Raw genomic sequence first — 113,606 nt, forward strand, 5'->3', positions numbered from 1 at the left:
TCGGCCGCCTTACGACCTTCGGCAATGGCGGTTACCACCAGATCAGAACCGCGAACGATATCGCCACCAGCGAAAATTTGCGGGTTGCTGGTCTGGAACGCGTTGTCGCTGCCTTCCGGGGCGATGATACGGCCCTGAGAGTCCAGCTCGACGCTGTGCTTCGCCAGCCACTCCATGCTGTGAGGACGGAAACCAAACGCCATCACTACGGCATCAGCCGGGATCACATACTCGGAACCGGCAACAATCTCCGCACGACGACGACCTTTCGCATCCGGCGCACCCATTTCAGTGCGCGCCATCTTCACGCCGCTGACTTTGCCGTTGGCATTCACTTCAATACCCAGAGGCTGGATGTTGAACTGGAATTCCACACCCTCTTCACGCGCGTTTTTCACTTCGCGTTTTGAGCCCGGCATGTTCTCTTCGTCACGACGATAAGCACAGATCACGTGCGCCGCATTCTGACGAATAGAGGTACGCACGCAGTCCATCGCGGTATCACCGCCGCCCAGCACCACCACGCGTTTGCCTTCCATGCTGACGTATGGCTCAGCGGCGGTTTCGCCGTAACCCATCATCTGCTTGGTATTGGCAATCAGGAACGGCAGGGCATCGTATACGCCCGGTGCCTCTTCGTTTTCCAGCCCACCGCGCATCGACTGATAGGTACCCACGCCCAGGAACACGGCGTCGTAATCTTTCAGCAGATCGTCGAGCTGTACGTCACGGCCCACTTCGGTATTGAGTTTGAACTCAATGCCCATGCCGGTGAAGATTTCACGGCGGCGGGTCATCACCTCTTTTTCCAGCTTAAAGGCCGGGATGCCGAAGGTCAGCAGACCGCCAATCTCCGGATGACGGTCAAACACGACGGCCTTTACGCCGTTGCGGGTCAGCACGTCGGCACAGGCCAGGCCCGCCGGACCCGCACCGATGATCGCCACGCGTTTGTCGGTCTGACGCACGCCGGTCATGTCCGGGCGCCAGCCCATCTCGAACGCTTTATCGTTGATATAGCGTTCGATATTGCCGATGGTCACCGCACCAAACTCGTCGTTCAGGGTGCATGAGCCTTCACACAGACGGTCCTGAGGACACACGCGGCCGCACACTTCCGGCAGGGTGTTGGTCTGGTGAGACAGCTCAGCGGCCTCGAAAATACGCCCTTCGTTGGCCAGCTTCAGCCAGTTTGGGATGTAGTTATGGACCGGGCACTTCCACTCGCAGTACGGGTTGCCGCAGGACAGGCAGCGGTCTGCCTGTGCTTTGGCCTGGCCTTCGGAAAACGGCTCGTAGATCTCAACAAATTCAATTTTACGGATCTTCAGCGGCTTCTTCGGCGGATCCACACGCTGCAGGTCGATAAACTGGTAAACATTCTGGCTCATCTGAATTCCTTACTGCGCCTGCACACGCAGCTCTGCTGCGCTACGACTACGGTGACCCAACAGGGCTTTAACATCGCTGGACTTCGGTTTAACCAGCGCGAATTTCGCAGAGAACGCCGGCCAGTTGGCCAGGATCTCTTCGCCGCGCACGGAACCGGTGTGGTGCACGTGCTCGGTGATTAAACCACGCAGGTGTTCTTCGTGGATGGCCAGCGAATCAACATCCAGCACTTCCACCAGCTCCGGGTTCACGCGTTTACGGAAGTCACCGCTTTCGTCCAGGACATAGGCGAAACCACCGGTCATACCTGCCCCGAAGTTCACGCCGGTTTTACCCAGCACGCAGACAATCCCACCGGTCATGTATTCACAGCCGTTATCGCCGATACCTTCTACCACGGTGATGGCACCGGAGTTACGCACTGCGAAACGCTCACCTGCACGACCCGCGGCAAACAGGCGACCCCCGGTGGCACCGTACAGACAGGTGTTACCGATGATGCTGGCATCGCAGCTGCGGAACGCAGAGCCGACCGGAGGACGCACCGCCAGCAGACCGCCCGCCATACCTTTACCGACGTAGTCGTTGGCATCGCCGGTCAGGTACAGCTCAACGCCGCCGGCGTTCCACACGCCGAAGCTCTGACCCGCGGTGCCGCTGAAGTGCGCGGTAATCGGATCCGCCGCCAGACCCTGGTCACCGTGGGTCTGCGCAATGTAGCCCGAGAGCGTTGCGCCGACGGAACGGTCGGTGTTGCGGATATCAAACCAGAAGGTTTTGCTCTGTTTGTCATCCACAAACGGCTTAGCCTGCTGCAACAGCTGGGCGTTCAGCACGCCATTGTCGAACGGCGGGTTGTTCTCGGTGCAGTACACCGCTTTGCCCGGATGCGGTTCAGCCGTTTCCAGCAGGCGGGACAGCTTCAGGTTCTGCTGCTTAGCCGTGAACCCTTCCAGCTCTTTCAGCAGGTCGGTACGGCCAATCAGATCCACCAGACGCGTCACGCCCAGCTGCGCCATCAGCTCGCGGGTTTCGCGGGCGATAAAGTCAAAGTAGTTAGTCACTTTGAACGGCAGGCCGTGGTAGTGGTTCTTACGCAGCTTCTCATCCTGGGTAGCAACACCCGTCGCGCAGTTGTTCAGGTGACAAATACGCAGGTATTTACAGCCCAGCGCCACCATCGGGCCGGTACCAAAGCCAAAGCTCTCTGCACCCAGAATCGCCGCTTTGATGATGTCGAGGCCGGTTTTCAGACCGCCATCCACCTGCAGACGGATCTTGTGACGCAGGCCGTTAGCCACCAGCGCCTGCTGGGTTTCCACCAGGCCCAGTTCCCACGGACAGCCCGCATATTTCACCGAGGAGAGCGGGCTTGCGCCGGTGCCGCCGTCGTAGCCGGCGATGGTGATCAGATCCGCATAGGCTTTTGCCACGCCGGTGGCGATAGTGCCCACGCCCGGTTCGGAAACCAGCTTCACGGAGATCATCGCTTTTGGGTTGACCTGTTTCAGGTCGAAAATCAGCTGCGCCAAGTCCTCGATAGAGTAGATATCGTGGTGCGGCGGCGGGGAGATCAGCGTCACGCCCGGCACCGAGTAGCGCAGTTTGGCGATGTACGGGGTGACTTTATCTCCCGGTAACTGACCGCCTTCACCCGGTTTCGCACCCTGGGCGACTTTAATCTGAATCACGTCGGCGTTGACCAGGTACGCCGGGGTCACACCGAAGCGGCCGGAAGCGACCTGCTTGATGCGCGACACTTTATTCGTGCCGTAGCGCGCCGGATCTTCACCGCCTTCGCCGGAGTTAGAGTTTCCGCCGATGCTGTTCATCGCTTCAGCCAGCGCCTCGTGGGCCTCCGGGCTCAGCGCGCCGATAGACATCGCGGCGGTATCAAAGCGTTTGAACAGTTCTGACGCCGGTTCAACATCTTTGATGCTGACCGCAGTATCGCCCGGGTTCACCGCCAGCAGATCGCGCAGCGTGGCCGCCGGACGGTTGTTCACCAGCTCGGCGTACTGCTGATAATCGCTGTACTCACCGCTCTGAACGGCCTGTTGCAGGGTGCGCACCACGTCCGGGTTATAGGCGTGATATTCACCGCCGTGGACATACTTCAGCTGTCCGCCCTGATCCAGCGGCTTACGTGCCAGCCAGGCGCGTTTAGAGAGGTTCAGCAGATCCTGCTGGAAGTCGCTAAAGCCCGCCCCGCCGATACGGCTGATTACGCCCTGGAAGCAGAGGTCGGCAACATCGTCATGCAGACCGACGGCTTCGAACAGCTTCGAGCAGCGGTAGGAAGCGATAGTCGAGATGCCCATCTTGGACATGATCTTGTACAGACCTTTGTTGATGCCGTTACGGTAGTTCAGCATCACGGTACGGTAATCTTTGTCGATGGCCTGACCGTCAACCAGTTTGGCCAGCGTTTCGTAGGCCAGATACGGGTAGATCGCCGTCGCACCGAAGCCCAGCAGCACCGCGAAGTGGTGCGGGTCACGCGCGCTTGCGGTTTCCACAATGATGTTGGCGTCGCAGCGCAGGCTCTTGTCGACCAGACGGGTCTGGATAGCCCCGACGGCCATTGGCGCGGGCACCGGCAGGCGGTTCTTCGCAATGTTGCGGTCGGACAGCACCAGCAGCACGGTACCGTTACGTACCATCTGTTCCGCTTTGTCACACAGCGCATGCACCGTCTCTTCGAGGGTCGCTTCGGTCACGTCGAAGGTAATATCGAGCGTGTCGGCGCGGTAGTGCTCCTCTTGCATGGTGGTGAGCTGTTTAAAATCGGAGTACAGCAGGATCGGCGACTTAAAGGTCAGACGGTGGGCCTGGCCTTCGGCTTCGCAGAAGACGTTCATCTCACGACCGATGCTGGTGGCCAGCGACATCACGTGGGCTTCACGCAGCGGATCGATTGGCGGGTTGGTCACCTGCGCGAACTGCTGACGGAAGTAATCGTAAATAATACGCGGCTGGCTGGAGAGCACGGCAAACGGGGTATCATCCCCCATGGAGCCGACCGCTTCCTGGCCGTTTTCACCCAACACGCGGATAACGGAGTCCAGCTCTTCCGCGCTGTAGTTAAACTGTTTCTGGTAGCTGGCGAGAGTATCATCATCCAGCTCGCGGCTGCCCACGTCCTGATCCGGCAGATCTTCAAACGGCACCAGACGGCGAACGTTTTTCTCCATCCACTCTTTATACGGATGACGGCTTTTCAGATCGTTGTCGGTTTCTGCGGAGTGCAGGATACGACCGACGCGGGTGTCGATCACCATCAGCTCGCCTGGTCCTACGCGGCCTTTTTCGACCACTTCGTCAGGCTGGTAATCCCAGATCCCCACTTCCGAGGCGCAGGTGATCAGCTTGTCTTTGGTGATAACGTAGCGCGCCGGGCGCAGGCCGTTACGGTCGAGGTTACAGGCCGCAAAGCGCCCGTCGGACATCACGATACCGGCCGGACCATCCCACGGCTCCATGTGCATGGAGTTAAAGTCGAAGAAGGAACGCAGCTCAGGATCCATATCCGGGTTGTTCTGCCAGGCTGGCGGAACCAGCAGGCGCATGGCACGCACGATATCCATCCCGCCGGCCAGCAGCAGTTCCAGCATGTTATCCATTGAGCTGGAGTCAGAGCCGGTTTCGTTGACGAACGGCGCGGCATCGTGCAGGTCAGGGATCAGCGGGGTCTGGAATTTATAGGTACGGGCGCGTGCCCACTGGCGGTTACCGGTGATGGTGTTGATCTCGCCGTTGTGCGCCAGATAGCGGAACGGCTGAGCCAGCGGCCAGCGTGGTACGGTGTTGGTGGAGAAGCGCTGGTGGAACAGGCAGATGGCCGATTCCAGACGCAGGTCCGCCAGGTCCAGGTAGAAGCGCGGCAGGTCAGCCGGCATACACAGACCTTTATAGATGTTCACCAGGTTCGAGAGGCTACAGACGTAGAACTCTTTATCGTCCTGGAGACGTTTTTCAATGCGGCGGCGAGCAATAAACAGGCGGCGTTCCATATCACGTGGACGCCAGCCCGCAGGCGCATTAACGAAAATCTGTTCAATACGAGGCAGCGAGGAGAGGGCGATTTCACCGAGTACCCCTTCGTTGGTGGGCACATCGCGCCAGCCGACGATAGACAGGGTTTCGCGTTGAAGTTCTTCTTCGACGATGCGGCGTGAGACGGCGGCTTTTTCCGCGTCCTGGTTCAGGAACAGCATGCCGACAGCGTAGTTTTTGGCTAAACGCCAGCCGCGCTCTTCCGCCACGATGCGAAAGAAACGATCCGGTTTTTGCAGCAGCAGACCGCAACCGTCGCCGGTTTTACCATCCGCAAGGATAGCGCCACGGTGCTGCATACGGGCCAGTGCGTGTATAGCGGTACGCACTACCTTGTGGCTAGGTTCGCCTTCTATGTGGGCGATCAGGCCGAAACCACAGTTATCCTTCTCAAGGGATTTATCGTACAACATATCAGTGAACCTCCCCAGGCTCTTCGGGACTTCTCTCTGGACCGTGGCGCACAGGCACAGCAAGAGCGCGGCGACGGGGTTTGCGTGTCATACGCGTACCTCGCATTCGCCCTCTTAATATCCTTTTCGCACAGGTCAAACAAGTTTGAGGACTTGCTTCAGAGGGAATCTCAACTACTGCATAAATATGATGAGCAGGCTGCTCATCCAGAAAGCTTCCAGCGGATTTCCAACTTATCGGGAATCCGTACACAGGTCAAATGGCAATCTTATTTATACAAAAATGTGCTAAAGGAAGGTTATCATTCTGATTTAATTAATTATTTACCGCGTTTCACATCCCTGTAACCTTGCTGTGGGCTTTAGACTAGTGTGATCTGACTCACTATATGAAAGCGGTATTATCGCTGTAGGATGCTAAATAGTGCGATTTAAGCAGGATTTAATGCCGTCATGGGGATAAAGCCCGCATGATGTCACTGTTTTTCAGCGCAGACGATATAAATGAAAAAATCCTGTGGAACATAAGGAAAAGTAATTAGAAAGGGGATGAATGAAATTGCAGTTATCTTGGGTAATTATGCAAAGGGTAAAAGCACGCCGGGACGATTGATCCAGGTCATCGCCGTCGGAGGTTAAAAATGGCAGGCTTGTCCCCTTTGAACGGGGCGGTCTATCAGATTATGCAGTTACAGAAATTAGTCAATATGTTTGGTGGGGATCTTTCGCGCCGCTACGGGCAAAAGGTCCATAAGCTGTCGCTGCATGGGGGATTCAGCTGCCCAAATCGCGACGGCACTATCGGGCGCGGCGGCTGTACCTTCTGTAATGTGGCCTCCTTTGCCGACGAAGCGCAGCAGCATCAGTCCATCGCGGCGCAGCTTGCCCACCAGTCGACGCGGGTGGATCGGGCAAAACAGTATCTGGCCTATTTTCAGGCCTATACCAGCACATGGGCGGAAGTCCAGGTGTTGCGCTCGATGTATCAACAGGCGGTGAGCCAGGCAAACATCGTCGGGCTCTGCGTCGGCACCCGGCCAGACTGCGTGCCGGAGGCGGTGCTCGATCTGCTCAGCGAGTATAAAGATCGGGGATATGAGATCTGGCTGGAGCTGGGATTGCAGACCGCGCACGATAAAACCCTGCACCGTATTAATCGCGGCCACGATTTTGCCTGCTACCAGCGTACCACCCGACTGGCGCGCGAACGCGGGCTGAAGGTCTGTAGCCATCTGATTGTCGGCCTGCCGGGTGAAGGGCAAGCGCACGCGCTGGAAACTCTGCATAAGGTGGTTGAGACCGGCGTCGACGGCATTAAGCTGCACCCGCTGCATATCGTCACGGGTAGCATTATGGCTAAAGCCTGGGAGGCCGGACGACTGAACGGCATTGAGCTGGACGAATATGTGGTGACGGCCGGAGAGATGATCCGCCACACGCCGCCGGAGGTGGTGTATCACCGCATCTCTGCCAGCGCCCGCCGCCCAACGCTGCTGGCACCGCTGTGGTGTGAGAACCGCTGGACGGGGATGGTAGAGCTGGACCGCTACCTGAACGAGCAGGGGGTTCAGGGCTCGGCACTGGGCACGCCCTGGGTGCCCGCGTTACCTTCTGCGTCCGCCCAATAAGCTGCCCAGCACCCCGCGGACAATCTGATTCGTTACCTGGCGCGCTGCGCTTTTCGCCATGGTTTGCACCACCCCGTCGCGTTTACCTCCGCGCGGACCGGTGCTACCAAACAGGATGTCCTTCAACCCACCCAGGATCCCATCATCGACCGCAACGGACTGGCCTTTTGCGGCGGGGGCCTCCTGCTGCGCCGTACTGGTTTGCACCCCTTTTTGCAGCATCTCAAAGGCAGACTCTCTGTCCACCTGATCTTCATATTTGCCGTAGACCGGGGAGTGGTTGATCAGCCCGTTACGCTCGTCGTCGCTGATCGGTCCCATCCGGGAGTAAGGGGCGATGACCATCGCGCGCTCGACCATTGACGGGCTACCTTTAGCATCGAGAAAGGAGATCAGCGCCTCGCCGGTGCCCAGCGCCTGGATAGCCGCCTCGGTATCAAAGGCCGGGTTAGCGCGCATGGTCTGCGCGGCGGCTTTCACCGCCTTCTGATCTCTGGGTGTAAAGGCGCGCAGGGCGTGCTGGACGCGATTGCCCAGCTGGCCCAGCACGTTGTCGGGAACATCGGACGGGTTCTGTGAAACAAACCAGACGCCTACCCCTTTGGAGCGGATCAGGCGGATCACCTGCTCGATCTTATCCAGCAGCACCTGCGGCGCATCGCTGAAAAGCAGATGGGCTTCGTCAAAGAAGAACACCAGCTTCGGTTTTTCCAGATCGCCTGCTTCCGGTAGTTGCTCAAAGAGGTCGGAGAGCATCCACAGCAGGCTGGCGGCGTAGAGCTTCGGCATCTGGTAGAGCTTTTCCGCACTCAGAATGTTGATGATGCCTTTGCCGTCGCTGTCGGTACGCATCCAGTCTTTGATATCCAGCATAGGTTCGCCAAAGAAGTGTTCGGCACCCTGTTGTTCCAGCGTCAGCAATCCGCGCTGGATAGCGCCGACGGAGGCGCTGCTGATATTGCCATACTGATTCTGGAATGATTTGGCGTTATCCCCGATGTACTGGGTAATGGCCCGCAGATCTTTAAAGTCGAGCAGCAGCAGGCCCTGATCGTCGGCAATGCGGAAGATGATGTTCAACACGCCAGACTGCACCTCGTTCAGATCGAGCAGACGCGCCAGCAGCAGTGGACCGAGATCGGACACGGTGGCCCGCACCGGATGGCCTTTCTCACCGAAGATGTCCCAGACCACCACCGGATTGCCCGCGGGGTGCCAGTCGGTAACGCCGATATTGTTCAACCGTTCAAGAAGCTTCTCTGAGCCAACACCTTCCCGGGCAACGCCGCTGAGATCCCCTTTCACGTCGGCCATAAATACCGGCACGCCGATACTCGAAAATGACTCGGCCAGCTTTTGCAGGGTTACCGTTTTACCCGTGCCGGTGGCGCCGGTAATCAGGCCATGACGGTTTGCCATAGCGGGCAGGAGATGAAGTTCGTTATCCAGCGTCCGGGCAATCAGCAGGGGTGTACTCATGATCGGCTTCCTCGTTCAGTCCTGCGTGGAGTATAGGCAACCTGACGGTAAAAAGAGCGGGTCAATTTCTGACTTTGCGGCGCATTACGCATCGCGGACTATGCTTTTACACAGGGTAAACAACATATTGGAAAGCTATGTCCAGATTCTTCTTTAACGACCGCAAACAGCTGGTTAATGACGCCATTGAAGGTATGCTCATCTCCGCCCCGCACGGCAATCTTGTCAAACTGGATACCGATCCGGCTATCCGCGTGGTGGTACGCGCCGACTGGGATAAAAGCCGCGTGGCGGTGATTTCCGGCGGCGGATCCGGCCATGAGCCGGCACATGCGGGATTTGTAGGTAAAGGGATGCTGACCGCTGCCGTCTGTGGTGATCTGTTTGCATCCCCGAGCGTAGAGGCGGTGCTGAACGCTATTGTGGCGGTAACGGGCGATCGCGGCTGCCTGCTGATCGTCAAAAACTACACCGGGGATCGTCTCAACTTTGGCCTCGCGGCGGAGAAAGCCAAACGCCTGGGGCTCAAAGTGGAAATGGTGATTGTGGCCGATGATATCGCCCTCCCGGATAACAAACAGCCGCGCGGCATCGCCGGAACCGCGCTGGTGCATAAAATCGCCGGGCATGCCGCCGAACAAGGGAAATCATTAAGCGACGTGCGGGATATAGCCCGTCAGGCCTGCGATAACCTCTGGAGTCTGGGGGTGGCGATGCAGACCTGTAACCTGCCGGGCAGCGACGATGAAGAGGGGCGTATCAAAAAAGGCCATGTTGAGCTGGGGCTGGGGATCCACGGTGAGCCCGGGGCATCGCTGGTCGAGACGCAAAACAGCAGGGCGATTATTGATACGCTGGTGAAACCCTTGCTGGCGCAGGCAGGTGTTGGGCGGCTGGCCGTGCTGATCAACAACCTCGGCGGCGTCTCGGCGCTGGAGATGGCGTTGCTGACCAAAGAGCTGGCCCATTCGGCGCTGAAAGATCGGATCGCCTGTTTGATCGGCCCGGCACCTCTGGTCAGCTCGCTGGATATGAAGGGATTTTCGTTATCCCTGCTGAAGCTGACGCCGGCCTTTGAGGAGGCGCTTAACGCACCGGTGGAGACGCTGGGCTGGCAAAAACCGGTGGCCTTTGCGCCGCTGCGCACGTTGCCGCACACCCCGCTGCATGACAGTGTGGAATTCACCCCGTCGGCGAATGCGAAGGTCGCAGAGTACCTCGCCGCGGCCACGGGCTGCTTAATCGCCCTGGAAAATCGCCTTAACGCCCTGGACGCGAAAGTGGGGGATGGCGATACGGGATCGACCTTTGCGCAAGGTGCGCGGGATATTGCGCAATGGCTGGATGAGGGGCGGCTGCCGCTGAACGATCTGCCGCAGCTCCTGCTGGTGGTGGGGGAGAGGCTGGCGACCGTGATGGGGGGATCAAGCGGGGTGTTGATGTCGATCTTCTTTACCGCCGCAGGCCAGGCGCTGCATAGCGGCAAGCCCCTGCCCGATGCCTTACTGACCGGGCTTAAGCAAATGAAACATTATGGCGGGGCCGATCGCGGGGATCGTACCTTGATCGACGCGCTCCAGCCCGCGCTGGAAGCGCTGCAGACGGGAGATATTCAGGTTGCCGCGAGGGCTGCACAGGAGGGGGCGGATGCCACGGCAAGCATGGGCAAAGCCGGAGCGGGACGATCGTCGTATGTGAATAAAGAGAATCTCGATGGGGTAGCCGATCCTGGCGCGGTGGCAGTGGCCGAGGTATTTGCGGCGTTAGTGCGGTAGGTGGAAAACGCCCGGTGGCGGCTACGCTTACCGGGCCTACAAAAGATGTAGGCCCGGTAAGCGTAGCGCCACCGGGCAACAACAGCTTAAAAGTCTGCTTTCAGCACCACGCGGTAACGGGCTTTGCCGTCACGAACATGCTGGAGCGCTTCGTTGATTTTCGACATCGGGTACATCTCGATGGTCGGAGCGACTTTGGTGCGGCCAGCAAACTTCATCAGCTTACGCAGCTCATAAGGTGTGCCCGTGGCAGAACCCGACACGCTGCGATCCCCGCCAATCAGCGTGAAAGCAGGAACCGGGAGGGGCTTCAGGACGGCACCCACGGTATGGAAGTTGCCGCCATAGGCCAGCGCTTCAAAGTACGGCTGCCAGTCGAGATCGACGTTCACGGTGTTGATGATCAGATCAAACTGACCGGCCAGGGCTTTCAACAGCTCTGGATCCCGGCTGTTCACCACCTTATCGGCTCCCATCGCCAGCACTTCTTGCTCTTTTGCCGGATTGGAGCTGAACGCCGTTACTTCGCAGCCCATGGCATGCAGCAGCTTAATGGCAATATGGCCCAGGCCACCGATACCGATTACTCCCACGCGGCTGGTGGCGGTGATATGGTGCATCAGCAGCGGTTTAAAGACGGTGATCCCACCGCATAGCAGCGGACCGGCGGATTCGATATCGATCTGTTCAGGAAGAGGAATGACCCACTGCCAGTCGGCGCGCAGTTTGTCGGCGAAACCGCCGTTATTGAGGATCGTAGGGGTAGCGCCTTCCAGACAGTTTATCTGGTTGCCGCTAATACAGGCGTCACAGTGACCGCAGCTGCGCGCAGTCCAGCCGATGCCCACACGCTGGCCAACCTTCAGCCCTTTATCCTGCGCGGCACTGCCCAGGGCCACTACGCGGCCAATAACTTCGTGCCCGGCAATCAGCGGGTATTGCGAGAAGCCCCATTCGTTATCGATCATCGACAGATCGGAATGGCAGATCCCGCAGTAATCAACCTGGACTTCAACGTCTTCTGCTTTCAGCTCGCCCGCATCGTATTCGTACAGCTCAAGCTCTGCACCCGCCTGCGGTGCGGCATAGCTTTTTATCTTTGACATGCTATTTACCCCCTGATGGTGTGGAACTGAGAGTGTAGAGCATTCAGTTTACAGCCGCTTAACAGAAGGGGGCAGGAAAGGAATTATAAGGTTTTCAACATTCGCACTTCGCAATCAACATGCCCGGTACATCCCAGCGGCTGGTCGATATGCTCAAAGCCGAGGTGCTCGTACAGCCTGATGGCGTCGGTCAGAAAGGCGGTAGTTTCCAGATAGCAGCGTTTGAACCCCTGCTCGCGGGCATAATCCAGCGCCTGTAACGCCAGTTTTTTCGCTAAGCCTTGTCCACGCACGACGGGCAGGAAATACATTTTTTGCAGTTCGCAGATGTCCGGCTCGCTGCAGGAGAGCGGCGCAACGCCGCCGCCACCCACAACCTGTCCGTTCTGCTCCACAACCCAATAGGCATGCCCCGGCTGGCTGTACACTGAGTACAGCTCGTCGAGATTGGGATCCGCAACGGTATAGCCTTTATCGGCCGTCAGGCCGTATTCGGCAGATACCCGGCGGATAACGCCGGCAATTGCCGGGTTATCCGTGGCGGTGATACGGCGCAGATGCGCCGTTACAGAGGCATTTACATGCATAGCTTCACTCATCACAGCGCGCTAATGACAGCCTGTTGCTCAATCAGTTTCGCTTTAGCATCGGCGAAACCAACCAGACGCTCACGCTCTTTAGCGATAACCGCTTCCGGTGCGCGGGCGACAAAGCCTTCGTTAGACAGTTTGCTTTCAATCTTACCGATTTCGATTTCGACTTTAGCCACTTCTTTCGCCAGACGCGCCAGCTCAGCATCTTTGTCAACCAGGCCAGCCATTGGGATCAGCAGCTCGGCGCCATCGATGATTTTGGTCACGGAAACCGGACCTTTATCATCCGCAGGCAGCACGGTGATGCTCTCCAGACGCGCCATGGTCTGCAGGAAGGTGTTGTTCTCGGTGACGCGACGAACCGCAGCCTCGCTGCAACCGCGCAGCAGCAGCGCCAGCGGTTTACCCGGGGAGATGTTCATCTCTGCACGGATGTTACGCACGGCAACGATCGCCTGCTTCAGCCACTCGGTATCGGCCGCCGCGGCTTCATCAACCTGCGCAGCATCGAAGGCCGGGAACGGCTGCAGCATGATGGTATCGGCACTGATACCGGCAATCACCTTCACGCGCTGCCAGATGGTTTCGGTGATGAACGGGATGATCGGGTGCGCCAGGCGCAGCAGACCTTCCAGAACGGTGATCAGGGTGTTGCGCGTGCCGCGCAGTTCCGCTTCAGAACCACCGTTCATAACCGGTTTGGTCAGCTCTAGGTACCAGTCACAGAACTGGTTCCAGGTGAATTCGTACAGGATGCCTGCCGCGATATCGAAGCGATAGCTATCCAGCGCCTCACGGAACGCTTTGGTGGTCTGGTTAAATTCCGCCAGGATCCAGCGGTCCGCCAGCGACAGGGTCATTTCACCGCCGTTGAAGCCGCAATCCTGATCTTCGGTGTTCATCAGCACAAAGCGGCTGGCGTTCCACAGCTTGTTACAGAAGTTGCGGTAACCTTCCAGACGTTTCATGTCCCAGTTGATGTCGCGGCCGGTAGAGGCCAGCGCCGCCAGGGTGAAACGCAGGGCGTCGGTGCCGTGTGGCTCGATGCCGTCCGGGAACTGCTTCTCGGTGCGCTTGCGGATCTTCTCAGCCAGCTGCGGCTGCATCATGTTACCGGTACGTTTCTCCAGCAGATCTGCCAGAGAGATACCGTCAACCATGTCCAGCGGGTCAATCACGTTGCCCTTGGACTTGGACATCTTCTGGCCTTCATCGTCACGGATCAGACCGGTCATATAGACGGTATGGAACGGAACCTGCGGCTTGCCGTCTTCGTCTTTGATGAAGTGCATGGTCATCATGATCATGCGGGCGATCCAGAAGAAGATGATGTCGAAGCCGGAGACCATCACGCTGGTTGGGTGGAACTGACGCAGCGCGTCGGTGTTCTCAGGCCAGCCGAGGGTGGAGAAGGTCCAGAGCGCGGAGGAGAACCAGGTATCCAGCACGTCTTCGTCCTGACGCAGCGCCACGTCCGCACTCAGGTTGTTTTCCTGACGGACTTCGTCTTCGGTGCGGCCCACGTAGACATTGCCGTCGTTGTCGTACCACGCCGGGATGCGGTGACCCCACCACAGCTGACGGGAGATACACCAGTCCTGAATGTCACGCATCCAGGAGAAGTACATGTTTTCGTACTGCTTCGGCACGAACTGGATGCTGCCGTTCTCAACCGCTTCAACAGCCGGTTTCGCCAGCACGTCGGCACGCACGTACCACTGGTCGGTCAGCATTGGCTCGATCACCACGCCGCCACGGTCGCCGTAAGGGACGGTCAGGTCGTGCGGTTTGATCTCTTCCAGCAGGCCAAGCGCGTCAACAGCGGCAACCACTGCTTTACGGGCGGCAAAGCGCTCCAGCTTCTGGAACTCAGCCGGGATGTCGCTGGAATAGACGTCAGATTCTTCGCCTTTGGTGTCATACACTTCTGCGCTTTCGCGGATGTCGCCATCAAAGGTCAGGATGTTGATCATCGGCAGGGCGTGACGACGGCCAACTTCATAGTCGTTAAAGTCGTGTGCCGGGGTGATCTTCACGCAGCCGGTGCCTTTTTCCATGTCGGCGTGTTCATCGCCCACAATCGGAATACGGCGGTTCACCAGCGGCAGCACCACGAATTTACCGATCAGATCTTTATAACGCGGATCTTCCGGGTTAACGGCCACGCCGGTATCGCCCAGCAGGGTTTCCGGACGGGTGGTCGCGACCACCAGATAATCTTTACCGTCGGCGGTTTTTGCGCCGTCAGCCAGTGGATAGCGGATATGCCACATGGAGCCTTTCGACTCGCGGTTTTCCACTTCCAGATCGGAGATCGCAGTGCGCAGTTTCGGATCCCAGTTTACCAGGCGCTTGCCACGGTAAATCAGATCTTCTTTATACAGACGTACGAAGACTTCTTTCACGGCGTTGGACAGGCCTTCATCCATGGTGAAGCGCTCGCGCTCCCAGTCCACGGAGTTGCCGAGACGGCGCATCTGACGGGTAATGGTGCCGCCAGACTCCGCTTTCCACTGCCAGATTTTGTCGATGAAGGCGTCGCGACCGTAGTCGTGGCGGGTTTTCCCTTCTTCAGCGGCAATTTTACGCTCAACCACCATCTGGGTCGCGATACCCGCGTGGTCAGTCCCCGCCTGCCACAGGGTGTTTTTGCCCTGCATGCGCTGGTAGCGGATCATGGTGTCCATGATGGTCTGCTGGAAAGCATGACCCATATGCAAACTGCCGGTAACGTTCGGCGGCGGGATCATGATGCAGAAGGACTCTTTGCTTTCATCGCCGTTAGGCTTGAAATAGCCCTGCTGTTCCCAGTGCTCGTAAAGCGGCTGTTCGATATCGCGTGGGTTGTATGTTTTTTCCATTATGTCCAGGTTGCCGTATTCAGGTTAAAACCAGCCAGGCGGTACGCTTTATAGCGTTCGCGCGCCAGTTGTTTCAAAGAGTCTTCGTGAGGGACAAAGTCTACCACTTCTGTGAAAGCGGTGGCAAAATCTGCAAAGCCGGTACGCAGGCTGATTAATATATCCCGCGGGCTGCTGTTGCGTTTTTGCGGCCAGGCGATCTCCACCGGCGCGCCTCCGCGCGGTCCTTCCCCCGCGAGATTGTGCGGAACAAAGCTCTCCGGCGGGCGTGCCCACAGGGCTTCATCCAGACGGATGGCCTGCTGCTCATCTTCGCAGGCAATCAGCACGCGTTTTCCACCGCGCCAACGTTCTGCGGCAATCTCACACACCAGCTGTTCGACGGCGCTTAAGCCATCCTGTTGCGTGTCGTTGTCCAGAAGATAGAACGTTGCATTCTTCATATATGGGGCTTCTTGTGGTGAGTTTAAACGTATTGCCCGGTGGCGCTGCGCTTACCGGGCCTACGGTTTGTTGCCGTTGCAGGCCGGGTAGGGCGAAGCCGCCACCCGGCGTTTTACATCACTCGTCGCCGTTAAAACCCGCACGATTGAGCAGGAACTGCGACAGGAGGGCAACCGGGCGGCCGGTTGCGCCTTTGGCTTTACCGGAACGCCATGCGGTACCGGCGATGTCCAGGTGGGCCCAGTTGTATTTGCGGGTAAAGCGCGCCAGGAAGCAGGCTGCGGTAATGGCACCGCCAGGACGGCCACCGATGTTGGCCATATCCGCAAAGTTAGACTCCAGCTGCTCCTGATACTCATCGGCCATTGGCAGACGCCATGCACGATCGCCCGCCTGCTCAGAGGCACCGATCAGCTCATGGGCCAGCGGATTGTGGTTCGACATCAGGCCGGTGATGTGATGACCCAGCGCAATCACGCAGGCACCGGTCAGCGTTGCCACGTCGATTACCGCTTCTGGCTCGAAGCGTTCAACGTAGGTCAGCACGTCGCACAGCACCAGACGGCCTTCGGCATCGGTGTTCAGCACTTCAACGGTCTGCCCGGACATGGTGGTAAGGACGTCGCCAGGACGATAGGCGCGACCGCCCGGCATGTTTTCACAGCCGGCCAGCACGCCAATCACGTTGATGGGCAACTGGAGTTCCGCGACCATGCGCATCACGCCGTAGACCGCCGCGGCACCGCACATGTCGTACTTCATCTCATCCATGCCTTCGGCCGGCTTGATGGAGATACCGCCGGAGTCGAAGGTCAGGCCTTTGCCGACCAGCACAATCGGACGCACGTCTTCAGACGGGTTGCCCTTGTACTCAATGACCGACATCAGGGATTCATTTTGTGAACCGTTGCCAACGGCCAGGTAGGAGTGCATCCCCAGCTCTTTCATCTGCTGCTCGCCAATCACGCGGGTAACGACGTTTTTGCTGTAGGAATCAGCCAGCTGGCGCGCCTGGGAGGCGAGGTAACCGGCATTACAGATGTTTGGCGGCATGTTGCCGAGGTCTTTTGCAGCCTTGATCCCGGCGGCAATCGCCAGGCCATGCTGAATGGCGCGCTCGCCGCTGGTCAGCTCGCGACGGGTCGGGACGTTAAAGACCATTTTACGCAGCGGGCGACGAGGTTCGCTTTTGGTGGTTTTCAGCTGATCGAAGCTGTACAGCGTCTCTTTTGCGGTCTCAACGGCCTGGCGCACTTTCCAGTAGGTGTTGCGGCCTTTGACATGCAGTTCGGTCAGGAAGCACACGGCCTCCATCGAGCCAGTATCATTCAGCGTATTAATCGTTTTCTGAATTACCTGTTTGTACTGGCGCTCATCCAGCTCGCGCTCCTTGCCACAGCCAATCAGCAGGATGCGCTCGGACAGCACGTTCGGCACATGATGCAGCAGCAGCGTCTGTCCCGGTTTGCCTTCCAGCTCGCCACGGCGCAGCAGGGCGCTGATGTAGCCGTCACTGATTTTATCGAGTTGTTCTGCGATTGGAGAGAGTCTGCGGGGTTCAAACACGCCGACGACGATGCAGGCACTCCGCTGTTTCTCCGGGCTACCGCTTTTTACACTGAACTCCATGAACTACGCTCCTGAATCTTAAAGACAACAGCAGCAGCTACGGATAGAATTGAAACCTTTCGTAACTCATGCCCGCTGTTGCGGTGACTTCGTGTTAATCTTACGTTATTACGGTTTCGACACGTCATAGCTACTGCTGAAGCGCGAATCCGCCGGGTGTTCTAATCTTAGCGATGATTTCGACGACTCAAGAGAATAAATGACGTTTAAGCCATGAAACAAGCGATTTTCCTGCAAAGAGACGGGTTTTTACGGGCGTATTTAATGTGATAATCATAAGATATCTGGTGCGGGAGACGCTAAAAAGCCAGCTGGCGATACTCTTCATCCTGCTTCTGATCTTTTTCTGTCAGAAACTGGTGAGGATCCTCGGCGCGGCTGTCGACGGCGAAATTCCCACAAATCTGGTGCTTTCCCTGCTCGGGTTAGGCGTGCCTGAAATGGCGCAGCTTATCCTGCCATTAAGCCTTTTCCTCGGACTGCTGATGACGCTCGGTAAACTCTATACCGAAAGTGAAATCACCGTCATGCACGCATGTGGTCTGAGCAAAGCGGTCCTGATCAAAGCCGCCATGGTCCTGGCGCTGTTTACCGGCATTGTAGCTGCGGTGAACGTGATGTGGGCCGGCCCTGTCTCCTCGCGTCATCAGGATGAAGTGCTGGCTGAAGCTAAAGCGAACCCCGGCATGGCCGCCCTGGCACAGGGGCAGTTCCAGCAGGCAACCGACGGTAACTCCGTGCTGTTTATAGAAAGCGTGGACGGCAGCCGCTTTAACGAAGTCTTCCTCGCGCAACTCCGCCCTAAAGGTAATGCCCGTCCCTCCGTGGTGGTGGCCGACTCCGGTCAGCTCGCACAGGGTAAAGACGGGTCGCAGATCGTGACCCTGAATAAAGGCACCCGCTTTGAAGGCACGGCGATGCTGCGTGATTTCCGCATTACCGACTTCCAGAACTATCAGGCAATTATTGGTCATCAGACGGTGGCGCTGGATCCTACCGATACTGAGCAAATGAACATGCGCACGCTGATCAATACCGATACCAATCGCGCCCGTGCGGAGCTGCACTGGCGAATCACGCTGGTATTCACCGTATTTATGATGGCGTTGATGGTCGTGCCGCTCAGCGTGGTTAACCCACGTCAGGGCCGCGTGCTCTCCATGCTGCCCGCGATGCTGCTTTATCTGGTGTTCTTCCTGCTGCAAACCTCGATCAAATCGAATGGCGGTAAAGGAAAAATCGACCCGGTTATCTGGACCTGGGTGATTAACGGACTCTATCTGCTGCTGGCCGTCATCCTCAACCTGTGGGATACCGTGCCGATGCGCCGTGTACGAGCCCGGTTTACGCGTAAAGGAGCGGTGTAATGCAGGCGTTTGGCGTTCTTGATCGCTATATCGGTAAAACCATTTTTACCACCATCATGATGACCTTATTCATGCTGGTGTCGCTCTCCGGCATCATCAAGTTTGTTGACCAGCTGAAAAAGGCCGGGCAGGGGAGCTACGATGCGATGGCCGCGGGGATGTACACCCTGCTCAGTATTCCGAAAGATGTGCAAATCTTCTTCCCGATGGCGGCGCTGTTAGGCGCTCTGCTGGGGCTGGGGATGCTGGCGCAGCGCAGTGAGCTGGTGGTCATGCAGGCCTCGGGCTTTACCCGCATGCAGGTTGCGCTGTCGGTGATGAAAACCGCGATCCCGCTGGTGTTGCTGACCATGGCGATGGGCGAGTGGGTTGCTCCGCAGGGCGAGCAGATGGCGCGTAACTATCGCGCGCAGATGATGTATGGCGGCTCGCTGCTCTCCACTCAGCAAGGGCTGTGGGCGAAAGACGGGAATAACTTTGTCTATATCGAACGAGTTACCGGCGACAATACCCTCGGCGGCGTGAGCATCTATAACTTTAACGATCAGCGTCGTCTGCAGGCGGTTCGTTATGCTACCTCGGCCACCTTCGATGCCGATAAAAAGGTCTGGCGTCTGTCCCAGGTGGACGAGTCGAACCTGCAGGATCCGAAGCAGATCACCGGTTCGCAGACGGTTACGGGCACCTGGAAGACCAACCTGACTCCCGACAAGCTCGGCGTGGTGGCTCTGGATCCGGATGCGCTGTCCATCAGCGGCCTGCGCAACTACGTGAAATACCTGAAGTCGAGCGGCCAGGATGCCGGGCGTTATCAACTCAACATGTGGAGCAAGATCTTCCAGCCGCTCTCCGTGGCGGTGATGATGCTGATGGCGCTGTCGTTTATCTTTGGTCCGCTGCGTAGCGTTCCTATGGGAGTGCGCGTTGTCACCGGTATCAGCTTCGGCTTTGTCTTCTACGTTCTCGATCAGATCTTTGGTCCGCTGACCCTGGTTTACGGTATCCCGCCATTCATTGGCGCGCTGCTGCCGAGCGCCTCTTTCTTCCTGATCAGCCTCTGGCTACTGCTGAAGCGCTCCTGATGCCTCACACCTCATCTCCCGCTTTGGGAGATGAGGTGCCTCCTCTGTTCTACCCCTCACTTTTTTGCACAACCTTCAACGTCTTGCCTGGAATTTGAGTATTATTGTGCGATGACGTCGTGAAGAGATCCCCTATGAAGCAAATTCGGTTACTGGCGCAATACTATGTCGATCTGATGATGAAGCTCGGCCTGGTCCGCTTCTCCCTTCTGCTGGCGCTGGCGCTGGTGGTGCTGGCCATTGTGGTGCAGATGGCCATTACCATGGTGCTGCACGGCCAGGTTGAGAGCATTGACCTTATCCGGTCTATTTTCTTCGGCCTGCTGATCACCCCCTGGGCGGTCTATTTCCTCTCGGTGGTGGTTGAACAGCTGGAAGAGTCCCGCCAGCGGCTGACCCGGGTGGTGGAAAAGCTGGAGGAGATGCGCGAGCGCGATCTGAAGCTCAACGTGCAATTGAAAGATAACATTGCCCAGCTGAACCAGGAGATCTCAGACCGCGTAAAAGCGGAGGCCGAGCGCCAGACCACCCTGGAACAGCTGAAAATCGAAATGAAGGAGCGCGAGCAGACCCAAATCCAGCTTGAGCAGCAATCCTCCTTCCTGCGCTCTTTCCTTGATGCCTCCCCGGATCTGGTCTTCTACCGCAACGAAGACAAAGAGTTCTCCGGCTGTAACCGGGCGATGGAGCTCCTGACCGGCAAAAGTGAAAAACAACTCGTCAGCCTGCGTCCGCAGGACGTCTACTCACCTGAAGCGGCGGCCAAAGTTATCGAAACTGACGAGAAGGTGTTTCGTCACAACGTCTCTTTGACCTACGAACAGTGGCTCGACTACCCGGACGGGCGCAAAGCCTGCTTTGAAATCCGCAAAGTGCCTTATTACGACCGCGTCGGGAAACGCCACGGGCTGATGGGTTTCGGGCGTGACATTACCGAGCGTAAGCGCTATCAGGATGCCCTTGAGCGCGCCAGCCGGGATAAAACCACCTTTATCTCTACCATCAGCCATGAGCTGCGTACCCCGCTCAACGGTATCGTGGGGTTAAGCCGCATTCTGCTCGATACCGAACTGACGACCGAGCAGGAGAAATATCTGAAAACGATCCACGTTTCAGCGGTTACGCTCGGCAATATCTTCAACGATATCATTGATATGGATAAGATGGAGCGGCGCAAAGTCCAGCTGGATAACCAGCCGGTGGACTTTACCGGCTTCCTGGCCGATCTGGAGAACCTCTCCGGCCTGCAGGCGCAGCAGAAAGGGCTACGCTTTGTGATGGAGCCAACCCTGCCGCTGCCGCACAAGGTGGTGACTGACGGTACGCGTCTGCGCCAGATCCTGTGGAACTTGATCAGCAACGCGGTCAAGTTTACCCAGAAGGGCCAGGTGGCGGTTCGCGTGCGTTACGGTGAGGGCGAGATGCTGCACTTCGAGGTGGAAGATTCCGGGATCGGTATTCCGCAGGAGGAGCAGGACAAGATTTTCGCCATGTATTATCAGGTTAAAGACAGCCAGGGGGGCAAACCTGCCACCGGTACCGGCATTGGCCTGGCCGTATCGCGCCGCCTGGCGAAGAGCATGGGGGGCGACATTACGGTGACCAGCAACCCTGGACACGGCTCGGTATTTAAACTGAGCGTCCGTGCCCCGGCGGTGGCGGAGGAGGTCGAGGATACCTTCGCCCACGACGATATGCCGCTGCCAGCCCTGCACGTGCTGCTGGTGGAAGACATTGAGCTGAACGTGATAGTGGCGCGCTCGGTGCTGGAGAAACTCGGCAGCAGCGTGGATGTCGCCATGACCGGTAAGGCCGCGCTGGAGATGTTCACCCCAGGAGAATACGACCTGGTGCTGCTGGACATTCAGCTTCCGGACATGACCGGGCTCGATATCTCCCGGGAGCTGACCAGCCGCTACGCCAGCGATGAACTACCGCCGCTGGTGGCACTGACCGCCAACGTGCTGAAAGACAAAAAAGAGTACCTCGATGCCGGTATGGACGACGTACTGAGCAAACCGCTGGCGGTACCTGCCTTAACCGCCATGATCAAGAAGTACTGGGACACCTGTGACGAAGAGGAGAGCACCATGACGACGGTAGATACGGAAAAAGCGCAGTCATTGCTGGATATCGAGATGCTGGAGCAGTACATCGATCTGGTGGGCCCGAAGTTGATTACCGACGGTATCGCCATATTTGAAAAGATGATGCCGGGCTATCTGAACGTGCTGGAGTCCAACCTGACGGCGCGGGATCAGAAAGGCGTGGTTGAAGAGGGCCACAAGATCAAAGGTGCCGCTGGATCTATTGGTTTGCGCCATCTGCAGCAGTTGGGCAAGCAGATCCAGTCTCCGGAATTACCGGCGTGGGAAGATAACGTGGGTGAATGGGTTGAAGAGATGAAGCAGGAGTGGCAAAACGATGTGGCCGTCCTGAAAGCCTGGGTGGAGAACAGAAAAAAATGACCCCGGCTAAACCGGGGTGCGCGAATACTGCGCCAACACCAGGGAAATCTTGGCTGCGCCTTCAGTCGTTATTGTTAGGATAATGGCGTAGCCGGAAAATTCAGGCCGCACGCAGTTAAGATAGCAAATCTTAAATAATTAGTTACATGAATCAGTTAAATGTGTGAAGCACACCATTTTAATCAGAATTTTTAATGTGCATTTAACATTTTCGAAAGGGATCGCAGGATGAAAAAGGTCGGAGTAGTACTGAGTGGTTGCGGTGTTTACGATGGTTCTGAAATTCATGAAGCGGTTCTGACGCTGCTGGCGCTGGCGCGCAATGGCGCAGAAGCGGTCTGTTTCGCACCGGATAAAGCCCAGACTGATGTCATCAACCACCTCACCGGCGAACCGCTGGCGGAAAGCCGAAATGTCCTGACTGAAGCGGCGCGGATCGCTCGCGGGCAGATCCGCCCGCTCAGTGAGGCGCGTGCCGCAGAACTGGATGCGCTGATTGTGCCGGGCGGTTTTGGTGCCGCAAAGAACCTCAGCGATTTTGCTCTTCAGGGCAGCGCCTGCCGGGTGGAGAGCGATTTAAAAACCCTGGCGCTACAGATGCATGAGGCCGGAAAACCGCTGGGCTTTATCTGCATTGCCCCGGCGATGCTGCCGGCCATCTTTGATATTCCGCTGCGTCTGACCATCGGTACTGACATTGATACTGCTGAGGTCATCGAGGAGATGGGCGGGGAGCATATCCCCTGTCCGGTGGACGATATCGTGGTCGACGAAGAGAACCGGATCGTGACCACCCCTGCTTACATGCTGGCGCAGAACATTGCCGAGGTCGCGGCAGGCATTGAGAAACTGGTCGCCCGGGTGCTGGTGCTGGCAGCATGAAGTTGAAGCGTCCCCGATCTGGCTGGGTAAGACGGATCGTTATTCGCGTTCTGCTGGTGCTGGCGGTCTTCTGGGGCGGCGGCATTGCCCTGTTTAGCTTCCTGCCGGTGCCGTTTTCCGCGGTGATGATTGAACGTCAGCTGGGGAGCTGGCTGCGAGGCGATTTCAGCTATATTGCCCACTCTGACTGGGTGAGTATGGATGAGATCTCGCCGTGGATGGGGCTGGCCGTGATTGCCGCTGAAGATCAGAAGTTCCCGGAGCACTGGGGGTTTGACGTTGGGGCGATAGAGAAGGCGTTAGCGCATAACGAGCGTAATGAGAGCCGGATTCGCGGCGCATCGACGCTGTCTCAGCAAACGGCGAAGAATCTGTTTCTGTGGGACGGGCGTAGCTGGATGAGAAAGGGATTAGAAGCCGGGCTGACGCTGGGAATCGAAACGGTGTGGAGTAAAAAACGCATCCTGACGGTGTACCTGAATATCGCGGAGTTTGGCGAGGGTGTCTTTGGCGTCGAAGCCGCTGCCCAGCGCTATTTCCACAAACCTGCCAGTCGCCTGTCGGCATCCGAGGCCGCGCTGCTGGCCGCCGTGTTACCCAACCCAATTCGCTTTAAGGCCAGCGCGCCTTCAGGCTATGTACGCAGCCGTCAGGCGTGGATCCTGCGCCAGATGCGTCAACTGGGTGGGGAAGGCTTTATGCAGGCCAATAAGCTGCATTAATCCTCATCAAACCCGGCGTTGAACAGGGCAATCACTGCCGCCAGCGCCTCGACTTCCTGCGGGCCGGTGGCTTCGATTTCGATCTGTCGGCCCTTGGCGGAGTCCAGCATCAGCAGGGCAATTACGCTGTTGGCTTCGGCTTCAGTGCCTTCGTCATTACGCAGCAGAACTTCCGCGTCAAACCCCTGCATCAGTTCAAATAACTTCATTGCCGGGCGTGCGTGCATGCCCAGCTTATTGGTGATCTCAACGGTCTGCTTTACGGTCATGTTTTGCGTTTTTCCAGCGTACGATGACGGGACTGCACGTTTTTGCCGCGTGAGCGGAAATAGTCAGCCAGTTGCTCAGCAATATAGACCGAACGGTGTTTGCCCCCGGTACAGCCAATCGCCACCGTCAGGTAGCTGCGATTGTTTGTCTCCAGCATCGGCAACCAGAGTTCAAGGTAGCTGCGCGTCTGATAGATAAAGTTATGCACTTCCGTATGCCTGTCAAGGAACGCGGCGACGGGCTTATCCAGGCCGGTCATCGGACGCAGCTTCGGATCCCAGTGCGGGTTCGGCAGGAAGCGCACGTCAAACACATAGTCTGCATCGATAGGGATACCGTGCTTAAAGCCGAAGGATTCAAACACCATCGTCAGCTCGCGCTCGCGTTTGCCCAGCAGACGGGTACGCAGCATCTCCGCCAGTTCATGGACGGACATTTCGGAGGTATCAACGATCAAGTCGGCGCGTGAGCGCAACGGCTCCAGCAGATCGCTCTCCTGATCGATGGCGCTTTCCAGCGACAGGTTTTTGCTGGAGAGCGGATGCAGGCGGCGGGTATCGCTGTAGCGACGGATCAGCGTATTGCGATCGGCATCAAGGAACAGCAGCTGAGGTGAAAACGCCTCCGGCAAACTGCTCATCGCCTGCTCAAAGATCTCCGGCGATTCCGGCATGTTACGCACGTCGATGCTGACTGCGGCGGAAATCTGCCGATCGGCAAGGGATTTTGCCAGCTCGGGCAGCAGCACTACCGGCAGGTTATCCACGCAGTAAAAGCCCATATCTTCCAGCGCTCGCAGGGCGACCGATTTCCCGGATCCCGAACGACCGCTGACGATCATCAGCACCATGTACCGTTTCTCCTCAGGACTACAGATGTCAAAGCCATCACCCGATTACGCATCATCCTGATTGCCTTCCGTTTCCGTAATGATTTGATAAAGCTCCTCATCGCTCTGTGCCGCGCGCAAACGGCGACAGATGGTTTTATCCGCCAGACGTTTCGCCACCAGCGAGAGGGTGTGCAAATGTGTTTTGGTCTGATCGGCTGGCACCAGCAGGGCAAACAGCAAATCGACAGGCTGGTTATCAATGGCATCAAAAGCGATAGGTGTTTCCAGCTGAACAAACACGCCTACAGCGCGCAGCGTATCCTCTTCAAGTTTGCCATGGGGAATGGCGATGCCGTTGCCGATGCCGGTACTGCCCATTTTTTCGCGGGTCAGGATCGCTTCAAAGACTACTTGCGGCGGCAGGCTCAGCTGTTTTGCGGCCAGTTCACTGATGATCTCCAGCGCACGTTTTTTGCTCTGGCAGTGGACGGCACTGCGGGTACATTCCTGATTAAGGACACTGCTCAGTTGTAGAGTTGAATCGTTATTCATCATAATTTCACCTAAGCGCTAACTGTACAAAGGGCCCGTTGTGTTTCACAACAGGCCAACCTGCACCCGTTAACTGCCCGGACAATTAGTGTTGTTTCAGTTTATCTTTATGTTTGTTTAGCTGTCGTGCCAGCTTGTCAATCAAGCCGTCGATAGCCGCGTACATGTCTTGTCCTTCCGCACTGGCATGGATCTCGCCTCCGTTGACATGCAGGGTCGCATCCGAGATATGAGTCACTTTTTCCACTTTTAACACAATGTAGACCTGATTGATCCTTTCGAAATACTGCTCAAGCTTGGCGAATTTTGTATTCACAAACTCGCGCAGAGCTTCAGTGATCTCGACGTTGTGTCCAGTGATGTTGAGCTGCATAGTGTCTTCCTTATCGGTTGTGTCAGACCAGTTGTTTACGCTGGTTTGACGGCGGAATGGATAAAGACTCTCGATACTTCGCAACAGTACGGCGTGCCACCATGATACCTTGATCGGACAGCATGGTGGTTAACTTACTGTCGCTCAGTGGTTTCGCGGGGTTTTCCGCGGCGATCAATTTTTTCACCAGCGCCCGGATGGCCGTCGACGAGGCTTCGCCGCCGCCTTCGGTGTTGACATGGCTGGAGAAAAAATACTTAAGCTCAAAAATACCGCGCGGACTGTGGAGATACTTCTGCGTCGTCACGCGGGAAATCGTCGATTCATGCATCTCGACGGCCTGGGCGATATCGGCCAGCACCATCGGCTTCATAAACTCTTCACCCTGTTCGAAAAAGGCCTGCTGCTGCTCAACGATGCAGCGGCTGACGCGCAGCAGGGTATCATTGCGGCTCTCGAGGCTTTTAATCAGCCAACGCGCCTCCTGAAGATTGCTGCGGATAAACTGGTTATCCGAGTCGTTGCGCGAGCTGGTACACATCGAGGCGTACTGCTGATTGATTTGCAGACGCGGGATGCTGTCGGAATTGAGTTCCACGGTCCACAGGCCGTTATGCTTGCGCACCAGCACGTCGGGGATGACGTACTCGGGTTCGCTGGTCTGGATGGACTGACCCGGACGCGGATCCAGCGACTGAATCAGATTGACCGCTTCTTTCAGGATCTCTTCTTTCAGCCGCGTGACGCGCATCAGGGAGCGGAAGTCATGGTTAGCCAGCAGATCCAGATGTTCGCTGACGATCAGGCGCGCCTCTTCCAGCCACGGCGTCTCTTTGACGAACTGCGAAAGCTGGATCAGCAGGCAGTCGCGTAAGTCGCGTGCCGCGACGCCGATCGGATCAAAACGCTGCACGCGCTTGAGAACCGCTTCGACCTCTTCAGGCTCGATCTCGTCGTCGCCGATGCTTTCCAGAATGTCGTCCAGCGACACGGTCAAATAGCCGGTCTCATCGACGGCATCGACAATGGAGGTGGCGATGGCGCGATCGGTATCAGAGAATGGCGTCAGCTCCACCTGCCACATCAGGTAATCCTGTAGCGACTGGGTAGTCTCGCCCTGATAAACCGGTAATTCATCGTCCTGGTAGTCTGCGCGCGTGCCGGATGGCGTACCGGCGGTGTAGATCTCATCCCAGCTGGCATCGAGAGGGAGCTCGTCTGGCATCTCTTTTTGCTCCAGCGCGTCCACGCTGTCGAGCGTTTCGTTGTCCTGGGTTTGCTGAGTTTCTACCTCGTCGTGAAGATCGGTTTGCTCAAGCAGGGGATTACTGTCCAGCGCTTGCTGCAGCTCCTGCTGAAGTTCCAGCGTCGACAGCTGCAACAGACGGATAGCCTGTTGTAACTGCGGCGTCATTGCCAGCTGTTGGCTGAGCCTTAATTGCAAACCTTGCTTCATGTTCAGAGCATTTTTCTCCGTTTACGCGAGACTGAACTTCTACCCTATCAGAGTCTGAAGTCTTCCCCAAGATACACGCGCTTAACATGATCGTCTTCGAGGATCTGCTGCGGGGTACCGTGAGCAATAAGATGGCCCTGGCTGACGATGTAGGCACGCTCACAGACCGCCAGCGTCTCACGCACGTTGTGGTCGGTAATCAGAACCCCCAGGCCGCTGTCGCGCAGATGCTCGATAATCCGTTTGATGTCGATAACCGAAATCGGGTCAACGCCCGCGAAAGGTTCATCGAGGAGAATGAATTTCGGGTTGGCGGCCAGCGCACGGGCAATTTCCACGCGGCGGCGTTCACCGCCGGAGAGGGCCTGACCCAGGCTGTCGCGCAGATGTTCGATATGAAACTCTTCCATCAGCTCGTTGGCGCGATCCTGACGCTGTTCGGCGGTCAAGTCGTCACGGATCTGCAGCACCGCCATCAGGTTGTCGAAGACGCTCAGACGGCGAAAAATGGAGGCTTCCTGCGGCAGGTAACCGATGCCGCGACGGGCACGCGCGTGGAGAGGCAGCAGGCTGATGTCTTCGTCATCAATGATGATGTTACCCGCATCGCGCGGAACAATGCCGACCACCATATAAAAGGTGGTGGTTTTACCCGCACCGTTAGGACCTAACAGGCCGACAATTTCGCCGGAGTTGACGGTCAAACTGACATCTTCCACTACGCGACGGCCCTTGTAGGCTTTGGCGAGATTCTTTGCAGTTAATGTTGCCATAACGAATTAGTTACTCTTTTTCTGTGCCGGGGCCTGAGTGTTATTTTTGTCCTGCAGCTGCGATGGGACCAGGACGGTCGTTACGCGTTTGCCTTTCTCACTGAAGGCCTGCATTTTTTGCTCTTTCACCAGATAGGTGATCTTGTCGCCCTTGATGTTGCTGTCGAGCTGCTCGAGGAACGCATTGCCGGTCAGCACCACGAAGTCTTTCGCCAGCTCGTAGTGCATCTGGGAGGCGTGGCCTTTCACCGGCTTACCGTTGTCCTGCATCTGGTAGAAAGTGGCCGGATTGCCGTAGCCATCGATAATCTCTTTACCGTCTTCCCCGCCAGGACGCGTCACCACCACCTTATCGGCGTTGATTTTGATGGTGCCCTGCGTCACGACAACATTGCCGGTAAAGGTCACCACGTTGCCCTGCATATCGAGCGATTGCGTATCGGATTCGATATGAATTGGCTGCTCGGTATCACCCGTCACAGCAAGTGCAGGCAGGCTGACGGCCAGCATCGCGCTGGCAATAACAAATTTAAGGCTGAGTTTGTTTGCTTGGAATTTCATAGGAGGTTCTAACCTTTTCAATCAGCTCTGCGTTCTTGCTGCGTAAGTTCCCGCGCATTCTCAGACCGCTGGAATTAAATGTTGTGCCGTATAGCGTAACCAGATCCTGCGACGTGACATCCTGAGTCACAAGGTTAATCTGTGCGTTATCGGTTGTGATTTTGCGCAGCTGTGCGTCTGCGGTCAGCGCATTCACCTCAACATGACCATACAGATAAAGCATACGGTCATTCGTCAGTTTTGCCCGGTCTGATTTAATCGACCATGTCGGAATCTTATTGGTATCAAACGTGGTCATCACCGGTTGGGTAAACCAGGAGACGCCCTGTTCGGAAAAATACTCAACATGCTGAGCGATAAGGCGATAATTCAGTGCCCCTTCCGGGCTATAGACCACGGTATCGCTATGATCGCTTTTGTATGTTGGATCGTTAGTATTGACCGTCGGCGCTTCTTCGTCGTCCCGGTCAGCGAGATTCACGCCAATCAGTACCAGTGCTACCAGCGAAAGCAGAATAATAACCCAACGTCTGGTTTTACTCATATCGATTGCCCTTTGGCCTCATCAAGCTTACCTTGCGCCAGCAGCAGCAGGTCGCAGACTTCTCTTACCGCGCCGCGGCCACCGTTGATACGAGTGACATAGTCAGCGCGCGGGATCAAAAGCGGATGCGCATCGGCAACGGCGACGCTCAGACCCACCTCTGCCATCACTGGCCAGTCAATCAGATCGTCTCCGACATAGGCGACGTTTTCCGGGGCGATGGCAAGTTTACCAAGTAAGTCCCTGAAAGCGACCATCTTATCGGATTGCCCCTGATAGAGATGGGTTATGCCCAGCGTTTCGCAGCGATCTTCTACCAGTTTAGCCTTACGCCCGGTGATGATGGCAACTTCTATGCCAGAAGTCAGCGCACAGCGAATGCCGTAGCCATCACGCACGTTGAAAGCCTTCAGCTCTTCGCCATTGTTGCCCATATAAATCAGGCCGTCAGACAGCACGCCGTCCACATCAAGGATCAGCAGGCGAATGTTTTCGGCCTGCGACATCATCTGCGCACTGACCGGGCCATAACAGGTTGCAAGGGATGCACCCGCATTACTCATTGTCTTATCCTTCATTACACTACGCCTGCGCGCAGCAGATCATGCATATGTACCACACCCAGCAACTGGTCGCCATCAGCAACCATAACGGAGGTGATATTGCGGGACTGCATGAGGTTTAACACCTCGACCGCCAGCGTACCGGGACGGACCCGGATCCCTCCGGTCGTCATTACATCAGCGATACCCAGCTTACGGACATCAACGCCCATATCAAATACACGGCGCAGGTCGCCGTCGGTGAAGATCCCTTCGATTATCATCTGGTCGTTGCAGATAACGGTCATGCCGAGATTTTTACGGGTAATTTCCAGCAGCGCGTCGCGCAGAGAGGCGTCTTTGCTAACGTGCGGAATTTCATCCCCGGTGTGCATGATGTCATTCACCCGCAGCAGCAGTTTACGTCCCAGCGCGCCGCCCGGATGGGAGAGGGCGAAGTCTTCGGCGGTAAAGCCGCGGGCTTCGAGCAGGGCGACGGCCAGCGCATCCCCCATTACCAGCGCAGCGGTGGTGCTGGAGGTGGGTGCCAGCCCCAGGGGGCAAGCCTCTTTCGGCACTTTAACGCACAGATGGATATCTGCGGCGCGCGCCATGCTGCTCTCTGGGCGGCTGGTAATACAGATGAGGGGAACGTGAAGTCGCTTCAGCACCGGGATCAGCGCCAGAATCTCATTGGATTCACCCGAGTTCGATAGCGCAATGACGATATCCTGAGCCGAGACCATTCCCAGGTCACCGTGCGCCGCTTCACCGGGGTGAACGAAAAAGGCGGTCGTACCGGTACTGGCAAAAGTGGCCGCCATTTTACGACCAATGTGCCCGGACTTACCCATTCCCATCACCACGACTTTGCCGGTGCAGTGGAAAAGCTTCTCACATGCCAGGCTAAAGTCCTGATTAATGTATTGATCTAACTGCGCCAGACCTTCACGTTCTATCTCCAGAACTTGTATTCCTGCTTTCTGAAAGTCAAAACCCGGCTGCAATTCTATTTGCGACATAATGCGTTTCCGTTTACCCAGAGAGAAGAGGCGAGAGCCAGTACAGCATCGCCATCCATACGATAAATCCCACCGTCAGCAGGGCGCCAGCCCCCTGACCAATCTGCCTTTTACGCCGCCAGCAGAGCAGGGCGAAGATGGCGCTGACGAATACCATCACCCCGTAGTCCCGGCTGAATGCCAGCGGATTAAACGCGCCGGGGGCGATCAGGGCTGGCAGGCCCAGTACAATGGCAATATTGAAAATATTGGAACCGATGATATTGCCAATCGCCATGTCATCTTCGCCTTTACGCGCGCCGGCGATTGCCGTGGCCAGCTCTGGCAGGCTGGTGCCAATGGCAATCACCGTCAGGCCGATGGTTAATTCGCTCATGGCGAAGTAATTGGCCAGCACCGTGGCATTATCCACAATCATCTGTGTTGCCATCGGCATGATGATTAACGCCACGCCCAGCCAGAGCAGCGCGACGGGTAAATTCCCTTCCCGCGGCAGTTCGGCAACCTGCTCGAGGGTTAAGGTGTCATTGCCCTGCTTCTCTGCCGCCCGGGCCAGCTTAACAATGTAAAACAGCCAGATGACCGCCAGCGCCAGCAGGAAAATGCCATCGCTGAGGGTTAACTGCCCGTCATATAACACGTAACCGGCCAAAAGGCTGACAATTAACATTAGCGGTAATTCACGCCGCAGAACATCAGAATGCACGCGAAATGGATGCAGCAGTGCAGCAAGCCCCAGGATGAGTAAGATATTGACGATGTTGGAGCCAATGGCCGTTCCTACGGCGAGATCAACCTGATCGTGCAGCGAAGCGGCGACGGAGACAATGATCTCCGGCAGGGAGGTGCCAACGCTGACCACCGTCATCCCAATAATTAAGGGGGGAATACCGAATAAGCGACAGAGGATTGATGCGGAGAACACCAGACGGTCGGCACTGTAGACCACCAAAAGTAAACCAATTATTAACAGTGCCGTTGCAAGAAGCATCAAAAGTCCTTTCTTCAGGTATACTCGCCGGTCCACCGAGAAAAAATCTCTGCCGCTGCATACTGTCTGTAGACGTAACGTATTCCTAATTTTGACTTTATGCGTTGTAAAAGTAAAACAAATGCCAGCTTTCGCTTACCTGCAGAGGTAATATTCTGTAAAAATGTTGGGTTTGCGGCGAAATCAGGCATCAAGCTGATCCTGAACCGGCAATAGAAAGGAAATGTACATGAGCCTGAATGGGGCGAATATAGTCGATGTCCGTGGCGTCAGCTTCACGCGCAGCAGCCGGGTCATTTTTGACAACATCTCTCTCACCGTGCCTCGCGGTAAAATCACCGCCATTATGGGGCCCTCCGGCATTGGTAAAACAACGTTACTGCGCCTGATTGGCGGGCAGATCCCCCCGAGCCAGGGCGAGATCCTCTTTGACGGTGAAAATATCCCGGCGATGTCCCGCTCGCGCCTCTACACCGTGCGTAAACGGATGAGCATGCTTTTTCAGTCCGGCGCGCTTTTTACTGACATGAATGTCTTCGATAATGTCGCCTATCCGCTGCGTGAGCATACTCAGCTGCCGCCGGAACTGTTGAAAAGCACCGTGATGATGAAGCTCGAGGCCGTCGGCCTGCGTGGCGCAGCAAAACTGATGCCTTCCGAACTTTCCGGCGGCATGGCTCGCCGTGCGGCCCTGGCGCGCGCGATCGCGCTGGAACCCGATCTGATCATGTTCGATGAGCCGTTCGTCGGCCAGGATCCCATCACCATGGGCGTGCTGGTCAAACTAATCTCGGAACTGAACAGCGCGCTGGGCGTAACCTGTATTGTGGTCACCCACGACGTACCTGAAGTGCTGAGCATTGCCGACTACGCCTATATCGTGGCGGATAAAAAAATTGTGGCGCACGGTAGCGCACAAGCATTACAGAGTAACTGCGATGCGCGTGTCCGTCAGTTCCTCGACGGTATTGCAGATGGCCCCGTGCCGTTCCGTTATCCGGCGGGCGATTATCATATAGATTTACTGGGAATAGGGAGTTAAGCCACTCATGCTGTTAAATGCGTTGGCCGCTCTCGGACACCGTGGCATAAAAACCATCAGGACGTTCGGGCGTGCCGGGTTGATGTTATTCAATGCGCTGGTCGGGAAACCGGAATTCCGCAAACATGCCCCTCTGCTGGTTCGCCAGCTCTATAATGTCGGCGTGCTGTCGATGCTCATTATCATCGTTTCCGGCGTCTTCATCGGGATGGTGCTGGGGCTGCAGGGGTATCTGGTCCTCACCACCTACAGTGCGGAAACCAGCCTCGGGATGCTGGTGGCGCTTTCTCTGTTACGTGAGCTGGGCCCGGTGGTCGCTGCGCTGTTATTCGCCGGGCGTGCCGGTTCGGCGCTGACCGCGGAAATCGGCCTGATGCGCGCCACCGAGCAGCTCTCCAGCATGGAAATGATGGCCGTGGATCCGCTGCGCCGGGTGATTGCGCCGCGCTTCTGGGCGGGCATGATCTCCTTGCCGCTACTGACTATCCTGTTTGTTGCGGTCGGGATCTGGGGCGGATCGATGGTTGGCGTGCAGTGGAAAGGGATCGATGCCGGTTTCTTCTGGTCTGCGATGCAAGGTGCGGTTGACTGGCGTCTGGATCTGGTTAACTGCCTGATTAAAAGCGCGGTCTTTGCCGTGACCATCGCCTGGATTGCGCTGTTCAATGGTTACGATGCCATCCCGACGTCTGCCGGTATCAGCCGGGCAACCACCCGCACTGTTGTTCATTCGTCGCTGGCCATACTGGCTCTGGATTTTGTGCTCACCGCACTGATGTTTGGGAAATGAGTTCATGCAAACGAAAAAAGTAGAAATTTGGGTAGGCGTATTTGTCTTGCTGGCGCTGCTGGCCGCACTGTTTTTAAGCTTTAAAGTGGCGGATGTTACGACGATCCGCACCGAGCCGACATACCGTATTTATGCCACCTTCGATAATATTGGTGGCCTGAAAAGCCGTTCTCCGGTGCGCATTGGCGGGGTTGTGGTAGGGCGTGTGGCCGATATCACCCTCGACGAGAAAACCTATCTGCCGCGCGTCGCGCTGGATATTGAAGAGCGCTACAACCACATCCCGGATACCAGTTCCCTCTCTATCCGTACATCCGGCCTGTTAGGTGAACAATACCTGGCGCTGAACATCGGTTTTGAAGATCCCGACCTGGGAACGACTATCCTTAAGGACGGTGGCGTAATTCAGGATACGAAGTCAGCCATGGTGCTGGAAGATATGATTGGTCAGTTCCTTTACAACAGCAACAGTAAAGGGGGAGACGAGAATCAAGCTGCTCAGACACCTGCGCAGAGTGACATTACACCGCCTGTTGGCACGACGAATTCATCTCAGGAGAAGTAATTCATGATTAAACGACTGTTAATGGTTGCCATGCTGATGATTGCCCCTTTGACTGCCGCTAACGCAGCCGACCAGAGCAATCCTTATCAACAGATGAATGAGGCGGCTAAAAAAACCTTCGATCGCCTTAAAAACGAGCAGCCTAAAATTCGTTCCAATCCCGACTACTTGCGCGATGTGGTCGATCAGGAGCTGCTGCCGTATGTCCAGGTGAAATATGCCGGGGCCCTGGTGCTGGGTCGCTACTACAAAGACGCAACGCCAGCACAGCGTGATGCCTATTTTGCTGCGTTCCGTGAATACCTGAAGCAGGCCTACGGCCAGGCGCTGGCGATGTACCACGGCCAGACCTATCAGATTGCGCCGGAACAGCCGCTGGGCTCGGCTACCATCGTACCTATCCGCGTTACCATCGTCGATCCGAACGGTCGTCCACCGGTGCGTCTGGATTTCCAGTGGCGTAAGAACAGCCAGAACGGTAACTGGCAGGCTTACGACATGATTGCTGAAGGCGTGAGCATGATTACCACCAAGCAGAACGAATGGAGCGATCTGCTGCGTACCAAGGGCATTGATGGTCTGACTGCACAGCTGAACAGCATCTCGCGTCAGAAAATCACCCTGGACGAGAAAAAATAATGACGTCGCAGCTCAGCTGGACCCGTGAGGGTGAAACGTTGTTACTCACTGGCGAGCTGGATCAGGATTATCTGAATCCTCTGTGGGATGCGCGTCATGAAGCCATGCAGGGGATCGCCTGTATCGACCTCGGCGGCATTTCCCGCGTGGATACGGCGGGCGTTGCGCTGCTGGTGCATCTGGTGGCCGCAGGCAAAGGGCAGGGCAAGCAGGTGACGCTTGCAGGCGTCAGCGACAACGTCATCACCCTCGCTCAGCTCTACAATCTGCCGGAAGACGTATTGCCTCGCTAATTTTTTCAGTACGTTACTATCAAAAGCCCCGACTGTTTCATCGTCGGGGCTTTTTGCTTGTTTAAGACCGCGCCACTTTGCTCTAAGATGTTGGGCTTGTTTTCACACCAGATGATAGAGATCCCATGGAAAATCATGAAATCCAGACCGTGCTGATGAACGCACTTGCCCTCCAGGAAGCCCACGTCTCCGGCGACGGCAGCCACTTTCAGGTTATTGCTGTGGGAGAGATCTTTGACGGCATGAGCCGCGTGAAAAAACAGCAGGCTGTTTATGCGCCGCTGATGGAATATATCGCGGATAATCGCATTCATGCCCTGTCGATCAAGGCGTTCACCCCAACTGAGTGGGCACGCGATCGCAAACTAAACGGTTTTTGAGCTGAGGGTGATTTGCCCGCAGCACGGTTGAATTCATACAGAGAGTAAATCATGGACAAATTTCGTGTTCAGGGACCTACGCGTCTCCAGGGCGAAGTCACAATTTCCGGCGCCAAAAACGCCGCGCTGCCGATCCTCTTCGCCGCACTGCTTGCGGAAGAGCCGGTAGAGATCCAGAACGTCCCGAAACTGAAAGACATTGATACCACCATGAAGCTGCTCGGCCAGCTGGGTACCAAGGTTGAGCGTAACGGATCCGTGTGGATCGACGCCAGCAACGTTAACAACTTCTCCGCGCCGTACGACCTGGTGAAAACAATGCGCGCCTCCATCTGGGCGCTGGGTCCGCTGGTGGCCCGTTTTGGTCAGGGTCAGGTGTCTCTTCCGGGCGGCTGCGCTATTGGTGCACGTCCGGTCGATCTGCATATTTTCGGCCTTGAGAAGCTGGGCGCTGAAATTAAGCTGGAAGAGGGTTACGTCAAAGCCTCCGTCAATGGTCGCCTGAAGGGCGCGCATATCGTGATGGATAAGGTGAGCGTTGGCGCAACCGTCACCATCATGTCTGCGGCTACGCTGGCAGAAGGCACCACAATCATCGAGAACGCCGCGCGTGAGCCAGAGATTGTGGACACCGCAAACTTCCTGAATACGCTGGGAGCGAAGATCACCGGCCAGGGTACCGACCGTATCACCATCGAAGGCGTTGAGCGTCTGGGTGGCGGTGTGTATCGCGTCCTGCCTGACCGTATCGAAACCGGGACCTTCCTGGTCGCGGCGGCCATCTCCGGCGGGAAGATCGTCTGTCGTAACGCCCAGCCTGATACCCTGGATGCGGTACTGGCTAAGCTGCGTGATGCCGGTGCGGACATCGAAATTGGTGAAGACTGGATCAGCCTGGACATGCACGGTAAGCGTCCTAAGGCCGTGAATGTGCGTACTGCTCCGCATCCGGCATTCCCGACCGACATGCAGGCGCAGTTCACGCTGCTGAACCTGGTGGCAGAAGGAACGGGCTTCATTACCGAAACCATTTTCGAAAACCGCTTTATGCACGTACCGGAACTGATCCGTATGGGCGCCCATGCTGAGATCGAAAGCAACACTGTGATCTGTCATGGCGTGGAAAAATTGTCCGGTGCGCAGGTGATGGCGACGGATCTGCGTGCATCTGCGAGCCTGGTGCTGGCGGGCTGTATTGCGGAAGGGACGACGCTGGTGGACCGTATTTATCATATCGATCGCGGCTATGAACGCATCGAAGATAAACTGCGTGCACTGGGTGCAAATATTGAGCGTGTGAAAGGCGAGTAATCGTTAAGGCAGCCCCCTGCCATCTCGACCGGGGGGTTGCTGGTCCCGTTTAACAGAGCGTCATTCCTGGCGCTCTTTTTGTTGTCTTCTCTGGCGCATCATGCGCGTTCTGTCGACAAACTCATGGGTTATCGGGTCATGGTAGCGTGATGGCCAAATCACCCAGGGGTCGGTACCTAACGCAGTGGCAATGATCAGTTCTCCCTTCGGCCATGGGCGCGTCAGCGCGTTTGCCAGGGTAGATGAACTGAGGCCATTCCGGCGGGATTCTGCAGCCAGGGATGTTCCCTTTTTGCGCAGCGCGGCAATAATATCGGCCGAGTGCCAGTCGATAAATTTCTTATCCATTCAGCGTTCCCTCTGTTCTGGTACGTTCACGTCATTTCAATTAAATGACCTGGTTACTATACCTTCTTCGAACAGCGGTTCTAAAAAGTTCGCGTTACTGGAAGCAACATTCAGATTTTGCCAGGGCTTTAATCATGCGGCCTGTAAGCGGATTCTTTAATAACGTTATGGATAATATTTGGAATTTACTGGAACTCTCTTTTCATGAAAAAGAGAGTTCCCTGTTCCCTTATCGATCGCGCTGAACAGCGATATGCGCGAGACCGATCAGGGCATCTCGCCACGGGCTGTCAGGGATGACCTGAAGTGCGACTATGGCTTTATCCGCTTCTTCCTCGGCACGCTGACGTGTCCATTCCAGGGAACCACAGGTCGCCATTGCTTCCAGTACTGGTTCCAGAAGGTGTCGGCCGTTTCCTTGTTCAATGGCTTCGCGGATCAGGTTTGCCTGCTCAGGCGTGCCGTTACGCATGGCGTGCAGCAGCGGAAGCGTCGGTTTACCCTCGTTGAGATCGTCACCAACGTTTTTGCCCAGGGTTTCGCCATCGGCGCTGTAATCGAGCAGATCGTCGATCAGCTGGAAGGCAGTGCCAAGGTAGCGGCCATAATCCTGCAGGCCACGTTCCTGCTCTTCAGAACAGCCAGCCAGAATACCGGAGCACTGGGCAGCAGCTTCAAACAGACGCGCGGTTTTGCTGTAGATCACCCGCATGTAGTTCTCTTCGGTGATGTCCGGATCGTTGACGTTCATAAGCTGCAGAACTTCGCCTTCCGCGATAACGTTCACCGCTTTGGACATCACCTCCAGCACCTTCAGCGACCCAAGGCTGGTCATCATCTGGAAGGCACGGGTATAGATAAAATCCCCCACCAGCACGCTGGCAGCATTGCCAAACGCTGCATTGGCGGTGGCTTTGCCACGACGCATATCGGATTCATCGACAACGTCATCATGCAGCAGCGTGGCGGTATGAATAAATTCGATCAGAGCAGCAATAGTGACGTGCGCATTCCCCTGATAGCCTACCGCGCGAGCGGCCAGCACAGCGATCATCGGACGGATGCGTTTGCCCCCGCCGCTGACGATGTAGTAACCCAACTGATTGATTAGGGAAACGTCGGAGTCGAGCTGTTCCAGGATCGCTGCATTTACACCCGCCATATCTTGCGCGGTTAACTCATTGATTTTTTCTAAATTCATCGCAAAAGCCGGGCTTGTAGTCCTGTTTTCCACATTTCGAATGGGCTAACGTAGGGTTCGGTTTATCAATAGTAGCGCTGATTGTACTGAAAAAACGCCTCAGATAAACGTTACCGTACGTGTTGTGTTTTTTTTCTTCATGTATTGACGGTAGCACTTGTCAAAGGCTCGTGTTTTGCGTAATATTCGCGCCCTATTGTGAATATTTATAGCGCACTCTGAATCACACGAGGATGTGCGCGGAAGCGGAGTTTATATGTACGCGGTTTTCCAAAGTGGTGGTAAACAACACCGAGTAAGCGAAGGTCAGACCGTTCGCCTGGAAAAGCTGGACATCGCAACTGGCGAAGCTGTTGAGTTCGCTGAAGTTCTGATGATCGCAAACGGTGAAGAAGTCAAAATCGGCGTTCCTTTCGTTGATGGCGGCGTTATCAAAGCTGAAGTTGTTGCTCATGGTCGTGGCGAGAAAGTTAAAATCGTTAAGTTTCGTCGTCGTAAACACTACCGTAAGCAGCAGGGCCACCGTCAGTGGTTCACTGATGTGAAAATTACTGGCATCAGCGCCTAAGACCTGAGGAGAGATTTAAATGGCACATAAAAAGGCTGGCGGCTCCACACGTAACGGTCGCGATTCAGAAGCTAAACGCCTTGGCGTTAAGCGTTTCGGTGGCGAAACTGTTCTGGCGGGTAGCATCATCGTTCGTCAGCGTGGCACTAAGTTCCACGCGGGTAACAACGTAGGTTGCGGTCGTGACCACACTCTGTTTGCTAAAGCAGACGGTAAAGTGAAATTTGAAGTTAAAGGCCCGAACAACCGTAAATACATCAGCATTGTTGCTGAGTAAGGTTTTCTCGGTCCGGTAACGGATTAAAGCCCCGCAACGTGTTGCGGGGCTTTTTACATTGGAAACCCGGTAATTTTTTCTGTAGGGAAAACGGGCATGAAGCAGCAGGCCGGCATTGGTATTCTTTTGGCGCTCACCACCGCAATGTGCTGGGGTGCTCTGCCAATTGCAATGAAGCAGGTACTGGAAGTGATGGAGCCGCCGACGGTGGTGTTCTACCGCTTTCTGATGGCCGGTATAGGGTTGGGGACGATCCTTGCGATAAAAGGTAAGCTTCCTCCTCTGCGCATCTTTCGTAAACCGCGCTGGCTGGTAATGCTGGCGATTGCGACAGGTGGCCTGTTCGGTAACTTCATTCTGTTCAGTTCTTCCCTGCAATACCTCAGCCCTACGGCCTCGCAGGTCATTGGCCAGCTCTCACCGGTCGGCATGATGGTGGCCAGCGTCTTCATCCTCAAAGAGAAGATGCGCGGCACGCAGATTATCGGGGCACTGATGTTGCTCTGCGGTCTGGTGTTGTTTTTCAATACCAGTCTGATTGAGATATTTACTCGCCTGACGGATTACACCTGGGGTGTGATTTTCGGCGTGAGTGCAGCGGCGGTGTGGGTGAGTTATGGCGTCGCGCAAAAGGTGTTATTGCGCCGTCTGGCGTCACAGCAGATCCTGTTTTTGCTGTACACTTTATGTACTATTGCACTGTTGCCGTTGGCGAAGCCGGGAGTGATTACCCAGTTAAGCGACTGGCAGCTGGCGTGTCTGATCTTTTGTGGTCTGAACACGCTAGTCGGTTATGGCGCGCTGGCAGAAGCGATGGCGCGCTGGCAGGCAGCACAGGTGAGCGCACTGATCACGCTGACCCCGCTGTTTACGCTGTTATTTTCAGATTTATTATCAATGGCCTGGCCCGATTTCTTCGTCAAACCGATGTTAAACCTGTTGGCTTATCTCGGCGCGTTTGTCGTGGTTGCGGGCGCGATGTATTCCGCCATTGGTCATCGTCTTTGGGGACGTTGGCGCAAAAATGAAGCGGTTGTAGTGTCCCCCGCTCAGGCGAATGATTTACGGAGAGTAAAATGAAGTTTGTTGATGAAGCAACGATCCTGGTCGTGGCAGGTGATGGCGGTAATGGTTGCGTTAGCTTCCGCCGTGAAAAATACATTCCGCGTGGCGGCCCTGACGGCGGCGACGGCGGTGACGGCGGTGACGTATGGCTTGAAGCCGACGAGAACCTTAACACCCTGATCGACTACCGTTTCGAAAAAGCTTTCCGCGCAGAGCGTGGCCAGAACGGCCAGAGCCGTGACTGTACCGGCAAACGCGGTAAAGATGTCAGCGTAAAAGTGCCGGTCGGGACCCGCGTTATCGATCAGGGCACCGGCGAAACCATGGGTGATATGACCAAACACGGTCAGCGCCTGATGGTGGCCAAAGGCGGCTGGCACGGTCTGGGCAACACCCGTTTCAAATCCTCCGTGAACCGTTCCCCGCGTCAAAAAACGATGGGTACGCCGGGCGACAAACGCGATCTGCAGCTCGAACTGATGTTGCTGGCTGACGTCGGGATGCTGGGGATGCCGAATGCCGGTAAATCTACCTTCATCCGCGCGGTCTCTGCGGCCAAGCCGAAAGTGGCTGACTATCCGTTTACCACCCTGGTGCCAAGCCTCGGCGTGGTGCGTATGGACACCGAGAAGAGCTTCGTCGTAGCCGATATCCCGGGTCTGATCGAAGGCGCCGCGGAAGGGGCTGGTTTAGGGATCCGCTTCCTGAAACACCTTGAGCGTTGCCGCGTTCTGCTGCACCTCATCGATATCGATCCGATCGACGGTTCCGATCCGGTGGAAAACGCCCGCATCATTATTGGCGAGCTGGAAAAATACAGCGATAAGCTGGCTGCTAAGCCGCGCTGGCTGGTCTTCAACAAGATCGACCTGATGGACAAAGCAGAAGCCGAAGCGAAGGCGAAAGCCATTGCTGAAGCGATGGGCTGGGAAGATAAATACTATCTTATCTCTGCTGCAAGCCAGATGGGCGTGAAAGACCTGTGTTGGGATGTGATGACCTTCATCATCGAGAACCCGGTTACGCAGGCAGAAGAAGCGAAACAGCCTGAAAAAGTCGAATTCATGTGGGATGACTACCACCGTCAGCAGCTTGAAGAGCAGACGGAAGAAGAAGACGACGAAGACTGGGATGACGACTGGGACGAAGACGACGAAGAAGGCGTCGAATTCATCTACAAGCGTTAAGACCGTCAATGGCCCCCTTACTAAGGGGGCTTTTTTTTAGTTCAGTTTGGCCGGAAGCCAGCAGCCGACCGTCAGCCCGCCTTCGGGACGGTTTTCCAGGGTCAGTTTGCCGCGGTGCAGCTGCACGATACGCTGTACGATGCTCAACCCCAGTCCGCTGCCGCCATAGCGTTGATCGATACGGCGAAACGGCTCGGTAATGGACTGGCGATGGGCCTCATCAATGCCTGGCCCCTGATCGCAGACGCTTACCAGCGTACCCTCGTCGATTTCCTGCATCCTGACTTCAATGGTGGTTCCTGCGGGGCTGTAACGCACCGCGTTCTCCAGCAAATTGCGCAGCATCAGCCGTAACAGAATTGCATCCCCCTGAACGCTCTGGGAGCCCGTCTGCGGCCAGATCAGGGTGTGATCTTTGGCCTCATTCTCCAGCGCCAGCGGCGCAAAAATGGATTCGCGCCAGTTAACCGTCTCGTAATGACCGCTGGCCAGAGCCTGGCCTGCACGGGCCAGCATCAGGAGCTGCTCCACGGTATGCATCAGCTGGTCGATTCGCGCAACCAGTGTCGTCGCCTGGGGAGAGCCAGACTGCGCCATCAGCTCCAAATGCAGGCGAATGCCCGCCAGTGGGGTACGCAGCTCGTGTGCGGCATCAGCGGTGAACAAGCGCTCCTGCTGAATGGTTTGATCCAGCCGGGCGAGAAGCTGATTAAGCGAGGTGGTCACAGCGCCAATCTCTTCCATATCGGAGTACATCGGCAGCGGAGAGAGGTTATCAGCAGAACGGTTTGCCAGGCTGGTGCGGAGCTGGTTGAGCGGGCGGGTGATCCAGGTGACGGCCCAGAAGGAGAACAGCAGCGTAAAACCGACCATTACCAGCGAAGGTACCAGCAACGAGGCGATCGCTTCCCGGATCTCTTTCTCTACATGCTGGTTACGGGCTTTTGCCGAAAGCGTCTCATTGACCAGAAAGCTGATTTGCTCCCGGCTTTCATGCCAGAGCCAGATGACGCTGACCAGTTGAAAGAAGAGCAGAATGACTGCCAACAGCACCATCAAACGACGGCGCATGCTGTTCATTTTTTACTCTCCAGACGATAACCCACGCCGCGCACGGTTTTGATCCGGTCTTTGCCCAGCTTACGCCGCAGATTATGGATATGGACTTCGAGGGTGTTCGAGCCGGGATCGTCCTGCCAGGAGTAGATATCCTGCTGTAAGGTCTCCCGGTGAACGGTCTGCCCGGTACGCATGATCAGCCGCGTCAGCAGGGCGAACTCTTTCGGCGTGACCTCCACCGGCAGCGACTGCTGTAATACCTGCTGCGTTTGCAGATTCAGCGTCAGATCCCCGTCGCTGAGCAGGTTATCACTGTGCCCCTGATAACGCCGGATCAAGGCTCTGGCCCGCGCCTGCAGTTCCGCCAGGGCAAAGGGTTTCACCAGATAGTCGTCGGCACCAGAATCCAGACCGTTGATTCTGTCTTCCAGCGCATCGCGTGCCGTCAGGATCAGCACCGGATTATCCACCCCACGACGACGCCACTGACTGAGCAGGGTAGCCCCGTCTTTATCCGGCAGCCCGAGATCGAGGATCACCAGGCTGTATTCACCGCTCTGAATAAGGCCGTCAGCCTCGGCGGCAGTGCCCGCGCAATCAAGCGTATAGCCCTCGGCAGCGAGCGCCAGGGCCAGCCCTTCCTGTAGCAGCAGATCATCTTCGACAATGAGTAATTTCATCACTAATTATTCTGGTAAATATCCTTGTAAAGCCGGCTCTCAAAGCGCACCAGCGGGATACGGCGATTGCGTTGGTCTGCAGGTTCAACCGCGTAGCCTGAAAGATACTGCACAAATGCCATCCGCTGCCCGCTGGCTGTGGTGATAAACCCGGCAAGGTTATACACCCCCTGCAGCGAGCCTGTCTTGGCGGAGACTTTGCCATCCACGCCCGCGGCATGCAGGCCGGCCCGGTACTGCAGGGAGCCGTCGTAACCGGCGAGCGGCAGCATCGAGATAAAGTTTAGTTCAGTGTCGTGCTGAGCAATGTACTGAAGCACCTGCATCATGGTCGCAGGGGAGATCAGGTTGTGGCGCGAAAGACCAGAACCATCGACCGCGATGGTATTCCCGAGTTCGATACCGGCCTGCTGACGCAGGATCTGCCGCACCGCATCTGAACCGGCACGCCAGGTGCCAGGCACGCCGAAGCGGGCATGACCAATCATGCGAAACACGGTGTCGGCGATCATGTTGTCTGATTTTTTCAGCATGATCTTCAGCAGATCGTGTAGCGGGGCTGACTGCTTAGTGGCAATCACGGTACCCGGCTCGTTGGTTTGCGTCTGGCGCAACAGCGTGCCGCTGTAGGTGATATTCGCCTGCTTCAGTTCGTCTTTCAGGATCGCCCCGGCATAGCCCGCGCCATCCTGGATGGCAAAAGCGAGCGGCAGCGGATCGGCGCGTTGGGTCAGGCAACCGGTCAGCGTGAAGCGGTTAAGATCGCCCGGTACCACGTCTAGCTCGCAGTATTGCGCTTCCGGCGACCCTTTCGCCAGGGTTCGCACCTGACTGAACATGGTGACCGGGTAGTAGGAGGCCACACGGATAAAGGCTAAATCATTAGGTTTTGGCGCGCTGTACAGCGAGACGGAGAAGCAGTTGCGATCGACGATCGCGGCCGCAGGTGGTGCGCTAAAGCACTGGGTCATGTCGTTCCATGGCCAGCCTGGGGCTTTATCGTGGCTGGCGAAGATCGACGTGTCGATAAGCACATTTCCTTCAATGCGCTGCACGCCTGACTTCTTTAGCACGGCAACCATATTGCGAATATCCTGACGCTTAAATGTCGGATCGCCGCCAAAACGGGCAATAAGATCGCCCTTCAGCACGCCGCTCTCAACGTTGCCTTTGCTCTCAAGCGTGGTGGTAAAACGAAAATCGGGCCCCAGCTGTAGCAGGGCGGCCAGCGCCGTGATCACCTTTTGCGTACTGGCGGGCAGGGCCATCTGCTGGCTGTGATAATCAATTTCAGGCGCCTGAGCGCCTACCTTCTGCACCATCAGGGCCAGGTTGGCGCCATCGGGCAGCTGATTAATATACTCGTCGACGTTCGCTGCCTGGACAGTGAACGCAATCGTGGTGGTCAATCCGATGATAAATCTGGAAAATCGCATAATCTCGCGCTAACAACCCGGAAACAAACCGCCATACTACGGCCCAACGCCCTGTAAAGTAAACGATGACCCATACTGAACTTCGCGGTAAAATGCGTATCAAATTGAAAATTGCTGCTGACCTGGAACTTTGCTTCCGGGTCAGTTTTCTTTTGCTTCTGACCTGTGCCAGGCTGTGATGCCTGCGGGGCCAGTCGTCGGGTCGGTTACCCGTACCCAACAGGAATGTCAAAGAGGTATAACAAATGCAAGCTATTCCGATGACCTTACGTGGGGCTGAAAAACTGCGCGAAGAACTGGATTTTCTGAAATCTGTGCGCCGCCCTGAAATCATTGCAGCCATCGCGGATGCGCGTGAGCATGGCGATCTGAAGGAAAACGCCGAGTATCACGCTGCGCGTGAGCAGCAGGGGTTTTGCGAAGGGCGTATCAAAGATATCGAAGCCAAGCTGTCGAATGCGCAGGTGATTGATATCACCAAAATGCCTAACAACGGGCGTGTCATTTTTGGCTGCACCGTTACCGTGATCAATCTGGATACCGATGAAGAAGTTTCTTACCGCATCGTGGGTGATGACGAGGCTGATTTTAAGCAGAATCTGATCTCAGTAAACTCGCCGATTGCCCGCGGTCTGATTGGTAAAGAGCAGGACGATGTGGTCACCATCCGCACCCCGGGTGGGGAAGTGGAGTTCGAAATTATCAAGGTTGATTACCTGTAATTCGCATCTCACGCCAGATGTTGATACATTGTAAAGATAGGAAAAAGGCCGCATAGCGGCCTTTTATCAACTCAAGGAGCATGGCATTTTGCTCACCTGCTTAAGAAAAACCCCTCGTTTTACACAGAAAATGTGTTCAATTCAGGATAATCTTAGCGTGGCAGCGAGATTTTACGCTCTTTAGATGGGCGGTAGAGCACCAGCGTTTTACCGATGACCTGTACATTACAGGCGCCGGTTTCGCGCACGATTGCTTCCACGATCAAAGTCTTGGTCTCTCTGTCTTCAGAGGCGATTTTCACTTTGATTAATTCGTGGTGCTCCAGCGCTTGTTCAATCTCGGCCAGTACCCCTTCGGTCAAACCATTGTTGCCAAGCATAACTACAGGCTTGAGCGGATGTGCCAGACCTTTAAGGTGCTGTTTTTGTTTAGTACTCAGATTCATCGTATATTTTTGCTTACGTTGGGATTGAAAACGGTTCATTCTACCGCCATCTCCCTAATATCGCCAAATTGCTGAGTGGAAATTTACACCACTGGCTACGATGAACCAGGACGGAAAGTTAAATGACAGGTAAAAAGCGTTCTGCAAGCTCGAGCCGCTGGCTCCAGGAACACTTTAGCGATAAATATGTTCTACAGGCACAGAAAAAGGGGTTACGTTCCCGTGCCTGGTTTAAACTTGATGAAATACAGCAAAGTGACAAACTCTTTAAGCCGGGGATGACGGTAGTCGACCTCGGTGCAGCGCCCGGTGGATGGTCGCAATATGCGGTGACACAAATCGGCGGAACGGGCCGAATCATCGCCTGCGATCTTTTGCCTATGGATCCCATCGTTGGTGTGGACTTCCTTCAGGGCGATTTTCGTGATGAATTAGTACTGAAAGCGTTACTTGAACGGGTAGGTGACAGTAAAGTTCAGGTTGTCATGTCCGATATGGCGCCAAATATGTGCGGAACACCGGCGGTGGATATCCCTCGCTCCATGTATCTGGTAGAACTGGCGTTAGAAATGAGTCGTGATGTATTAGCGCCGGGTGGTAGTTTTTTAGTGAAGGTGTTCCAGGGCGAAGGTTTCGAGGAGTATCTGAAGGAAATTCGCTCCCTGTTTACGAAGGTCAAAGTTCGTAAGCCGGACTCTTCACGTGCGCGTTCACGTGAAGTGTATATTGTAGCGACCGGGCGAAAATGATAGCCGGTAGATTTCAGGCGAAAGTTTGAAATCAATCGGATACAGAGTATCCTGACGCTGTTTTTAACACAGTTGTAATAAGAGGTTAATCCCTTGAGTGACATGGCGAAAAACCTAATACTCTGGCTGGTCATTGCCGTTGTGCTGATGTCAGTATTCCAGAGCTTTGGGCCCAGCGAGTCTAATGGCCGCAAGGTGGACTACTCTACCTTCCTGCAAGAGGTCAACCAGGATCAGGTTCGCGAAGCGCGTATCAACGGACGTGAGATTAACGTTACCAAGAAAGATAGTAACCGTTACACGACTTACATTCCGGTGAACGATCCTAAGCTGCTTGATAACCTTCTGACTAAAAACGTCAAGGTGGTCGGTGAGCCGCCGGAAGAGCCAAGCCTGCTGGCTTCTATCTTCATTTCCTGGTTCCCGATGCTGCTGCTTATCGGCGTCTGGATCTTCTTTATGCGTCAAATGCAGGGCGGCGGTGGCAAAGGTGCCATGTCGTTCGGCAAGAGTAAGGCGCGTATGTTGACGGAAGACCAGATCAAAACCACTTTTGCGGACGTGGCAGGTTGCGACGAAGCAAAAGAAGAGGTGGGTGAGCTGGTTGAATACCTGCGTGAGCCGAGCCGTTTCCAGAAACTGGGCGGTAAGATCCCGAAAGGCGTCCTGATGGTCGGCCCTCCGGGTACCGGTAAAACCCTGCTGGCGAAAGCCATCGCCGGTGAAGCGAAGGTCCCGTTCTTTACCATTTCCGGTTCTGACTTCGTGGAAATGTTCGTGGGTGTCGGCGCATCTCGTGTGCGTGACATGTTCGAACAGGCCAAGAAAGCGGCACCGTGCATCATCTTCATCGATGAAATCGACGCCGTGGGCCGCCAGCGTGGCGCAGGCCTGGGCGGTGGTCACGATGAACGTGAGCAGACCCTGAACCAGATGCTGGTTGAGATGGACGGCTTTGAAGGTAACGAAGGTATTATCGTTATCGCGGCAACTAACCGTCCGGACGTTCTTGACCCTGCGCTGCTGCGTCCAGGCCGTTTCGACCGTCAGGTTGTGGTTGGTCTGCCAGACGTTCGCGGTCGTGAGCAGATCCTGAAAGTGCATATGCGTCGCGTACCGCTGTCACCGGATATCGATGCGGCAATCATTGCGCGCGGCACCCCGGGCTTCTCCGGTGCGGATCTGGCTAACCTGGTGAACGAAGCTGCACTGTTTGCCGCTCGCGGTAACAAGCGCGTCGTATCGATGGTGGAGTTCGAGAAAGCGAAAGACAAAATCATGATGGGTGCGGAACGTCGCTCCATGGTGATGACGGAAGCGCAGAAAGAATCCACGGCTTACCACGAAGCAGGTCATGCGATTATCGGTCGCCTGGTACCGGAACACGATCCGGTGCATAAAGTGACGATTATTCCGCGTGGTCGTGCGCTGGGCGTAACGTTCTTCCTGCCGGAAGGCGATGCTATCAGCGCCAGCCGCCAGAAACTGGAAAGTCAGATTTCAACCCTCTACGGTGGTCGTCTGGCAGAAGAGATTATCTACGGTGTGGAACATGTTTCGACCGGTGCGTCCAACGACATTAAAGTCGCGACCAACCTGGCGCGTAACATGGTGACCCAGTGGGGCTTCTCCGACAAACTCGGTCCGCTGCTGTATGCAGAGGAAGAGGGTGAAGTGTTCCTCGGTCGTTCTGTGGCGAAAGCGAAACATATGTCCGATGAGACGGCACGTATCATCGATCAGGAAGTTAAATCTCTGGTTGAGCGTAACTATGCACGTGCTCGCCAGATCCTGAACGACAATATGGACATCCTGCATTCGATGAAAGATGCACTCATGAAATATGAGACCATCGATGCACCGCAGATTGATGACCTGATGGCGCGCCGCGAAGTGCGTCCGCCAGCGGGCTGGGAAGACCCAGGCGCTTCCAACAACTCTGACAACAATGGCACGCCACGTGCGCCGCGTCCGGTCGATGAACCGCGTACGCCAAACCCGGGCAACACCATGTCAGAACAGTTGGGCGACAAATAAGTCAACGCTGTAGATGATGTTCTCATTACCTGAAACCCTGGGGCTTGCCCCGGGGTTTTTCTTGTCTGCTTAACCAAAAAATCAGGGATTAGCCATGAAACTCTTCGCCCAGGATTCTTATCTCGATCTGTCTCATCCACATGTGATGGGGATCCTGAACGTCACGCCAGACTCCTTTTCTGACGGCGGCACGCATAACACGCTGATCGAGGCGGTCAAACATGCGAATCTGATGATCAACGCCGGAGCGACTATTATCGACGTGGGCGGGGAGTCGACGCGACCGGGCGCGGCGGAGGTCAGCGTTGACGAAGAGTTATCCCGGGTGGTCCCGGTGGTTGAGGCCCTTGCACAGCGTTTTGAGGTCTGGATCTCTGTGGATACCTCCAAGCCGGAGGTGATTCGCGAATCAGCGAGAGTGGGCGCTCACATTATTAATGACATTCGCTCCCTTACCGAGCCGGGCGCGCTTGAGGCCGCGGCAGAAACCGGGTTACCGGTCTGTCTGATGCACATGCAGGGTCAGCCGAAAACCATGCAACATGCGCCGAAATATGATGATGTATTTGCTGATGTGAACCGCTATTTTGTTGAGCATATTGCGCGTTGTGAACGTGCCGGTATCGCAAAAGAGAAATTGCTACTCGACCCGGGATTCGGTTTCGGTAAAAATCTCTCTCATAACTTCGAGCTTCTTGCGCGCTTATCTAAGTTTCACCATTTTGGCCTGCCGCTGCTGGTCGGGATGTCACGAAAATCAATGGTAGGTCAGTTGCTTAACGTCGGGCCTTCAGATCGCCTGAACGGGAGTCTGGCCTGCGCGGTGATTGCAGCGATGCAGGGAGCGCATATTATTCGCGTCCATGACGTAAAAGAGACAGCTGAAGCCATGCGCGTGGTGGAAGCCACACTGGCAGCTAAGGAAAACAACCGCTATGAGTAATCGTAAATTTTTTGGTACCGACGGCATTCGTGGACGCGTGGGCGATGCGCCAATCACACCTGAGTTTGTGCTCAAGTTAGGCTGGGCTGCCGGCAAGGTACTGGCCAGTCACGGCTCGCGTAAAATCATCATTGGCAAAGACACGCGTATCTCTGGCTATATGCTCGAATCAGCGCTGGAAGCTGGCCTTTCTGCGGCGGGGCTGTCTGCCTCCTTTACTGGACCGATGCCGACGCCAGCCGTAGCCTACCTCACCCGTACCTTCCGCGCAGAAGCGGGAATTGTGATCTCTGCATCGCATAACCCGTTCTACGATAACGGCATCAAATTCTTCTCCATCGATGGCACCAAGCTGCCGGATGAAGTTGAAGAAGCTATCGAAGCGGAAATGGAAAAAGAGCTGACCTGCGTGGACTCCGCTGAGCTGGGTAAAGCCAGCCGCATCGTTGATGCAGCAGGTCGCTACATTGAATTTTGTAAAGGCACCTTCCCGAACGAGCTGAGCCTGGGTCATCTGAAAATCGTGGTCGACTGTGCGAACGGTGCAACCTACCACATCGCTCCGAACGTATTCCGCGAACTGGGTGCGCAGGTGGTGGCCATTGGCTGTGAGCCTAACGGGCTGAACATTAATGCCGAAGTAGGTGCCACGGACGTTCGTGCCCTGCAGGCGCGCGTGCTGGCAGAGAAGGCCGATCTGGGCATCGCCTATGACGGTGACGGCGACCGCGTGATCATGGTCGACCACGAAGGTAATAAAGTCGACGGGGATCAGATCCTCTATATCATTGCCCGTGAAGGGCTGCGCCAGGGTCAGCTGCGCGGTGGCGCGGTGGGTACGCTGATGAGCAATATGGGTCTGGAGCTGGCACTCAAACAGCTGGGTATCCCGTTTGTGCGCGCGAAAGTGGGCGATCGCTACGTGCTGGAAAAACTGCAGGAGAAAGGCTGGCGCATCGGCGCGGAAAACTCCGGCCACGTGATCCTGCTCGACAAAACCACCACCGGTGACGGGATTGTGGCAAGTCTGCAGGTGGTTGCGGCGATGGTGCGGAACCATATGTCCCTGCACGATCTGTGCAGCGGCATGAAAATGTTCCCGCAGATCCTGGTCAACGTTCGCTTCACCGCCGGTAAGGGCGATCCGCTGGAAAACGATAATGTGAAAGCGGTGATGGCTGAAGTTGAGGCGGCGCTGGGCTCCCGTGGCCGCGTCCTGCTGCGTAAGTCTGGTACCGAGCCGCTGATCCGTGTGATGGTGGAAGGGGAAGACGAAGCACAGGTGACTGAGTTTGCGCATCGTATTGCGGATGCCGTAAAAGCGGCTTAATAGCCGTAAGTGTCTAAAAAGGCGGCGCTTGCCGCCTTTATTTTGCTCAGAGAGTGCGGTTTTGCTGTTTTTTTCCTCACTTGATACAATGAGCTGAAATTGCCCTTGCGAAGGTCATTCGCTTTGGTTAGTATTCACACCCGCTTCAGTGGGAAAGCAAAACTCCTGCTTATTGGTCGAAGCATTGGTATGCGGCAAATCCGCAAGGAACAGGTTGATTATGTACGAAGCTCTTTTGGTAGTTTTCCTTATTGTAGCCATCGCTCTGGTAGCGCTGATCATGCTGCAGCAAGGTAAAGGCGCTGATATGGGGGCCTCCTTTGGAGCAGGCGCTTCTGGTACGCTGTTCGGTTCAAGTGGTTCTGGTAACTTCATGACCCGCGCAACGGCGATTCTGGCAACGCTGTTTTTCATCATCAGTCTGGCGCTTGGCAATATCAACAGCAACAAGACCAGTAAAGGAAGCGAGTGGGAAAATCTGAGCGCACCGGCGAAATCCGAGCAAACTCAGCCAGCTGCACCGGCTAAGCCGACCAGCGATATCCCGCAGTAAGAGTAGTATCAGTGCTGAGGTGGTGGAATTGGTAGACACGCTACCTTGAGGTGGTAGTGCCCTAACGGGCTTGTGGGTTCGAGTCCCATCCTCAGTACCAATATTCCGAAGAAAAGACGTCGAAAGACGTCTTTTTTTTCGTTTGTACTTTTTGTTGTTCGTAGGCCCGGTAAGCGCAGCGCCACTCGCCCTACAAAAGGCCACAAAAAAGGCGTCCACTGGACGCCTTTTACATTCACATCAACGATTACTGCTTATCGCTGTTTTCCAGATTCTCAACCTGCGGCAGGCCAGTACCCGTTGTTACGGAAAGCAGACCGTTCTCGGTATAGGTGAACAGCTTGGCGCGGGTATCGGTGATATCCAGATTGCGCATGGTCAGCTGACCGATACGATCGTCCGGAGAGAAGACGGACTCGCCTTTTTCCATGGTCAGACGCTCTGCCTGATAGGTCAGGTTGTCAGATACGGTATTCAGAATCGAGTAGTCATTACCGCGACGCAGCTCCAGGGTCACTTCACCCGTAATTGCGCTTGCCACCCAACGCTGCAGGGCATCACGCAGCATCAGCGCCTGCGGATCGAACCAACGGCCCTGATACAGCAGTTTGCCTAACTGACGACCATGAGAGTGATACTGCTCGATGGTGTCTTCGTTATGAATACCGGTCAGCAGACGCTCGTACGCAATATGCAGCAGCGCCATCCCCGGGGCTTCATAGATGCCACGGCTTTTCGCTTCGATGATACGGTTTTCAATCTGATCGCTCATGCCCAGACCGTGACGGCCGCCGATGCGGTTGGCTTCGAGCATCAGTTCCACATCGTCAGAGAAGGTTTGACCGTTCAGCGCAACCGGGTGGCCGCGTTCAAAACGCACGGTCACTTCTTCTGCCTGGATTTTGACGTTTTCGTCCCAGAACTTCACGCCCATGATCGGGTTTACGATCTTCACGCTGGAGTTCAGGAATTCCAGGTCTTTGGCTTCGTGCGTCGCACCCAGCATGTTGGAGTCGGTGGAGTAGGCTTTCTCGACTGACATTTTGTAGTCAAAGCCACAGGCGATCATAAATTCGGACATTTCGTGACGGCCACCGAGTTCGTCGATGAAGTCAGTATCCAGCCACGGCTTGTAGATCTGCAGCTCGGCGTTGGTCAGCAGGCCATAGCGGTAGAAACGCTCAATATCGTTGCCTTTATAGGTACTGCCATCACCCCAGATGTTGACGCCATCGTCTTTCATGGCGGCAACCAGCATGGTGCCGGTAACAGCACGGCCCAGCGGGGTGGTGTTGAAATAGGTCAGGCCGCCGGTGGTGTTATGGAATGCGCCGCACTGAATGGCAGCGATACCTTCGGCAACCAGCTGCTTACGGCAGTCAATCAGACGTGCGTTCTCTGCACCGTACTCCATGGCACGACGAGGGATCGCATCATAATCGTCCTCATCCGGCTGACCCAGGTTCGCAGTATATGCATAAGGAACCGCTCCCTTCTGGCGCATCCACAGCAGTGCAGCGCTGGTATCCAGGCCGCCTGAAAAAGCGATGCCAATACGTTGTCCTTGCGGAAGATGCTTGAGAATCGTCGTCATAAAATAAAACCCTGCTTGATTGACTGATGAGTGATCGCTTTCACCCTAAATGCATTTTTATGCAGAATAAGTGAGTTTTCATTTAATCATCTTTTGGCAAGTACCGAAAGTGATTCGTGTATTTTTTGTAAAAATTTCCCGCCTGAATCGCTGTGGTTCGCGGGGTTGACAGGCGGCGTCCACTATCAATATACTGTACGCCGATTTTACGTCCCGTCCTCGGTACCAAATCCCAGCATTATTTGCATTTTTTACCCACAGCGAGTAGAATTTGCCACGTTTCAGGCGCGGGGTGGAGCAGCCTGGTAGCTCGTCGGGCTCATAACCCGAAGGTCGTCGGTTCAAATCCGGCCCCCGCAACCACTTTCCTATAAAGTCCTTTTTCAAATATACTGTGAAGACTTAGCGCCTTCGTAGCTGGATTTGAAAAAATTCTTTTTGAAAGTGCTCCAGGCCACTGTTGTGGCTATAGGGTTCAGTTATCTAAAGCCCCGATTTATCGGGGTTTTTTGTTATCTGACTACAGAATAACTGGGCTTTATGCCCTTTTTTTACGTCTTGGGGGTGGGCTTGTCCACATTAGACCAAAAATTAACAGAGATGATTAAGGCACCAGTCGAAGCACTGGGCTACGAACTGGTCGGCATCGAATTCATTCGCAGCCGTACATCCACGCTGCGCATCTATATTGATAGTGAAGATGGCATCAATGTTGATGATTGTGCTGATGTTAGCCACCAGGTGAGTGCGGTTCTTGATGTTGAAGATCCTATTACCGTCGCCTATAACCTGGAAGTTTCCTCGCCTGGTCTGCATCGCCCGCTGTTCACTGCTGAACACTACACGCACTACATTGGTGAAGAAGCGGCTCTCGTTCTGCGTATGGCTGTGCAAAACCGCCGTAAATGGCAGGGCGTTATTAAGGCCGTTGATGGTGAGATGATCACAGTAACAGTCGAAGGCAAAGATGAAGTGTTCGCGCTGAGTAATATCCAGAAGGCGAACCTGGTTCCCCACTTTTAACAGTCTGGATGAGGTGAAAAGCCCGCGATGAACAAAGAAATTTTGGCTGTTGTTGAAGCCGTCTCCAACGAAAAATCACTGCCGCGCGAGAAGATTTTCGAAGCGCTGGAAAGTGCACTGGCTACGGCAACCAAGAAAAAATACGAACAAGAGATCGACGTCCGCGTGGAAATCGATCGTAAAAGCGGTGACTTCGATACTTTCCGTCGTTGGATTATCGTTGAGGAAGTGACTCAGCCAACGAAAGAGATCACCCTGGAAGCGGCACGTTACGAAGACGAAAGCCTGAACATCGACGACTACGTTGAAGATCAGATCGAATCCGTCACCTTCGACCGTATCACCACCCAGACTGCTAAACAGGTTATCGTTCAGAAAGTACGTGAAGCTGAGCGCGCTATGGTTGTTGACCAGTTCCGCGAGCACGAAGGTGAGATCATTACCGGCGTGGTGAAAAAAGTGAACCGCGACAACATCTCCCTGGATCTGGGTAGCAATGCCGAAGCTGTCATTCTGCGTGAAGATATGCTGCCGCGCGAAAACTTCCGTCCGGGTGACCGCATTCGTGGCGTACTGTACTCAGTGCGTCCAGAAGCGCGTGGCGCTCAGCTGTTCGTGACCCGTTCTAAACCTGAAATGCTGATCGAACTGTTCCGCATTGAAGTGCCAGAAATTGGCGAAGAAGTGATCGAGATTAAAGCCGCTGCCCGCGATCCGGGTTCCCGTGCGAAAATCGCGGTGAAAACCAACGACAAGCGTATCGATCCGGTTGGCGCATGCGTAGGTATGCGTGGCGCACGCGTTCAGGCGGTCTCTACCGAACTGGGCGGCGAGCGTATTGATATCGTTCTGTGGGACGATAACCCGGCGCAATTCGTGATTAACGCGATGGCACCGGCTGATGTTGCGTCTATCGTGGTAGACGAAGACAAGCACACCATGGATATCGCCGTTGAAGCAGGTAACCTGGCTCAGGCTATCGGCCGTAACGGTCAGAACGTCCGTCTGGCTTCGCAGCTGAGCGGCTGGGAACTCAACGTGATGACCGTTGACGACCTGCAGGCGAAGCATCAGGCAGAAGCCCATGCAGCCATTGATACCTTCACGAAGTACCTGGACATTGACGAAGACTTCGCCACCGTTCTGGTTGAAGAAGGTTTCTCAACGCTGGAAGAGTTGGCCTATGTGCCAATGAAAGAACTGCTGGAAATTGACGGTCTGGATGAAGCCACCGTTGAAGCCCTGCGTGACCGCGCTAAAAACGCACTGACCACCCTGGCACTGGCTCAGGAAGAAAGCCTTGGTGATAACAAGCCGGCTGATGACCTGCTGAATCTGGAAGGTCTTGATCGTGCGATTGCGTTCAAGCTGGCTGCCCGTGGTGTTTGTACGCTGGAAGATCTCGCTGAACAAGGCGTTGATGACCTGGCTGATATCGAAGGTTTAACCGACGAGAAAGCCGGCGAGCTCATCATGGCCGCACGTAATATTTGCTGGTTCGGCGACGAAGCGTAATAAACTGTAGCAGGAAGGAACAGCATGACTGATGTAACTGTAAAAACGCTGGCTGCTGAGATTCAGACTTCCGTGGACCGCCTGGTACAGCAATTTGCTGATGCAGGGATCCCGAAGTCTGCTGATGACTCAGTGACCGCGCAAGAGAAACAAACCTTATTGTCGCACCTGAACCGTGAACACGGTTCTGCGCCTGATAAACTGACGTTACAGCGTAAAACGCGCAGTACGTTAAATGTTCCAGGTACCGGTGGCAAAAGCAAATCGGTACAAATCGAAGTCCGCAAGACGCGCACCTTTGTAAAACGTGATCCGCAAGAGGCAGAACGCCTTGTCGCGGAAGAGCAGGCACAGCGTGAAGCGGAAGAACAAGCTCAGCGTGAGGCAGAAGCAACTGCCAAACGTGAGGCAGAATTAAAAGCTGAACGTGAGGCCGCAGAAAAAGCGAAGCGCGATGCCAGTGATAAAGCGAAGCGTGACGCGGCGGAAAAAGACAAAGTGAGCAATCAACAGACTGACGAAATGACCAAAACAGCCCAGACGGAAAAAGCCCGTCGTGAAAATGAAGCTGCTGAACTGAAGCGTAAAGCCGAAGAAGAAGCACGCCGTAAGCTGGAAGAAGACGCACGTCGTGTTGCTGAAGAAGCGCGCCGTATGGCAGAAGAAAACGAGAAGAATGGTGTTAATCCTGTCGAGCAGACAGAAGACACCAGTGATTACCACGTAACCACTTCTCAGCACGCGCGCCAGGCAGAAGACGAAAACGACCGTGAGGTTGAAGGTGGCCGTGGCCGTACTCGCACCGCGTCCAAAACTGCGCGTCCGCAGAAGAAAGGCAACAAGCACGCTGAATCCAAAGCCGATCGCGAAGAAGCGCGTGCAGCGGGTCGCGGCGGTAAAGGTGGCAAGCGTAAAGGTTCCGCGCTGCAGCAGGGCTTCCAGAAGCCAGCTCAGGCCGTTAACCGTGACGTTATCATTGGCGAAACCATCACCGTTGGCGATCTGGCGAACAAGATGGCCGTTAAAGGTTCTCAGGTCATCAAGGCAATGATGAAGCTGGGCGCGATGGCGACCATCAACCAGGTTATCGATCAGGAAACCGCACAGCTGGTTGCCGAAGAGATGGGCCACAAAGTTATCCTGCGTCGTGAAAACGAGCTGGAAGAAGCGGTAATGAGCGACCGTGACACTGGCGCTGCTGCAGAGCCGCGTGCTCCGGTTGTGACCATCATGGGTCACGTTGACCACGGTAAAACCTCTCTGCTCGATTACATTCGTTCTACGAAAGTTGCATCTGGCGAAGCGGGTGGTATTACCCAGCATATCGGTGCTTACCACGTAGAAACCGAAAACGGCATGATCACCTTCCTGGATACCCCGGGCCACGCCGCGTTTACCTCTATGCGTGCTCGTGGTGCGCAGGCGACGGATATCGTTGTTCTGGTGGTTGCAGCAGATGATGGCGTGATGCCACAGACCATCGAAGCAATCCAGCACGCGAAAGCGGCGCAGGTGCCTCTGGTTGTTGCAGTGAACAAAATCGATAAGCCAGAAGCGGACATGGATCGCGTTAAAAACGAACTGTCCCAGTACGGCGTTATGCCGGAAGAGTGGGGCGGTGAGTCTCAGTTCATCCCGGTTTCTGCAAAAGTGGGTACCGGTATCGATGACCTGCTGAACGCTATCCTGCTGCAGGCTGAAGTTCTGGAGCTGAAAGCGGTTCGCAATGGTATGGCGAGCGGTGCGGTGATCGAATCCTTCCTGGATAAAGGTCGTGGCCCGGTTGCTACCGTTCTGGTACGTGAAGGTACCCTGAACAAAGGCGACATCGTACTGTGTGGCTTCGAATATGGCCGTGTTCGTGCAATGCGTGACGAACTGGGTCGTGAAGTGCTGGAAGCAGGTCCGTCCATTCCTGTGGAAATCCTGGGTCTGTCCGGTGTTCCGGCTGCCGGTGATGAAGTGACCGTTGTGCGTGACGAGAAGAAAGCGCGTGAAGTTGCGCTGTACCGTCAGGGCAAATTCCGTGAGGTTAAACTGGCTCGTCAGCAGAAATCTAAACTCGAGAACATGTTTGCTAACATGACCGAAGGCGAAGTTCACGAAGTGAACGTCGTTCTGAAGGCAGACGTTCAGGGTTCTGTGGAAGCGATCTCCGACTCTTTACTGAAACTGTCTACCGACGAAGTGAAAGTGAAGATCATCGGTTCTGGCGTAGGTGGTATCACCGAAACCGACGCAACCCTGGCTGCAGCCTCCAACGCGATTCTGGTTGGCTTCAACGTTCGTGCCGATGCTTCTGCGCGTCGCGTGATCGAAGCAGAAAGCCTGGATCTGCGTTACTACTCCGTCATCTATCACCTGATTGACGAAGTGAAAGCGGCGATGAGCGGTATGCTGTCTCCGGAACTGAAACAGCAGATCATCGGTCTGGCTGAAGTTCGTGATGTGTTCAAATCACCGAAATTCGGTGCTATCGCGGGCTGTATGGTTACCGAAGGTAACATCAAGCGTCACAACCCAATCCGCGTTCTGCGTGACAACGTGGTTATCTATGAAGGCGAGCTGGAATCCCTGCGCCGCTTCAAAGATGACGTTAACGAAGTCCGTAACGGCATGGAATGTGGTATCGGCGTGAAGAACTACAACGACGTTCGCGTTGGCGATATGATCGAAGTGTTCGAGATCATCGAGATCCAACGCAGCATCGACTAATCCCCTGCGGATTGGTCTACATGTAAGCCGGGATAGCCTCGCGCCACCCGGCAAGAATTATCAAAAAGGGGCTAAGAGCCCCTTTTTTGTCTGGAGAATTTATTATGGCGAAAGAATTTGGTCGCCCGCAGCGTGTTGCTCAGGAGATGCAAAAAGAGATCGCAATCATCCTGCAGCGCGAAATTAAAGACCCGCGCCTGGGCATGATGACGACGGTATCCGGTGTTGAAGTGTCCCGCGACCTGGCCTATGCCAAAGTGTTTGTGACCTTCCTGAACGACCAGGATGAAGCCGCGGTGAAGCTGGGCATCAAAGCCCTGCAGGATGCCTCCGGTTTTATCCGTTCTCTGCTGGGCAAAGCTATGCGCCTGCGTATCGTGCCGGAATTGACCTTCTTCTACGACAACTCACTGGTTGAAGGGATGCGCATGTCCAACCTGGTCACCAGCGTGGTGAAGCAGGATGATGAGCGTCGCGTGAACCCGGACGATAAAAAGGAGGACTGATGAGTCGTCCTCGTCGTCGCGGTCGCGACGTGCACGGCGTGTTGCTGCTGGATAAGCACCAGGGTGCTTCCAGCAACGACGTGCTGCAAAAAGTAAAGCGTCTCTACAATGCTAACCGTGCGGGTCATACCGGTGCGCTGGATCCGCTGGCGACCGGCATGCTGCCGGTTTGCCTGGGTGAAGCGACGAAGTTTTCCCAGTATCTGCTGGATTCCGACAAACGCTACCGCGTCATTGCAAAGCTGGGTCAACGCACGGACACTTCCGATGCGGATGGTCAGGTGGTAGAAGAGCGCCCGGTGACGTTCAGCGCTGAACAGCTTGCGGCGGCACTGGAGAGTTTCCGCGGCGACACCGAGCAGGTGCCGTCGATGTATTCCGCACTGAAATACCAGGGCAAAAAACTCTATGAGTATGCGCGCCAGGGTATCGAGGTGCCGCGCGAAGCCCGCCCGATTACGGTGTATGAGCTGCTGTTCATTCGCCACGAAGGGGATGAGCTGGAGCTGGAAGTGCACTGCTCAAAAGGCACTTACATTCGTACCATCATTGACGATCTGGGTGAGAAGCTGGGCTGTGGCGCGCACGTGATTTATCTGCGTCGTCTGGCGGTGAGTAAGTACCCGGCAGAACGGATGGTGACGCTGGAGCAGCTGCAGGCGCTGGTTGAACAGGCGCAGGAGCAGGGGATCGACGCGGCCGTGCTGCTGGATCCGCTGCTGATGCCGATGGACAGTCCTGCTTCGGACTACCCGGTGGTCAATCTGCCGTTGACGTCGTCCGTTTACTTCAAAAACGGCAATCCGGTGCGCACCACTGACGTCCCTCATCAGGGACTGGTACGCGTTACGGAAGGCGATAACAATACCTTCATCGGCATGGGTGAAGTCGACGACGAAGGTCGTGTCGCACCACGCCGTCTGGTGGTTGAATATCCGGCATAAGCTGACGCCTTACCTTGCGATAAGCAGGGGAGGCGGGTAGAATATTGCCGCTTAACGTCTGGTAAATTGTTTAACAATTGGCAAGCGTTATACATGGGATAGCTGAATTAGAGATCGGCATCCTTTCATTCTTTATACTTTGGAGTTTTAAAATGTCTCTAAGCGTTGAAGCTAAAGCTAAAATCGTTTCTGAGTTTGGTCGTGATGCTAACGACAGCGGTTCTACCGAAGTTCAGGTTGCACTGCTGACTGCACAGATTAACCACCTGCAGGGTCACTTTGCAGAGCACAAAAAAGATCACCACAGCCGTCGTGGTCTGCTGCGCATGGTTTCTCAGCGTCGTAAACTGCTCGACTACCTGAAACGTAAAGATGTTGCACGCTACACCGCGCTGATCGAGCGTCTGGGCCTGCGTCGCTAAGTCTTGCGAGTTTCAGAAAAGGGGGCCTTATGGCCCCTTTTTTCAACCAGACCGCAGCAATTCACTAAAAACTAATGTATTGTTGCTATAAATGATCTTCATTGCAGAGGTTCGCGCGGCTAATGAGAGGCTTCACCCATGGGGGTGTCGGTTGTCATTAGTCGCGAGGATGCGAAGAAGGTCCGGTTAAACGTCAGCACGCCTCTGGTGTGCTGTCATTCATTTAAGAAAGGACAGAATCTTGCTGAATCCGATCGTTCGTAAATTCCAGTACGGTCAGCACACCGTCACGCTGGAAACCGGCATGATGGCGCGTCAGGCCACTGCTGCCGTTATGGTAAGCATGGATGACACCGCGGTATTCGTAACCGTGGTTGGCCAGAAAAAAGCAAAACCAGGTCAGGACTTCTTCCCTCTGACCGTTAACTACCAGGAGCGTACCTACGCTGCCGGTAAAATCCCGGGTGGTTTCTTCCGTCGTGAAGGCCGTCCAAGCGAAGGCGAAACCCTGATTGCGCGTCTGATTGACCGCCCGGTTCGCCCGCTGTTCCCGGAAGGCTTCGTTAACGAAGTTCAGGTTATCGCGACCGTTGTTTCCGTTAACCCACAGGTTAACCCGGACATCGTAGCGATGATCGGCGCATCTGCAGCCCTGTCCCTGTCTGGTATTCCATTCAACGGTCCAATCGGTTCTGCGCGCGTAGGTTACATCAATGACCAGTACGTTCTGAACCCGACTCAGGACGAGCTGAAAGAGAGCAAGCTGGACCTGGTTGTTGCCGGTACAGAAGCGGCAGTACTGATGGTTGAATCCGAAGCAGAACTGCTGAGCGAAGACCAGATGCTGGGCGCGGTGGTCTTTGGCCACGAGCAGCAGCAGATCGTTATCCAGAACATCAACGACCTGGTGAAAGAAGCCGGTAAACCACGTTGGGACTGGCAGCCAGAAGCGGTTAACGAAGCGCTGAACGCGCGCGTTGCAGCCCTGGCAGAAGCGCGTCTGAGCGATGCTTACCGCATCACCGACAAACAAGAGCGTTATGCTCAGGTTGACGTTATCAAATCTGAAACCATCGCTACGCTGGTTGCAGAAGATGAGTCCCTGGACGCGAACGAGCTGAGCGAAATTCTGCACGCTATCGAGAAAAACGTTGTTCGTAGCCGCGTTCTGGCAGGCGAGCCGCGTATCGATGGCCGTGAAAAAGACATGATCCGTGGTCTGGATGTGCGCACTGGTGTTCTGCCACGTACTCACGGTTCCGCACTGTTCACCCGTGGTGAAACTCAGGCGCTGGTTACCGCGACTCTGGGTACTGCCCGTGACGCACAGAACATCGACGAACTGATGGGCGAGCGCACTGACAGCTTCCTGTTCCACTACAACTTCCCTCCGTACTCCGTTGGTGAGACCGGTATGGTAGGTTCACCGAAGCGTCGTGAAATTGGTCACGGTCGTCTGGCGAAGCGCGGCGTTCTGGCTGTAATGCCAGATGCTGACAAATTCCCGTACACCGTGCGCGTGGTTTCTGAAATCACCGAATCTAACGGTTCTTCTTCCATGGCTTCCGTGTGTGGTGCTTCTCTGGCACTGATGGACGCGGGTGTTCCGGTGAAAGCAGCCGTTGCGGGTATCGCGATGGGTCTGGTGAAAGAAGGCGACAACTACGTTGTGCTGTCTGACATCCTGGGCGACGAAGATCACCTGGGTGATATGGACTTCAAAGTTGCGGGTTCCCGCGAAGGTATCTCTGCACTGCAGATGGATATCAAAATTGAAGGCATCACCAAAGAGATCATGCATGCTGCGCTGAACCAGGCGAAAGGTGCACGTCTGCACATCCTGAGCGTGATGGAACAGGCGATTAACGCGCCGCGTGGCGACATTTCTCAGTTCGCACCGCGTATCCACACCATCAAGATCAGCCCAGACAAGATCAAAGACGTTATCGGTAAAGGCGGTTCTGTTATCCGTGCTCTGACCGAAGAGACCGGCACCACCATCGAAATCGAAGATGACGGTACTGTGAAGATCGCAGCGACCGACGGCGAGAAAGCGAAATTCGCTATCCGTCGTATCGAAGAGATCACCGCAGAGATCGAAGTGGGCCGTATCTACAGCGGTAAAGTGACCCGTATCGTTGACTTTGGCGCATTCGTTGCCATCGGTGGCGGTAAAGAAGGTCTGGTTCACATCTCTCAGATCGCTGACAAGCGCGTTGAGAAAGTGACCGATTACCTGCAGATGGGTCAGGAAGTTCCGGTTAAGGTTCTGGAAGTTGACCGCCAGGGCCGTATCCGTCTGAGCATCAAAGAAGCGACCGAGCAGTCCTCTGCCGCTGCACCGGAAGCTCCGGCAGCAGAACAGGGCGAGTAAGGTTGCCGTTTGCCCTCCGCGCATGCGGGGGGCTTATTATCAGGCAGGACGCCTTGTTAAGCCGCCGGGGGACAGGACGTTCATCCAATAGTTGTCTTCGGGAGTGGGAAATGAAGCCTTTTCTGCGCTGGTGTTTCGTTGCGACAGCTTTGACGCTGGCAGGATGCAGCAACTCTGCCTGGCGTAAAAGTGAAGTCCTCGCAGTGCCACTGCAACCGACTTTGCAGCAGGAAGTGATTCTGGCACGCATGGAACAAATTCTTGCCAGTCGGGCTTTAACCGATGACGAACGCGCACAGCTTTTATATGAGCGCGGAGTGTTGTATGATAGTCTCGGTCTGAGGGCACTGGCGCGAAATGATTTTTCACAAGCGCTGGCGATCCGACCGGATATGCCGGAAGTATTCAACTACTTAGGCATTTATTTAACGCAGGCAGGCAATTTTGATGCTGCCTATGAAGCGTTTGATTCTGTACTTGAGCTTGATCCAACTTACAACTACGCGCACTTGAATCGCGGGATCGCCCTGTATTACGGCGGTCGTGACAAGTTAGCGCAAGATGATCTGCTGGCGTTTTATCAAGACGATCCTAACGACCCTTTCCGTAGCCTGTGGCTTTACCTCGTCGAGCAGAAGCTCGATGCAAAGCAGGCCAAAGACGCGTTAAAGCAACGCTTCGACAAATCGGATAAGGCACAGTGGGGATGGAATATTGTCGAGTTCTACCTGGGCGACATCAGCGAAGCAACGTTGATGGAAAGGCTTAAGGCAGACGCAACGGATAACACCTCGCTCGCTGAGCATCTCAGTGAAACCAACTTCTATTTAGGTAAGTACTACCTAAGTCTGGGGGATATGGACAGCGCCACGGCACTGTTCAAATTAGCGGTTGCTAACAACGTCCACAACTACGTTGAGCACCGTTATGCATTGTTGGAATTATCGCTCTTGGGCCAGGAGCACGACGACCTGGCAGAATCGGACCAGCAATAGCTGACGACATAACATCAGCCCGTAATCTTTTTTGATTGCCATCATCTTAACGGGTGAGGGCGTTGTTGTTCGTCAATACACCTACTTTGAGCCGGTTCACACTTTCAATGAAAATTACCGAAAATTTTCACGATGAGTTATGTAGACTGGCCGCCATTGACATTGAGGCACTCGTACTACATGGCTGAATTCGAAACCACTTTTGCAGATCTGGGCCTGAAGGCTCCTATCCTTGAATCCCTTAACGATCTGGGTTACGAAAAACCATCTCCGATCCAGGCAGAATGTATCCCACATCTGCTCTCTGGTCGTGACGTGCTGGGCATGGCCCAGACTGGTAGCGGTAAAACTGCAGCATTCTCGCTGCCGCTGCTGAACAACATCGATCCGGACCTGCGTGCACCGCAGATCCTCGTACTCGCTCCGACCCGTGAACTGGCTGTTCAGGTTGCGGAAGCGATGACTGAATTCTCTAAACATATGCGCGGCGTAAACGTGGTTGCTCTGTACGGCGGCCAGCGTTATGACGTGCAGTTACGCGCCCTGCGTCAGGGTCCACAGATCGTCGTCGGTACCCCGGGTCGTCTGCTGGATCACCTGAAACGCGGTACGCTGGATCTCTCTAAGCTGAGCGGTCTGGTACTGGATGAAGCTGACGAAATGCTCCGCATGGGCTTCATCGAAGACGTAGAAACCATCATGGCGCAGATCCCGGAAGGTCATCAGACCGCTCTGTTCTCTGCAACGATGCCGGAAGCGATCCGTCGTATTACCCGTCGCTTTATGAAGGATCCGCAGGAAGTGCGTATCCAGTCCAGCGTTACTACTCGCCCGGACATCAGCCAGAGCTACTGGTCTGTCTACGGCATGCGTAAAAATGAAGCGCTGGTTCGTTTCCTGGAAGCAGAAGATTTTGATGCGGCGATCATCTTCGTTCGTACCAAAAACGCAACTCTGGAAGTGGCCGAAGCACTGGAGCGTAGCGGCTATAACAGCGCAGCCCTGAACGGCGACATGAACCAGGCCCTGCGTGAGCAGACTCTGGAGCGTCTGAAAGACGGTCGTCTGGATATCCTGATTGCAACCGACGTGGCAGCACGTGGTCTGGACGTTGAGCGTATCAGCCTGGTTGTTAACTATGACATCCCGATGGACTCCGAGTCTTACGTTCACCGTATCGGCCGTACCGGTCGTGCAGGTCGTGCAGGTCGTGCGCTGCTGTTCGTTGAGAACCGCGAGCGTCGTCTGCTGCGTAACATCGAACGCACCATGAAGCTGACCATTCCAGAAGCTGACCTGCCTAACGCAGATCTGCTGGGCAAACGCCGCCTGGAAAAATTCGCCGCGAAAGTACAGCAGCAGCTGGAAAGCAGCGATCTGGACCAGTACCGTGCGCTGCTGGCGCAGATCCAGCCTACCGCTGAAGGCGAAGAGCTGGATATGGAAACGCTGGCTGCCGCTCTGCTGAAGATGGCGCAGGGTGAACGTTCCCTGATCGTGCCACCAGATGCACCGATGCGTCCTAAGCGTGAATTCCGTGACCGTGACGATCGTTTCGAACGTCGTGGCGACCGTAATGACCGCAACGACCGTGGCCCACGTGGCGACCGTCCAGAGCGTGGTGGTGAAGACCGTCCACGTCGCGAACGTCGTGATGCTGGCGAAATGGAACTGTACCGCATTGAAGTGGGCCGTGATGATGGTGTTGAAGTTCGTCACATCGTTGGCGCGATCGCTAACGAAGGCGACATCAGCAGCCGTTACATCGGTAACATCAAGCTGTTCGGTACTCACTCCACCATCGAGCTGCCAAAAGGTATGCCGGGCGAGGTGCTGCAGCACTTCACCCGTACCCGCATCCTGAACAAGCCGATGAACATGCAGCTGCTGGGTGATGCTCAGCCGCGTCCGGACCGTGGTCCGCGTCGTGAGGGCGATCGTCCTGCTGGCCGTGGTTTCGGTGGCGGTGAACGTCGTGAAGGCGGTCGTGGTCCTCGTCGTGAAGGCGCTGCACCAGGTGCAGGTCGTTTCAGCGGTGAGCGTCGCGAAAGCCGCGGCCCACGTCGTGAAGATGGCGGCGCACCTGCCCGTCGTCGTGACGCGTAAGCCTTACGCTTCAGTCGTAAAGTAATATATACAGCCCCGATAGCGATATCGGGGCTTTTTTTATTCCCTTTGTACTATTGTACTGGTACAGTGCAGCACATTAAGATGCAGGTCCCAAATTTTTGACTGGAGAATAGGCTGTATGGCGACACTAACCACCACCCAAACGTCACCCTCGCTGCTCGGCGGTGTGGTGATCATCGGCGGTACCATCATTGGCGCAGGGATGTTCTCCCTGCCGGTGGTGATGTCCGGGGCGTGGTTCTTCTGGTCGCTGGCGGCGCTGGTCTTCACCTGGTTCTGTATGCTGCATTCAGGCCTGATGATCCTCGAAGCTAACCTCAACTATCGTATCGGGTCGAGCTTCGACACCATCACCCGCGACCTGCTGGGCAAACGCTGGAATATCGTCAACGGCATCTCCATTGCCTTTGTGCTCTATATCCTGACTTACGCCTATATATCGGCGAGCGGTTCGATTCTGCATCACACCTTCTCGGAGATGTCGCTGGACGTTCCGGCGCGGCTGGCGGGGCTGTGCTTCGCGTTGGGCGTGGCGTTTATCGTCTGGATGAGTACCAAAGCGGTCAGCCGCATGACGGCCATTGTACTGGGTGCAAAGGTTATCACCTTCTTCCTGACCTTCGGCAGCCTGCTGGGGCACGTCACCCCTGCTACGTTGTTTAACGTGGCGGAGAGCAACACTTCCTATTCGCCATATCTACTGATGACCCTGCCGTTCTGTCTGGCGTCGTTTGGCTATCACGGCAACGTGCCAAGCCTGATGAAGTATTACGGCAAAGACCCGCGTACCATCGTGAAGTGTCTGGTTTACGGTACGCTGCTGGCGCTGGGGCTGTATGTCATCTGGCTGCTGGGGACGATGGGCAACATCCCACGTCCGGAATTTATCGGTATTGCGCAGAAGGGCGGTAACATTGATGTGCTGGTGCAGGCCTTGAGTGGAGTGCTGAACAGCCGCAGTCTGGATCTGCTGCTGGTGATCTTCTCCAACTTTGCCGTGGCGAGTTCGTTCCTCGGCGTGACGCTGGGGCTGTTTGACTATCTGGCGGATCTGTGTGGCTTTGATGATTCCGCACTGGGCCGTCTGAAAACCGCGCTGCTGACCTTCCTGCCGCCGGTGATCGGTGGCCTGTTGTGGCCAAACGGCTTCCTGTATGCCATTGGCTATGCGGGGCTGGCGGCAACTATCTGGGCCGCAATTGTACCGGCGCTGCTGGCGCGTAAATCACGTAAACGCTTCGGCAGTCCAAAATTCCGCGTGTGGGGCGGCAAACCGATGATCGCGCTGATCCTGGTATTCGGGATTGGCAACGCGCTGGTCCACGTGCTGTCGAGCTTTAATCTGCTGCCGGTGTATCAATAAGTTTTTGTGCCGGATAGCGGCTACGCCTTATCCGGCCTACGCGATGCCGTAGGCCCGGTAAGCGAAGCGCCACCGGGCAAAAAGATTACCCCACCAACTCTTCTTTCACCTGCATCGCCAGATCGAACGAATGTAACCGCGCCTGGTGATCGAAAATCTGCCCGTTCACCATGATCTCGTCGGCCTGAGTCTCGCGGAGCACCGCTTCCAGACCGTGCCGTACTTTCGCTTTATCGCCCACCAGCGACATGCTCAGCGCCTGCTGGACGCCATACTGCTCTGAGGCGGACCACAGCTGATGCATATTCTCCACCGGCGGCGGCAGTTGCCCCGTTTCGCCGCGGCGCAGCTTCATAAATGCCTGCTGCATGGAGGTAAAGAGGAATTCCGCATCGCGGTTGCTGTCGGCGGCAATGATGTTGATACAGACCATTGCGTACGGTTTTTCCAGCCGCGCGGAGGGTTTGAAGTTCGTGCGATAGAGGTGCAGCGCCTGGTGCAGCATATCCGGCGCAAAGTGCGATGCGAAGGCAAACGGCAGGCCCAGCTGGGCGGCCAGTTGAGCGCTGTACAGGCTCGAGCCCAGCAGCCAGACCGGGATCTGCTCGCCGTAGCCCGGAACCGGACGCACCTGCGGGTTCGGGTCATGGGCGTCGAACCAGTCCACCAGCTCCGCCACATCGCGCGGGAAGTTATCGATATCGCCACTCATATGACGGCGCAGCGCGCGCATGGTTGGCTGATCGCTGCCCGGTGCACGGCCCAGCCCGAGATCGATGCGGCCAGGATAGAGGGTGTTCAGGGTGCCAAACTGTTCGGCAATCACCAGCGGGGAGTGGTTCGGCAGCATCACGCCGCCCGAGCCTAAATGCAGGGTGGTGGTATTGGCCGCCAGATAGCCGAGCAGCACCGAGGTGGCCGCACTGGCGATCCCGACCATATTGTGGTGTTCCGCCAGCCAGTAGCGATGATAGCCGCGCTGTTCAGCCAGGCGGGCGAGATCCAGCGAGTGGGTAAAGGCTTCCCGTGCCGAGGAGCCTTCAGGGATCGGTGCCAGGTCCAGCACCGAAAACGGAATGGATTTATCAGTCATAACAGCTCACTTTGTCGACGGTGAATCTTTTAATAGTGCATTAAAAATGAATACACGTTGTTAACAAAGTGAGCTTTTTTTAAACCTGCAACTCCAGCCCCGCCAGACGTCGCCAGTAGCCGTTACACTCGCTGTTCGCGGTAAGCGGCAGCGGGGCAGCGCCATTCTCGTTGGCACGGAAGGCATCAATCATGGCGAAGGTTTCCGGGCCCAGCGGTGACAGGCGCACCATATCCACCAGCCCTTGCATCGAGGCCAGCTCGTTGCCGAGGTTGTAAACGTAGCCGCTCATGGTCTGAATACCGTTCAGGACAAACACCTGCTGATTCTCCTGCGACAGCACGCTGCGCCCGTTCGGGTATTTGATGCAGCAGGTTTCGCACTCGTCTTTCGGCAGGTTTTCGGATCGCGCGGTAAAGCAGCGGGCGGAGTAGGCCAGCGGCAGATGGCCGTAGCTCAGCACCTCCACCTCAAACTGATTGCGGATCCCCAGCTCGTCGCACTGCGTCAGCACATTGGCCAGCCAGTCGCGGGACAGCTCCACCGGCATACACCAGCGCGTCATACCCTGTTTGAGCAGCAGGCGCAGGGTGACGGCGTTATAGCAGTTCAGCGCATGGCCGGCGACAAAGGGCAGTTTACGCTCGGCGCACAGGTTCACCACGCCGAGGTCGCTGGCTTCCAGCAGAAACTCGCCGTTGTCGACGTAGCGCTTCAGCTCGTTCAGTTCGGACGAAGCCTGCACCAGCGCCAGAGTGGAGAGCACCACCTGCTTGCCGCTGTCGGCCAGGCTTTTCGCCATCTCCAGCCAGTCGCCCACTTTGGTGGCGCGACGCTTACTGCATACCGCCTCGCCGAGATAGATCACATCGGCCTGGCTGGTAGCCGCCTGCTGGTAAAAATCTTCCAGCGTCTCTTTTGACCAGTAGTAGAGCACCGGTCCTAATGAATATTTCATGCGTTATCTCACTGCCATTTACGGTGATACGCGCCCAGCGTGGTCTGGGTACCTTCGGACATTGCGCCCAGGGTCTCCATCCACGCAGGCTGCGGGGCATAGTGCTTAGGATCCGCCATGCAGCGGTCGATCGCCTGACGCCATACTTTTGCCACCTGGCTGACGTAGGCCGGGCTGCGCTGGCGACCTTCGATTTTCACCGAGGCGATATTGGCGGCCAGCAGCTCCGGCAGCAGCTCCAGGGTGTTGAGGCTGGTGGGCTCTTCCAGGGCATGATAGCGTTCGCCATCCACCAGATAGCGGCCTTTACACAGCGTCGGATAGCCCGCGTTTTCATCGTCCTGATAGCGGTCGATCAGCACCTCGTTCAGGCGCGATTCCAGCCCCTGCGGCGTTTGCTGCCAGCGTACGAAGCGGGCCGGAGAGCAGGCACCCACGGTATTCGGCGATTCACCGGTTAAGTAGGAGGAGAGATAGCAGCGTCCTTCGGCCATAATGCACAGGCTGCCAAAAGCAAAAACTTCCAGCGGCACTGGCGTGACGCGCGCCAGTTGCTTAACCTGATGAATAGACAGCACACGCGGCAGCACCACGCGCGCCACGTCGAAGTTGCGATGATAAAAGCGAATGGCCTCTTCGTTGGTGGCTGATGCCTGAACCGAGACATGGCGCTCAATATGGGGATAGCGTTCGGCGGCATACTCCAGCATAGCGAGGTCGGCAAGGATCAGCGCGTCCGCGCCCAGCTGTGCCGCCATATCCACCGCACGCTGCCAGCGTTGATAGCCGTCGGGGTGGGCAAAGGTATTAATGGCGATATGCAGCTTGCGGCGGTGCTGATGCACGAAGCTCACCGCTTCCTGCAGCTTTTTCTCGGTAAAATTGAGACCAGCGAAGTGACGGGCATTAGTATCGTCCTTCAGCCCGATATAAACCGCATCGGCGCCGTTTTCGATGGCCGCCTTAAGCGCCGGTAAGTTTCCGGCTGGGCAGAGCAGCTCCATAATTTATCCTGACGTTCGCAGCCCCAGAGGGATGCAAAATTGTTATCGAACAGCGATTTTAATTAACCACCCGGCGACAATTTTTGATTTAAGGCAGCTAATGGCGTATTGATGGCACCAATAATGGATTACGCCGGATGGCAGTTTGTTGATTTACGCCGCTATACCCACGACTGGATATGGCAAAATATCAGGACTATAGATATCAGGGAGTATTGCTCGTGCTGGATAAACTGCGTTCACGTCTCGTACAATTTGGCCCATCGCTTCTGAGCGTGCCGGTGAAGCTGGCGCCCTTTGCGCTAAAGCGCCAGGTGCTGGAGCAGGTGCTGAGCTGGCAGTTCCGCCAGGCGCTGGCGGAGGGTGAGCTGGCATTTCTGGAAGGGCGCTGGTTAAGTATTGAGGTGCGGGACATTGGCCTGCGCTGGTATACCTCCGTAGAAAATGAACAGCTGGTGGTACGCGAATCCGCCGAAGCGGATGTCAGCTTCCGCGCGGACGCCAGCGATCTGCTGATGATCGCGGCGCGTAAACAGGATCCTGACACACTCTTTTTCCAGCGCCGTCTGGTGATTGAAGGCGATACCGAGTTAGGTCTGTATGTCAAAAACCTGATGGATGCTATTGAGCTGGAGCAAATGCCAAAGCCGCTGCGCGTGGCGCTGCTGCAACTGGCCGATTTTGTCGAGGCGGGTCTGAAAACTCCGCCGGAGAGTAAACACACTTCTGTAGGTGAGCCATGTTGATTCGAATAGAGATTGGGATCGATGCGCCGGGTATCGATGCCTTATTACGCCGGACCTTCGAAGGAGACGGTGAGGCGCAACTGGTTCAGGACCTTCGTGAAGATGGCCTGATTACCCTGGGGCTGGTGGCTACCGACGACGAGGGCCAGGTTGTCGGCTATGTCGCCTTTAGTCCGGTCACCGTGCAGGGCGAAGAGTTGCAGTGGGTCGGCATGGCGCCGCTGGCGGTGGATGAAAACTACCGTGGACAAGGCCTGGCGCGTCAGCTGGTTTACGAAGGGCTGGACTCGCTCAATGAGTTTGGCTATGCCGCGGTGGTCACGCTGGGCGATCCGGCGTTCTACAGCCGTTTAGGCTTCGAGAAAGCGGCCAATTACGATCTGCGCTGCCGCTGGCCGGGCACCGAGTCAGCTTTCCAGCTGCACCCTCTAGCGGATGATGCCCTTAACGGCGTCAGCGGTCTGGTCGAATACCACGACCACTTCAATCGCTTTTAATCAGCGGCGTTTGCAGGCTCTCGCGTAGCGCCTCGAACGTCCCATCTCCGCTGACGAGGCGCTCCTTCTGGCGCTTCGTCAGCTGTTTGATCCGGTACTCCAGCCGCAGCGCCAGCGAACGATCCCCCACCACGGCGGAAAACGCCAGCATCAGCTCCCCTTTGCCGCGTAACGCCTTCGCCCCTTTTCCGGTCTGATGTTGCAGGAAGCGGCGCGGCACATCGGTCGTGATGCCCGTATAGAGCGCATTATCAGCGGTTCGAACAAGATAGAGAAACCAGCACACGGCGAAAGATTCAGTATGTTAAGGTGAACGCACCTTAGCACGAGAGAGAAGCGAAATGGAAACTCTGGCCGCCATCAACCGCTGGCTGGCGAAGCAGCACGTCGTCACCTGGTGCGTTCACCATGACGATGACCTGTGGTGCGCAAATGCCTTTTACTATTACGACCCGCAACGCGTGGCGTTTTACGTCCTGAGCGAAGATAAAACCCGGCATGCGCAGATGAGCGGCAGGCAGGCGAAGGTGGCGGGCACCGTCAACGGGCAGCCGAAAACCGTGGCCTTGATCCGCGGGGTACAGTTTAAAGGGGAGATCCGTCGTCTGGAGGGGGAGGAAAGCGACGCGATGCGCAAGCACTACATTCGCCGCTTCCCGGTTGCCGCCGCCATGCCAGCCCCCATGTGGGAGATCCGTCTGGATGAACTCAAGTTCACTGACAACACGTTAGGCTTTGGCAAAAAACATCACTGGCTACGCGCCGAGCAGGCGTAACGCCTCACGGTTAAAGGCGATAAGATCTTCCGGCGTGCGGCTGGTGACCAGCTGATCTTTGTCGACCACGACCTCCTGATCGTAAAAATCCGCCCCGGCGTTTTTCAGATCGATGGCGATCGATTTCACGCCCGTCAGTTTGCGACCGCGTACCACTTCGGCGCTGATCAGCAGCTGCGGGCCGTGGCAGATAGCGAAGACCGGTTTACCGGACGCGACAAAATCTTTGGTAAAGGTCACGAAGCGCGAGTCGCTGCGCAGCGAGTCCGGAGAGTGGCCGCCGGGCAGCAGCAGGGCGTCAAACTCTGCGGGCCGCACCTCGTCGATGGCCTTATCAATGGCAACGCTGGCCTCGCCTTTATGGCCTTTCACCGTTTTTCCCGCCTGTTTTTCGATTGTGATCACCTCATGCCCCGCTTTGCGAAACGCCTCGGCAGGCGAGGTGAACTCTGAATCTTCAAACTCGTCGGTGATCAAGACTGCAATTTTCTTGCTCATGCTTCCTCCGTTGTTTTGGCTTCAGACAGCTTTTTCTTCGCTTGTGGTAGATACTTAGCGATGAGACTACTAAGTGTGGTTGAGGGATGTGAAATCGCATACGGACTAATCTGCAAAGGAGGAGTCATGAGTCAGGTTTTAATTACCGGCGCGACCGGTCTGGTGGGCGGGCACCTGCTGCGGATGCTTATTCAGGAGCGGAAGGTCAACTATATTGCCGCCCCGACGCGCCGTCCGCTGGGCGATATCGAGGGGGTGTTTAATCCGCACGATCCGCAGCTGACCGATGCGCTGGCGCAGGTTCAGGATCCGGTGGATACCGTCTTCTGCTGTCTGGGCACCACCCGGCGTGAAGCGGGCAGCAAAGAGGCCTTTATCCATGCCGACTACACCCTGGTGGTGGACACGGCCCTGACCGGCAAACGGCTCGGGGCGAAGCATCTGCTGGTAGTCAGCGCCATGGGCGCCAACACGCACTCGCCGTTCTTCTACAACAAGGTGAAAGGCAAAATGGAAGAGGCTCTGATTGCCCAGAAGTGGGAGCGGCTGACCATCCTGCGTCCGTCGATGCTGCTCGGGGAGCGGGAGAAGCATCGTTTCAACGAATCGCTGTTTGCGCCGCTGTTCAGCCTGTTGCCTGGCAATCTGAAGTCGATAGACGCGCGGGACGTGGCGCAGGTCATGCTGCAGGAGGCGCTGGGCACGTCACCGGCTGGCGTTAATATTATTCCGTCAGCGAAGATCAGGGAGATGGCGCAAGGCGAAGGCTGATGGCCCTCTGCCGATGGCAGAGGGCAGGGGAGCACTACTTCAGATAGGTAAACGCGGTGGTAACGTGCTTGACGCCGCTCACCCGGCTGGCGATATCCGCCGCCGCTTTCCCTTCACGGTCGGTGACCAGGCCAAGCAGGAACACTTCGCCGTTCTCGGTGGTCACTTTCACGTTGGAGGATTTCACCTGATCGCTGCCCAACAGCTGGGAGCGCACTTTGGTAGTGATCCAGGTATCGTTAGAGGCATCGCCCAGGCCAATCGGCTGGCCCTGACGCACTTCGTTAAACACCTCGGTGGTGCCTTCTACACCCATGGCGATCTGCTTCGCCCGGGCGGCAAGCTCGGTAGTCGGTGCCTGGCCTGCCAGCAGGACCTTGCCCTGATAAGCCGTGACGTTGATACGCGCTTCTTTCTTGATCTGTTGGTCTTTGGACAGGGCGCTATTGACGCGCAGTTCCAGAGTGCTGTCATCCACCTGTGTGCCCACGGAACGCGGGTCAGTCGCGGCTTTGGTGCTCACTGCGGCGGTACCCACTACCGCTGCAGCCACACATCCCTGAAGCAGCAGCGCAGAAATAAGGACTGCGAGGGGCGAAAGTGCCTTCATGTATACTCCTTAATCATCCTGGTGAGGGAAAAGCGTGTTGTCGATCAGATCGCATAAACAGTTCACCGTCAGCATGTGCATCTCCTGAATGCGCGCGCTGCGGTGGGAAGGAATACGGATCTCCACATCATGAGGACCTAACAGCCCCGCCAGCTCGCCGCCATCGTAGCCGGTCAGGGCGACGATAGTCATATCGCGCGTGACGGCGGCTTCAACGGCTTTGACGATGTCGCGGCTGTTGCCGCGCGTAGAGATTGCCAGCAGCACATCGCCGGCGTGCCCTAATGCACGGACCTGTTTGGCATAGATCTCATCATGAAGACGATCGTTGGCAATCGCCGTTAAGACCACGTTATCGGTATTAAGTGCAATGGCAGGTAAACTGGGGCGCTCTGTCTCAAAACGGTTGATCATACTGGCAGCAAAATGCTGTGCGTTGGCGGCCGAGGTGCCGTTGCCACAACAGAGGATTTTGTTGCCGTTGAGCAGGGATTGTACCAGCGTCATCGCCGCACGGGAGATAGCGTCCGGCAGCGCTTCTGCCGCTGCGATCTGAGTCTGAATGCTTTCGGTGAAGCACACCTTAATTCTTTCGAGCACGGTATCCCTTAACGATCTGATTTACGCGTCTGCGCCGAAGGCGTTTTTGAACCATTCGATGGCGTTTCCGGTGAAGGCTACCACATCGAACCGGCAATCCACAGTATCAAAGCTGCCATTATGCCGGACAAGCCACAACTGGGCGGTGAGTAATAATTTTTGTTGCTTGGCCCGGGTCACGCTGGCCGCGGCCCCGCCAAAGCGGGATGACTGACGGTAGCGCACCTCGATAAACACGATAGTCGGGCCATCCTGCATGATAAGGTCAATTTCACCGCCGCGCGCGCGAACGTTCGCGGCGATAAAGCGCAGTCCCTGGCGCTCAAGCCAGCGACGCGCCTGAAGCTCGCGCGCGTCGCCGGTCTGTTTACGGGTTAACTGGCCGGAACGATCTGTCCCTGCTGGTACTTGAGCCATGATAACTTCCTGTTAATCACGCAGTCCTGTGTGGCAGTCAGATCGCCGGTATTGCCGCTGATTTCAAAGCCTGGCACCTGGCGCATCTGGGTGAAATGGTTCGCCAGCGTCCAGGCGTCCACACCCATGGCGTACAGACGCGCCAGCGAGTAGTCGTTGCGCACGCTGCTCAGCGCCTGCTGCATCAGTGCCGGGTTGCTGCCCGCCAGCATTGGGATCTCGCTGTACTGCAGTCCTTCCATTTCGAGACGGAAGTCCGGGCCGGCGGTGCCCTGGGCGCTGCGCGAGCTGGCATACAGCGACACGCCGGCCTGGCTGCCGTTACGCATGGCGATCATCGGTTTGATAAAGCCAATCTCTTCCGGGGTGGCGACGATGTACGCCGCATCGATGTTGCCGCCGCCGCTGATCTGCGCATCCGTTGGCGGGGCGGGGATGGTCAGGCCGCCAATGGTCACGCCCTGCTGCTGTGGCAGGCTGGAGGTGACCGGGCTGCCGGTCAGGGCAATGCCCGAGCCGCCGTTAACGCCCGCACGCAGTTCCGTGCTGGAGCCAAATTTCTGCTGCAGTACGATGCCGCCGCCGAGCTGTTGCCACTCCTGGGCAAAGGCGTTGGCGACGCGATCGCCCAGCTGGCTGCGTGGGATCAGCAGCAGGGGAGCCTGCTTACCTTGCTCATGGATATGGCGCGCGGCATCGCGGGCTTCATCTTCCGGCGACAGGGCGAAGTAACAGACGTTCGGGCGATTCTGCACCTGCTCCGGCTGGTTGAGGGCCAGCACGTTTAGCGTGGTGTTACTCTTCATCAGCTCTTCGACGTTGTTTTTTAGCAACGGGCCGACCACGATGCTGGCACCATCCTGCTGGACCTGATTCAGGACCTGATCGAGTGGCTGGGCGCTGGTGTCATATACCTTCACCTCGGCGGCAGGATTGCCCGGGGCCTGAGGTGCCTGCGCGGTGGCAGGAGCTTGAGCGGGATCCTGCACGCTGCTATCCGGCGCGGCGACAGGTTGCGTGGTTTCAGGAGCCTGAACCGGATCCTGCATCGTCCCTTCCTGCGCGACGACAGGCTGGGCCGTGGTCAGGTCGTTGGTTTCGGCACTGGACGGGCTTACCACGTCACCGGCGTTAGCCGCCTGGGCGACTTGGGCGGGAACGGCACTACCCGTGACGGTAGCGGTGCCATTTCTCGCCGCATCAAAGCCCTGCTGGATCGTGCGGCCAAAGACGGCGGCCTGACCATCCAGCGGCAGCAGCAGAGCGATTTTGCTGGTGGAAGCAGGTTTGAAGTTCTGCACATTGACCAGCTGCGTCGGCAGCATAGTCGCGCCCGGGTTGTTCGGATAGCGGGTCTGCCAGTCTTTGATCCCGGCTTTGAGCATATTCGGATCGTTGCGGTTATCGAACCAGACGCGCTGCAGATCCAGCCAGCCCTGCAGGATATTTTCGTCGGCGTTAATCACCAGCGCATTGGCCTGATCCGGATTCATGGCGGAGAGCGTCTGCCAGGTCGCATCAATATTTTTCTGCTTTTCGGCGGTGGCGAGCAGCGGCTGCTGGGCAATCAGCGCCCGCAGCAGCGTCAGGGAAGGACGGCCCTGTTCCGCGGCAATACCGGCCTGCCAGAAACGCGCCTGCTGGTTTTTATCCAGGGTGCTGACGTCGATATTTCCCAGGATCTTCTTCGCCCCGGCAACGTCGTTTTGTGCAATTTTCAGTTCAGTGGCCAGCAGTGACTGCTCGCGGCGCTGGGTATCGCTCAGATCCTGCGGCAACTGGTTAAACAGATCGGCGGCATGCTGGGTTTTACCCTCTTTCAGCAGTGCACGAATGGCGAGTAATTGCCAGTTGATCCGGGTATCATCTGTGCTCTGCTCCATCTGGTGCAGATAGAAGCCGGAGTCGGCCTGGGCTGCACCCTCCATATGGGCAGCACTTTGATCGGGTGCCTGGGTACCGCAGCCCGCAAAGAGCAGGGCTGCCAGCACCAGCGGAAGGCTGCGCGTGACTTTATTATGAAGAAACGTTAAGGGTACCATACTGTATCCAGTGATATTTTTTACGCAATGCTCAATATTAAATCGGCAATACGGATGAAACAATGAAACAACACGAAACGGCAGATAATTCTCAGGGTCAGCTTTATATTGTACCTACTCCTATCGGGAATTTATCTGATATTACCCAACGTGCGCTCACCGTGTTGCAAAGCGTTGATCTTATTGCAGCTGAAGATACCCGCCACACCGGCCTGCTGCTGCAACATTTTGCGATTAACGCCCGCCTGTTTGCCCTGCACGATCACAACGAGCAGCAAAAAGCGGCCCTGCTGGTGGCCAAACTGAAAGAGGGGCAGAACATCGCCCTGGTGTCCGATGCTGGTACGCCGCTGATCAACGACCCGGGCTATCACCTGGTGCGTACCTGCCGCGAAGCCGGTATTCGCGTAGTCCCTCTTCCGGGGCCGTGCGCCGCCATTGCTGCCCTGAGCGCGGCGGGCCTGCCGTCAGATCGTTTCTGCTACGAGGGTTTCCTGCCCGCCAAATCCAAAGGCCGTCGCGACGTGCTGAAGGCGCTGGAAGCCGAACCCCGCACCCTGATCTTCTACGAATCCACCCACCGTCTGCTGGAGAGCCTGGAAGACATGGTAGCGGTCTGGGGCGAAGCGCGTTACGTGGTGCTGGCGCGTGAGCTGACCAAAACCTGGGAGACCATTCACGGCCTGCCGGTTGGCGAGCTGCTGGCCTGGGTGAAAGAGGACGAAAACCGCCGCAAAGGCGAGATGGTGCTGATTGTCGAAGGGCACAAAGCGACAGAGGACGCGCTGCCTGCCGATGCGCTGCGCACCCTCGCGCTGCTGCAGACCGAGCTGCCGCTGAAGAAAGCGGCCGCACTGGCGGCGGAGATCCACGGCGTGAAGAAGAACGCGCTGTATAAGTATGCGCTGGAGCAGCAGGGGGAGTAAGTTTTTTGCCGGGTGGCGCTTTGCTTACCCGGCCTACGGAACTGCGCTGACCCGGTTGTTGTAGGCCCGATAAGCGAAGCGCTATCGGGCATTTTCACCGCGCGCAGTTACACCACAATAAGCTCTACTGGCGTTTGTTTCAGGCTCTTCAGCTCTTTCTCACCGATCCCTTCGTCAGTAATCACACAGTCAATCTCCGCCATCGGCAGTACCTGATTAAACCCGCGGCGGTTGAACTTGCTCGCGTCCAGCACGGCAACCACTTTATGCGCCGCCGCGGCCATTACACTGCTGATCGAGTAGCCTTCGTTGAAGGTGGTGATGCCGTTGGTGGTGTCGATCCCGTCCGCTCCGACAAACATCAGGTCGGCGCTGATGCCTGCCAGTGAGCGCTCGGCGATGGTGCCGTGCATGGAGTGGGTTTTGTGGCGCACCGTGCCGCCGCATACCACCAGAGTGATGTCTTTGTTGTCCGACAGGGCGAAAGCGGCGGGCAGGCTGTTAGTGATCACCGTGATGTTGGCTTTCTTCGCCAGCGCTTCAGCGATCAGCATGGTGGTGCTGCCGCTGTCTAAAATGACCGTCATACCCTCTTCAATCATCGCCACCGCCGCCAGGGCGATGCGTTTTTTCGGGTCGCTGGCGAGGCTGTAGCGATCTTCCAGCAGCACTTCCTGATTTTCGTTTTCACTCAGATTACTGCCCGGTCTGGCGGCCCCGCCGTGAAAACGGGTCACCAGTCCTTTCTCTTCCAGCAGACGCAGATCCGTGCGGATGGTCACTTCGGAGATGCCAAAAGAATTCGAAAGGTCGAGCACTAATACGCTGCCGTTGGCATTCACCAGATCGACGATTTTGTTCCTTCGCTCAAATGAGTTCATTTTGTTTAGCCTGATAATTAACTAACTCCAGTTTAATCGAAGGGATGCGAAAGGTGAACGCTAGCGTTCGAAAGTAAATGTGAGCCAGCTCCGGTTGCTGGCTCCTGAGTTCAATCCAGACGCAACAGGATTTTGCCCTGCATCGGTGAGCCATTCAGTGCCTGAATAGCACGGGCAAAACTTTCGCTGTCGCCGGTATGGGCAATCAGCGGCTCCAGCTGCAATTTTTGCTCTTTGAGAAGCCGGGCGGCGGTCTCCCACTCAACGCCTGGCCATGGCGCGGAGTAGTTCATCCAGCTGCCCAGCAGGGTCAGCTCTTTGCGCAGGATCTTGCCAAAGGTGGCGGCAGATAACGTCAGGTCGTGATGCAACGTCCCCACCAGCGCCAGCTGGGCGCGGGGCCCGGCGATGTCGATGGCAAGGGCGACGGTTTGCGGCGTCCCGGCGGTCTCCAGCACCAGCTGATCGAAACGCGTCTCGTGAAGGGCAGTCAGCATCTCCTCCGCGCTCAGGATCTTGCTGTTGAACACCCGGGTTGCGCCGAGTGAGGTCGCCAGCGCCAGCTTGTCGTCATTGATATCAATGGCGGTCACGCTTGCCGCACCCAGCGCCAGCGCGCACTGCATCGCCAGCAGGCCGATGGTGCCCGCCCCGACGATGATCACATTTTTGCCCTCGCAACCCTGGGCAAGGTGGAACGCGTGCAGCCCGACGGTGATCGGCTCGATAAAAGCCCCGTCTTCAATGGTCATCTCCGCAGGCAGACGGAACAGGTTGGCGCGCTTCACCACAATATACTCTGCATTGCCCCCTTCGCTGCGGGAGCCGACAAACTGGTACTGCTTACACAGTGAGAAGTAGCCTTTTTCACACTCCGGGCAGGAGAAGCAGGGCAGCAGCGGCACGCAGGCCACCGCATCGCCCGCCTTCAGATCGTCGATGCCCGAGCCGCAGGCATCAACGTAGCCGCTGAATTCGTGCCCTAGGGTGATGGGGTAGTAGTGGGCTCCGTTGGCGAAAATACGCGGGATATCTGAACCGCATAAGCCCGAGCAGACTACGCGCACCCGCACATCATCCGCCGCCTGAATGTCCGGGACAGGGCGCTCTTCAACGCGCACCTGGCCCTCAGCATGAATTACCACTGATTTCATGATTCACTCCAGAAAAAAGAGGGGAGCAGCGCTCCCCGGATATTAAGAAGCCGTCTGGCTCTGTGGTGCCTCAGCGCGTTTTTCTGCTGCGCTAAAAGCACGGGCACGACGCCAGGTGAGCAGCACGCCGGTGAAGTAGATGGCACCAATCACCACGAACCCCACCAGGTTTTGCCAGGTAAAGAGCTGGATCAGCAGCCAGGTGACGGGCGAGCCGCCCTGATCCATGGAGGCCACCATTCCGCCCGCCTTCAGCGCCCCGGCATTCTCGGCCAGTTGCGTGTGCAGGCCGATGGTCTGGGTGGCGATCCACAGGGTGATGCCCATGATAATGACGCCGGAAATCAGGGTGCGGAACAGGTTGCCCTGATGTACCGCTACCGCCATGGCGACGAAGAAGCCGATGGTAGCGAGATCGCCAAACGGCAGGACCTGGTTACCCGGCACCAGCACCGCAATCAGGATGGTCAGCGGAATAAAGATCAGGCTGGCAGAGACCACCGAGGTATGGCCCAGCAGCAGCGCCGGATCGAGGCCGATTAAGAACTCCTGGCCGCCAAACTTCGCCTGCAGACGCTTACGCGCATGTTTGGCAATCGGCGTCAGGCCATCCATGATCGGCTTGATGACGCGCGGCATCAGCAGCATTACCGCGGCGGTTTTCACCGCCAGCTGCAGGACGTTTTTCGCGTCGTAACCGGCCAGCAGGCCGATGACCAGACCCATCACGAAACCGACCGTAACCGGCTCACCAAACGGGCCAAAGCGTCTCTGAACGTCGTCGGCGCTAAAGTGGATGCGATTGAGTCCCGGCATTTTCTCGATGAGCGTGTCCACCAGCACCGCAATCGGGCCAAGATAAGCGGACGAGCCGTGCGGGATGGCAATCCCTTCGAGGCCGAAGAAGTCCCGCGTGTCCCTGGCAAACCAGTCGCCCAGCTTGTAGACAAAGGCCGCGTGGACCACCACGCCGAGGATCCCGAGCCAGTAAGAGCCGGTCGCCAGGTGCAGCATCGCGCCGGTAAAGGTCATATGCCAGATGTTCCAGATATCAACGTTCACCACGCGGGTCATGCGGGTGACCAGCATCAGCACGTTAACGCCTATCGCCACCGGGATCGCCACCAGCGCAATCTGCGAGGCCCAGGTCATGGGCGAGGAGCCCGGCCAGCCGACGTCCACCACGTGGAGGTTGATCTGAAACTGCTCCGCCATCGCTTTGGCCGCCGGGCCAATAGAGTCGAGCATCAGGCCGATTACCAGCCCGATCCCGACAAAGCCAATCCCGATATGCAGACCGGACTTAAAGCAGTCGCCCAGCTTCATCCCCAGCAGCTTCGAGAAGATGATGATGACGATGGGTAGCATGACCGTCGGCCCCAGATCGAGGATATACCGCATGATTTCGGTAAACATGATCTTACCCCTCGAGGATGGTCAGGATTTTTTGCTGCAGGGCTTCAATGCCGACGCCCGACACAAACGGCATGCCGTGTACCACCGGAATTTCGCCAAAGGTCCGGTCAACTTTCGCGGTGGTGCAGATCAGGTCTGCGCCGTCCATATAGGTCTCAATTTCGGTGACCCGACACTGGACCAGATCCAGGGTGATGTTGTGGGCATCACACAGCTCTTTGATCTCTTCAGCGGCCATGGTGGATGTGGCAACGGCGCCGCCACAGGCAACGATAACTTTGCGTTTCATAGGGTACTCCTTCTTATTATCAGTATTTTATGAGGCGCGCTTGCAGGGTTCAGCCATCAGGATGGCCTCCTCAAACAGGGCCTCCAGCTGGTGGTCCGGCGCGGTCAATAGCGCCTCCAGCAGGGTGGGGTTTTGCAGCTCACTAAATAACCGACGCAGCAAGGTGAGCTGCGCCGCAGGGTTCTCCACAATCAGGGCGATAATCAGCGACACGGCAATCTCCGCATCGTCATCCGCCTGGTGAAAAAGCACCGGTTTATCCGGGCGAATCAGATAAAGTGCCGGCGCTTTCGCATGGACCGCCTCGCAGTGCGGGATCGCCACGGCATGTTTTTCCAGGGCAATGCCGGTGGGGAACACCGCCTCCCTTTCCAGCAGCGCGGCGGGATAAGTGGCGTGAACCACGCCTTTCGCCAGCATCTCCTCGCCGATATGGGCCAGCGCCTGCTGGCAGGTGGCAAAATCAATGCCGGTACGGACAAACAGTTTGCTCATGGTTCCTCCGGGTTTCAGACGGCGTCAGGGGCGCAGCCGTAGCGGTATGCGCGTAACACGTCCTGGATCTTGTCGATGACCAACGCCTGCGGTGTCGGGGCGAGGGCCTGGGCGGTGACGCGTTCAAACTGCACCGGCAGATACTGGCTGATAAGTCCCAGCGGCAGGGGCAGGGTGTCGAGGTTGGCGAGCAACTTGTCCACGCTCTGACGGATCCGCGGGTGCGGCCAGTAGTAACGGATACGGTCTGACAGACTAAAGTGAATATCCACCATCGCCTGGCTCCAGGTCGGGCGATAGTATTTTTTCCAGTAATCCGGCTCGTTCAGCATTACCTCGTCGATCACCTCCAGCACGCGGCTGCGATCTTCCGGGGCGATCAGCGCCGCTTCCATCTGCGCCAGGGCAAAAATCGCCTCGCGCAGGGCGAAGGTGAGGGCCGGACCGACCTTCAGGATCGCAAAGTGATCCCGCACCAGCGCCCGGTACGCCTGGCGTGACTGGTAGTCGGTAGAGTGGGCTTCATAGACCATCGGCGTCTGGCGGATCCAGCCTGAAAGCGCTTCGGCGGCGTGCGGCTGATAGTGGATGATCTGGGTGTGGTCGAACTCGACGCCGGGCTGCACCACGATGGCAATCACGCGGTCCATCGCCTCATCCAGCCCCAGCGCGTGGAACGCCGCCTGATGCGTTTCGAGGGTGCGGGCGGCATCCTCCACGCGGGTAACATGCACGCTGTCGATGCTGCTGGCTTCCCCGCCTGGCACCGGTACTTCGGTACCAATCACGTAGGTCAGCGCCGCCTTCTGCGCGTCGGTGGCGGTCTCTTCCGCCGCCTGGCACAGTCGTGCCGCGCGCTGAGCAACCACCACCGGATCCAGGGGAACAGGATCATCGGCGCAGGACATCGACGCATCGAGATGGATTTTGCTGAAGCCCGCCGCCACGTAAGCCTTGATCAGCGCCACGGCTTTTTCCATTGCCGTCTCTGCAGGCTCGTTCTGCCAGCAGTTGGGCCCCAGATGGTCTCCGCCGAGGATCAGGCGCTCGTTCGGGAAACCCACCTTTTCGGCGATGTTTAGCACAAAATCGCGGAAGTCGGCCGGCTTCATGCCGGTGTAACCGCCGTACTGATTCACCTGGTTGGACGTGGCTTCGATCAGCACGCTGTTGCCGCTCGTCAGGTCAAAGCGCAGGGCGGCTTCAATCACCAGCGGATGTGCTGAACAGACGGAACAGATACCGAGATGCTCTCCCGCCTTATGGCGGGCAATAATATTTTTCACCGTTTCCTCCGGTTTATGGGGTCAGAGTTTGCCTTCGCAGCCGCAGTCATGAATGACTTTGCGGACCACCTCTTTCATGGCGGCTTTGGCAGGGATCATGTAGTGACGGGGATCGCTGGCGTCAGGATGCTCCGCCAGGTAACTTTTCAGGGCGTCGGAGAACGCCATTTTCAGCTCGGTCGCGACGTTGACCTTGCAGATGCCGAGGCTGATAGCCCGGCGAATGTCAGCGGCAGAAAGACCGGACGCGCCGTGCAGCACCAGCGGCACCTCCACCTGACGGCGGATCTCCGCCAGACGTTCAAAATCGAGTTTTGGCGTGGCGGTGTAGAGGCCGTGGGCGGTGCCGATAGCGACGGCAAGGGAGTCGATGCCGGTCAGCGCCACGAACTCGCGGGCCTGCTGCGGGTTCGTGTAGAGGGCGTCTTTACTGTCGACCACCAGGTCATCTTCCTGGCCGCCGAGTCGACCCAGCTCCGCCTCGACGCTGACGTCATAGCGATGGCAGTAGTCAGTGACCTGTTTCACCAGCGCCACGTTGTCGGCAAACGGCAGATGCGAACCGTCGATCATCGCCGAGCGCACGCCTGCCTGCACTTTCTGCGCAATATCGTCGAACGTTTCGTGATGATCGAGATGGATCGCCAGCGGCTGGTTCCAGGTTTTTGCCAGATCGCCCGCGATAGCCACGATGTTGCCGATCCCGGCATAGCTGAAGGTGCCTGGCGTCCCGGCGACGATCAGCGGTGAGCGCAGCTCGGCGGAGGTCTCGACCACCACCTGCAGCGTTTCGAGATTATGAATATTAAAAGCCGGAACCGCGTAACCTTCCCGCTGGGCCTTCGTAAGCATCGCTTTGGTCGAAATGATGTACATCCTTCCTCCGAAACCTTTCGTTTGTTTTCTTCGAAAGAAGATATAGTGTTTCGGAATGCTTTTTTGTGATTGAACTCGTAAAAACGAAAGAAGCGAAAGTGAAAGGAAGGTTGCGAAAGAAGGAAAAGCAAAAAAAAAGCATGGCCGGAGCCATGCTAAAGGAGGTTTACTGCAAACTCAGGTCACAGGTGCCGGGTTAAAGACCGCCAGCTGATTGTGAAGTCCCCACTGATCGGAGAAGGTTTTCTTGCGGCCGCTGGCCACGTCGAGAATAAAGTGGAACAGCTTCCAGCCCACGTCCTCAATGCTCTCTTCGCCGGTGGCGATGGTGCCCGCGTTGATATCCATCAGGTCGAACCAACGGTTAGCCAGCTCGGTGCGGGTCGCCATTTTAATCACCGGAACCGCCATCAGACCGTACGGGGTGCCGCGTCCGGTGGTGAATACCTGGACGGTGATCCCGGAGGCCACCTGCTGGGTGCCGCAGACGAAATCGCTGGCCGGTGTGGCGGCATAGATCAGGCCGCGTTTGGTTGGACGCTGGCCCGGGGAGAGCACCTCGACAATGGCGCTCTGGCCCGATTTGGCGATCGACCCGAGGGCTTTTTCCACCACGTTCGCCAGGCCGCCTTTCTTGTTGCCCGGAGAGGGGTTAGCGCTGCGGTCAGTCTTGCCCATGTCGAGATAGTTATCGTACCAGGCCATCTCTTCCAGCAGGCGCTTGCCCACCTCTTCGTTGATGGCGCGCGGGGTGAGCAGGTGGATCGCATCACGCACTTCGGTCACTTCGGAAAACATCACCGTGGCACCGCAGCGCACCAGCAGATCGGAGGCATAGCCCACCGCCGGGTTAGCGGTCACGCCGGAGAAGGCGTCGCTGCCGCCGCACTGCATCCCCACCACCAGCTCAGAAGCCGGGCAGGTTTCACGCTTGCGCTGGTTCAGTTTTGCCAGATGGCGCTCGGCAACCTGCAGAATGTCATCGACCATAGAACGGAAGCCGACGTGCTGTTCATCCTGCAGACGCACGATGCTGGCGCTATCGACAGGAATGGCCTGCGTATCTTCCGTACCTTGCAGCAGTTTCTCTGGTACCAGTTTTTCGCAGCCAAGGCCAACGACCATCACTTCGCCGCCGAAGTTCGGGTTCAGGGCGATATTGTGGATAGTACGGATCGGCACAATCGCCGCCGGGGCATTGATTGCCACGCCGCAGCCGTACAGGTGGTTCAGCCCCACCACGCCGTCAACGTTCGGGTACTTCGGCAGCAGATCGCGCTCGATGATCTTCACCACGAAGTCGACCACCCCTGCTACGCAGTGCACGCTGGTGCTGATGCCGAGCAGGTTTTTGGTGCCGACGCTGCCGTCCGGATTGCGGAAGCCTTCGAAGGTATAGCCTTCCAGGGCTGGCATAGGTTCCGGAACGCGGGTTGCCAGCGGCAGGGTATTCAGCGGCGGTGCTTCCGGCAGGGCCACCAGCGATTCGTCAATCCAGCTACCCTGCGGGATCGCCCGCACGGCATAGCCAATGACTTCGCCGTAACGCACGATTTCGCCCTGCGCCGGGATATCGACCAGCGCCACTTTATGGCCCTGTGGAATATGCTCAATCAGTTCGAGCCCATCCGGGAAACGTGTTCCGGCTTTTAACCCCTGATCGTTAACAATAATTGCCACGTTATCGGTGTCGTGCACCTTAATATAAAACGCGCCCGGCGACGTTTGTCGAATTTCAATGTCGGCCATTGTCCAGTATTCTCCAGCGAGTGGGGGGTAATTAATGGGTAAAAGAGTACGTCTATTTTCTTGTTATCGGAAATAAAGACTCTGCTCAGTGGAATAAAGAATGTCAGGCGCGCGGAATTAAAAATGTGATGGCGATCACTCATTTTTGACCTTAGCCTGCGCATAAGGGGGGCAATCGCAAAATCTGTGCATCAGCGCCCAGGGTGTTGTGCATATGCTCAAAATAATATTCGTAACACCCGCCATAATTGAGCGGTTCTACAATGCGCGTGGCAGGGCGGTTGATTATACTCATTAACGATTTCATGGTATCGGATTATTTATCCGTATTGACCTGCCATTACTGAAATAATCAGGAATGCCTCTTTCTTAAAACAATAAAAATAATTTCATTGATGTGCCAGAGGAAATAAAAATGTTGCTGGATACTACCGTTGAAACAAAAAAGGTTGTCCCTACCCGTTATTTAATATTACTTATTATCTTTATTGTTACCGCCGTCAATTACGCTGACCGCGCCACGCTCTCCATTGCCGGTACGGAAGTCGCCAAAGAGCTGCAGTTGAGCGCGGTGTCGATGGGGTACATCTTCTCCGCCTTCGGCTGGGCCTATCTGCTGATGCAGATCCCCGGCGGCTGGTTGCTCGACAAGTTCGGTTCGAAAAAGGTGTATACGTATAGCCTGTTCTTCTGGTCACTGTTCACTTTTATGCAGGGGTTTGTCGATTTCTTCCCGCTGGCATGGGCGGGCATCTCGATGTTCTTTATGCGCTTTATGCTCGGCTTTTCCGAGGCACCCTCCTTCCCGGCTAACGCCCGTATCGTGGCAGCCTGGTTCCCGACCAAAGAGCGCGGCACGGCATCAGCGATCTTTAACGCGGCGCAATATTTCTCGCTGGCGCTGTTCTCTCCGCTGCTCGGCTGGCTGACCTTCGCCTGGGGCTGGGAACATGTCTTTACCGTAATGGGCGTTATCGGCTTTGTGCTGACCGGCCTGTGGGTGAAGCTGATTCACAACCCAACCGACCATCCGCGCATGACTGCCGAAGAGCTGAAGTTTATTAAGGACGGCGGCGCAGTGGTCGACATGGACCATAAAAAGCCGGGCGATAAAGCGGCCAGCGGTCCGAAGCTGCATTACATCAAACAGTTGTTGTCCAACCGCATGATGCTGGGCGTATTTTTCGGGCAATACTTTATCAACACCATCACCTGGTTCTTCCTCACCTGGTTCCCGATCTATCTGGTGCAGGAGAAGGGGATGTCGATCCTGAAAGTGGGTCTGGTGGCCTCCATTCCGGCGCTGTGCGGTTTTGCTGGTGGCGTGCTGGGCGGGGTGTTCTCGGATCATCTGATTAAGCAAGGCAAGTCGATTACCCTGGCGCGTAAGCTGCCGATTGTACTGGGTATGCTGCTGGCCTCCTCAATCATTCTGTGCAACTACACCAACAACACCGCGCTGGTGGTGGCTCTGATGGCGCTGGCCTTCTTCGGTAAAGGGTTTGGTGCCCTCGGCTGGCCGGTGATTTCCGATACCGCACCCAAAGAGATTGTTGGGCTGTGCGGGGGTGTGTTTAACGTCTTTGGCAACGTAGCGTCAATCGTCACTCCGCTGGTGATTGGCTATCTGGTCAGTGAACTGCATTCGTTCAACGCGGCGCTGCTGTTCGTCGGATGTTCCGCGCTGATGGCGATGTTCTGCTACCTGTTCGTAGTGGGTGACATCAAACGTATGGAATTGCAGAAATAAGCAAAGGTATAAGCGATGAGTAACGATATTTTCCCGAACAAATTTAAAGCGGCCCTCGCGGCACATCAGATTCAGATCGGCTGCTGGTCCGCGCTGGCAAGCCCTATCAGCACCGAAGTGCTGGGTCTGGCCGGTTTTGACTGGCTGGTGCTGGACGGCGAACATGCGCCGAACGATATCAGCACCTTTATCCCGCAGCTGATGGCACTGAAAGGCAGCCACAGCGCGCCGGTGGTGCGTGTCCCGACCAATGAGCCGGTGATCATCAAGCGCCTGCTGGATATCGGCTTCTACAACTTCCTGATCCCGTTTGTGGAAAACGTCGAAGAGGCGGTGCAGGCCGTGGCCTCCACCCGCTATCCGCCAGAAGGCATTCGCGGCGTGTCCGTTTCTCACCGCGCCAACATGTTTGGCACCGTGCCGGACTACCTGGCCCAGTCGAACAAGAACATCACCATCCTGGTGCAGATTGAGAGCCAGCAGGGCGTGGACAACGTCGATGCCATCGCCGCCACCGACGGCGTGGACGGCATCTTCGTTGGCCCAAGCGACCTGGCGGCCGCCTTCGGTCACCTGGGGAATGCGAATCACCCGGAAGTCCAGCGCGCCATTCAGCACATCTTTGCCCGCGCCAAAGCGCACGGTAAGCCGTCCGGCATCCTGGCACCGGTTGAAGCCGATGCCCGCCGTTACCTTGAGTGGGGCGCGACCTTTGTGGCCGTTGGTAGCGACCTCGGCGTGTTCCGTTCCGCCACGCAGAAATTAGCGGATTCCTTTAAAAAATAACCACCCCTGAGAGAGAGAAACGTTATGACACTGAAAGTTGGTTTTATTGGCCTGGGTATCATGGGTAAACCAATGAGTAAAAACCTCATCAAAGCAGGTTACTCACTGGTGGTTGCAGACCGTAACCCGGAAGCCATTGCCGAAGTGATTGCCGCTGGCGCAGAAACCGCGGCTACGGCAAAGGCGATTGCTGAGCAGTGCGATGTGATCATCACTATGCTGCCAAACTCCCCGCACGTGAAAGAGGTGGCGCTGGGCGAAGGCGGCATTCTTGAAGGAGCCAAACCGGGCACCGTGCTGATCGACATGAGCTCCATCGCCCCGCTGGCCAGCCGTGAAATCAGCGAAGCCCTGAAAGCAAAAGGCATCGACATGCTGGATGCGCCGGTGAGCGGCGGCGAACCGAAAGCCATCGACGGCACCCTCTCGGTGATGGTCGGCGGTGACAAGGCAATTTTCGACAAGTATTACGATCTGCTGAAAGCGATGGCTGGCTCCGTGGTGCATACCGGTGAGATTGGTGCAGGTAACGTCACCAAACTGGCAAACCAGGTGATTGTAGCCCTGAACATCGCCGCGATGTCCGAAGCCCTGACTCTGGCGACCAAAGCGGGCGTTAACCCGGATCTGGTGTATCAGGCGATCCGCGGCGGCCTGGCGGGCAGCACCGTGCTGGATGCCAAAGCGCCGATGGTGATGGATCGTAACTTCAAGCCAGGCTTCCGTATCGATCTGCACATCAAGGATCTGGCCAACGCCCTGGACACGTCTCACGGTGTGGGTGCCCAGCTGCCGCTGACCGCGGCGGTGATGGAGATGATGCAGGCCCTGCGTGCCGACGGACTGGGAACGGCCGACCACAGCGCCATTGCCTGCTATTACGAAAAACTGGCGAAAGTGGAAGTCTCTCGCTAACAAAGACGGGCGCGGGAACGCGCCCGCTATTTTTGCCTTAAGCGGTAACAGGCTATAACTATGAAAATCGTAATCGCCCCTGACTCTTACAAAGAAAGCCTGTCTGCCACCGAGGTAGCGCGGGCGATAGAAAAAGGCTTTCGGGAGATCTTTCCCGATGCCGAGTATGTTTCAGTTCCCGTGGCGGATGGCGGGGAAGGAACGGTTGAAGCGATGATTGCCGCCACCAACGGCACCCTGCAGCACGCGGTAGTGACGGGCCCACTGGGCGAAAGCGTTAATGCCTGCTGGGGGATTTCCGGCGATGGCGTGACGGCATTTATTGAGATGGCCGCGGCAAGCGGACTGGTACTGGTACCGCCAGCCCAGCGTAATCCCCTGATCACCACCTCCCGCGGTACCGGCGAGCTGATCCTGGCAGCACTCGATAAAGGCGCGCGTAACATCATTATTGGTATTGGCGGCAGCGCCACCAACGACGGCGGTGCCGGGATGGTACAGGCGCTGGGCGCAAAACTGACCGATGCCAACGGCACCGATATCGGCCACGGCGGCGGCAGCCTGATGGCGCTGAACAATATCGATATTTCGGCCCTCGATCCGCGCCTGAAACAGTGCGCGATCCGGGTGGCCTGCGATGTGAGCAATCCGCTGATCGGCGAGCAGGGCGCATCCCGCATCTTCGGCCCGCAGAAAGGGGCTACGGAAGCCAATATCGTCGAACTCGACAACAATCTTTCCCACTACGCCGATGTGATTAATACCGCGCTGCGTATTGATGTCAAAAATGTCCCCGGTGCAGGCGCGGCAGGCGGCATGGGGGCCGCGTTGATGGCATTCCTCGGTGCGGAGCTGAAAAGCGGCATCGAAATTGTCACCCAGGCGCTGAATCTCGAAGAGCATATTCATGACTGCACCTGGGTAGTGACGGGTGAAGGGCGTCTGGACAGTCAAAGTATTCACGGCAAAGTGCCGGTGGGCGTGGCGCGCGTCGCCAGCAAGTACCATAAACCGGTGATCGGCATTGCCGGCAGCCTGACCAGTGACGTCGGCATTGTGCACCAGTACGGTATCGACGCGGTGTTCAGCGTCCTGACCAGCATCAGCACCCTGGAAGAGGCGTTTCGCGGCGCGTTTGACAATATTTATCGCGCCTCGCGCAATATTGCCGCCACTCTGCGGGTAGGGATGCTCACCGAAGGGTGACAGCGGGGCGCAAACCCTCTATACTGCGCGCCGAAGCTGACCAGACAGTCGCCGCTTCGTCGTCGTCCCTTTCGGGGGAGACGGGCGGAGGGGAGGAAAGTCCGGGCTCCATAGGGCAGGGTGCCAGGTAACGCCTGGGGGGGAAACCCACGACCAGTGCAACAGAGAGCAAACCGCCGATGGCCCACGCAAGTGGGATCAGGTAAGGGTGAAAGGGTGCGGTAAGAGCGCACCGCGCGGCTGGTAACAGTCCGTGGCACGGTAAACTCCACCCGGAGCAAGGCCAAATAGGGGTTCGCATGGTACGGCCCGTACTGAACCCGGGTAGGCTGCTTGAGCCAGTGAGCGATTGCTGGCCTAGATGAATGACTGTTCAACGACAGAACCCGGCTTATCGGTCAGCTTCACCTTTTCAAATAAAAAACCCGCTTCGGCGGGTTTTTTGCTTTCAGCCCCTCTGCCGACTCTTACCTGCACAATTGTTTATATACTTCATCACAGATCGACATCCGTAATTGAAAAATACTCCACGGGTTCTTCCCTGACAGATAATTAAGGATTGTGAGATGAAAAAGCTTTTCCGTATCGCGCTGATGACGGCAGCCCTGACGGGCGTGATGGGTGTGGCCCAGGCGGCAGAGGTGGCAACCGCGCCAGCGCCAACCCAGGATCCGATCGTCCAGCAGCTTAAACTCAGCAGCGAGCAGACCGCGAAGATCAAGGCCCTGCACCAGCAGCTGGAAGATAACGTCGCTAAGATCCCAACCGACAACGTAAAAAATGGCACCCTGATCAACGTGATCCAGTCAGGCAAGTGGGATGAAAAAGCGGTTAAGGAGCAGCTGGCGGCGTTCAGCCATATTGAAGAGCAGGCGCGTTACTATCGCGTGAAATATTACTTCGATGTGAGCCAGATCCTGACCCCGGAACAGCGTGCCGAGGTCCGCTCACAAATCGCTCAGGCGATGAGCGAGTAAGTTCGTAGTGGTTTGCCGGGTAAGCAGACGCCAACCCGGCAGCACCGACTCACACCGGCAAATCAATCAGCAGCGCCCGCAACGGCGTATCCGCCACCAGGGTGATATTCGCCTCGTCGCGAATAAATGCCCCATCCCCGCAGGTCAGCGCTTCCCGCTCTTCGGCTGGCGTTAACGCATGCACCGTACCGTGAATGGACTGCAGATAGGCGCGCGGACCGTGCAGCTGAAAACTCAGGCGCTCCCCTTTATCCAGCTCGATATGATGCAGCCACACCTGCTGGCGTAACTGCAGGCTACCTGCGCTGCCATCGGGCGAGGCCAGCAGCTGCTGCTTACCTTGCTGCAGATCGATCTTCTGGAGCGACGGATTCTCACGCTCCGGGCAGGCATCCAGCCACAGCTGCATCCGGGTCAGCGTCTTATCTTTGCTGAGGTTATGCTCGCTATAGCTAATGCCTGGCTGGGTGGCTATCAGCAATGCTTCACCGGCTTTCGCCTGGACATGGTTGCCCTCGCTGTCGCGATACTCTGCTTCGCCTTCAAGAATCAGGTTCAGGATATCCACTTTCGGATAGGTACGCGGCTGGAACGAGGCCCCGGGTGCGAGTACCTCCTGATTCAGTACGCGCAAAGAGGCATAGCCCAGCAGTTTCGGGTCAAAGTAGTGTCCAAAGGAAAAGGTGTAGCGGGCCTGCAGCCAACCGAAATCGGCCTGTCCGCACTGTTTTGCTGTTCTTGTCGTAATCATAAAACTGACCTCTCTTTACACTAAAACAATGGTAAAGGTATGGACGCTGCATTGTTAGCCAGATATTCTGCCCGGTATGTTCAAATTTCCTGAATGAGAACGCCATGGCTAAAGAGAGAGCATTGACCCTTGAAGCACTGCGGGTGATGGACGCGATCGACAGACGCGGTAGCTTCGCCGCAGCAGCGGATGAACTGGGGCGCGTGCCATCTGCCCTGAGCTACACCATGCAGAAGCTGGAAGAAGAGCTGGACGTAGTGCTGTTTGACCGCTCCGGTCATCGAACAAAATTCACCAACGTCGGGCGAATGCTGCTGGAGCGCGGCCGCGTGCTGCTGGAAGCGGCGGATAAACTGACCACCGACGCGGAAGCGCTGGCCCGCGGCTGGGAAACGCACCTGACGCTGGTCACCGAGGCGCTGGTGCCCACTACTGCGCTCTACCCGCTGGTGGATCGCCTGGCGGATAAAGCCAATACTCAGCTGTCGATCATTACCGAAGTACTCGCCGGAGCGTGGGAGCGCCTGGAGCAGGGGCGGGCCGATATCGTCATCGCCCCGGATATGCACTTCCGCTCCTCGTCCGAGATCAACTCCCGCAAGCTCTATAAAGTGTTGAATGTTTACGTTGCAGCGCCGGATCACCCGATCCATCAGGAGCCAGAGCCGCTGTCCGAAGTGACCCGCGTCAAGTACCGCGGCGTGGCGGTGGCGGATACCGCCCGCGAGCGCCCGGTATTAACCGTTCAGCTGCTGGATAAGCAGCCGCGTCTCACCGTCAGTACCCTGGAAGATAAGCGTCAGGCGCTGCTGGCCGGGCTGGGCGTGGCTACCATGCCGTATCCGTTTGTAGAGAAAGATATTGCCGAAGGGCGGCTGCGGGTCGTGAGCCCGGAGTACACCAGTGAAGTGGATATCATTATGGCGTGGCGTCGGGACAGCATGGGCGAAGCCAAATCCTGGTGTCTGCGCGAGATCCAGAAGCTGTTTACCCAGAAGTAATCTCCAGGCCCGGCAAGCGCAACGCTGCCGGGCAATCTGTCAGTTGTTTAGCAGGGGATCCGGCCCAAAACGGTTTTCACCCACCGTTCCGCGCTGGCAGTTGAAGATCACAATTATTATCCAGCCGATCACCGGGATCAGCACCAGCAGCAGCCACCACGCCGAGCGGTCGGTATCATGCAGTCGGCGAAACAGCACCGCCCACCCCGGCAGAAACACCAGCAGGCCATACACCGTCGTGAGGATGCCTTCGCCGCCCGCCCGCTCCCAGCCCAGCATTTTATCGATCAGCCCCAGGACGCAGATCAGAATGAAGTTCACCAGGGTGAACATCCAGAACTCTTTGCGCCGGGCGCGCCCTTTAAACCCAATATAATTCCGCAGTACTTTTAGATACCAGTCCATCTGTTTTGGCCTCAGTAGCAATTAATCATTTGTTTTCTAAGGGTTCAAATAAAGCATAGACGGGAATAAAAGAGGGGTAAAGGGCGCCAGAAAAGCGCCCCTGAGGCTTAGTCGAAGCGCGCGTCGCGGCCGTGCGGTTCAGTCAGATCCTGCCACGGGCCAATGGAGATAATGCCCGTCGGATTGATGGTTTTATGGCTGCGGTAATAGTGGTTACGGATGTGATCAAAATCGACCGTCTCCGCGATCCCCGGCATCTGATAGATGTCGCGCAGGAAACCGTACAGATTGAGGTAATCGCTGATCCGGCGTTTGTCGCACTTAAAGTGGGTCACATATACCGGGTCAAAGCGCACCAGAGTGGTCCACAGGCGAATGTCGGCTTCGGTCAGTTGATTGCTGGTCAGATAGCGGTGCTGGCCCAGGATCTGCTCCAGACGCTCCAGCGAGGCAAAGACGTTGGTCACGGCTTCGTCATAGGCTTCCTGGCTGGTGGCAAACCCGGCTTTATAGACGCCGTTATTGACATTGTCGTAGATCCAGCTATTCAGGTCATCAATCTTATCGCGCAGCGCTGGCGGATAATAATCCCCCGCCCGGGCACCGTGCGCGTCAAAAGCGGTATTCAGCATGCGGATGATTTCCGCCGATTCATTGCTGACGATGGTCTGATTCTTTTTGTCCCACAGTACCGGGACGGTGACCCGGCCGGTGTAGTGCGGATCGGCACGCAGGTAGAGCTGATAGAGAAAATCGTGGTGATAGAGGGAATCGCCGGTGGCCGCCGGGAAATCATTGCCGAAGGTCCAGCCATTCTCCAGCATCAACGGATGCACCACCGAAACGGGGATCAATGACTCCAGCCCCTTCAGGGCGCGGACCATCAGCGTGCGGTGTGCCCAGGGGCAGGCAAGGGAGACATAGAGATGATAACGATCTTTCTCTGCTGCAAAGCCGCCTTCGCCGCTCGGGCCAGGCGCGCCGTCGGCGGTGAGCCAGTTACGGAAGGCGGAAGCGGAGCGCTTAAAGCGTCCTCCGGTGGATTTGGTGTCATACCAGGTATCCTGCCAGACGCCGTCTACGAGTTGTCCCATCTTTTCCTCCTTAGATAGCAAAAGCGAGGAGATATCTCCTCGCTTTTTGATTCAGTATAGCGTGCTTACCACTTCTTATTCAGAACGCGGTCGATGCTGTATGCACCCGGACCGGTGATGGCCAGCAGCAGGTAACCGCCTGCGATGGTCAGGTTTTTCATGAACATCAGCGAGTTGACGCCTTCCGCAAAGTTGCTGTGGAACAGGAACGCGGTCAGCAGGGTGAAGCCTGCGGTGAACAGCGCCGTGGTGCGGGTCAGGAAACCGAACAGGATGGCCAGACCGCCGCCAAACTCAAGCAGAATGGTCAGCGGCAGCAGGAACCCCGGAACGCCCATCGCTTCCATGTACTGCTGCGTACCGGCGTAACCACCGATTTTGCCCCAGCCTGCGGTAATAAACAGGATTGGCATCAGGATACGCGCAACCAGTACACCAACATCTTCTAATTTTTTCATCTTACTCTCCAGGGAACCACTTGGGCTGTAAATACTCTTTAGTGTGCAAAATCGGGCGGATGCCGCGGTCTCGCTGTCGATGGAGAGAATCATAAACGGGGTGAATGGCGAATGTTAGCAAGGAAAACTGTCAATCTTTTTCAAAGATATTGAGCAAGGCGAGGCGGCACAAAAAAGTAAAGCGCCAGAAGGCGCTTTACCGGGTGAGGCAGAGGGTAACGTCAGCGTGCGTCGTATTTGCGTAGCTGCTGCTGATTAAGCGTCGATTTCACCAGCCTCCAGGCGCTCCAGATACCGAAACCACGGCGCGCCCAGCGGACCAGCCTGTTCGGATGGCGGACTGCCCGCACCGCCAGAATGCTGCTTCCCACCAGCGCCCAGGCGCGGAGGTTGAGGAGGGCATTCCAGCCACGATCGTAAGCGTGAGTTACCTCCAGCCAGTCACGGCTGCTCGCTGACAGATCAAGGCGTTGCTGCTGGATCTTGCTCAGCAAAAAGGCCTTTTCTCGCTGACGTTCTGCACTGCTTCTGCTCACTTTTTCTCATCCTCCAGCAATGACCGATCGTTAGCCAGTTCCTTACGGGTATGATGGAGAAGGGTAGAGTTACGCACTTTGCGCATCGTCCAGATCCCCCCTATCAGAGCGGCGAGCAGCAGCACAGCAGTCGTGGCGATCATCGCGTTGAGGCGATACTGCGGATCGATTGCCCAGATAATCAATACCATCAGGCTCATCAGGCCAAAAGCGGCGAAGAGCATGGTCAACCCCAACATCAGTAGCAGCTGGAAGATATTGGCTTTCTCTTCTTCCAGTTCAACCACCGCCAGCCGGATACGCGTCTCCGCGATCCCGACGAGAGTGGTCAAAATCCGCTGTCCGATACCGAGGACGTTTTTTGCGGGCCCTTGTGGTTGACGTGAATCTTCCATAATTAACGTCGCGTCAGGAGCATGCCGATGACGACGCCAACCGCAGCACCGATACCTACCCCGGCCCACGGATTTTCGCGTACGTACTCGTCGGCGCGCGCGGCGGCTTCACGGGTCTGTTTCGCCAGCACATCGCTGGTTTCGCCCAGACGGTAGCGGCTCTCATGCAGGGCCTGCTCCGCTTTATGGCGCAGTTTACTCAGCTCTTCTTTCGACTTACTGCTCGAGGAGCTCAGCACCTCTTCCAGGGTATCCGCCAGGGACTTCAGTTCAGCGCGTAAATGGTCTGACGTAGTATCTTTTGACATGATTCTCTCCTGTTAAGATGTCCATTAAATCAGTAATCGCGAGACTCCAGCGCTTTCAGCTCGTTCTGCGCCTCCAGCAGTTTCTGCTCGCGTTTAGTAATCTTATCCGCATCGCCTTTCTCTTTTGCCTCCGCCAGATCCTGGCGACGCTCAGCAATCTCCTCTTTCTGATCGGCAATCTTGCGCTGGTGATCGGCGCGCAGCTTGCTGTCTGAACAGTTAGCTTTAACTTCGCTAAGGGCCTTCTGCAGCCCATTGATTCGACTTTGATTGTTATGCTTTTCAGCGTAACTGATCTCGCGTTGGATGTCCTTTTCCTTCTCCTGACACAGAGAAGACGCGAATGATGCTGCGCTTAAAGAAAAAAGGGCGAGGCCCAGGGCGATGCGGTAATTCATTATGAAAACCTTCCATTGTTTTTCGACATACCCAACGGGAATATCGACTTCCAGAGTTGTGCGGAGTACGTGTGGGAGGTGCTCCGCGTACTTAAGCATAGTAAGTAAACGGCGATATCACCAAAGTGAGTGAAAAGATTCAGAATAGTGGAAATTTAGCCTAACAGACGTGAAGTATCACGCAGACGCGTCAGCCAGGCCGACGCCTGGTTGTCATCATCCTGTTGGGCAATGATATAACCGTGCGGCAGACTTCGGTCGAGCACCTTCTTCGCGGCAGCGCTCTGCACGCTGGAGTCGAAGGTGATCAGCAACACGTCGTTCTGCGGGGTAATGCTCTTAAACTGAATGCCGTTCGCATCCAGATGGTGCCAGATGGAGAAGCCATCCGGCATGCTGGTACCCTGATTAACGGAACGGATGGCCAGGGTTGATTCCTGCGTTTGCAGCGCCGTCCAGGCCAGCAGCAAGGCGCTGAACATCACCAGCGCAACCATGGCGTAAGAGAGACGGCGCAGTGACAGGGTTGAATTGCTCATCACCTTACCCCTGACTTCCATGTTTTTTCTTCCACAGCACCACCAGCGAGCCAATCAGGCCAAACACCAGCAGCACAACCGGCAGCAGCATCAGGCAGGACATCAGCTGATCTTCGTATTTCAGGAACACCGGCGTCTTGCCGAGCAGGTAGCCGAGAGTGGTGAGGATCAGCACCCACAGCAGGCCGCTCATCCAGTTAAAGAACTGGAAACGCGCGCTGCTGAGGCCCGAAAGCCCGGCAATGGTTGGCAGCAGGGTACGGACAAATGCGATAAAGCGGCCCACCAGCAGCGCGGAAAGCCCGTGCTTATGGAACAGGTGGTGTGCTCGCTGGTGATAGTGTGCCGGAAGATGGGAAAGCCAGTTCTGCACGATACGCGTATTGCCCAGCCATCGCCCCTGGATATAGCTCACCCAGCAGCCGAGACTGGCGGCAATGGTTAGCAGCAGAACGGTTTGCGGAAACTGCATTGCCCCTTTTGCACAGAGCACGCCCACCAGCACCAGCAGGCTATCGCCGGGCAGGAAAGCAGCAGGCAACAGACCGTTTTCAAGAAACAGGATCATAAAGAGGACAAAATAGAGCATGCCAATCATGGAAGGGTTGGCCAGCGTTTCGAAATCCTGAGCCCATAAGGCATTCAGTAGTTGGGTCAAAAGTTCCATTCAGTGTTCCTGAAAATCGGTTAACGGCACACCTGTCAACCGGGTCAAACAGCACGGCGACATTTTTTATAATTTCATTATGGTCGCTCGCGGACACAATGTGTGGCCAGAACTGTTCCCTGTTAAGTGGCAAAGTAAGCAAGCACTAACTAACTAAACGGCTAAATGCATCTAATTGTAACAAAGCCTGAAGGGATCCGTCACAGTATTTGCATCATTCTGAATTGATTTTGGCTTAACCCAGGGAGGAGACGCGAGGCCTTTTACAAACGCTGACACTCTATAGGTTTTCTTACCCACCGGAGTGGGAAGGCGCAGCGAAGCGCCTGCCGGTAGATAAGGGTGCTTATTTCGCGTGACTGACAGCGCTATCGAGGTGAACCACCGGGTTTTCCGCAAAAAGATAGCGGTCGGCATTGAATTCGAAGTCGTCGCTGGTTTCATTGAACAGCATCTGTTTGGTGTTTTCGAGATGCTGCCACATGGCGACTTTTGCCGCATGCGGGTCTTTACGGATCAGGGCCTTAAGGATCTGGTCATGGTCATCACACCAGTTATCCACGGTACGGGAATCGATGTGATCGTGCAGTTTTTTCCAGTACGGGTTATGAACGCGCTGAGTCCACATTTTTTCAACGATTGCCGCCAGGGCGGTATTCTGGGTGGCGAGGGCCACCTGAACGTGAAACTGCAGATCCCATTCGGAGTCGCGGAAACATTTTTCTTTACGCGCGTTATCCTGGATCTCCATCAGCTTCATGATGTCCTGCTTGGTCACCTGAGTCGCTGCGAACTCGGCGATATTGCTTTCGATAAGCTGACGGGCCTGGAGCAGCTCAAAGGGGCCGTAGTTGGCGAATTCCAGATTTTCGTCCGGCACCGGAGAGTGTTTTGCCTGACTGGAGATGACATGAATGCCGGAACCCTTCCGCACTTCAACATAGCCTTCTACTTCCAGCATGATGATGGCTTCACGAACCACGGTGCGGCTTACGCTCTTCTCATCAGCGATAAAACGCTCGGCAGGTAATTTATCACCTACCAGATAAACGCCTTGCTCGATGCGAGATTTCAGCTCGGCAGCAAGTTGCTGATAAAGGCGACGGGGTTCGTTGATTTCCATATGCGCTCCAGGCAGGGTATGGCTAATGATTTGTTATACCACTTTTACCCGTTTGTCTCCAGATTTGACCCGCAAAAAAGCCGCTTCAAAGAGCGGCCTTTTCATTGCCGGGTGGCGCTTCGCTTACCCGGCCTACCGGTTTTGTAGGCCCGTGCAAGCGTCAGCGCCGCCGGGCAGCTATCACAGGCTAACTTTGCGTGGCCGGCCTTCCTACAGACTCTTTCAACAGCTCATCCGCAGATTTGTTTTTCAGCACCGTCCAGATAAGCACTGCACCCATCAGGTCGAACACAGCCAGTACCGCGAACAGCGGGCTGAAGCCGATGGTATCAGCCAGCGCACCCACCACCAGGGCAAACAGGGTGCTGGCGGTCCAGGCAGCCATGCCGGTCAGACCGTTAGCGGTTGCCACTTCATTACGACCGAAGACGTCGGACGAGAGGGTAATCAGCGCCCCGGACAGAGACTGGTGAGCAAAACCACCGATACACAGCAGGCCGATAGCCACGTATGGGCTGGTGAACAGGCCGATCATCCCCGGGCCAATCATCAGCAGGGCACCCATGGTCACAACCATTTTACGGGAGACAATCAGGTTCACACCAAACCAGCGCTGGAACAGCGGTGGCAGGTAACCGCCGACGATACAGCCGAGGTCAGCGAACAGCATTGGCATCCAGGCGAACATGGCGATCTCTTTCAGGTTAAAGCCGTAGACTTTAAACATGAACAGCGGGATCCAGGCGTTGAAGGTACCCCAGGCCGGTTCTGCCAGGAAGCGCGGCAGGGCGATACCCCAGAACTGACGGGTGCCAAGGATCTGCAGGACAGACATCTTCTTGCCGTTGTTGGTCTGGTGCTGAGACTCCTGGCCGCCGATGATGTAGTCGCGTTCTTCTTCAGACAGCTTCTTCTGATCGCGTGGGTGTTTGTAGAAGATCAGCCAGGACATGGCCCAGGCGAAGCTCAGCACGCCGGAGAGGATAAACGCCAGCTGCCAGCTGTGCATCACGATAGCCCAGACGACCAGCGGCGGTGCAATCATCGCGCCAATGGAGGAGCCGACGTTGAAGTAGCCCACCGCAATGGAGCGCTCTTTTGCCGGGAACCACTCGGAGGCCGCTTTCAGACCCGCAGGGATCATCGCTGCCTCTGCCGCACCCACTGCGCCACGGGCCAGCGCCAGGCCGCCCCAGCTGCCTGCCAGTGCGGTTGCGCCGCAGAAGATAGCCCAGGTGACAGCGAAGACCGCGTAGCCGACTTTGGTACCCAGAATATCCAGCACATAGCCTGCTACCGGCTGCATGATGGTATAAGCCGCGGAGTAGGCCGCGATAATATAAGAATACTGTTGCGTGGAGATGTGCAGCTCTTCCATCAGCGTCGGCGCCGCCGCCGCTATGGTGTTACGCGTCAGGTAGCCCAGCACGGTGCCGAGCGTCACCAGTGCGATCATGTACCAACGTAACCCTTTAATTTTAAGCATGTAAACCTCATCGTTATGTTATTACCGCACCGGAGTGCGGGACACCTCGACGCCAGGCGGGAGATGTTTTAACGGAGGGGCGTAACCGGGAGGATCCCCCGGCACGGCCCGAACCTTGCCATAAGTAATCGTGCATAAGAGTCGGTATCCGTACCGCTTAATCCGATGCCCGGGGCATCGGTAATGCATTCCGTCGGCTTATAGTTTGCGACGGCGAAAAGATAACTTGTCATACAACTTTAAAAGGTGAGTGACATCACAAATGTGTCAATATTTGTAAGGGCATTGTCATTGCTCTGTCAGGCCAGAGCTGGCGCGGGGTTAAGCGGAATTTACCACTTTGTATGTAGATTATTTGTCGACGTTTATTGATCTAACTCACGAAAAAATCATCGGCCTCTGGAAATTGGTGTGATAACTTTGCAGCATCTGAACATCACTTTTCTGACGCACTCGTAAGCTCGTAAGAGGAAGACGATAATGACCCCGTTTATGACTGAAGATTTTCTGTTAGATACCGAATTCGCCCGCCGCCTGTACCACGATTACGCTAAAGATCAGCCGATTTTCGACTACCACTGCCACCTTCCACCGCAGCAGGTTGCCGAAAATTACCGTTTCAAAAACCTGTATGACATCTGGCTGAAAGGTGACCACTACAAGTGGCGTGCTATGCGCACCAACGGGGTAGCGGAACGTCTCTGTACCGGCGATGCCTCCGATCGTGAAAAATTCGACGCCTGGGCCGCGACCGTACCGCACACCATCGGTAACCCGCTTTACCACTGGACGCATCTGGAGCTGCGCCGTCCGTTTGGCATTACCGGAAAGCTGCTCTCTCCGACCACCGCCGATGAGATCTGGAACAAGTGCAACGAGCTGCTGGCGCAGGACAAATTCTCTGCCCGCGGCATCATGAAGCAGATGAACGTGAAGATGGTCGGCACCACCGACGATCCTATTGATTCCCTGGAGCACCACGCGGTTGTCGCTCAGGACAGCTCGTTTGACGTCAAAGTGCTGCCAAGCTGGCGCCCGGATAAAGCCTTCAACATTGAGCTGGCAACCTTCGGCGACTACATGGCGAAGCTGAGTGAAGTCTCTGATATCGAGATCCGCCGTTTCGGCGATCTGCAAACCGCGCTGGCGAAGCGTCTGGATCACTTTGCGGCGCACGGCTGTAAAGTCTCTGACCATGCTCTGGACGTGGTGCTGTTTGCCGATGCCAACGAAGCCGAGCTGGACAGCATTCTGGCGCGTCGTCTGGCGGGTGAAAGCCTCAACCAGCACGAAGTGGCGCAGTTCAAAACGGCGGTACTGGTCTGGCTGGCGGCAGAATATGCCCGTCGCGGCTGGGTGCAGCAGTACCACATCGGCGCACTGCGCAATAACAACCTGCGTCAGTTCAAACTGCTGGGTGCCGACGTCGGTTTCGACTCCATCAACGACCGTCCGCTGGCGGAAGAGCTGTCAAAACTGCTGAGCAAACAGAATGAAGAGAACCTGTTGCCAAAAACCATTCTTTACTGCCTGAACCCACGCGATAACGAAGTGCTGGGTACCATGATCGGCAACTTCCAGGGTGAAGGGATGCCGGGCAAGATGCAGTTCGGTTCCGGCTGGTGGTTCAACGACCAGAAAGACGGCATGGAGCGTCAGATGACCCAGCTGGCGCAGCTCGGTCTGCTGAGCCGCTTCGTGGGTATGCTGACCGACAGCCGCAGCTTCCTTTCTTATACTCGCCATGAATATTTCCGTCGCATTCTGTGCCAGATGATTGGCCGCTGGGTCGCTGCGGGCGAAGCCCCGGCCGATATCCAGCTGCTGGGCGAAATGGTGAGAAACATCTGCTTTAACAACGCGCGCGACTACTTCGCTATTGAACTGAACTAAGGCCGTCTGAGGTTGATATGCAATACATCAAGATCCATTCGCTGGATAACGTAGCGGTCGCGCTGGCCGACCTGAGCGAAGGTCTGGACGTCACCTTTGACGACCACACCGTCACGCTGCGCCAGGACGTGGCGCGCGGGCACAAATTCGCCCTGCAACCCATTGCCAAAGGGGAGAACGTCGTTAAATACGGTCTGCCTATCGGCCATGCGCTGGCGGATATCGCGGCGGGTGAATTCATTCACTCCCACAATACGCGCACCAATCTGAGCGATCTGGATGAGTACAGCTATCAACCTGAGTTACAGGCTGAGGCCAGCCAGGCGGCGGATCGTGACGTCCAGATCTACCGCCGCGCCAGCGGGGAGGTGGGGATCCGCAATGAACTGTGGATCCTGCCGACCGTCGGCTGCGTCAACGGCATCGCCCGTCAGATCCAGAGCCGGTTCCTGAAAGAGACCAACGATGCCGAAGGCACTGACGGCGTCCACCTGTTCAGCCACACCTACGGCTGCTCCCAGCTGGGCGACGACCACATCAACACCCGCACCATGCTGCAAAACATGGTGCGCCACCCGAACGCCGGGGCGGTGCTGGTGATCGGCCTGGGCTGCGAGAACAACCAGGTTGATGCCTTCCGCGAAACGCTGGGGGATTTCGATCCGGCGCGCGTACACTTTATGGTCTGTCAGCATCAGGACGACGAAGTGGAAGCCGGGCTGGAGCATCTGCATCAGCTGTATGAGGTGATGCGTCACGACAAACGTGAAGCGGGCAAGCTGAGCGAGCTGAAGTTTGGTCTGGAGTGCGGCGGCTCGGACGGCCTGTCCGGCATTACCGCTAACCCGATGCTGGGTCAGTTCTCCGACTACGTCATCAGCAACGGCGGCACCACCGTGCTGACCGAAGTGCCGGAGATGTTCGGTGCGGAGCGCATTCTGATGAGCCACTGCCGCGACGAAGCGACTTTTGAAAAGACCGTCACCATGGTCAACGACTTCAAACAGTACTTCATCGCGCACAATCAGCCGATTTACGAGAACCCATCACCGGGTAACAAAGCGGGCGGGATCACCACCCTCGAAGAGAAATCTCTCGGCTGTACCCAGAAAGCGGGTGCCAGTCAGGTGGTGGACGTGCTGCGCTACGGCGAGCGGTTAAACACCCCGGGTCTGAACCTGTTAAGCGCCCCGGGCAACGATGCCGTAGCCACCAGCGCGCTGGCGGGTGCGGGCTGTCATATGGTGCTGTTCAGCACCGGTCGCGGCACGCCGTACGGCGGTTTTGTCCCGACGGTGAAAATCGCCACCAACAGCGAGCTGGCGGCGAAGAAAAAGCACTGGATCGATTTTGACGCCGGTCAGCTGATCCACGGCAAAGCGATGCCGCAGCTGTTAACGGAGTTTGTGGACACGATTGTGGAGTTTGCCAACGGCAAGCAGACCTGCAACGAGAAAAACGACTTCCGCGAGCTGGCGATCTTTAAGAGTGGTGTAACGCTGTAAGCGTGATTGCCGGGCGGCACTGCGTTTGCCCGGCCTACGCACAAACTGTAGGCCCGGTAAGCGTAAGCGCCACCGGGCTTTTTTATTAGCTGCGGAGCGCGTTCTTCGCTAAACGCGCGTCTTCCGCCTGGCAGGCTGCTGCGGTAAACAGCACGTCAGTCGAGGAGTTCAGCGCCGTTTCGCAGGAGTCCTGCAGCACGCCGATGATAAACCCGACCGCCACCACCTGCATGGCGACTTCGTTCGGGATACCGAACATATTACAGGCCAGCGGGATCAGCAGCAGCGAACCGCCCGCCACGCCGGATGCGCCACAGGCGCACAGCGACGCTACCACGCTCAGCAGCAGCGCGGTCGGCAGATCGACCGGGATACCCAGTGTATGCACAGCCGCTAAAGTCAGCACTGTGATGGTGATCGCCGCACCCGCCATATTGACGGTCGCCCCCAGTGGGATGGAAACGGAATAGGTATCACGATCGAGGTTCAGCTTCTCGGCCAGCGCCATGTTCACCGGAATGTTCGCCGCAGAGCTACGGGTGAAGAAGGCGTAGACGCCACTCTCACGCAGACACATCAGCACCAGCGGATACGGGTTACGGCGGATCTGCCAGAACACCAGCAGCGGGTTAATCACCAGCGCCACCAGCAGCATACAGCCGATCAGCACCAGCAGCAGCTGGGCGTAGCCCCACAGGGTATCAAACCCGGTGGTTGCCAGGGTGGAGGAGACCAGGCCGAAGATGCCGATTGGCGCGAAGCGGATCACCACCTTCACCATAAAGGTCACGGCGTTGGACATGTCGTTGACCAGGTTTTTGGTAGTGTCGTTACCGTGACGCAGGGCAAAGCCCAGCCCGATAGCCCACACCAGAATGCCGATGTAGTTGGCATTCAGCAGGGCGTCGATCGGGTTGGAGACCATGCTGGTCAGCAGGCCGCGAAGTACCTCGACAATGCCGGATGGCGGGGTGATATCGCCCGCGGCAGTGGTGAGATGCAGCGTGGACGGGAACAGGAAGCTAAACACCACCGCCGTCAGCGCGGCAGAGAAGGTCCCCAGCAGATAGAGGAACAGAATCGGGCGGATATTGGTTTTCTGGCCGTGCTGGTGGTTGGCAATGGAGGCCATGACCAGCATCAGCACCAGCACCGGCGCGACGGCTTTTAACGCGCCCACGAACAGGGTGCCGAGCAGGCCGGTAGCGATGGCCGCCGGTTTGGAAACCAGTGCCAGTAATACCCCCAGCACCAGACCTATCAGTATTTGTTTGACGAGGCTGCCCTGCGTCAGACGCGCGAGCAGACCAGAAGATTGTGTGGTCATAGAAAATTCCTTCAGTGAAATTGCGTTCCGTCCCGGAGGTGCTCTCAGGCACTTATCATCCCGGTTAGAGGTGTGTGTTTTGCAAGATTGAGTATATGGAAAGCGCAATGCGTGGGAAGCGTAAAATGCTGGGTTTTACGTGCTGCGTCATATTTTTTAACTGTATATTTACATTTTTGTCGGGTGGCGCTGCGCTTACCCGACTTACAAACCGTAGGCCCGGCAAGCGTAGCGCCGCCGGGCATCAGACCGCACAAACCCCTTTACGGGATCTGCTGCTTCTTATCGTTCTGGTGATTCACCCAGGCGTTGATAATCAGGGTCAGCACCAGGATACCGAACACCACGCCCAGTGAGATGGCGATCGGGATGTGGTAGAAATCGACAATCATCATCTTGATACCGATAAACACCAGGATCACCGACAGACCGTACTTCAGCATCGAGAAGCGCTCCGCCACGCCCGCCAGCAGGAAGTACATGGCACGCAGGCCGAGGATCGCGAACAGGTTTGAGGTCAGGACGATGAACGGGTCAGTGGTGACCGCGAAGATCGCCGGAATACTGTCCACCGCGAAGATCACGTCGCTCAGCTCAACCATGATCAGCACCAGCAGCAGCGGGGTGGCGAACAGCAGGCCGTTCTTGCGCACGAAGAAATGCTCGTTTTCGATGGTGTCGGTCATGCGCAGATGGCCGCGGATCCAGCGCACCAGCGGTTTCTCGCCAATACCCGTTTCATCTTCCTTCGCCAGCGCCATCTTCACACCGGTAAACAGCAGGAAGGCACCGAAGACGTACAGCAGCCATTCGAACTGGGTGATCAGCCAGCTACCGGCGAAGATCATAATGGTACGCAGGATAATCGCCCCCAGCACGCCATACACCAGCACCCGACGCTGCAATGCAGCCGGTACGGCAAAGTAGCTGAACAGCATCAGCCAGACGAAGACGTTATCCACCGCCAGGGCTTTTTCAATCAGATAGCCCGTGAGGAACGCCAGCGCCTGGGGATCGGCCACCGTGCGGCCCTGAGTGACCGAGAGATACCACCAGAAGGCGGCGCAGAAGAGCAGGGAGAGGGTGACCCACACCAGCGACCAGGCGGCCGCCTGTTTCATGGTCATGCCATGTGCGCCGCGACGCCCCTGCAAAAAGAGGTCAATCGCCAACATGATGAGCACGACGACCGCGAATCCGCCCCATAACATTGGAGTGCCGACAGAATGCATACTATTTTCCTTACGCGTAAAAAACAAAAACGGCTATGGTCAGAAGACGATAGCCGTTGCGTTTTTTATGCATAGACCTCGCCTTCCGGCAAGGTCTCACTTACAACAAGAAAGGAATACGCTCATCGTATTCCTTTTTCGTTGCCCGGCGACCGGATGCGGTATTAAACGCATCGTAATGACGATCCACCGACAAGGAAGTTACTCCCCTTTGCAGGTAACAAAATATGTCAGGTCATTGATTTCGTCAATGACCCGCACTAATTCATTACACAGCTTTACGCGGTAACTTCGGCGTTCAGGCCATCCGCCGGGAACACCACCCCCGTCTGACGACGGATCTCGGTCTGCAGCTTCGCCGTGGTACGGCTCACCGCCAGGCCCGGATGGTTCACTTCCTGGGATTCGACCAGACGCGCAAACACCTCTGCCTCATACAGCATAGTGTTGATATGCTGAGGCTGCGTCAGCTCCTGCGCCTTGCCGCCGCGCGGCACGAAGCTCAGCTTCTGGCACTCGGAGATCTTCTCGATAACCAGCGCGCCGTTCTCGCCCTGGATCTCGCTCGGCAGCACCGAGTCGCTCACCTTGGAGTGTTGCAGCGTGACGCTGAAATCGCCGTAGTCCAGCACCACCAGGCCGTGAGCATCGACACCGCTCTCCAGCAGGCTGGCGGTCGCCTGCACCCGGTGCGGCTCGCCCCACAGCGCCACCGCGGAGGCCAGACAGTAGAAGCCGATATCCATAATCGAGCCGTTGGAGAACGCCGGATTAAAGGTGTTCGGATTCTCGCCGTCGAGGTAGCGCTGATAGCGCGACGAATACTGGCAGTAGTTAATAAAGGCTTTACGCACTTTGCCGATTTTCGGCAGGGACTGCTGCAGCAGCAGGAAATTCGGCAGGCTGGCGGTTTTGAAGGCTTCGAACAGCACTACCTGATTTTCCCGCGCAAGCTGAATGGCCGCCTCGACTTCGTCAATATTGGAGGCCAGCGGCTTCTCGCAGATCACATGTTTTTTGTGGCTGAGGAACAGCGACGTCTGCGGGAAATGCAGCGAATTCGGGCTGGCAATATAGACCGCATCAATGGCATCGCTTTGCGCCATCGCCTCCAGGGAGGTAAACAGATGCTCGACGAGATAGTCGTTAGCAAAGGCCTGAGCCTGTTCAAGGCTGCGGGAATAGACTGCGGTGAGTTTATATTTGCCGGTCTCATGGGCGGCATCGACGAACTGGCGCGTGATCCAGTTCGTCCCAATGACTGCGAAACGTATCATAAACGTTTACGTACTCCGTAGCGGGGAACCTTTAGCCACTGTAGCACGGGATTATTGCAAAACCAGTGCGCTATTCCGCATTACCATTTAACGATAAATGCGTAAGCCATAGCCGGGTATCAAACTCCAGCTGGTGGTACTGCGGCTCCATGTGGCAGCACAGGGAGTAGAAGGCTTTGTCGTGCTCTTTCTCTTTCAGGTGCGCCAGCTCATGCACCACGATCATCCGCAGAAACGCTTCCGGCGCGTTGCGGAACACGGTCGCCACGCGGATTTCGGCTTTGGCTTTCAGCTTGCCGCCCTGCACGCGGGAGATGGCGGTGTGCAGACCCAGGGCGTTTTTCAGCACGTGGATCTTGTTGTCGTACATCACCTTATTGATCGGTGGCGCGCTCTTCAGATACCGGCTTTTCAGATCCTGGGTATACTGCCAGAGGGCTTTATCGGTGGCGAAATCGTGGGTCCCCGGATAGCGTTTTTCCAGCACCGCCCCCAGCTTCTGCTCGGCAATCAGGCTGCGAACCTGAGAAAGTAAATGCTCCGGGTAGCCCTGGAGATAAATCAGCTGGTTCATCAAAACCCCAAAATAATTTGAAAACGGGTATACTCACGCACCCTTTTCAGGGATAACGCCGAAATTTTACCACTCAGGAGGGCCGATGAGCCACTTAGACAACGGTTTCCGTTCACTCGACTTAAAACGTTTCCCGGAAACGGACGACGTTAACCCGCTTCAGGCGTGGGAAGCGGCGGATGAATATCTGCTGCAACAGTTGGATGGAACAGAAATTAGCGGCCCGGTTCTGATCCTGAATGATGCTTTCGGCGCATTGGGTTGTGCGCTGGTGGAACATACACCTTACAGCATCGGCGACTCCTATTTAAGCGAGCTGGCGACGCGTGAAAACCTGCGCCACAACGAGCTGGATGAAGGCAGCGTCAAGTTCCTCGACAGCACCGCGGAGTATCCGCAGGCGCCGGGCGTGGTGCTGATCAAGATCCCGAAAACGATGGCCTTGCTGGAGCAGCAGCTGCGCGCGCTGCGTAAAGTTGTGACGCCAGAGACGCGCATTATCGCCGGTGCCAAAGCCCGTGATATCCACACGTCGACGCTGGAGCTGTTCGAGAAAGTGCTCGGCCCAACCACCACCACCCTGGCGTGGAAAAAAGCGCGCCTGATCAACTGTACTTTCACCGCACCGGCGCTGGCCGACGCGCCAGAGACCCTGAGCTGGAAGCTGGAAGGCACCGACTGGACCATCCATAACCACGCCAACGTCTTTTCACGTACCGGGCTGGATATCGGGGCGCGTTTCTTTATTGAACATCTGCCGGAGAATCTGGAAGGCGAAATCGTCGATCTCGGCTGCGGTAACGGGGTGATTGGCCTGACGCTGCTGGCGAAGAACCCGGAGGCCAGCGTGGTCTTCAGCGATGAATCGCCGATGGCGGTGGCGTCCAGCCGTCTGAACGTGGAAACCAACATGCCGGAAGCGCTGGATCGCTGCGAGTTTATGATCAACAACGCGCTGTCGGGCGTAGAGCCGTTCCGCTTTAACGCGGTGCTGTGCAACCCGCCGTTCCACCAGAAGCATGCCCTGACGGATAACGTCGCCTGGGAGATGTTCCACCACGCCCGCCGCTGCCTGAAGATCAACGGCGAGCTGTACATTGTGGCCAACCGCCACCTGGACTACTTCCACAAGCTGAAGAAGATTTTTGGCAACTGCACCACGGTTGCGACCAACAACAAGTTCGTGGTGTTGAAAGCGGTTAAGCTGGGTCGCCGTCGGTAAGATTGTTATGCCCGGTGGCGCTGCGCTTACCGGGCCTACAATGGCCTCAGACCCGTAGGCCGGGCAAGCGCAGCGCCGCCCGGCAATGTCCTCGGACCCGTAGGCCGGTGCAAGCGCAGCGCCGCCCGGCAATGTCCTAGATCGCCAGAGCCAACTTCGTCCCCTGGGCAATCGCCCGCCGCGCATCCAGCTCCATCGCCACGTCACACCCGCCAATCAGATGTACCGTTTTGCCCGCCTCACGCAGCGGATCCGCCAGATCGCGCTTCGGCTCCTGCCCGGCACACAAAATCACATGATCCACGCGCAGCAGCTGCGGTTCACCGCCGATCAGCACATGCAGCCCTTCGTCGTCGATCTTCTGATAACTCACCCCCGGGACCATCTTCACCCCGCGTGAGAGCAGGGTGGCGCGGTGGATCCAGCCGGTGGTTTTCCCCAGCCCGTCCCCCGGTTTGCTGGCTTTGCGCTGGAGCATCACGATCTGGCGCGGGCTTTTTGGCAGCTGCGGCCCCTCCGGACGCAGGCCACCGACCTGGCTCAGGCTGGTGTCGATCCCCCACTCCTGACAGAATTCCGCGATGTTCTGGCTGGTGGGCTCCCCCGCCTGGCTCAGGTACATGGCGGTATCAAAACCGATCCCACCGCAGCCGATAATCGCCACCTTGTCGCCCACCGGTTTTTTGTCGCGCAGCACGTCGAGATAGCTCAGCACCTTCGGATGATCGATACCCTCGATCGCGGGAGTGCGCGGGGCGATCCCGCTGGCGAGGATCGTCTCGTCAAAGTCGATCAGATCCTGGGCGGTCACCCACTGGTTGAGCCGCAGATCGACCCCGGTAAGGTCGATCATCCGCGCGTAATAGCGCAGGGTCTCGTAAAACTCCTCTTTGCCGGGGATCTGTTTGGCGATATTAAACTGCCCGCCAATTTCACCGGCGGCATCAAACAGCGTCACGCTGTGCCCGCGCGATGCGGCATTCACCGCAAACGCCAGCCCAGCCGGGCCTGCGCCCACCACCGCCAGCCGTTTCTTCGCCACCGCCGGCACCATCGGCATTTTGGTCTCATGGCAGGCGCGCGGGTTGACGAGACATGAGGTGACTTTGCCAACGAAGATCTGATCCAGGCAGGCCTGGTTGCAGCCGATGCAGGTGTTGATCTCATCCGCGCGACCGCTTTGCGCCTTGGAGAGGATCTCCGCATCGGCGAGGAATGGCCGCGCCATCGACACCATATCGGCATCGCCGTTGGCCAGCAGATCGTCCGCTACCTGCGGATCGTTAATGCGGTTGGTGGTCACCAGCGGGATCGCCACCTTGCCTTTCAACTTGCGCGTCACCCAGCTGAATGCCGCGCGCGGCACCGGGGTGGCGATGGTGGGGATCCGCGCCTCGTGCCAGCCGATCCCGGTGTTGATGATAGTCGCGCCCGCTGCCTCAATGGCCTGCGCCAGCTGGACGGTCTCTTCAAAGGTACCGCCGCCCTCCACCAGATCGAGCATCGACAGGCGGAAGATAATAATAAAGTCGCTCCCGGCGCGTTCCCGCACCGCACGCACTACTTCAACCGCAAAGCGCATCCGGCGGGCATAGTCGCCGCCCCATTCGTCCTCGCGCTGGTTGGTGCGCGCGGCAAGGAATTCGTTGATCAGATAGCCTTCGGAGCCCATCACCTCCACGCCGTCGTAACCCGCCTCGCGGGCCAGGGCGGCGCAGCGGGCGAAGTCATCGATCAGGGTCAGGATTTCATCGTGGGTGAGGGCATGGGGTTTGAAACGGTTGATCGGGGCCTGGATCGCTGAGGGGGCCACCAGGTTTGGCTGATAGCTGTAGCGCCCGGTATGCAGAATTTGCAGGGCGATTTTGCCGCCCTCGTGATGTACCGCGTCAGTCACGATACGGTGGTGCGGAAGCTGCGCCACATCGTTCAGCACCGCGCCGCCCTCCATCCCGACTCCGGAAGGAGCAGGGGCCACGCCGCCGGTCACAATCAGCGCCACCCCGTGACGGGCGCGCTCGGCGTAGAAGGCGGCCAGCCGCTGTGCGCCGTCCGGGTGCTCCTCCAGACCGGTATGCATCGAGCCCATTAACACACGGTTTTTGAGCGTGGTGAACCCCAGATCAAGGGGGGCGAACAGCGACGGGTAGTGGCTCATAAACGCTTCCATTGTAAAATTATTGTTATGTGGTCGGATGAGTTACTAATTTAGCCAGCGGCAGGAGAAAGGTAAAAAAAGGATCGAATGAATGTGATGAGATTCAAAAAGTGTGGGCAGTTGTAGGCCGGATAAGCGTAGCCCCATCCGGCGTTTTTTTTACGGTGCCACAGTCCGCACCAGCCCCGGCGCCTGCCACATCGATGTCGTCAGTCCGCTGTCCACCAGCCCCAGCTGGTCGGCGTACACCGCCTGCCATTTCTGCATCATGCCGTCGTACAGCTCCCGGTGCGCCGGGTTTGGCGTGAACTCCCGGCTCCACTTCACCAGTTGCTCCCCCGTGGCGGCCATATCGCCATACAGCCCGGCCCCGGTCCCGGCGGCAATGGCGCACCCCAGCGCGGTGGCCTCTTTCACCTCCGGCACCCGCACCGGCAGGCCGGTGACGTCGCTTAAGATCTGGCTCCACAGCGCCCCTTTCGCGCCGCCGCCGGCAAACACCAGGCCGTCAAAAGTGACGCCGGAGAACTGGGATATCTGCGCCAGGTTGCAGGCGGAGACAATCGCTGCGTTCTCCTCCAGGGCGCGGAACAGGGTGGCTTTGTTGCACTTCTCCGGGTCGATGGAGAGGTTAATAAACGACGGTGCGGCGTGGTACCACTGCTTAAAGTGCATGGCGTCGGAGAAGATCGGCATTACCCCGTGCGAACCGGCGGGCACCCGGCTGGCCATCTCCTCCATCAGGGCGTAGGTGTCCATGCCCATCCGCTCGGCAATCAGCTTCTCTTCGGCGCAGAAGGCGTCGCGGAACCAGCGCATGGTCAGCCCGGTGAAGAAGCTGATCGACTCCGCCTGGGCCATGCCGGGGATCACGTGCGGGTTCACGCGGATGTTCATCTGCGGATCGGTACGGACCTGCGGCAGGTTAACCACCTGCTGCCAGAAGGTGCCGCCCAGCACCGCGGTCTGTCCGGCGCGCACCACCCCCAGCCCCAGACAGCCGAGCTGCACGTCGCCGCCGCCCATCACCACCGGGGTGCCTTCGCGCAGGCCGCTCTGCTGCGCGGCCTCTTTGGTGATAGCGCCCAGCAGGGTGCCGGTCTCTTTCACCGGGGAGAGGATATCGGCGCGCAGGCCGGCCATGTCGAGCAGTGCCGGCCGCCAGTCGCGGGAGAAGAGATCCAGCATGCCGGTGGTGCCCGCGTTGGAAGGATCAACCGCCAGCTCGCCGGAGAGCTTCGCCGCCAGCCAGTCGCTGATCATGGTGATGGTGGCCGCCTTGCGGTAGATATCCGGGCGATGATGCGCCAGCCACAGCAGGCGCGGCATGGCGCTCAGGGCCAGAGTCTGGCCTGAGACGTCATACACTTCGGATTCAAAACGGAAGTCGTGGATCTCTTTCAGCTCCGCCACCTCGCGGCTGGCGCGGGCGTCGACGTTGGCGCAGGCCCAGATGGCGTCGCCGTTGCGGTCATACAGCACTATCCCTTCACGCATGGAGCAGCAGGCGACGGACTGGATATC

Annotated in this window: 109 protein-coding genes, 2 tRNA genes, 1 other RNA gene and 1 pseudogene (2 of these 113 cut by a window edge); 52 read left to right on the forward strand and 61 right to left on the reverse strand. The window is 56.6% G+C overall.

Going from position 1 to position 113,606, the window contains the following annotated elements; translation table 11 throughout:
• Both WFO70_RS16380 and gltB read right to left on the reverse strand, forming a co-directional pair.
• Positions 1-1,391, reverse strand: the 5' portion of a protein-coding gene (locus WFO70_RS16380) for a glutamate synthase small subunit (RefSeq protein ID WP_337017559.1). 28 nt of this gene lie to the left of the window's left edge; the window shows 1,391 of its 1,419 coding nt (coding positions 1-1,391); the start codon lies at positions 1,389-1,391; its stop codon lies off the left edge, out of view.
• 9 nt (positions 1,392-1,400) lie between these two features.
• Complete coding sequence (gltB, locus tag WFO70_RS16385) at positions 1,401-5,861, reverse strand: glutamate synthase large subunit (protein ID WP_337017561.1); 4,461 nt, start codon at positions 5,859-5,861, stop codon at positions 1,401-1,403.
• Between the two features lie 683 nt (positions 5,862-6,544).
• Here gltB and WFO70_RS16390 point away from each other — a divergent pair.
• The gene (locus WFO70_RS16390; protein ID WP_337017910.1) at positions 6,545-7,489 is read left to right on the forward strand and encodes a TIGR01212 family radical SAM protein; all 945 of its coding nucleotides are present in this window, start codon (positions 6,545-6,547) and stop codon (positions 7,487-7,489) included.
• On the opposite strand, the gene WFO70_RS16395 is transcribed toward WFO70_RS16390, so the two are convergent.
• On the reverse strand, positions 7,466-8,968 hold the full coding sequence (locus WFO70_RS16395) for a helicase HerA-like C-terminal domain-containing protein (RefSeq protein ID WP_337017563.1): 1,503 nt from the start codon (positions 8,966-8,968) through the stop codon (positions 7,466-7,468). The genes WFO70_RS16390 and WFO70_RS16395 overlap by 24 nt on opposite strands.
• Positions 8,969-9,105: 137 nt before the next feature.
• Here WFO70_RS16395 and WFO70_RS16400 point away from each other — a divergent pair, with 137 nt between their 5' ends.
• A complete protein-coding gene (locus WFO70_RS16400; protein ID WP_337017564.1) occupies positions 9,106-10,743 on the forward strand; it encodes a dihydroxyacetone kinase subunit DhaK in 1,638 nt (545 codons plus the stop codon).
• An 86-nt stretch (positions 10,744-10,829) separates the two neighbouring features.
• Here the strand turns inward: WFO70_RS16400 and ahr are convergent, their stop codons facing one another.
• From ahr to pepA, 5 genes are all read right to left on the reverse strand, one after another.
• Positions 10,830-11,849, reverse strand: coding sequence for an NADPH-dependent aldehyde reductase Ahr (ahr, locus tag WFO70_RS16405; RefSeq protein WP_337017566.1), 1,020 nt, complete (start codon positions 11,847-11,849; stop codon positions 10,830-10,832).
• A gap of 83 nt (positions 11,850-11,932) precedes the next feature.
• Positions 11,933-12,436 (reverse strand): GNAT family N-acetyltransferase, encoded by a 504-nt coding sequence (locus WFO70_RS16410; protein WP_337017568.1) that lies wholly within the window; start codon positions 12,434-12,436, stop codon positions 11,933-11,935.
• A gap of 11 nt (positions 12,437-12,447) precedes the next feature.
• Positions 12,448-15,303 (reverse strand): valine--tRNA ligase, encoded by a 2,856-nt coding sequence (locus WFO70_RS16415; protein WP_337017570.1) that lies wholly within the window; start codon positions 15,301-15,303, stop codon positions 12,448-12,450.
• A complete protein-coding gene (gene holC, locus WFO70_RS16420; RefSeq protein ID WP_337017571.1) occupies positions 15,303-15,746 on the reverse strand; it encodes a DNA polymerase III subunit chi in 444 nt (147 codons plus the stop codon). The genes WFO70_RS16415 and holC overlap by 1 nt, the downstream gene beginning before the upstream one ends.
• A gap of 118 nt (positions 15,747-15,864) precedes the next feature.
• The gene (gene pepA, locus WFO70_RS16425) at positions 15,865-17,376 is read right to left on the reverse strand and encodes a leucyl aminopeptidase (RefSeq protein WP_337017573.1); all 1,512 of its coding nucleotides are present in this window, start codon (positions 17,374-17,376) and stop codon (positions 15,865-15,867) included.
• Between the two features lie 266 nt (positions 17,377-17,642).
• On the opposite strand from pepA, the gene lptF reads away from it, so the two are divergent.
• From lptF to mtgA, 5 genes are all read left to right on the forward strand, one after another.
• Positions 17,643-18,743: an LPS export ABC transporter permease LptF gene (gene lptF, locus WFO70_RS16430; RefSeq protein ID WP_337017575.1), complete on the forward strand. Its 1,101-nt coding sequence runs from the start codon at positions 17,643-17,645 to the stop codon at positions 18,741-18,743.
• Positions 18,743-19,825 (forward strand): LPS export ABC transporter permease LptG, encoded by a 1,083-nt coding sequence (gene lptG, locus WFO70_RS16435; RefSeq protein ID WP_337017578.1) that lies wholly within the window; start codon positions 18,743-18,745, stop codon positions 19,823-19,825. The genes lptF and lptG overlap by 1 nt, the downstream gene beginning before the upstream one ends.
• A 134-nt stretch (positions 19,826-19,959) precedes the next feature.
• Entirely contained in the window at positions 19,960-22,293 is a 2,334-nt protein-coding gene (arcB, locus tag WFO70_RS16440) for an aerobic respiration two-component sensor histidine kinase ArcB (RefSeq protein WP_337017579.1), read from the forward strand.
• Positions 22,294-22,521: 228 nt separating this feature from the next.
• On the forward strand, positions 22,522-23,175 hold the full coding sequence (gene elbB / locus WFO70_RS16445; RefSeq protein ID WP_337017581.1) for an isoprenoid biosynthesis glyoxalase ElbB: 654 nt from the start codon (positions 22,522-22,524) through the stop codon (positions 23,173-23,175).
• Positions 23,172-23,897, forward strand: a complete 726-nt coding sequence (gene mtgA, locus WFO70_RS16450; RefSeq protein WP_442913393.1) for a monofunctional biosynthetic peptidoglycan transglycosylase — start codon at positions 23,172-23,174, stop codon at positions 23,895-23,897. The genes elbB and mtgA overlap by 4 nt, the downstream gene beginning before the upstream one ends.
• On the opposite strand, the gene npr is transcribed toward mtgA, so the two are convergent.
• The 11 genes from npr to WFO70_RS16505 form a co-directional block, all read right to left on the reverse strand.
• Positions 23,894-24,166 (reverse strand): PTS phosphocarrier protein NPr, encoded by a 273-nt coding sequence (npr, locus tag WFO70_RS16455; RefSeq protein ID WP_032614489.1) that lies wholly within the window; start codon positions 24,164-24,166, stop codon positions 23,894-23,896. The genes mtgA and npr overlap by 4 nt on opposite strands.
• Positions 24,163-25,017: an RNase adapter RapZ gene (gene rapZ / locus WFO70_RS16460; RefSeq protein WP_106994840.1), complete on the reverse strand. Its 855-nt coding sequence runs from the start codon at positions 25,015-25,017 to the stop codon at positions 24,163-24,165. Before rapZ ends, npr begins: the two co-directional genes overlap by 4 nt.
• Before the next feature lie 45 nt (positions 25,018-25,062).
• The gene (gene ptsN, locus WFO70_RS16465; RefSeq protein ID WP_039031625.1) at positions 25,063-25,554 is read right to left on the reverse strand and encodes a PTS IIA-like nitrogen regulatory protein PtsN; all 492 of its coding nucleotides are present in this window, start codon (positions 25,552-25,554) and stop codon (positions 25,063-25,065) included.
• Between the two features lie 82 nt (positions 25,555-25,636).
• Positions 25,637-25,924 (reverse strand): ribosome hibernation promoting factor, encoded by a 288-nt coding sequence (hpf, locus tag WFO70_RS16470; RefSeq protein WP_106994839.1) that lies wholly within the window; start codon positions 25,922-25,924, stop codon positions 25,637-25,639.
• Positions 25,925-25,946: 22 nt separating this feature from the next.
• Positions 25,947-27,380, reverse strand: coding sequence for an RNA polymerase factor sigma-54 (gene rpoN, locus WFO70_RS16475; protein ID WP_337017584.1), 1,434 nt, complete (start codon positions 27,378-27,380; stop codon positions 25,947-25,949).
• A gap of 47 nt (positions 27,381-27,427) precedes the next feature.
• Positions 27,428-28,153 (reverse strand): LPS export ABC transporter ATP-binding protein, encoded by a 726-nt coding sequence (gene lptB, locus WFO70_RS16480; RefSeq protein ID WP_325933400.1) that lies wholly within the window; start codon positions 28,151-28,153, stop codon positions 27,428-27,430.
• 6 nt (positions 28,154-28,159) lie between these two features.
• Positions 28,160-28,714 carry a lipopolysaccharide ABC transporter substrate-binding protein LptA gene (gene lptA / locus WFO70_RS16485; protein WP_337017586.1) on the reverse strand — a complete coding sequence of 185 codons (555 nt, stop codon included), beginning with the start codon at positions 28,712-28,714 and terminating at the stop codon, positions 28,160-28,162.
• On the reverse strand, positions 28,683-29,258 hold the full coding sequence (gene lptC / locus WFO70_RS16490; protein WP_337017588.1) for an LPS export ABC transporter periplasmic protein LptC: 576 nt from the start codon (positions 29,256-29,258) through the stop codon (positions 28,683-28,685). The genes lptA and lptC overlap by 32 nt, the downstream gene beginning before the upstream one ends.
• A complete protein-coding gene (gene kdsC, locus WFO70_RS16495) occupies positions 29,255-29,821 on the reverse strand; it encodes a 3-deoxy-manno-octulosonate-8-phosphatase KdsC (protein ID WP_333853424.1) in 567 nt (188 codons plus the stop codon). Before kdsC ends, lptC begins: the two co-directional genes overlap by 4 nt.
• A gap of 14 nt (positions 29,822-29,835) precedes the next feature.
• A complete protein-coding gene (gene kdsD, locus WFO70_RS16500) occupies positions 29,836-30,822 on the reverse strand; it encodes an arabinose-5-phosphate isomerase KdsD (RefSeq protein WP_337017592.1) in 987 nt (328 codons plus the stop codon).
• A 13-nt stretch (positions 30,823-30,835) separates the two neighbouring features.
• Entirely contained in the window at positions 30,836-31,813 is a 978-nt protein-coding gene (locus WFO70_RS16505) for a calcium/sodium antiporter (RefSeq protein ID WP_337017594.1), read from the reverse strand.
• A gap of 229 nt (positions 31,814-32,042) precedes the next feature.
• Between WFO70_RS16505 and mlaF the strand changes: the two genes are divergently transcribed.
• The 7 genes from mlaF to murA all read left to right on the forward strand — a co-directional run bounded on the left by mlaF (position 32,043) and on the right by murA (position 36,833).
• Positions 32,043-32,855: a phospholipid ABC transporter ATP-binding protein MlaF gene (gene mlaF / locus WFO70_RS16510; RefSeq protein ID WP_337017596.1), complete on the forward strand. Its 813-nt coding sequence runs from the start codon at positions 32,043-32,045 to the stop codon at positions 32,853-32,855.
• 7 nt (positions 32,856-32,862) lie between these two features.
• Positions 32,863-33,645 carry a lipid asymmetry maintenance ABC transporter permease subunit MlaE gene (gene mlaE, locus WFO70_RS16515; protein ID WP_142487251.1) on the forward strand — a complete coding sequence of 261 codons (783 nt, stop codon included), beginning with the start codon at positions 32,863-32,865 and terminating at the stop codon, positions 33,643-33,645.
• Between the two features lie 4 nt (positions 33,646-33,649).
• Positions 33,650-34,210, forward strand: a complete 561-nt coding sequence (gene mlaD / locus WFO70_RS16520; RefSeq protein ID WP_337017599.1) for an outer membrane lipid asymmetry maintenance protein MlaD — start codon at positions 33,650-33,652, stop codon at positions 34,208-34,210.
• A gap of 3 nt (positions 34,211-34,213) precedes the next feature.
• Positions 34,214-34,849 carry a phospholipid-binding protein MlaC gene (gene mlaC, locus WFO70_RS16525; protein WP_142487250.1) on the forward strand — a complete coding sequence of 212 codons (636 nt, stop codon included), beginning with the start codon at positions 34,214-34,216 and terminating at the stop codon, positions 34,847-34,849.
• Positions 34,849-35,142 carry a lipid asymmetry maintenance protein MlaB gene (gene mlaB, locus WFO70_RS16530; protein ID WP_337017601.1) on the forward strand — a complete coding sequence of 98 codons (294 nt, stop codon included), beginning with the start codon at positions 34,849-34,851 and terminating at the stop codon, positions 35,140-35,142. The genes mlaC and mlaB overlap by 1 nt, the downstream gene beginning before the upstream one ends.
• 125 nt (positions 35,143-35,267) lie before the next feature.
• Positions 35,268-35,522 (forward strand): BolA family iron metabolism protein IbaG, encoded by a 255-nt coding sequence (gene ibaG, locus WFO70_RS16535; RefSeq protein ID WP_032614457.1) that lies wholly within the window; start codon positions 35,268-35,270, stop codon positions 35,520-35,522.
• A 51-nt stretch (positions 35,523-35,573) separates the two neighbouring features.
• Entirely contained in the window at positions 35,574-36,833 is a 1,260-nt protein-coding gene (murA, locus tag WFO70_RS16540; protein ID WP_333853417.1) for a UDP-N-acetylglucosamine 1-carboxyvinyltransferase, read from the forward strand.
• A 60-nt stretch (positions 36,834-36,893) separates the two neighbouring features.
• Here the strand turns inward: murA and sfsB are convergent, their stop codons facing one another.
• Positions 36,894-37,181 (reverse strand): DNA-binding transcriptional regulator SfsB, encoded by a 288-nt coding sequence (sfsB, locus tag WFO70_RS16545; protein ID WP_337017604.1) that lies wholly within the window; start codon positions 37,179-37,181, stop codon positions 36,894-36,896.
• A gap of 229 nt (positions 37,182-37,410) precedes the next feature.
• Complete coding sequence (gene ispB / locus WFO70_RS16550) at positions 37,411-38,382, reverse strand: octaprenyl diphosphate synthase (RefSeq protein WP_106994825.1); 972 nt, start codon at positions 38,380-38,382, stop codon at positions 37,411-37,413.
• Positions 38,383-38,638: 256 nt separating this feature from the next.
• Here ispB and rplU point away from each other — a divergent pair, with 256 nt between their 5' ends.
• From rplU to cgtA, 4 genes are all read left to right on the forward strand, one after another.
• Positions 38,639-38,950: a 50S ribosomal protein L21 gene (gene rplU, locus WFO70_RS16555; RefSeq protein WP_015960603.1), complete on the forward strand. Its 312-nt coding sequence runs from the start codon at positions 38,639-38,641 to the stop codon at positions 38,948-38,950.
• A gap of 19 nt (positions 38,951-38,969) precedes the next feature.
• Positions 38,970-39,227 carry a 50S ribosomal protein L27 gene (rpmA, locus tag WFO70_RS16560; protein WP_007673187.1) on the forward strand — a complete coding sequence of 86 codons (258 nt, stop codon included), beginning with the start codon at positions 38,970-38,972 and terminating at the stop codon, positions 39,225-39,227.
• Between the two features lie 96 nt (positions 39,228-39,323).
• On the forward strand, positions 39,324-40,307 hold the full coding sequence (locus tag WFO70_RS16565) for a DMT family transporter (RefSeq protein WP_337017607.1): 984 nt from the start codon (positions 39,324-39,326) through the stop codon (positions 40,305-40,307).
• Positions 40,304-41,479 (forward strand): Obg family GTPase CgtA, encoded by a 1,176-nt coding sequence (gene cgtA, locus WFO70_RS16570; protein ID WP_106994822.1) that lies wholly within the window; start codon positions 40,304-40,306, stop codon positions 41,477-41,479. Before WFO70_RS16565 ends, cgtA begins: the two co-directional genes overlap by 4 nt.
• Positions 41,480-41,515: 36 nt before the next feature.
• On the opposite strand, the gene pmrB is transcribed toward cgtA, so the two are convergent.
• From pmrB to dacB, 3 genes are read right to left on the reverse strand one after another with little or no spacing between them, the layout of a single operon-like run.
• Complete coding sequence (gene pmrB, locus WFO70_RS16575; protein WP_337017609.1) at positions 41,516-42,559, reverse strand: two-component system sensor histidine kinase PmrB; 1,044 nt, start codon at positions 42,557-42,559, stop codon at positions 41,516-41,518.
• Positions 42,556-43,218, reverse strand: a complete 663-nt coding sequence (gene pmrA / locus WFO70_RS16580) for a two-component system response regulator PmrA (protein WP_337017611.1) — start codon at positions 43,216-43,218, stop codon at positions 42,556-42,558. Before pmrA ends, pmrB begins: the two co-directional genes overlap by 4 nt.
• A 2-nt stretch (positions 43,219-43,220) precedes the next feature.
• Positions 43,221-44,654 (reverse strand): serine-type D-Ala-D-Ala carboxypeptidase, encoded by a 1,434-nt coding sequence (gene dacB / locus WFO70_RS16585; protein ID WP_337017613.1) that lies wholly within the window; start codon positions 44,652-44,654, stop codon positions 43,221-43,223.
• Between the two features lie 245 nt (positions 44,655-44,899).
• Between dacB and greA the strand changes: the two genes are divergently transcribed.
• On the forward strand, positions 44,900-45,376 hold the full coding sequence (greA, locus tag WFO70_RS16590; protein ID WP_337017615.1) for a transcription elongation factor GreA: 477 nt from the start codon (positions 44,900-44,902) through the stop codon (positions 45,374-45,376).
• A 152-nt stretch (positions 45,377-45,528) separates the two neighbouring features.
• Here greA and yhbY read toward each other — a convergent pair whose 3' ends face one another.
• Entirely contained in the window at positions 45,529-45,822 is a 294-nt protein-coding gene (gene yhbY / locus WFO70_RS16595; protein ID WP_095099897.1) for a ribosome assembly RNA-binding protein YhbY, read from the reverse strand.
• Between the two features lie 122 nt (positions 45,823-45,944).
• Between yhbY and rlmE the strand changes: the two genes are divergently transcribed.
• The 6 genes from rlmE (at position 45,945) to WFO70_RS16625 (ending at position 51,534) form a co-directional block, all read left to right on the forward strand.
• On the forward strand, positions 45,945-46,571 hold the full coding sequence (rlmE, locus tag WFO70_RS16600; RefSeq protein ID WP_032614435.1) for a 23S rRNA (uridine(2552)-2'-O)-methyltransferase RlmE: 627 nt from the start codon (positions 45,945-45,947) through the stop codon (positions 46,569-46,571).
• A gap of 102 nt (positions 46,572-46,673) precedes the next feature.
• Positions 46,674-48,608 carry an ATP-dependent zinc metalloprotease FtsH gene (ftsH, locus tag WFO70_RS16605; RefSeq protein WP_106994816.1) on the forward strand — a complete coding sequence of 645 codons (1,935 nt, stop codon included), beginning with the start codon at positions 46,674-46,676 and terminating at the stop codon, positions 48,606-48,608.
• Between the two features lie 94 nt (positions 48,609-48,702).
• Complete coding sequence (gene folP / locus WFO70_RS16610; protein ID WP_337017617.1) at positions 48,703-49,551, forward strand: dihydropteroate synthase; 849 nt, start codon at positions 48,703-48,705, stop codon at positions 49,549-49,551.
• A complete protein-coding gene (glmM, locus tag WFO70_RS16615; protein ID WP_337017619.1) occupies positions 49,544-50,881 on the forward strand; it encodes a phosphoglucosamine mutase in 1,338 nt (445 codons plus the stop codon). Before folP ends, glmM begins: the two co-directional genes overlap by 8 nt.
• Positions 50,882-51,101: 220 nt before the next feature.
• Entirely contained in the window at positions 51,102-51,434 is a 333-nt protein-coding gene (gene secG / locus WFO70_RS16620; RefSeq protein WP_032614427.1) for a preprotein translocase subunit SecG, read from the forward strand.
• 13 nt (positions 51,435-51,447) lie between these two features.
• A tRNA-Leu gene (locus WFO70_RS16625) sits at positions 51,448-51,534 on the forward strand.
• Between the two features lie 147 nt (positions 51,535-51,681).
• Here the strand turns inward: WFO70_RS16625 and argG are convergent.
• Positions 51,682-53,028, reverse strand: coding sequence for an argininosuccinate synthase (gene argG / locus WFO70_RS16630; RefSeq protein WP_337017621.1), 1,347 nt, complete (start codon positions 53,026-53,028; stop codon positions 51,682-51,684).
• A 286-nt stretch (positions 53,029-53,314) separates the two neighbouring features.
• On the opposite strand from argG, the gene WFO70_RS16635 reads away from it, so the two are divergent.
• From WFO70_RS16635 to mtr, 12 genes are all read left to right on the forward strand, one after another.
• Positions 53,315-53,391 (forward strand) — tRNA-Met (locus WFO70_RS16635).
• A 207-nt stretch (positions 53,392-53,598) separates the two neighbouring features.
• Complete coding sequence (rimP, locus tag WFO70_RS16640) at positions 53,599-54,051, forward strand: ribosome maturation factor RimP (protein ID WP_142487237.1); 453 nt, start codon at positions 53,599-53,601, stop codon at positions 54,049-54,051.
• Positions 54,052-54,078: 27 nt separating this feature from the next.
• Positions 54,079-55,566 (forward strand): transcription termination factor NusA, encoded by a 1,488-nt coding sequence (nusA, locus tag WFO70_RS16645; protein WP_337017623.1) that lies wholly within the window; start codon positions 54,079-54,081, stop codon positions 55,564-55,566.
• Positions 55,567-55,590: 24 nt separating this feature from the next.
• Positions 55,591-58,281 carry a translation initiation factor IF-2 gene (gene infB, locus WFO70_RS16650; protein WP_337017625.1) on the forward strand — a complete coding sequence of 897 codons (2,691 nt, stop codon included), beginning with the start codon at positions 55,591-55,593 and terminating at the stop codon, positions 58,279-58,281.
• A gap of 104 nt (positions 58,282-58,385) precedes the next feature.
• Complete coding sequence (gene rbfA / locus WFO70_RS16655) at positions 58,386-58,787, forward strand: 30S ribosome-binding factor RbfA (RefSeq protein ID WP_039031654.1); 402 nt, start codon at positions 58,386-58,388, stop codon at positions 58,785-58,787.
• Positions 58,787-59,731 (forward strand): tRNA pseudouridine(55) synthase TruB, encoded by a 945-nt coding sequence (gene truB, locus WFO70_RS16660; protein ID WP_337017627.1) that lies wholly within the window; start codon positions 58,787-58,789, stop codon positions 59,729-59,731. The genes rbfA and truB overlap by 1 nt, the downstream gene beginning before the upstream one ends.
• A 152-nt stretch (positions 59,732-59,883) precedes the next feature.
• Positions 59,884-60,153 (forward strand): 30S ribosomal protein S15, encoded by a 270-nt coding sequence (gene rpsO, locus WFO70_RS16665; protein WP_032614416.1) that lies wholly within the window; start codon positions 59,884-59,886, stop codon positions 60,151-60,153.
• 241 nt (positions 60,154-60,394) lie between these two features.
• Complete coding sequence (gene pnp / locus WFO70_RS16670) at positions 60,395-62,527, forward strand: polyribonucleotide nucleotidyltransferase (protein ID WP_337017628.1); 2,133 nt, start codon at positions 60,395-60,397, stop codon at positions 62,525-62,527.
• 110 nt (positions 62,528-62,637) lie between these two features.
• A complete protein-coding gene (gene nlpI, locus WFO70_RS16675; protein ID WP_333853383.1) occupies positions 62,638-63,522 on the forward strand; it encodes a lipoprotein NlpI in 885 nt (294 codons plus the stop codon).
• 107 nt (positions 63,523-63,629) lie between these two features.
• Complete coding sequence (yrbN, locus tag WFO70_RS22530; RefSeq protein ID WP_138370335.1) at positions 63,630-63,710, forward strand: protein YrbN; 81 nt, start codon at positions 63,630-63,632, stop codon at positions 63,708-63,710.
• A complete protein-coding gene (locus WFO70_RS16680) occupies positions 63,703-65,628 on the forward strand; it encodes a DEAD/DEAH family ATP-dependent RNA helicase (RefSeq protein ID WP_142487231.1) in 1,926 nt (641 codons plus the stop codon). Before yrbN ends, WFO70_RS16680 begins: the two co-directional genes overlap by 8 nt.
• 142 nt (positions 65,629-65,770) lie before the next feature.
• Complete coding sequence (gene mtr, locus WFO70_RS16685) at positions 65,771-67,015, forward strand: tryptophan permease (protein ID WP_337017631.1); 1,245 nt, start codon at positions 65,771-65,773, stop codon at positions 67,013-67,015.
• Positions 67,016-67,100: 85 nt separating this feature from the next.
• Here the strand turns inward: mtr and WFO70_RS16690 are convergent, their stop codons facing one another.
• The 3 genes from WFO70_RS16690 to ubiU form a co-directional block, all read right to left on the reverse strand.
• Positions 67,101-68,108: a luciferase-like monooxygenase gene (locus tag WFO70_RS16690; RefSeq protein WP_337017632.1), complete on the reverse strand. Its 1,008-nt coding sequence runs from the start codon at positions 68,106-68,108 to the stop codon at positions 67,101-67,103.
• 79 nt (positions 68,109-68,187) lie between these two features.
• Complete coding sequence (locus tag WFO70_RS16695) at positions 68,188-69,066, reverse strand: U32 family peptidase (RefSeq protein WP_337017634.1); 879 nt, start codon at positions 69,064-69,066, stop codon at positions 68,188-68,190.
• 8 nt (positions 69,067-69,074) lie between these two features.
• Positions 69,075-70,070: a ubiquinone anaerobic biosynthesis protein UbiU gene (gene ubiU, locus WFO70_RS16700; RefSeq protein ID WP_337017636.1), complete on the reverse strand. Its 996-nt coding sequence runs from the start codon at positions 70,068-70,070 to the stop codon at positions 69,075-69,077.
• A 221-nt stretch (positions 70,071-70,291) separates the two neighbouring features.
• Here ubiU and ubiT point away from each other — a divergent pair, with 221 nt between their 5' ends.
• Positions 70,292-70,816: a ubiquinone anaerobic biosynthesis accessory factor UbiT gene (ubiT, locus tag WFO70_RS16705; RefSeq protein WP_337017638.1), complete on the forward strand. Its 525-nt coding sequence runs from the start codon at positions 70,292-70,294 to the stop codon at positions 70,814-70,816.
• Positions 70,810-71,313 carry a GNAT family N-acetyltransferase gene (locus WFO70_RS16710; RefSeq protein ID WP_337017640.1) on the forward strand — a complete coding sequence of 168 codons (504 nt, stop codon included), beginning with the start codon at positions 70,810-70,812 and terminating at the stop codon, positions 71,311-71,313. Before ubiT ends, WFO70_RS16710 begins: the two co-directional genes overlap by 7 nt.
• On the opposite strand, the pseudogene WFO70_RS16715 reads toward WFO70_RS16710, so the two are convergent.
• Positions 71,300-71,640, reverse strand: a pseudogene (locus WFO70_RS16715) (GIY-YIG nuclease family protein). The gene WFO70_RS16710 and the pseudogene WFO70_RS16715 overlap by 14 nt on opposite strands.
• Before the next feature lie 14 nt (positions 71,641-71,654).
• Here WFO70_RS16715 and WFO70_RS16720 point away from each other — a divergent pair.
• Positions 71,655-72,089 (forward strand): YhbP family protein, encoded by a 435-nt coding sequence (locus WFO70_RS16720; protein ID WP_337017642.1) that lies wholly within the window; start codon positions 71,655-71,657, stop codon positions 72,087-72,089.
• On the opposite strand, the gene WFO70_RS16725 is transcribed toward WFO70_RS16720, so the two are convergent.
• Positions 72,069-72,587, reverse strand: a complete 519-nt coding sequence (locus WFO70_RS16725; RefSeq protein ID WP_337017644.1) for a type 1 glutamine amidotransferase domain-containing protein — start codon at positions 72,585-72,587, stop codon at positions 72,069-72,071. The two genes, WFO70_RS16720 and WFO70_RS16725, sit on opposite strands and share 21 nt — an antisense overlap.
• Before the next feature lie 126 nt (positions 72,588-72,713).
• Here WFO70_RS16725 and WFO70_RS16730 point away from each other — a divergent pair, with 126 nt between their 5' ends.
• Complete coding sequence (locus WFO70_RS16730) at positions 72,714-73,358, forward strand: NAD(P)H-binding protein (protein WP_337017646.1); 645 nt, start codon at positions 72,714-72,716, stop codon at positions 73,356-73,358.
• A 34-nt stretch (positions 73,359-73,392) separates the two neighbouring features.
• Here the strand turns inward: WFO70_RS16730 and dolP are convergent, their stop codons facing one another.
• The 4 genes from dolP to WFO70_RS16750 are packed head-to-tail and all read right to left on the reverse strand — an operon-like array spanning position 73,393 to position 77,027.
• A complete protein-coding gene (dolP, locus tag WFO70_RS16735) occupies positions 73,393-73,968 on the reverse strand; it encodes a division/outer membrane stress-associated lipid-binding lipoprotein (RefSeq protein ID WP_337017648.1) in 576 nt (191 codons plus the stop codon).
• Between the two features lie 9 nt (positions 73,969-73,977).
• Positions 73,978-74,568, reverse strand: a complete 591-nt coding sequence (gene diaA / locus WFO70_RS16740; RefSeq protein WP_032614385.1) for a DnaA initiator-associating protein DiaA — start codon at positions 74,566-74,568, stop codon at positions 73,978-73,980.
• Positions 74,569-74,589: 21 nt separating this feature from the next.
• Positions 74,590-74,985, reverse strand: a complete 396-nt coding sequence (locus WFO70_RS16745) for a YraN family protein (protein ID WP_337017650.1) — start codon at positions 74,983-74,985, stop codon at positions 74,590-74,592.
• On the reverse strand, positions 74,943-77,027 hold the full coding sequence (locus WFO70_RS16750; protein WP_337017652.1) for a penicillin-binding protein activator: 2,085 nt from the start codon (positions 77,025-77,027) through the stop codon (positions 74,943-74,945). The genes WFO70_RS16745 and WFO70_RS16750 overlap by 43 nt, the downstream gene beginning before the upstream one ends.
• Positions 77,028-77,089: 62 nt before the next feature.
• Here WFO70_RS16750 and rsmI point away from each other — a divergent pair, with 62 nt between their 5' ends.
• Positions 77,090-77,953 (forward strand): 16S rRNA (cytidine(1402)-2'-O)-methyltransferase, encoded by an 864-nt coding sequence (gene rsmI / locus WFO70_RS16755; protein WP_337017654.1) that lies wholly within the window; start codon positions 77,090-77,092, stop codon positions 77,951-77,953.
• 107 nt (positions 77,954-78,060) lie between these two features.
• Here rsmI and WFO70_RS16760 read toward each other — a convergent pair whose 3' ends face one another.
• From WFO70_RS16760 to garD, 8 genes are all read right to left on the reverse strand, one after another.
• Positions 78,061-78,834, reverse strand: coding sequence for a DeoR/GlpR family DNA-binding transcription regulator (locus WFO70_RS16760; protein WP_337017656.1), 774 nt, complete (start codon positions 78,832-78,834; stop codon positions 78,061-78,063).
• A gap of 110 nt (positions 78,835-78,944) precedes the next feature.
• On the reverse strand, positions 78,945-79,988 hold the full coding sequence (gene gatD / locus WFO70_RS16765) for a galactitol-1-phosphate 5-dehydrogenase (protein WP_337017657.1): 1,044 nt from the start codon (positions 79,986-79,988) through the stop codon (positions 78,945-78,947).
• A gap of 42 nt (positions 79,989-80,030) precedes the next feature.
• Positions 80,031-81,404 (reverse strand): PTS galactitol transporter subunit IIC, encoded by a 1,374-nt coding sequence (locus WFO70_RS16770; RefSeq protein ID WP_337017659.1) that lies wholly within the window; start codon positions 81,402-81,404, stop codon positions 80,031-80,033.
• Positions 81,405-81,408: 4 nt separating this feature from the next.
• On the reverse strand, positions 81,409-81,693 hold the full coding sequence (gatB, locus tag WFO70_RS16775) for a PTS galactitol transporter subunit IIB (RefSeq protein WP_337017661.1): 285 nt from the start codon (positions 81,691-81,693) through the stop codon (positions 81,409-81,411).
• A gap of 27 nt (positions 81,694-81,720) precedes the next feature.
• The gene (gene gatA, locus WFO70_RS16780) at positions 81,721-82,188 is read right to left on the reverse strand and encodes a PTS galactitol transporter subunit IIA (RefSeq protein ID WP_337017662.1); all 468 of its coding nucleotides are present in this window, start codon (positions 82,186-82,188) and stop codon (positions 81,721-81,723) included.
• Between the two features lie 14 nt (positions 82,189-82,202).
• Complete coding sequence (gene gatZ, locus WFO70_RS16785; RefSeq protein ID WP_337017665.1) at positions 82,203-83,474, reverse strand: tagatose-bisphosphate aldolase subunit GatZ; 1,272 nt, start codon at positions 83,472-83,474, stop codon at positions 82,203-82,205.
• Positions 83,475-83,495: 21 nt separating this feature from the next.
• The gene (locus tag WFO70_RS16790; RefSeq protein ID WP_337017667.1) at positions 83,496-84,350 is read right to left on the reverse strand and encodes a tagatose bisphosphate family class II aldolase; all 855 of its coding nucleotides are present in this window, start codon (positions 84,348-84,350) and stop codon (positions 83,496-83,498) included.
• Between the two features lie 177 nt (positions 84,351-84,527).
• Positions 84,528-86,099 (reverse strand): galactarate dehydratase, encoded by a 1,572-nt coding sequence (garD, locus tag WFO70_RS16795; protein WP_337017669.1) that lies wholly within the window; start codon positions 86,097-86,099, stop codon positions 84,528-84,530.
• Positions 86,100-86,514: 415 nt separating this feature from the next.
• On the opposite strand from garD, the gene garP reads away from it, so the two are divergent.
• The 6 genes from garP to WFO70_RS16825 all read left to right on the forward strand — a co-directional run bounded on the left by garP (position 86,515) and on the right by WFO70_RS16825 (position 91,733).
• A complete protein-coding gene (gene garP, locus WFO70_RS16800) occupies positions 86,515-87,849 on the forward strand; it encodes a galactarate/glucarate/glycerate transporter GarP (RefSeq protein WP_337017671.1) in 1,335 nt (444 codons plus the stop codon).
• Between the two features lie 15 nt (positions 87,850-87,864).
• Complete coding sequence (garL, locus tag WFO70_RS16805; protein ID WP_337017673.1) at positions 87,865-88,635, forward strand: 2-dehydro-3-deoxyglucarate aldolase; 771 nt, start codon at positions 87,865-87,867, stop codon at positions 88,633-88,635.
• 24 nt (positions 88,636-88,659) lie between these two features.
• Positions 88,660-89,550 carry a 2-hydroxy-3-oxopropionate reductase gene (garR, locus tag WFO70_RS16810; RefSeq protein ID WP_337017676.1) on the forward strand — a complete coding sequence of 297 codons (891 nt, stop codon included), beginning with the start codon at positions 88,660-88,662 and terminating at the stop codon, positions 89,548-89,550.
• 60 nt (positions 89,551-89,610) lie between these two features.
• Positions 89,611-90,756 (forward strand): glycerate 2-kinase, encoded by a 1,146-nt coding sequence (gene garK / locus WFO70_RS16815; protein ID WP_337017678.1) that lies wholly within the window; start codon positions 89,611-89,613, stop codon positions 90,754-90,756.
• Positions 90,757-90,788: 32 nt separating this feature from the next.
• Positions 90,789-91,166: RNase P RNA component class A (gene rnpB, locus WFO70_RS16820), an RNA gene on the forward strand.
• 156 nt (positions 91,167-91,322) lie between these two features.
• On the forward strand, positions 91,323-91,733 hold the full coding sequence (locus WFO70_RS16825) for a Spy/CpxP family protein refolding chaperone (RefSeq protein WP_337017680.1): 411 nt from the start codon (positions 91,323-91,325) through the stop codon (positions 91,731-91,733).
• 49 nt (positions 91,734-91,782) lie between these two features.
• On the opposite strand, the gene WFO70_RS16830 is transcribed toward WFO70_RS16825, so the two are convergent.
• Positions 91,783-92,484, reverse strand: coding sequence for a pirin family protein (locus WFO70_RS16830; protein WP_337017682.1), 702 nt, complete (start codon positions 92,482-92,484; stop codon positions 91,783-91,785).
• Positions 92,485-92,588: 104 nt separating this feature from the next.
• Here WFO70_RS16830 and WFO70_RS16835 point away from each other — a divergent pair, with 104 nt between their 5' ends.
• Positions 92,589-93,485, forward strand: coding sequence for a LysR family transcriptional regulator (locus WFO70_RS16835; RefSeq protein WP_106994774.1), 897 nt, complete (start codon positions 92,589-92,591; stop codon positions 93,483-93,485).
• A 39-nt stretch (positions 93,486-93,524) separates the two neighbouring features.
• On the opposite strand, the gene WFO70_RS16840 is transcribed toward WFO70_RS16835, so the two are convergent.
• The 11 genes from WFO70_RS16840 to WFO70_RS16890 all read right to left on the reverse strand — a co-directional run bounded on the left by WFO70_RS16840 (position 93,525) and on the right by WFO70_RS16890 (position 100,894).
• A complete protein-coding gene (locus WFO70_RS16840; protein WP_337017685.1) occupies positions 93,525-93,890 on the reverse strand; it encodes a DUF805 domain-containing protein in 366 nt (121 codons plus the stop codon).
• 107 nt (positions 93,891-93,997) lie between these two features.
• Positions 93,998-94,984 (reverse strand): glutathione S-transferase family protein, encoded by a 987-nt coding sequence (locus WFO70_RS16845; protein WP_337017686.1) that lies wholly within the window; start codon positions 94,982-94,984, stop codon positions 93,998-94,000.
• Between the two features lie 65 nt (positions 94,985-95,049).
• On the reverse strand, positions 95,050-95,442 hold the full coding sequence (locus tag WFO70_RS16850; RefSeq protein WP_337017687.1) for a DoxX family protein: 393 nt from the start codon (positions 95,440-95,442) through the stop codon (positions 95,050-95,052).
• 221 nt (positions 95,443-95,663) lie between these two features.
• On the reverse strand, positions 95,664-95,978 hold the full coding sequence (locus WFO70_RS16855; RefSeq protein WP_337017689.1) for a YqjK-like family protein: 315 nt from the start codon (positions 95,976-95,978) through the stop codon (positions 95,664-95,666).
• Positions 95,975-96,373, reverse strand: coding sequence for a phage holin family protein (locus WFO70_RS16860; protein ID WP_337017690.1), 399 nt, complete (start codon positions 96,371-96,373; stop codon positions 95,975-95,977). The genes WFO70_RS16855 and WFO70_RS16860 overlap by 4 nt, the downstream gene beginning before the upstream one ends.
• Before the next feature lie 2 nt (positions 96,374-96,375).
• The gene (locus WFO70_RS16865) at positions 96,376-96,681 is read right to left on the reverse strand and encodes a DUF883 family protein (RefSeq protein ID WP_337017692.1); all 306 of its coding nucleotides are present in this window, start codon (positions 96,679-96,681) and stop codon (positions 96,376-96,378) included.
• A 29-nt stretch (positions 96,682-96,710) separates the two neighbouring features.
• Entirely contained in the window at positions 96,711-97,079 is a 369-nt protein-coding gene (locus tag WFO70_RS16870; RefSeq protein WP_337017693.1) for a DUF1090 domain-containing protein, read from the reverse strand.
• Between the two features lie 155 nt (positions 97,080-97,234).
• Positions 97,235-97,618 carry an EnvZ/OmpR regulon moderator MzrA gene (gene mzrA / locus WFO70_RS16875; protein ID WP_337017695.1) on the reverse strand — a complete coding sequence of 128 codons (384 nt, stop codon included), beginning with the start codon at positions 97,616-97,618 and terminating at the stop codon, positions 97,235-97,237.
• 4 nt (positions 97,619-97,622) lie between these two features.
• A complete protein-coding gene (gene yqjA / locus WFO70_RS16880; RefSeq protein WP_337017697.1) occupies positions 97,623-98,285 on the reverse strand; it encodes a DedA family general envelope maintenance protein YqjA in 663 nt (220 codons plus the stop codon).
• Between the two features lie 346 nt (positions 98,286-98,631).
• Complete coding sequence (gene exuR, locus WFO70_RS16885) at positions 98,632-99,408, reverse strand: transcriptional regulator ExuR (protein ID WP_337017699.1); 777 nt, start codon at positions 99,406-99,408, stop codon at positions 98,632-98,634.
• A 187-nt stretch (positions 99,409-99,595) separates the two neighbouring features.
• A complete protein-coding gene (locus WFO70_RS16890) occupies positions 99,596-100,894 on the reverse strand; it encodes an MFS transporter (RefSeq protein WP_337017701.1) in 1,299 nt (432 codons plus the stop codon).
• A 480-nt stretch (positions 100,895-101,374) separates the two neighbouring features.
• On the opposite strand from WFO70_RS16890, the gene uxaC reads away from it, so the two are divergent.
• Positions 101,375-102,787: a glucuronate isomerase gene (uxaC, locus tag WFO70_RS16895; RefSeq protein ID WP_337017703.1), complete on the forward strand. Its 1,413-nt coding sequence runs from the start codon at positions 101,375-101,377 to the stop codon at positions 102,785-102,787.
• A gap of 17 nt (positions 102,788-102,804) precedes the next feature.
• Positions 102,805-104,292, forward strand: coding sequence for a UxaA family hydrolase (locus tag WFO70_RS16900; RefSeq protein WP_337017706.1), 1,488 nt, complete (start codon positions 102,805-102,807; stop codon positions 104,290-104,292).
• A gap of 85 nt (positions 104,293-104,377) precedes the next feature.
• Here the strand turns inward: WFO70_RS16900 and sstT are convergent, their stop codons facing one another.
• From sstT to WFO70_RS16920, 4 genes are all read right to left on the reverse strand, one after another.
• Positions 104,378-105,619 carry a serine/threonine transporter SstT gene (sstT, locus tag WFO70_RS16905; RefSeq protein ID WP_337017708.1) on the reverse strand — a complete coding sequence of 414 codons (1,242 nt, stop codon included), beginning with the start codon at positions 105,617-105,619 and terminating at the stop codon, positions 104,378-104,380.
• Positions 105,620-105,882: 263 nt separating this feature from the next.
• On the reverse strand, positions 105,883-106,851 hold the full coding sequence (locus WFO70_RS16910; RefSeq protein WP_337017710.1) for a TerC family protein: 969 nt from the start codon (positions 106,849-106,851) through the stop codon (positions 105,883-105,885).
• 278 nt (positions 106,852-107,129) lie between these two features.
• Positions 107,130-108,128 (reverse strand): Gfo/Idh/MocA family protein, encoded by a 999-nt coding sequence (locus tag WFO70_RS16915; RefSeq protein WP_337017712.1) that lies wholly within the window; start codon positions 108,126-108,128, stop codon positions 107,130-107,132.
• Positions 108,129-108,198: 70 nt separating this feature from the next.
• Entirely contained in the window at positions 108,199-108,702 is a 504-nt protein-coding gene (locus tag WFO70_RS16920) for a M48 family metallopeptidase (RefSeq protein ID WP_337017714.1), read from the reverse strand.
• Between the two features lie 85 nt (positions 108,703-108,787).
• Between WFO70_RS16920 and rlmG the strand changes: the two genes are divergently transcribed.
• On the forward strand, positions 108,788-109,924 hold the full coding sequence (gene rlmG / locus WFO70_RS16925) for a 23S rRNA (guanine(1835)-N(2))-methyltransferase RlmG (protein WP_337017716.1): 1,137 nt from the start codon (positions 108,788-108,790) through the stop codon (positions 109,922-109,924).
• Positions 109,925-110,060: 136 nt separating this feature from the next.
• Here the strand turns inward: rlmG and WFO70_RS16930 are convergent, their stop codons facing one another.
• Positions 110,061-112,082, reverse strand: coding sequence for an NADPH-dependent 2,4-dienoyl-CoA reductase (locus tag WFO70_RS16930; protein ID WP_337017718.1), 2,022 nt, complete (start codon positions 112,080-112,082; stop codon positions 110,061-110,063).
• Positions 112,083-112,241: 159 nt separating this feature from the next.
• Positions 112,242-113,606, reverse strand: partial view of an autoinducer-2 kinase gene (gene lsrK, locus WFO70_RS16935; protein WP_337017720.1) — the 3' portion only. It continues 216 nt past the right edge of the window; 1,365 of the gene's 1,581 nt are visible here — the last part of the coding sequence; the start codon falls outside the window, past its right edge; its stop codon occupies positions 112,242-112,244.

The sequence above is a fragment of the Leclercia sp. AS011 genome, assembly GCF_037152535.1.
Lineage (GTDB): Bacteria > Pseudomonadota > Gammaproteobacteria > Enterobacterales > Enterobacteriaceae > Enterobacter.

Excerpts from the sequence above, each read along its gene's own strand:
- gltB (WP_337017561.1), bottom strand. The coding sequence starts at position 5,861 with ATGTTGTACGATAAATCCCTTGAGAAGGATAACTGTGGTTTCGGCCTG.
- WFO70_RS16390 (WP_337017910.1), top strand. The coding sequence starts at position 6,545 with ATGCAGTTACAGAAATTAGTCAATATGTTTGGTGGGGATCTTTCGCGC.
- WFO70_RS16395 (WP_337017563.1), bottom strand. The coding sequence starts at position 8,968 with ATGAGTACACCCCTGCTGATTGCCCGGACGCTGGATAACGAACTTCAT.
- WFO70_RS16400 (WP_337017564.1), top strand. The coding sequence starts at position 9,106 with ATGTCCAGATTCTTCTTTAACGACCGCAAACAGCTGGTTAATGACGCC.
- ahr (WP_337017566.1), bottom strand. The coding sequence starts at position 11,849 with ATGTCAAAGATAAAAAGCTATGCCGCACCGCAGGCGGGTGCAGAGCTT.
- WFO70_RS16410 (WP_337017568.1), bottom strand. The coding sequence starts at position 12,436 with ATGCATGTAAATGCCTCTGTAACGGCGCATCTGCGCCGTATCACCGCC.
- WFO70_RS16415 (WP_337017570.1), bottom strand. The coding sequence starts at position 15,303 with ATGGAAAAAACATACAACCCACGCGATATCGAACAGCCGCTTTACGAG.
- holC (WP_337017571.1), bottom strand. The coding sequence starts at position 15,746 with ATGAAGAATGCAACGTTCTATCTTCTGGACAACGACACGCAACAGGAT.
- pepA (WP_337017573.1), bottom strand. The coding sequence starts at position 17,376 with ATGGAGTTCAGTGTAAAAAGCGGTAGCCCGGAGAAACAGCGGAGTGCC.
- lptG (WP_337017578.1), top strand. The coding sequence starts at position 18,743 with ATGCAGGCGTTTGGCGTTCTTGATCGCTATATCGGTAAAACCATTTTT.
- arcB (WP_337017579.1), top strand. The coding sequence starts at position 19,960 with ATGAAGCAAATTCGGTTACTGGCGCAATACTATGTCGATCTGATGATG.
- elbB (WP_337017581.1), top strand. The coding sequence starts at position 22,522 with ATGAAAAAGGTCGGAGTAGTACTGAGTGGTTGCGGTGTTTACGATGGT.
- mtgA (WP_442913393.1), top strand. The coding sequence starts at position 23,172 with ATGAAGTTGAAGCGTCCCCGATCTGGCTGGGTAAGACGGATCGTTATT.
- npr (WP_032614489.1), bottom strand. The coding sequence starts at position 24,166 with ATGACCGTAAAGCAGACCGTTGAGATCACCAATAAGCTGGGCATGCAC.
- rapZ (WP_106994840.1), bottom strand. The coding sequence starts at position 25,017 with ATGGTGCTGATGATCGTCAGCGGTCGTTCGGGATCCGGGAAATCGGTC.
- ptsN (WP_039031625.1), bottom strand. The coding sequence starts at position 25,554 with ATGATGAATAACGATTCAACTCTACAACTGAGCAGTGTCCTTAATCAG.
- hpf (WP_106994839.1), bottom strand. The coding sequence starts at position 25,924 with ATGCAGCTCAACATCACTGGACACAACGTCGAGATCACTGAAGCTCTG.
- rpoN (WP_337017584.1), bottom strand. The coding sequence starts at position 27,380 with ATGAAGCAAGGTTTGCAATTAAGGCTCAGCCAACAGCTGGCAATGACG.
- lptB (WP_325933400.1), bottom strand. The coding sequence starts at position 28,153 with ATGGCAACATTAACTGCAAAGAATCTCGCCAAAGCCTACAAGGGCCGT.
- lptA (WP_337017586.1), bottom strand. The coding sequence starts at position 28,714 with ATGAAATTCCAAGCAAACAAACTCAGCCTTAAATTTGTTATTGCCAGC.
- lptC (WP_337017588.1), bottom strand. The coding sequence starts at position 29,258 with ATGAGTAAAACCAGACGTTGGGTTATTATTCTGCTTTCGCTGGTAGCA.
- kdsC (WP_333853424.1), bottom strand. The coding sequence starts at position 29,821 with ATGAGTAATGCGGGTGCATCCCTTGCAACCTGTTATGGCCCGGTCAGT.
- kdsD (WP_337017592.1), bottom strand. The coding sequence starts at position 30,822 with ATGTCGCAAATAGAATTGCAGCCGGGTTTTGACTTTCAGAAAGCAGGA.
- WFO70_RS16505 (WP_337017594.1), bottom strand. The coding sequence starts at position 31,813 with ATGCTTCTTGCAACGGCACTGTTAATAATTGGTTTACTTTTGGTGGTC.
- mlaF (WP_337017596.1), top strand. The coding sequence starts at position 32,043 with ATGAGCCTGAATGGGGCGAATATAGTCGATGTCCGTGGCGTCAGCTTC.
- mlaE (WP_142487251.1), top strand. The coding sequence starts at position 32,863 with ATGCTGTTAAATGCGTTGGCCGCTCTCGGACACCGTGGCATAAAAACC.
- mlaD (WP_337017599.1), top strand. The coding sequence starts at position 33,650 with ATGCAAACGAAAAAAGTAGAAATTTGGGTAGGCGTATTTGTCTTGCTG.
- mlaC (WP_142487250.1), top strand. The coding sequence starts at position 34,214 with ATGATTAAACGACTGTTAATGGTTGCCATGCTGATGATTGCCCCTTTG.
- mlaB (WP_337017601.1), top strand. The coding sequence starts at position 34,849 with ATGACGTCGCAGCTCAGCTGGACCCGTGAGGGTGAAACGTTGTTACTC.
- ibaG (WP_032614457.1), top strand. The coding sequence starts at position 35,268 with ATGGAAAATCATGAAATCCAGACCGTGCTGATGAACGCACTTGCCCTC.
- murA (WP_333853417.1), top strand. The coding sequence starts at position 35,574 with ATGGACAAATTTCGTGTTCAGGGACCTACGCGTCTCCAGGGCGAAGTC.
- sfsB (WP_337017604.1), bottom strand. The coding sequence starts at position 37,181 with ATGGATAAGAAATTTATCGACTGGCACTCGGCCGATATTATTGCCGCG.
- ispB (WP_106994825.1), bottom strand. The coding sequence starts at position 38,382 with ATGAATTTAGAAAAAATCAATGAGTTAACCGCGCAAGATATGGCGGGT.
- rplU (WP_015960603.1), top strand. The coding sequence starts at position 38,639 with ATGTACGCGGTTTTCCAAAGTGGTGGTAAACAACACCGAGTAAGCGAA.
- rpmA (WP_007673187.1), top strand. The coding sequence starts at position 38,970 with ATGGCACATAAAAAGGCTGGCGGCTCCACACGTAACGGTCGCGATTCA.
- WFO70_RS16565 (WP_337017607.1), top strand. The coding sequence starts at position 39,324 with ATGAAGCAGCAGGCCGGCATTGGTATTCTTTTGGCGCTCACCACCGCA.
- cgtA (WP_106994822.1), top strand. The coding sequence starts at position 40,304 with ATGAAGTTTGTTGATGAAGCAACGATCCTGGTCGTGGCAGGTGATGGC.
- pmrB (WP_337017609.1), bottom strand. The coding sequence starts at position 42,559 with ATGAACAGCATGCGCCGTCGTTTGATGGTGCTGTTGGCAGTCATTCTG.
- pmrA (WP_337017611.1), bottom strand. The coding sequence starts at position 43,218 with ATGAAATTACTCATTGTCGAAGATGATCTGCTGCTACAGGAAGGGCTG.
- dacB (WP_337017613.1), bottom strand. The coding sequence starts at position 44,654 with ATGCGATTTTCCAGATTTATCATCGGATTGACCACCACGATTGCGTTC.
- greA (WP_337017615.1), top strand. The coding sequence starts at position 44,900 with ATGCAAGCTATTCCGATGACCTTACGTGGGGCTGAAAAACTGCGCGAA.
- yhbY (WP_095099897.1), bottom strand. The coding sequence starts at position 45,822 with ATGAATCTGAGTACTAAACAAAAACAGCACCTTAAAGGTCTGGCACAT.
- rlmE (WP_032614435.1), top strand. The coding sequence starts at position 45,945 with ATGACAGGTAAAAAGCGTTCTGCAAGCTCGAGCCGCTGGCTCCAGGAA.
- ftsH (WP_106994816.1), top strand. The coding sequence starts at position 46,674 with ATGGCGAAAAACCTAATACTCTGGCTGGTCATTGCCGTTGTGCTGATG.
- folP (WP_337017617.1), top strand. The coding sequence starts at position 48,703 with ATGAAACTCTTCGCCCAGGATTCTTATCTCGATCTGTCTCATCCACAT.
- glmM (WP_337017619.1), top strand. The coding sequence starts at position 49,544 with ATGAGTAATCGTAAATTTTTTGGTACCGACGGCATTCGTGGACGCGTG.
- secG (WP_032614427.1), top strand. The coding sequence starts at position 51,102 with ATGTACGAAGCTCTTTTGGTAGTTTTCCTTATTGTAGCCATCGCTCTG.
- argG (WP_337017621.1), bottom strand. The coding sequence starts at position 53,028 with ATGACGACGATTCTCAAGCATCTTCCGCAAGGACAACGTATTGGCATC.
- nusA (WP_337017623.1), top strand. The coding sequence starts at position 54,079 with ATGAACAAAGAAATTTTGGCTGTTGTTGAAGCCGTCTCCAACGAAAAA.
- infB (WP_337017625.1), top strand. The coding sequence starts at position 55,591 with ATGACTGATGTAACTGTAAAAACGCTGGCTGCTGAGATTCAGACTTCC.
- rbfA (WP_039031654.1), top strand. The coding sequence starts at position 58,386 with ATGGCGAAAGAATTTGGTCGCCCGCAGCGTGTTGCTCAGGAGATGCAA.
- truB (WP_337017627.1), top strand. The coding sequence starts at position 58,787 with ATGAGTCGTCCTCGTCGTCGCGGTCGCGACGTGCACGGCGTGTTGCTG.
- rpsO (WP_032614416.1), top strand. The coding sequence starts at position 59,884 with ATGTCTCTAAGCGTTGAAGCTAAAGCTAAAATCGTTTCTGAGTTTGGT.
- nlpI (WP_333853383.1), top strand. The coding sequence starts at position 62,638 with ATGAAGCCTTTTCTGCGCTGGTGTTTCGTTGCGACAGCTTTGACGCTG.
- yrbN (WP_138370335.1), top strand. The coding sequence starts at position 63,630 with ATGAAAATTACCGAAAATTTTCACGATGAGTTATGTAGACTGGCCGCC.
- WFO70_RS16680 (WP_142487231.1), top strand. The coding sequence starts at position 63,703 with ATGGCTGAATTCGAAACCACTTTTGCAGATCTGGGCCTGAAGGCTCCT.
- mtr (WP_337017631.1), top strand. The coding sequence starts at position 65,771 with ATGGCGACACTAACCACCACCCAAACGTCACCCTCGCTGCTCGGCGGT.
- WFO70_RS16690 (WP_337017632.1), bottom strand. The coding sequence starts at position 68,108 with ATGACTGATAAATCCATTCCGTTTTCGGTGCTGGACCTGGCACCGATC.
- WFO70_RS16695 (WP_337017634.1), bottom strand. The coding sequence starts at position 69,066 with ATGAAATATTCATTAGGACCGGTGCTCTACTACTGGTCAAAAGAGACG.
- ubiU (WP_337017636.1), bottom strand. The coding sequence starts at position 70,070 with ATGGAGCTGCTCTGCCCAGCCGGAAACTTACCGGCGCTTAAGGCGGCC.
- WFO70_RS16710 (WP_337017640.1), top strand. The coding sequence starts at position 70,810 with ATGTTGATTCGAATAGAGATTGGGATCGATGCGCCGGGTATCGATGCC.
- WFO70_RS16720 (WP_337017642.1), top strand. The coding sequence starts at position 71,655 with ATGGAAACTCTGGCCGCCATCAACCGCTGGCTGGCGAAGCAGCACGTC.
- WFO70_RS16725 (WP_337017644.1), bottom strand. The coding sequence starts at position 72,587 with ATGAGCAAGAAAATTGCAGTCTTGATCACCGACGAGTTTGAAGATTCA.
- WFO70_RS16730 (WP_337017646.1), top strand. The coding sequence starts at position 72,714 with ATGAGTCAGGTTTTAATTACCGGCGCGACCGGTCTGGTGGGCGGGCAC.
- dolP (WP_337017648.1), bottom strand. The coding sequence starts at position 73,968 with ATGAAGGCACTTTCGCCCCTCGCAGTCCTTATTTCTGCGCTGCTGCTT.
- WFO70_RS16745 (WP_337017650.1), bottom strand. The coding sequence starts at position 74,985 with ATGGCTCAAGTACCAGCAGGGACAGATCGTTCCGGCCAGTTAACCCGT.
- WFO70_RS16750 (WP_337017652.1), bottom strand. The coding sequence starts at position 77,027 with ATGGTACCCTTAACGTTTCTTCATAATAAAGTCACGCGCAGCCTTCCG.
- rsmI (WP_337017654.1), top strand. The coding sequence starts at position 77,090 with ATGAAACAACACGAAACGGCAGATAATTCTCAGGGTCAGCTTTATATT.
- WFO70_RS16760 (WP_337017656.1), bottom strand. The coding sequence starts at position 78,834 with ATGAACTCATTTGAGCGAAGGAACAAAATCGTCGATCTGGTGAATGCC.
- gatD (WP_337017657.1), bottom strand. The coding sequence starts at position 79,988 with ATGAAATCAGTGGTAATTCATGCTGAGGGCCAGGTGCGCGTTGAAGAG.
- WFO70_RS16770 (WP_337017659.1), bottom strand. The coding sequence starts at position 81,404 with ATGTTTACCGAAATCATGCGGTATATCCTCGATCTGGGGCCGACGGTC.
- gatB (WP_337017661.1), bottom strand. The coding sequence starts at position 81,693 with ATGAAACGCAAAGTTATCGTTGCCTGTGGCGGCGCCGTTGCCACATCC.
- gatA (WP_337017662.1), bottom strand. The coding sequence starts at position 82,188 with ATGAGCAAACTGTTTGTCCGTACCGGCATTGATTTTGCCACCTGCCAG.
- WFO70_RS16790 (WP_337017667.1), bottom strand. The coding sequence starts at position 84,350 with ATGTACATCATTTCGACCAAAGCGATGCTTACGAAGGCCCAGCGGGAA.
- garD (WP_337017669.1), bottom strand. The coding sequence starts at position 86,099 with ATGGCCGACATTGAAATTCGACAAACGTCGCCGGGCGCGTTTTATATT.
- garP (WP_337017671.1), top strand. The coding sequence starts at position 86,515 with ATGTTGCTGGATACTACCGTTGAAACAAAAAAGGTTGTCCCTACCCGT.
- garL (WP_337017673.1), top strand. The coding sequence starts at position 87,865 with ATGAGTAACGATATTTTCCCGAACAAATTTAAAGCGGCCCTCGCGGCA.
- garR (WP_337017676.1), top strand. The coding sequence starts at position 88,660 with ATGACACTGAAAGTTGGTTTTATTGGCCTGGGTATCATGGGTAAACCA.
- garK (WP_337017678.1), top strand. The coding sequence starts at position 89,611 with ATGAAAATCGTAATCGCCCCTGACTCTTACAAAGAAAGCCTGTCTGCC.
- WFO70_RS16825 (WP_337017680.1), top strand. The coding sequence starts at position 91,323 with ATGAAAAAGCTTTTCCGTATCGCGCTGATGACGGCAGCCCTGACGGGC.
- WFO70_RS16830 (WP_337017682.1), bottom strand. The coding sequence starts at position 92,484 with ATGATTACGACAAGAACAGCAAAACAGTGCGGACAGGCCGATTTCGGT.
- WFO70_RS16835 (WP_106994774.1), top strand. The coding sequence starts at position 92,589 with ATGGCTAAAGAGAGAGCATTGACCCTTGAAGCACTGCGGGTGATGGAC.
- WFO70_RS16840 (WP_337017685.1), bottom strand. The coding sequence starts at position 93,890 with ATGGACTGGTATCTAAAAGTACTGCGGAATTATATTGGGTTTAAAGGG.
- WFO70_RS16845 (WP_337017686.1), bottom strand. The coding sequence starts at position 94,984 with ATGGGACAACTCGTAGACGGCGTCTGGCAGGATACCTGGTATGACACC.
- WFO70_RS16850 (WP_337017687.1), bottom strand. The coding sequence starts at position 95,442 with ATGAAAAAATTAGAAGATGTTGGTGTACTGGTTGCGCGTATCCTGATG.
- WFO70_RS16860 (WP_337017690.1), bottom strand. The coding sequence starts at position 96,373 with ATGGAAGATTCACGTCAACCACAAGGGCCCGCAAAAAACGTCCTCGGT.
- WFO70_RS16865 (WP_337017692.1), bottom strand. The coding sequence starts at position 96,681 with ATGTCAAAAGATACTACGTCAGACCATTTACGCGCTGAACTGAAGTCC.
- WFO70_RS16870 (WP_337017693.1), bottom strand. The coding sequence starts at position 97,079 with ATGAATTACCGCATCGCCCTGGGCCTCGCCCTTTTTTCTTTAAGCGCA.
- mzrA (WP_337017695.1), bottom strand. The coding sequence starts at position 97,618 with ATGAGCAATTCAACCCTGTCACTGCGCCGTCTCTCTTACGCCATGGTT.
- yqjA (WP_337017697.1), bottom strand. The coding sequence starts at position 98,285 with ATGGAACTTTTGACCCAACTACTGAATGCCTTATGGGCTCAGGATTTC.
- exuR (WP_337017699.1), bottom strand. The coding sequence starts at position 99,408 with ATGGAAATCAACGAACCCCGTCGCCTTTATCAGCAACTTGCTGCCGAG.
- WFO70_RS16890 (WP_337017701.1), bottom strand. The coding sequence starts at position 100,894 with ATGCTTAAAATTAAAGGGTTACGTTGGTACATGATCGCACTGGTGACG.
- uxaC (WP_337017703.1), top strand. The coding sequence starts at position 101,375 with ATGACCCCGTTTATGACTGAAGATTTTCTGTTAGATACCGAATTCGCC.
- WFO70_RS16900 (WP_337017706.1), top strand. The coding sequence starts at position 102,805 with ATGCAATACATCAAGATCCATTCGCTGGATAACGTAGCGGTCGCGCTG.
- sstT (WP_337017708.1), bottom strand. The coding sequence starts at position 105,619 with ATGACCACACAATCTTCTGGTCTGCTCGCGCGTCTGACGCAGGGCAGC.
- WFO70_RS16910 (WP_337017710.1), bottom strand. The coding sequence starts at position 106,851 with ATGCATTCTGTCGGCACTCCAATGTTATGGGGCGGATTCGCGGTCGTC.
- WFO70_RS16915 (WP_337017712.1), bottom strand. The coding sequence starts at position 108,128 with ATGATACGTTTCGCAGTCATTGGGACGAACTGGATCACGCGCCAGTTC.
- WFO70_RS16920 (WP_337017714.1), bottom strand. The coding sequence starts at position 108,702 with ATGAACCAGCTGATTTATCTCCAGGGCTACCCGGAGCATTTACTTTCT.
- rlmG (WP_337017716.1), top strand. The coding sequence starts at position 108,788 with ATGAGCCACTTAGACAACGGTTTCCGTTCACTCGACTTAAAACGTTTC.
- WFO70_RS16930 (WP_337017718.1), bottom strand. The coding sequence starts at position 112,082 with ATGAGCCACTACCCGTCGCTGTTCGCCCCCCTTGATCTGGGGTTCACC.